This is a genomic window from Anaerocolumna xylanovorans DSM 12503, from assembly GCF_900143645.1.
Taxonomy (GTDB): domain Bacteria; phylum Bacillota; class Clostridia; order Lachnospirales; family Lachnospiraceae; genus Anaerocolumna; species Anaerocolumna xylanovorans.
Map to the genome: position 1 here is coordinate 59595 of NZ_FRFD01000008.1, position 115343 is coordinate 174937.

The window sequence follows — 115343 nt, forward strand, 5'->3', positions numbered from 1 at the left end:
CCTAGTTTATAGATTACCTATAAGGATTTGAAACGGACTTGGGTTAAAAAATCTTGTACTCATTTTCCTGTTTATAGATTACCTATAAGGATTTGAAACTTTGAAGAAGAAAAGCCGATAAGAGCTTACAAAAGGTTTATAGATTACCTATAAGGATTTGAAACTGACAGAGGTTAATTGCCTTCTTCAAATTAATGTGGTTTATAGATTACCTATAAGGATTAAAAAACAAGCGAATGTGAATGTCATGAATTCTACGAACAATGTTTATAAATTCTGACAAGACTTTGACAAAATAAGCCATTATGATGTACAATAATAGAAGTCAAACTACGATAAGAACAGGAGGAAATGATATGAAAAATGGGATGAGAAAAGTATTGGCAGCCTTTTTGATTACTGCGCTGTTATTGCCATTACTTACCTCGGTAGGTTCCATAACTGTTAAGGCAGCAGCTGCACCATCTCTGTCGACTAAGCAGAGATCTTTGGTAGGGGTTGGTTCCACGTTTACCTTAACCGTTAAAAATCTGGATAATACAAAAGTAAAAACAAAAAAATGGTCTTCATCTAACAGTAAAATTGCAACTGTAAATCCTAAAACAGGCTATGTAACAGCAGTAGCCAAGGGAACAACCAATATAAATCTTAAGATAACCTATAAGAATAAGAAGACTGCAACCTTAAAATGCAAGGTTACTGTTATGATACCTGCAACAAAGATTGAGGTTAACAATGCAACGGATACACCTGACAATAATAGCAGGCATCTGCTGCAGGTTGGGCAGCAGTATGACTTCAATGTTACTTTAACGCCCAAGAATGCCAGTGATATTGTTACATACAGCGTTGACAATACCAGTGTTGCGACAGTGGACCAGAATGGTGTGGTAACTGCCGTCAGTCCCGGAATTACCATACTGAATGCAACTGCTTCTTTAACGGCAGCAGGAGCATCTAAAAGTTATATTAATGACAGAGTAATTATTGAAGTAGCAGCAAAATCAGCGAATGTTTTATCTGCTGTAATAACAGATAACTCCACATTGACCATTACCTTTGACAGTGCAGTTGATGCTGCAACAGTATTTGATAAGGATAATAAGCTGCTAAACGTGGTAGAGATTACACCAAAGGACACAAACGGCAATATAGCAAGTGCTGTGGGAACCTTAACGGGAACTCTGTCATCGGATGCCAAAGTCTTAACGGTGAAGACAACGAAGATATTTAACGGCAGCTATGCTATCCATGTATCCTCGAGTATAAAGTCTACAGCCGGAATAGGGCTGCAGAACTACTATACAGACATCACTTATAAAGATACGACAGCACCTTATTTTACAGGATATACCGTAGATGATACGGGCTTGAAAGTTTCCATTAACTTCTCAGAGGCTATGGATTTCTCCGGCTTAAGTATTGTAGATGCCAAATTAAATACTACTTCAACGGCCACACAGGCACTGCCGGCAACCCTTGCTCTTTTAAAAGGAAAGGCTAATTACAAGCCAAGCGCAGATTATAAGTCACTTATAATTGATATGTCGAGTATTGCTGATTACGATAAGAACAAAGAATTTACGGTAGTAATGTCAGGCATTAAGGATTTAGCCGGTAATTATCCTGCTGTTGGTTTTAACGTTTCTACCCTTGTTAAAACAGATACAAGCTATAAGCCGCAGGCAGTTTTAATCAACCTTGAAAGAACGGGCTATAATACATTAACTGCTACCTTCAGCAGAAACATCCGTATACCTGGAATTGTTCTCTTAACCAACGGAGAGTATATTACCAACGGTACTGTGGATGTAAAGGATCCGAAGAAAGTTAACTATATTATTTCTTCCACTTCCGCCCTCCTTAACGGTATTCAAAAGGTAAATATCGGTATGTGGGAAAGCTATAATGTAAATCCTTCCGATACTACCGGTGATATCTTCATAACCCGTGATGTAAACTTTACCATTACCAGCGCGAGGCCAACCATCAGTGAGTTTAAGCTTAGGATGGAGACCAACAACGGTACGGATACTTATATGCTGCAATTAACCTACAACAAGGATGTTACTCTAATGTCCCAGGCCGGTAATCTTGTAGCAACTAGAATTTATACATCCAATAATGACACTATCAGTGGCAGGAATATAGCCTATACTGCAGTTGCCCAGGGTAATGTCGTGACTGTAGTATTGAATTCCACTCAGTTTAATGAAGCAGGGCAGTATACCATAGCAATTCCTTCCGGTTTTGTTAAGGATGAGTACTATAATACCAATGCAGACGAGAGCATTCAGGTGACAAAGACAGCTACCGCTTCCTCAGTTCTTCCTGCGCCTAAGAGCGTTACCCAGTCACCGGTTAATCCCAGTGTTCTTTATGTAGTCTTTGCGGATAAGGTGGATGAGGTAAGTGCACAGACGGTGGGAAATTATTCCATACCGGGAGTATCAATCATAAAGGCGGAACTTACCAGCAATAGCAATACAGGTGCAACTATTACCTTAACTGTGGCAGCGGGAAGTATAATTTATAGTACGAAGTATCCGATAACGATAATGAACATTACAGGTTATAACAATACCTACACATCTATGGCAGTCTATAAAGATATGATAGATCTCATGGAGAATGCAGGGCCGGTTCTTAACGGAGTATCCTATAATTCTAATACAATAACATTGACTTTCAGTGAGAATGTCAAGGGTAATCCAAGCTTTACGGCAATACAAAGCGGTACTACTACAGGTGATTTAATATACTCCAGTTCCATTACGGATAATAAGGTTGTAATTTTATTAAAAACAACACCTACAAAAGGTTTGCCGATTACACTTAAGACTACGGTAACCAATTCCATAACGGATGTTTCCGGTAATGCGGCTTCACTGGGTGATATAACATTGACACCAACCTATTAAAATAACCAAAGAAGTATAAATTAATAATGAAAGCCTCTGCAAGTGACACTTGCAGAGGCTTTTTGTTTGGCAAAAAGCTTTTGTTTCACAAAGAAATGTGTTTGTTTTGCATATGAAATTTTTTCTGTTTCATAGTGAAATGTTTTTCTCTTCACATAGCCCCTTTACGAGCTTATGGTTTTGTTTTATAATAGTTGAGGTATAGAAACCTGCAGTGGAGGAATTTGTCAGTGAAGAATGTCAGTAATAAACTTATTATGTCAGTCAGCCGCCTACTGTTTGCGTTATATCTGATCTTACTGGCATATTTTTTGTTTTTTAGTGAGCATTACGGAAGAACAATTTCAACCGGTGAATATAGATATAATTTGACACTGTTTAAAGAAGTAAGGCGTTTTATCGAATACAGAAATATCATTGGTCCCGAAGGCTTTATTGTAAATATATTCGGAAATATACTGGCTTTTGCACCTTTTGGTTTTGTACTTCCTATCATAAGTCCGGATAACAGAAAGCTTTTGAATATAACACTTCTAAGTTTTGAATTCAGCTTAACAATTGAATTGCTGCAGCTTATCTTTAAAGTAGGAATTTTTGATGTGGATGATCTTTTCATGAACACATTAGGAGGTCTTATCGGAGGCTTGTGTTTTATTTTTGCAAGAAAAATGTTAAGGTCGATTAGAAAAGGGAGAAGATAACGGATTATAGGGGTGATTTATGTTTAAGAAAAGAAAAGAGGTCTACAAATTCACAGGAAGAAGCCATTCAGTAAAAGGCATTATCTCGGCAGTGATCGGCTGTATCAGTATCCTTAGCCTGCTTGTGCTTTTTATCCTTTCAGGTATTTATAAAGGGAATGGTCCCATTGCCTTAGGAGCTGCGGGAATGCTGGTATTCCTTTTAACTGTTACAGGATTTGTCTTAGGAGTCAAGGCATGTATGGAAAAGGAGATTTACTACACAGCGCCGATTGCGGGTATGGCAGTAAATGGTATTCTTTCGATTACATTATTTATACTTTATGTAATGGGAATGTTTGTATAATATATGGTTTAGGATGGAGGGCAAGAACTTGAAATACAGGGAACTTATGAAGGAAGAAAATGATGCTATCAGAGAGCGTTATGAGTTAGCCTTAGAACGCATTAAAAGCATTAAAGAAGAGGACAGCGTAAAAGGAGCCTGCAGGGATTATTTTATAAGAACAGCGGCTTTTATAGAAAAGGCAGCGGCATTTCTTTCCCTTGTGGAAAAGGACTCCTTAAAGGATTTGACAATAGAAAAGCTTTCCGGTATTAACCGGGAACTTTATGAGGATATACTGCCGGAAAATTATGAAGAATCTTATGCCAATCCCACCTATGCGGTATTGAAACTTGGGAAAAAATATGGCAGGCTTCTAAGCTATCTCTATGCGGAAATCAGAGGAATGATTGTGTATGCGGCAGAATGCAGGCTGTTTTCCATGACTATTTATCTGGAACTGTTTATTGAGATTTATAATTATTTTGAAGAGGAAGATGAGTATACCTTTAAGGATGTTAAGAGGGCAATCTATGATTTTAACATGGATTATTGCAGTGATATTATAGAATACCGTACCAGGGAGCTGCTTGACGAGGAGCTTTCTCTGGCTGCGGATATCATTGAAGGATGGGACTTAACGGATTTAAGGTATCTTTACCAGTTTGGGGAATATATCGGAGAGAATGAGAAAAGGATTGCTATGTTCCTCAATAGCTTGCCCGAAGACGAGATAAAGGCAATGGCATTTACCTATACGGATGGTTACTACAGAGGTTTTCTGGCGGCAAATATTGACCTGACAAAGAAAAAGACCGTAAATATCCGTTATAATATCGGCTTTGAGCGAATGGTAAAATATGCTGTCCGTAATTTTGCCGAGATGGGTCTTAAACCGGTTATCTACCGTACGACAGTAGACAGCATGAATAAAAAGCAGCATTTAAGGCTTGGTTACCATTCCTGCGGTCCTAATTACCAATACGATTATGACCACCGTTTTGATATTGGGCTTTACATGGATAAGGCCTTTCATGAGCGCAGGCTGCAGGCATATAAGGCGGCCTTTGAAAAATATAAGGAAAAGGCGGCTCTTTATGCAGGACCTGCTCTGATACAGGTATTTGGCGAAAAGAACTTTGCACCACAGGCAAAGGAAGAAGCAGTCAAGCTTGATAAGAGGCAGCAGAAGCTTTCCATAGCCTTTCAACGGGATTCCAATATGATATATTACCAGTATATCAAGGGAGATGAGACAAGCTTTACCATCATTGCATACCCGATTACAGAGATTGGTGGCAGATTTGAGGAAATCTTTCGGGAGACGGTTAAGGTCAATACCCTGGATAACGATACCTATAAAGGTATCCAGCAAAAAATCATCGATTGCCTGGATAAGGGAGAATACGTAAGAGTAAAAGGCGGCGGCAATAACCGTACGGATTTGAAAGTTATGCTCTATGAATTACAGAATCCGGAAAAAGAAACCATCTTTGAGAATTGCACAGCAGATGTTAACATCCCGGTAGGAGAGGTATTTACTTCACCAAAGTTAACCGGCACAAATGGTACCTTGAATGTATCAAGGATATTTTTAAACGGGCTGGAATATGTGGACCTTTCCATTACTTTTATGAACGGTATGATTACCGGTTATGGCTGCGGCAATTTCACATCGGAAGAAGAAAATAAACGCTACATGAAGGAGAATATCCTGTATAATCAGGATACATTGCCTATCGGTGAGTTTGCAATCGGCACCAATACCACAGCCTATGTAATGGCTGGCAAATACGGTATCTGGGATAAGCTTCCCATTCTGATAGCAGAAAAGACAGGTCCCCATTTTGCCGTAGGTGATACCTGCTATAAGATGAGTGAAGAACTTGATTTATTTAATCCGGATGGTAAGAAGATTGTGGCAAAGGATAATGAAGTATCCATTCTTCGAAAGACCGAGATAGAAAAGGCTTATTTTAACTGCCACACCGATATTACAATACCTTATGACGAATTGGCAGAAATAACAGTGGTTGAGAAGAGCGGAAAAGAAACGGTAATTATAAGAAACGGCAGATTTGTACTTGCGGGCACGGAAGTTTTAAATGAGGCATTCAGTTAGCACAAAGTAAAAGGGTATCCAAAGTATTACACTCAATTATATCAATTAGCAAAATCCCTCGGGTTATCCCGGGGGATTTTGCTATACTTATAGAAGCTATAATCTTTATCTCCTGATATGGTAATATAATCAGATTTTATTATAATTTTTTAGAGCCGGTAATATTATGATTATATATAATATATTATCAATATTTCGTAAGGAATAATCAAAATAGCTGATTTTTTGCTGTATATTTAAAATGATGAAATCAAAAAGGGGATTGTGTGTGGGGAATGATAGGAAGAAAGTACTGGTAATTGGAGCTAATAGTTATATTGGTAAGAAGTTCTATGAATATGTATATTCACTCAATGAAAAATTAATTGATGTAGATATGGTAAGTGCAACAGATGGATCATGGGAAAAGGTGGATTTTTCTTTATATGATTCGGTGTTACATTTATCTGCAATTGTATATAGAAAAGAAAAAGAGAATCTGAAAGACCTCTATGAAAATGTAAATCATAAACTGCCTGTAAGAATTGCACATAAAGCTAAAAACAATCATGTGAAACAGTTTATATTTATGAGTTCTGCAGCTGTATATGGTGATATTAATGGCTGTATAACGAAAGAGACTATTCCGGAGCCCTCAACACTTTATGGAAAGACAAAACTGGCTGCCGAAGATGATCTATTAAAATTAGAAAACACAGATTTTAAAATTGTAATTATCCGTTCACCTATGGTGTATGGTGAAGGGTGTAAGGGAAATTACCGGAAACTTAGTAAAATAGCAAAGTTTACACCTATATTCCCTGATTATCATAACAAAAGAAGCATGATTCATGTAGATAGATTAAGCTTTCATATAGTGGAACTGATTTTAAATGAAGAGCAGGGGTGCTATTTTCCGCAGGATGAAAATTATGCGGATATTTGTGAATTGGTAGTCTGTATCAGGAAGAAAAGTGGTAAGAAAACTTATCTTACAAAGTTTTTTAATCCTTTGATAAATCATTTAAAGAAGAGATTTAATGTACTTGATAAAATATTTGGCGATATGTATTATTACGATTAGCCTAGTTACATACTATTCCTAATAGCAGGATTGTGTTCAAAGTAATTGGTTTTTACTATTCAAGATTAGTTTGTGATTTTGTGTAGAGTTTATCATCTTTAAAAATGATAACTGCATTTGAGATACCGTCTTTTCCGTACCAAACATATTCCGCTGATTTGGTATCACTAACATCAGAAGCAGGTGAAACCGTTCCTTCTGTTCCAATTATTTTAACAGCATCAGCATAACTTATTCCGTCATTAAGTGAATTATATTTACTTAATGTAATGTATGTACTGCCTGTATCACTGGAAGTATCATTTGGCATGATGACAGCTTGTTCACTTCCAGTCACCTTTATCTTACATGTAAAAGTCTTATTCTTATAAACACCGGTTATAGTTGCAGTACCTTTTGTTTTAGCTGTTACCTTTCCAGTATTGCTTACCGCAGCAACTTTTTTGTTACTGCTTTTCCAATTAATCTTAGCTTTAATAGGTTCATTATACTTTAAGATTTCCAAAACAATTGTCTCTTTTGGAAAAAGAGCGTAATTATCCGAGCTTATTTCATATACGGTTGATGCACTTACCTTTATAGGCAGTATCATAACCAATGTTAATAGCAGAGCAATCAATTTTTTCACAAAAACACCCCCTTAATAGATTTATTATATCATAAATATACAAAATTGTCACAGAATTCTATTAAGCAGTCAGGTATCATTGCAGCAGTACTCCGATATTTAAGTATGTAAATGAAACACTTCATTTATTAATGTAATATGTAACTTCTTAATCATATTTTAAATTGTTTATTTAGAAATAATAAGATATAATAGGGATAGTTATATGACAAAAATATAGCGGAGGGTACCATGGATAGAAGAAATTTCTCGGATTTAGGTGAAGAAATCAGGGATATAGTCCAGAATGCAGTAAATACGAAGGACTTTCATCAATTAAATAGAGATATCGGCAATACCGTAAGAGGGGCCCTGGATGAGGTACGGAATTCCCTTGGGACAGGCTATGGCAGATACAGAGAGGATAATCCCGGTGATAACTGGAGTCAGAATAACAGCAGCAGAGACGGCGATTTTCAAAGAGGCAGCGATCATCAAAGTGATAGAGGTTATCAAAGAGACAGAGAACGTCAAAGAGACAGGGATTATCAGCGCCACCGTAATTTCGAAAGAGAGAGGCAGTACAGCCAGGGTGCAGCACAGGCGGATAATCAGCAAAGAAGTCCGCAAGCACAGACTTCTGTCTCTAAAAATGTCCTGAATCAGAAGGCATTTCCCAGTGAACCGGTTGGCCGGGTATCGGGAGTGTTGTTTACGGTATTTGGAAGCATTGGTATGGGGACATTCGGCATTGGAGCCTTTGTTTTAGCGATGATTGGCCAACTGACCGGAAGATGGGGATTGTTTGGAAGTATAGCAATTGGTCTGTTACCTTTCTTTGGAGTTAGCTGCTGTATGGCAGCAAGAGGCGGCAGTATACGAAAGCGTTTGCAAAGATTCCGCCGCTATATCGGATTATTTCAGGGAAGGACTTACTATTCCATAAAGGAACTGGCGGCTGGAATAGGCCAGAGCCATAAATACGTGTTAAAGGATTTACGCCGTATGATATCCATTGGCATGTTTCCGGAAGGGCGTATTGATGAACAGGAAACCTGTCTGATGCTTAACAGAGAAAGCTATAGCCAATACCTGGAGCTGCAGAAGAATATCCGTATACAGGCAGCAGGTGGTGCCGTGAAGGAAATTAAGAAAGAAAACCAGGAAGCACCAAAGGCCTCTGCTGATGCAGAAGCTAACCAGCAGGTAAGAAAGGCTATAGAAGCAGGAAGGATATGCATTCAGCAGATAAGGGAAGCCAATGAAGCTATACCGGGAGAGGAAATATCAAGAAAATTAGACCGCCTGGAAGATGTTATCGGAAAGATTTTTAATTATATTGAACAGCATCCGGACCAGTTGGAGGACATTCAGAAATTTATGGAGTATTATCTTCCTACTACCTTAAAGTTAGTAAATGCGTACAGGGAATTTGAAAAGCAATCCATACAGGGCGAGAACATTACAGCGGCAAAGAAGGAGATAGAAGAAACACTGGACACTATCAATCTTGCCTTTGAGAATTTATTGGACAGCCTCTTTGTAGATGTTGCAATGGATGTATCCAGTGATATATCCGTTTTAGAAACCTTGCTTGCACAGGAAGGTCTGACACAGAAGGATTTTGTATCAAATGAATGAATGGGAGGAGAAACAAATGAATCAGGAAGCACCAACCTTAACCTTTGAGCCGTTCGAGGAAGCAGCCGTAGAACAGACATTTCCAAAGACAGCAGAAGAAAAGCAGGAACCGGCAGTATTTGACGAGAGCAGCCTTTCATTGGAAGAGAAAAAGATGGTGGAGGATTTCGCCGGTAAAATCGATTTAAGCAAATCCAATCTGGTACTGCAATATGGTACCGGAGCCCAGAAAAAGATTGCGGATTTTTCAGAATCTGCACTTAATAATGTTAAGACAAAGGACTTGGAAGAAATCGGTGAGATGCTTTCAGGAGTTGTACTGGAATTAAAGAACTTTGATGCTGATAACGAGGAAAAAGGCTTTTTAGGACTCTTTAAAAAAGGTGCCAATAAAATCAATGCTATGAAGGTTAAATACGATAAGGCAGAAGTAAATATCAATAAAATCTGCAAAGTATTGGAAGAACACCAGATTCAGCTCCTAAAAGATATTTCTATGTTAGATAAAATGTACGAGCTTAATAAGACTTATTTTAAAGAGCTTTCCATGTATATTCTTGCAGGAAAAAAGAAGCTGGTACAATCACAGAACGAAGAATTGCCAAAGCTTATCGATAAGTCCAACAAAAGCGGTCTTCCGGAAGACGCACAGGCTGTAAATGACTTTGTTGCCATCATCAACCGCTTTGAAAAGAAGATTCATGACCTGGAATTAACGAGGATGATTTCCATTCAGATGGCTCCCCAGATACGTCTGGTTCAGGGGAATGATACTCTGATGACTGAAAAAATACAATCCACTCTTGTAAATACAATTCCCCTCTGGAAGAGCCAGATGGTGCTTGCCCTTGGAGTGGCTCATTCCGGACAGGCAGCCAAAGCTCAGAGAGAGGTTACCGATATGACCAATGAGCTGTTAAGGAAAAATGCTGAAACTCTTAAAATGGCCACCATTGAGACCGCAAAGGAGTCAGAACGCGGTATCGTAGACATCGAAACTCTCCGCATTACCAATGCTTCCTTAATCTCAACACTGGATGAGGTATTGCGTATCCAGACAGAGGGACGCCAGAAGAGAAAAGAGGCAGAGGTTGAGTTAAACCGTATAGAAGGGGAACTTAAGAAAAAGTTGCTGGAACTTAGAGGTTAAGAGACTATAGAAGTAGTGAAAAGGGACTGTTGCAAGAGTATGCGACAGCCCCTTTTATTCTGGCAGTAGTCTGTTTGGACATTTCATTGGAGAGGAACCGGTTATTCTCCCAACCCGGATTCGATGACACTGATTGCTGCTTTTAATGCATCCTGTTCATCTTCACCGCTGCATTCTACTGTGATTTCAGCGCCGTTTTTGATACATGCCGCAATAACATTCATTACACTTTTGGCGTTAACCTTTTTTTCGTTGAATACGAGATTTACATCAGAAGCATATTTTTTTAATTCCTTTACAAGAATGCCTGCCGGCCTCATATGAAGTCCCTGTTCATTTTTTATTGTTATTGTCTGTGATACCATATTTTCTCCTTTATGCCGATTGAATCAGCTCCTTTTCTTACTCGGTTACCGGCTTTTTCAGGGCTGCCAGTATAAGGGCACCGACTGCCGAACCGATTAACAGGGCAACAATATAACCGCCTACGTTACCTACGGTGGGGAATACAAAGATACCGCCGTGAGGTGCTCTTAAGGTACAATGCATTGCCATGGAAATGCCTCCGGCCACAGCAGAACCTATAATGCAGGAGGGAATTACCCTTAAGGGATCTCCGGCTGCAAAGGGGATTGCACCTTCCGAGATGAAGCATAAGCCCATAATATAGTTGACCATAGCAGATTCCCTTTGCTCTTTTGTAAAGCGGTTCTTAAAGAAAGTAGCGCAGAGTGCTATAACAAGGGGAGGAACCATACCGCCTACCATAACCGCTGCCATAATATCAAAACCGCTGCTTGCTAAAGAGGCAGTACCGAATACATAGGCTGCTTTATTGACAGGACCGCCCATATCAACGGACATCATGCCCCCAAGGACACAGCCAAGTAAGATTTTGCTTGTGGAACCCATGTTATTCAGAGTATCTGTAAGGCTTGTGTTGATTATACCAATAAAAGGATTTACCGCGCACATAAAGATACCGATAAGCAGGATACCTCCCAGAGGATAAATCAAAACCGGTTTGATTCCTTCCAGACTTCTTGGAAGTTTACTAAATAGTTTCTTTAAGATATTTACAAGGAAGCCGGCAGCAAAACCTGCCAGTAAAGCGCCTAAAAATCCCGCGGATACTCCGGTTGGTTCGGTTAGGGTCATACCGGCCTTGGCAATGGCACCGCCGACAAAACCGACGGCCAATGCCGGTCTGTCAGCAATACTCATGGCGATGTAACCTGCCAGTACCGGAAGCATGAATTCAAAGGCTGTCTTGCCGACTCTCATAAAGAAAGCGGCTAACGGGGTGTTAGAACCGAAATTGGCAGGGTCAATGGAATATTTATCGAAAAGAAATGCCAGGGCTATCAGAATACCACCACCGATAACAAAGGGAAGCATATGGGAAATACCATTCATCAGGTGTTTGTAAACCTTGCGTCCTGCACTTTCTGTATCGGTTTCAAAAGTTTTGTCTGTTCCGCCTGCATGATGGTAGACTGGGACATCTCCGCTAATTAGCCTGTCGATTAATTCCTGGGGTTTATGGATACCGTCAGAAACCTTTGTTTTTAATACTTTCTTACCGTCGAAACGGGCCATCTCCACATTTTTGTCAGCTGCTATAATAATGCCGTCGGCCTCTTTAATCTCCTGGGGGGTCAGAACATTCTTTGCACCGCCGGAGCCGTTGGTTTCAGCCTTTAAAGGATATCCCATTTCTTTGCCCTTCTTTTCCAGGGCTTCCGCCGCCATGTAAGTATGTGCGATTCCGGTGGGGCAGGCGGTAACGGCTAAAATCCGGTAACTTATCTTTACAGGTTCATTTTTGATATCCGGTGTTTTTTTAAATTCTTCGCTGAATTTTTCTCTTTCTGCCATATCAATAATATGGAGAAAAGCATCCGCATCCTTTGCTGCAAGAAGGTCCTTACGGAAGGTCTCATCCATGAGCAGAACCGAAAGTCTTGATAAAACTTCAAGATGCAAATCTCCTCCCTTTTCGGGAACGGCAATCATAAAGAACAGGTTGGAGGGTTCGCCGTCCAGGGAATCGTAATCAACACCCTCCGGCACCGTCATGGCGGCAAGACCGGCTTTTACCACTGACTTGTTCTTGGAATGGGGGATTGCAATTCCGTCTGCAATAGCAGTAGAGCCGCTTTCCTCTCTGGAAAGAATACCCCTTTTAAATTCCTCCTTATCCGAGATGTTTCCGGCTTTGTCTTGCAGATCTACCAGGCGGTCGACAGCTGCATCTTTGGTTTCTGCCTTTACGTTTAAGGCAATTCCCTCTTTTTGTAAAAGCTCCGTAATCCTCATAATTTGCATCTCCTTTATATAGTTTTTAATAACTGTTCTACTGCTTCCAGTGTTGCCAGGCCTTCGGAAAATGCTGTTGCAGAGCCTGCTGCCGTCCCCATTTTTAAAGCTTTTTCATAATCCTTCTCTTTTAAATAACTCGCTAAAAATCCTGCTACCATGGAATCTCCGGCACCTACGGAATTCTTTACGGTACCTTTTGCTACTCCGATGGTAAATTCCTGCCCTGTTTCTGTAATCAGGACAGCGCCGTCACCTGCCATAGAAATCAGGACATTTCTGGCACCCAATTCCTGCAGTTTTTTAGCGTATGTGATAATATCCTCTATGGTATTTAGTGCTGTATGAAAGATTTCTCCCAGTTCCTGTTTGTTGGGTTTTATCAAAAACGGATGGTATTTTAAGACATTTTTCAGTAAATTCCCGGTAGCATCCACTACCACTTCAATTTTTTTTTCCTGCAGGGAAGCTATGATGGATTCATAGACATCAGAGGGCAGGGTGGATGGAATATTGCCGGCCAATACAAGTACATCACCATCCTGAATGTAGTTAAGCTTTTCAAATAAAAGTTTTAGCTCTTCTTCCTCAACTTCGGGGCCCCTTCCGTTGATTTCCGTTTCTTTCCCGGATTTGATTTTAACGTTTATTCTTGAAATGCCATTGTGCAGTGTAATAAAATCTGTCCTGATACCGGCCCTTTGCAGACCATCTTCAATGGCCTTTCCTGTAAAGCCTGCAATAAAGCCCAGAGCGACACTTTCAATGCCCAGATTTTTTAATACCGTTGATACATTGATGCCCTTTCCTCCGAAATAAACAGCTTCCGAGTTACAGCGGTTGACCATATTTAACTTTAATTCCTCCATATGAACTACATAATCAATTGCGGGATTAAAGGTTACGGTATATATCATTTCATGACCTCCTTTATCACTGTAACATCCCGGTATTTCGGCTTTTCCAGTCTGTCCGTTATAATACAGGCTTTATCGATGTCTGCAAAAGTGACTGCCGTTACTTTGTCGAATTTAGTATGGTCTGCAAGGACAAAAGCCATGTAACTCCGGTTTACGGCCTCCATTTTAACCATGGCCTCTTCCACATCTACGGTTGTAAAACCAAAATTTTCATGAATACCATTGGTACCAAGAAAACTCTTGGTAAAATTGTATTTTTTCATGTTATTAACGGCCTCTGTACCAATAATAGCCTCCGTTACGGGCTTTACCTGTCCGCCGATAATATAAGTCTTAAGTCCTCTGGCAATGAGTTTCTTGGCATGCACGATACCGTTGGTTACAAAGATTGTTTTGGTATTTCCCAAGTATTCAATCAAATGCTCCGTGGAGGTTCCGGCATCAATATAAATGAAATCATCATCCTAGATAGTACCTGCGGCATATCTTGCAATGGCCATTTTTTCTTCCACATTAAGTAATGTTTTAGTCGGTACATCCGCTTCCGATGTAATGTATTCCTGTTCAAGCAGGGTAGCACCTCCGTGAACCTTTCTTAATTTTCCCATCTCATCCAGACTTATTAAATCCCTTCGTATGGTAGATTCGGAAGCTCCCAATAAATCGGTAAGTTCACTTACCGTAACAATGCTCTTTTTTTGCAAAATATCTAAAATAGAAGAATATCTTTCCAAAGTTAACATTTCAATTCCTCCTTATGGAAATATAATATCATCAAAAACGGTCATTGTCAATTAAAATAATTCAAAAACAATCAAAAACGTTCATATGTTGTTCGATATAATGAAATATGACTGTAATCAGTCAATAATATTCAAGGAATATATGGAATATATTTTTGAAGTCAAAGGAAAACAGAGAAGATGGATTTATATGTTTTACTTCATAATAAAAGGTTTATATTAATTGTGTTAATAAATACAATAAGAAATTAATAACAGGAAACCATAAGACAAAAGAGCACAGCTATGATAAAATGTAGAAAGAAAAATAAAACAACAGCAAATCAGCAACCAAATAAACCTAAGAATAAATGGAAAGTAAGAAAGTGAGGATTTGACATGGCAGCAAAAGTCGGAATTGTAATGGGCAGTGATTCGGATCTGGAAATTATGAGCAAGGCAGCACAAGTGCTGGATGTATTAAAAGTCGAGTATGATATTACGGTTATATCCGCTCACAGAATGCCGGATGTATTTTACGATTATGCCAAATCAGCAGAGGAAAAAGGTTATAAGGTTATCATAGCGGGAGCCGGCGGCGCAGCTCATCTTCCCGGCATGACAGCAGCCATCTTTTCCTTACCGGTTATTGGAGTACCCATTATGACAAAGGCTTTAGGCGGCGTGGATTCTCTCTATTCCATCGTACAGATGCCTGCCGGAATTCCCGTAGCAACCGTTGCCATTAACGGTGCCCAAAATGCAGGTATACTGGCAGCAAAGATATTAGCAGCCTCTGATGAAGAGCTTTTAGAGCGTATCAAAGAATATGCAAAGAGCTTAAAGGAAAGTGTTGCGGCAAAATCGGAAAAGCTTTCAAAAATCGGCTATCAGGCATATCTGAAAGAAAAATAACGAATATAGACAGGTTGAAGGAAAATAGAAGAGAGAGGAAGCCACATACGGATTCCTTCAGCCTTTTGTGGCAGCCGCTTTAAATTGGCGGTGAATCAGGTGTACATGTATGGATTATAAGAATGCCGGTGTGGATATTGAAGCTGGATATAAGGCCGTAGAATTGATGAAAAAGCACATAGACAGGACCATGAGAAAGGAAGTATTGACCGGTATTGGCGGTTTTTCCGGTGCGTTTTCCTTAAAAAGCTTTATGCATATGGAGGAACCTACCCTGGTTTCGGGCACCGACGGAGTGGGAACCAAGCTTAAAATTGCGTTTCTGTTAGACAAGCACGATACCATTGGTATTGACTGTGTTGCCATGTGCGTAAATGATATTGCCTGTGCAGGCGGTGAGCCTTTGTTCTTTTTGGATTATGTTGCCTGCGGCAAAAATGATCCTGAAAAAATAGCGGCAATTGTAAGCGGTGTAGCCGAAGGCTGCAGGCAGGCAGGAGCAGCGTTAATCGGCGGTGAGACAGCAGAAATGCCAGGCTTCTATCCGGTGGATGAATACGACCTGGCGGGCTTTGCTGTCGGTATCGTAGACCGTAAGGATATGATAGACGGAAAGAGCTTAAAAGCAGGAGATGTACTTATCGGGCTGGCTTCTTCGGGTATCCACAGCAATGGCTATTCTCTTGTCAGAAAGGTCTTTACCATGAAGGAAGAAGCTTTAAATACACACTATGAGGCACTTGGTACTACCTTAGGCGAAGCCCTGTTGACACCGACACGTATTTACGTAAAGGCACTGGCGGCTCTTAAGGACGGCAAGGTAGCAGTGAAGGCATGTTCTCATATAACAGGCGGAGGATTCTATGAGAATATTCCCAGGATGCTAAAGGAAGGCATCCGTGCTTATGTGAAGAAAGACAGCTATCCGGTGCCTCCGATTTTCTCCATGCTTGCAAAGGACGGTTCCATTGAAGAAAAGATTATGTATAATACTTATAACATGGGCATTGGTATGTTGATAGCTGTTAACAAAGAAGATACCGATAAGGCTTTAAGCTTGTTAAGGGAGACAGGTGAAACACCTTATATCATCGGAGAAATTAAAGAAGGGGACAAAGGAGTAACCTTATGCTAAATTTAGGGATACTGGTTTCGGGTGGCGGTACGAATCTTCAGGCCATTATTGACAGTATTAAGGACGGCAGGATAACAAATGCCAGGATAAATGTTGTGATTAGCAATAAGGATGAAGCGTATGCGCTTACCCGTGCCAGAGAGAATCATATCCATGCAGAGGTTGTATCACCAAAGAAGTATCCTGACAGAGAGGCCTTTCATCAGGCACTCCTTGAGAAGCTGCAGGAATATGGAGTGAATTTTATTGTACTGGCAGGATACCTGGTTGTAGTACCGCCAACCATCATCAAGCATTATGCCGGCAGAATCATAAATATTCATCCTTCTTTGATACCCTCTTTTTGCGGAAGCGGCTATTATGGACTAAAAGTACACGAGGCAGCCATTGGCAGGGGAGTAAAGCTCACCGGAGCAACCGTTCATTTTGTAGATGAAGGAACCGACACGGGTCCGATTATTCTTCAAAAAGCGGTAGAGGTATTGGAAAGTGATACGCCGGAAATCCTGCAAAAAAGGGTGATGGAGGAAGCAGAGTGGGATATTCTTCCGAAAGCCATCAATTTGATTGCCAATAGCCGGATAATATTAAAAGACGGTCGTGTGAGATTATCTGATGAGCAGCTGTATTCAGAAAGGATTTAAGGTGTAGGGAATGAAAGTATTAATAATCGGAGGCGGCGGCAGAGAACATGCCCTGGCTTATAAAATCGCACAAAGCAAAAAGGTAAATGCTCTTTACTGTGCACCGGGAAATGCAGGTATTGAAGAGTATGCAGTTTCGGTACCCATTGGAGTAATGGAATTTGACAGGCTTGCAGATTTTGCGGTAAAGGAAGGAATTGATTTAACTGTTGTGGGACCTGATGATCCATTAGTTGGTGGAATTGTTGACGTATTTCTTGAAAGGGGGCTAAGAGTATTTGGCCCTAAGAAGGATGCAGCTATCATAGAAGGTTCCAAGGCATTCTCAAAAGAACTAATGAAGAAATACAACATTCCTGCCGCTGCATCGGAAACCTTTCATACAGCAAAAGCTGCCTATTCCTATCTTGAAACCTGTCCTTATCCCGTAGTGTTAAAAGCAGACGGACTTGCCCTTGGAAAAGGAGTCTTGATATGCAATACCCCGGAGGAAGCACAGAATGGGGTTAAGCTTATTATGGAAGATAAACAGTTCGGCCATGCCGGGGATGTTCTTGTTATTGAAGAATTCATGACAGGGAGAGAAGTGTCCATACTTGCATTTTGCGACGGAACGGACATAGCTGTTATGACAAGTGCTCAGGATCATAAGCGGGCTCTTGACGGTGACCAGGGCCTTAATACAGGAGGAATGGGGACATTCTCCCCCAGTCCTTTCTATACGGAAGAAATCAATAGTTACTGTATGGAACATATCTATAAGCCCACTATGGCTGCTATGAAAAAAGAAGGCAGGAGTTTCACCGGTATACTTTTCGTCGGTTTAATGCTAACCCAAGAAGGGCCTAAGGTGCTTGAATACAATGCCAGATTTGGGGACCCTGAAACACAGGTAGTGCTGCCAAGATTGAAAAATGATATTGTCGAGGTCTTTGAAAGCTGTATTGACGGACGCCTTTCTGATATAAAGCTGGAATTTGAGGACAATGCAGCAGTTTGTGTTGTGCTGGCATCCAAAGGATATCCGCTTTCCTATGAAAAGGGTTATATCATTGAAGGATTGGATAAAGCGAAGGAAAAAGATGGTGTTTTCGTGTTCCATGCCGGGACCAGAAAAGAAAACGGAAATACCGTAACTGCCGGAGGGCGTGTTCTGGGTGTTACGGCAACAGGCAGTACGTTAAAAGAAGCCAGGGAAAATGCTTACAAAGCAGCAGAGAGAGTGAGCTTTTCGAATAAATACAATAGAAGTGATATCGGAAAAGCAATAGATGAAATTGTATGAAATAGAAGGTGATTTTACTTATAGAAAGAAAGGGCTATTTTGCAGCAGTCCTTTCTTTTTTTGTGTCAATAACCCTAAAGTAAAAGAATAATTTGGCAATGTCACAGAAGTGCCATAAGTATTTTGTACAATTGTGTACAATTAAGGGACAAGCTGGAACGACTTTTTTGAAAAAGAAAGGGAATTGTGATGAAAAGAAATAACTGCCAAAGAATTCTGGGACTATTGTTATGTTTCATTGTCTTTACCATACAGGTACTGCCGCCAAATGCTTTGAAAGTACAAGCGAAAAGTGAGGGGGTTGTGACTGCCACCAGTTTATATATCCGCTCCGGTCCGGGGACAAGCTATGATGCCGTGAAAGTCAAGGGAAGCAATGCTTATATAAAACAAGGCGAAACAGTTACTCTGTTAAAGAAAGTGGGTGACTGGTACCTTATTACTTTCACTTATAGCGGATCAGAGGTAGAAGGCTATATATTAGGTACTTATGTTAAGAAAAACAATACTGCGTCCACTCCAACGCCAACGCCGACGAAAGCACCGGCTGCTACGCCCACACCTTCAGACGGCAGCAGCACATCCTCCGGTAAAGAGGCCTATAAAATCAGTGCAGCTATAACGGCGACGAATGTTAACATTAGAAGTACAGCCAGTACAAGCGCTAAAAAACTTATTGCCTTAAGTAAGCCTCAAAAGGTAACCATAACAAATGAAGTAATTAAAAGTTCACAGAAATGGTATAGAATAACTTATACGGTAAACAAGAAAACTTCCGCCGGCTATGTTCTTAGCGACTATGTTAAACTTAACGTTACTGCGGCTGTAAACGGTACGGTTTCGAAAGCTGTAAAACTGAAGAAGCTGGCTTCTGATAGTGCCGCCTATATAACGGACAGTAAAAAAAATATCATATCTGCTGCTGCCAAGGCTTCTGTTTCTATTCTTTCAGAAACCACAGACGGAAAGGGAAAGAAGTGGTTTAAGATCGTTTATAAAAAAGGAAATACGAAGTATACAGGCTATGCTCCTGCAAATCAGATATCATTTGCAAGTAAGGCTGTAACACCGACAGCTACTCCAACACCGACAGCTGCCCCCACGCCTGCGCCAACCAAAACCCCGACCCCGACGGTTAAGCCCACGCCTACACCAACTGTCAAACCTACCCCCACCCCGACGGTTACACCAACGCCCACACCTACTCCGACAACAGGCGCTGGAATGGAAGGAATCGTGCAATTTGCCGGAACGGTGTATGTATATGTTAATATAGCCGTAAGTCAGGACTTTTTGCTGACAACTGCCTATGCTCCTGTTACTCTTACTACGAATGAAAAAGTCACGATATTAAATACAGTAGTTCAGGATTCTGTTTCCTGGTATTATGTAAGCTTTACAAAAGGCGGGAAGGAAGCAAGAGGATATATACAGGCATCCTTTGTAGCGAAAGGGACCGGTGGTTTTGTGGATAGTACTGTTATGGACTTCTTAAATAATCCTGCCACAACCCCTGCCTTGACGCCTACTCCCACCCCAACCTCCGGAACTGGTACCGGTAATATTGATTTTGAAAGCTATTTAACTGCCCAGGGTTTCCCGGAGAGCTATAAGGCAAGTCTTAGGCTGCTTCACCAGGCACATCCTTCCTGGGTGTTTAATGCATATCAGACAGGAATTGACTGGCAGACAGCAATTGCAAAAGAGAGTTCTCTGGGTGTGAACCTGGTCACCAAAAATAAAAGCTATGAATGGCTATCCTTTGGAACAGGGGCATATAATTGGGCGAAAGATTCTTTTATACCCTTTGACGGGTCAACCTGGGTTACGCCTTCCACGGATGGGTTAAAATATTATATGGATCCCAGAAACTTTTTGACGGAAAAAGGAATTTTCCAGTTTGAAACCCTTACATATAACAGTCAATACCAGAATGCGACAGGTGTTGAAAGCATCCTTTATAACACACCTCTTTACAATGCTTCCTATACCTATACGGATAATACCGGTGTTGCTTTGACAAAAACCTATTCTGAGACTTTTATGGCTGCGGCCTTGTATTCAGGTGTAAGTCCGTATCATCTTGCCAGTCGTTCCAAGCAGGAGGTAGTAACTGGTACTACAAGCTTAAGCAATAGTGTAAGCGGTAAGGTATCGGGCTATGAAGGCTTATATAATTTCTTTAATATCGGAGCTTATAACAGCACTTCCTCCGGCGGAGCTGTCATTAATGGTTTAAAATATGCCAGGAATGGAGTTACAAGCAGCAGCTTAAACAGCCAATACCTTATACCTTGGGATAGTCCCTATGACGCCATTGTCGGCGGAGCATACATAATCGGCAGTACATATATTAAGAGAGGACAGGATACAATATATCTTCAGAAATTTAATATGACCACTACGTCCACCTTCTCACACCAGTATATGTCTAATATTGAAGCACCTAATTCGGAGGCTTCAAAAACCTATGCTGCTTACAGCAATATGAGTACTATGCCGTTAGTCTTTTCCATACCGGTATATTTAAACATGCCGGCTACAAACTGCCCCATACCGGCAAAGGCTTATAATCCTAACAATTGGCTGAAATCGCTTTCCATAGATGGATATACCCTGTCACCTACCTTTGATTTAACGAAAGACCAGCAATATTCCTTAATTGTGCCCAATAAGGTTGCTTCAATTAATGTATCGGCAGCGGCAGTCAGCACAGCAGCGACAGTCCAGGGGACCGGAAGTATATTGCTGAATGAAGGAATGAATATGGTAACGGTAACGGTTACAGCCCAAAACGGAAATATAAGAAACTATGTCATCAATGTTTATAGAGAAGCTGCGGTAGTGCAGTAAGTGAACGGAACACGGAAGGAGATGACCGGATTGAGAAATAAATATAAAATTGTATTCAGGTTATTATTGCTTTTTGTTTTGCCTTTCTTAACCTTTAGGATATGTGAGGCAGCAAGCGCCAACATAGATATAACAGCCAAGGATAAGACAGTAAAAAAAGGAGATACGGTAATTGTGAGTATTTACCTGACTTCTGATGATCTCATAGGAGATTTTGAAGGGTATTTATCATATAATGCTGATATATTGGAATTTGATAATGACGGAGGAGTTGCGGCCGGAGGAGAAGGTCTGGTAAAAATAACGGATACCAATGTGCCGCAGGGAGATACGGAAAGAAAATACGCACTGAAATTCCATACACTTGACTATGGGGAAGCAGTTCTGTCTCTTACAGATGAGACTGGTGTGTACGCTTTTGATACCGGAGATAATATGTCGGTTTCCCGGAACCAGTTGAAAATAGAAGTTGTATCGGATAAATCTGTTTCTGATAATACAAACTTAAAAGAGCTTAAGATAACTCCCGGAACACTTTCAAAGGAATTTTCAAAGGAAAATACAAGCTATCAGGTAACGGTAGGTTTGGATATAAATCAATTGGTAATCAGTGCTTTAGCAGAGGATGACAAGGCCACTGTGTCCATAACGGGAAATAAAGATTTTAAAACAGGGCATAATACAGTTGAAATCAGCGTGAAGGCGCAATCCGGAAAAGTCAGGACCTATACAATAGATGTATTAAAGGAAGAGGCAAGCGAAGAGACAGGGGAAGAGAATCCCGGCCAGGATAAGGGAGAGGTTGTTGACAGTACGGCAATCGGTAAATTACAGCTTGAGAAGGAAGCTGATAATACTTACCTTACCGGTGGTTTCTATCTGCATCTTCTTACACCCGGTGAGGATGTGACAATACCGGAGGGTTATGAAAAAACTTCTCTTATAGTAGATGGTACGGCAATCACGGTATATGCAAATACCTTGGATTTAGACAGTGATTTCCTTTTGGTATATGGTGAGAACAAAAGCGGGTTAAAAGGCTTCTATCAGCTGGACAGAAGAGAAAATACCGTTCAGCGGTTCAATCCCGTGTCAGTAAAAGAGGGAGAAAAGTTAGTGATACCCAAAAATGCCAGAAATATAGAACACTATCAGAATCAGATTGTGATTCTTGGGATAGTGGCAGCTGTCCTGTTAGGAATCTGCAGTGCTTTAGCAATCGGTATAATCAGAATGGTTTTAAAAAATAAGAATACGGAAGACTAATTGAAAAAAACTTGACTTTAGGCTTATATTTGTTATACTAAAGGTATAACAAATATAACGCGGGTTTCAGGAGGTGGTAATTTGATAGTGACTATTGATTTTAATAGTGATGAAGCTTTCTATGTCCAGCTGTGTAATCAGATTATATTTGGTATAGCCAATGCAGAGTTCAGAGAAGGTGACAATCTGCCTTCTGTCCGTGATTTAGCAGAAGATATTGGTATTAACATGCATACTGTTAATAAAGCATATACTATTTTAAGGCAGCAGGGGTATGTTAAGCTGGACCGCAGAAAAGGTGCGGTAATCGCCGTAAGTGCCGATAAATATAAGGCCATGGAGGAACTGGCAAATGAGATGCGGGTGCTTCTTGCTAAAGCAGTTTGCAAGAATATCAGCAGTGAAGAAGTCCATGAAATCGTAGAGCAAATATTTTGTGATTTCTGTTCCGTTGACAGAGAAAAGTAAAGCCCGTAACTGAAATCACATCCGGATGGGAGGATGTAGCTATGTTGTGTGATAAATGCAAAAAAAATGAAGCCAAAGTTTATTATACGGAAATCATAAATGGAGAAAAGAAAGAACAGCATTTTTGTGAAGAATGTGCATTGGAATACACCTCTTTTTCCATGGGTTCAGGTATGCTTAGCCAGGAAATGACTCTTGGAAGCCTGTTATCCTCCATACTTGGGAACTATGCTTCTCCAGGTAACCTGCATGGAACAGAACAAACAGAAAAAGAACCTGTGTGCAAGGCTTGCGGAATGACCTATTCAGAATTCCTAAAGGAAGGGCGTTTCGGATGTGCGGAGTGCTATGATAGCTTTAAAAAGGGATTGGAAAAGAGCCTAAGAAACATTCAGGGTTCAGACACCCATACGGGTAAGAGGCCAAAAGGCTTTGAATCAGGAACTGAAAAGCTTGTAAAAGAGCTTCCAGAAATAGATAAACTTTCAATAAAGTTACAGGATGCAATTGAAAAAGAGGAATTTGAGGAGGCAGCCAGATTAAGGGATCGAATCCGTCAGTTAAAAAAGGAGGAGATAAACAATGCCTAAATGGTATAAAGAGACAGGTAAGAACAGTGATGTAGTGATTTCCAGCCGCATACGTCTGGCAAGAAATCTAAAAGAATATCCTTTTTCCTCCAAAATTACCAAGGAGCAGGCTTTAGAACTGGTAGAGAGATTGAAGGGTGCAACTCCCGTTCTGGAAGTGAAAGAGGAAAAGAAATATTTCAGCTGTAATGTAGATATCCTCTCAGATGCCGAAAAGACGGCTATGGTGGAGAGGCATATAATAAGTCCCCTGTTATTGGCCAGAGAGCAGAGCACCGGACTTATATTATCGGAAGATGAAAGAATCAGCATTATGCTGAATGAAGAGGACCATATTAGGATACAGTCGATTACCGGCGGAATGAATATCATGGGAGCATTTACAGAGGCTAATGCGGCAGACGATATTGCAAGTGAGCTCTTTGAATATGCCTATCATGAGAAATATGGCTATTTAACGTCCTGTCCGACCAATGTAGGGACGGGACTTAGAGCCTCCTATATGATGTTTTTGCCGGCACTTAATGTTACCGGTAAGATTACAAAGCTGGCAGAAGAACTGTCACAATACGGAATTGTCCTAAGGGGCACTTATGGGGAAGCCTCAAAAAGTGTCGGTAACCTCTATCAGATATCCAATCAGAAGACCCTTGGAAGTACTGAAAGGGAAATAATAGAAAGCCTTAACCGAATCGTAGAACAGGTGATGAAGCAGGAGCGCAGATATCGGGAGTATATTTTAACCCATAGTTATGATGAATTTGAAGATAAGGTTCACCGTTCCTATGGCGTATTAAAATATGCAAAGCAGTTATCTTCTGCCGATGCCATGACCCTGTTGTCACAGGTGAAATTAGGATTCGATCTGGAACTGCTTAACTTAAAGGAAGATTGTAATGTACATGAACTGATGATGGAAATTCAGCCCGGCAATTTGCAGTGCATATTGGATAAGAATATGGGCAGCGGACAAAGAGACCGGTTCCGGGCAGAATATATCAGGGAGAAGCTTCCCGATATGGTATAGATTAAGGAGATATTCGATTCATTTTTCAAATTTCTATTGGAGCAGTATCGTGTAGATTGCAAGCAATCTATTGGCGGGCCTGCGATATGCATGGGGATTAAGCTGAAAAATGAATTTTCAATTACGAATTAACGAATATCCAGTCAAAGATCGGATATTCAGAAAAGGAGTTAATATGAATGAGAGATATACAGAGGAAGCAAAACGTGCTATAAATTACGCAACGGAAATTGCTTATAAATTATCCCACAACTATGTTGGAACAGAACATCTGCTCATTGGCCTTTTGCAATCCGACGGTGTTGCCGCCAGGGTTTTAGAAAAAAATGGCGTGGATGTGAATAAAGTATTGGAATTGGTAAACCAACTGATTGCACCCAGCTCTACCATGGAAGCAGTCGAGGTAGATGGATTTACCCCAAGATCCAAAAGAATTCTCGACCAGAGTTTTAAGGAAGCAATCCGGTTAAAAGGCCAGGCAGTGGGGACAGAACATATTCTGATTGCCCTTATAAAGGAATCTGACTGTATCGCAGTAAGATTGTTAAATACACTGGGAATTAATCTTCAAAAATTATATGTGGATCTGCTCACTGCAATCGGTGCAGATATGAATACTGCAAAGAATGAATACTCAGCCAATAAGGGCAAATCAAAGGCTAAATCCAATACCCCTACTCTTGACCAATACAGCAGGGATCTGACAGAGTATGCAAGAGAAGGCAAGCTGGATCCGGTTATCGGAAGAGAAACAGAAATCCAGAGAGTAGTCCAGATATTAAGCAGAAGAACGAAAAATAATCCCTGTCTGGTAGGAGAACCAGGAGTTGGTAAAACCGCAATTGCGGAAGGCCTTGCCAGAAAGATCGTAGAAGGAAATATTCCGGAAGTAATAAAGGATAAGAGGGTATTAACCCTGGATTTATCCGGTATGGTAGCGGGTTCTAAGTACAGGGGAGAATTCGAGGAACGTATAAAGAAGGTAATCAGCGAGGTAATGAATGACGGCAATGTGCTGTTATTCATTGATGAGATTCATACCATTATTGGAGCAGGCGGAGCAGAAGGTGCCATAGATGCTTCCAACATCCTAAAGCCTTCTCTTGCCAGAGGGGAACTGCAGTTAATCGGTGCTACCACCAGAGAGGAATACCGTAAATACATTGAGAAGGATGCTGCTCTTGAGAGAAGATTCCAACCGGTAGTTGTGGAAGAACCCTCCGAGGAGGAAGCAATTCTGATATTAAAGGGATTAAGGGACAGTTATGAAGCGCACCATAAGGTTAAGATAACTGATGAAGCACTGGAGGCTGCCGTTAAGATGTCAAGCCGCTATATCAATGACCGTTACCTGCCTGATAAGGCCATAGACTTAATGGATGAAGCTGCGTCTAAGGTGAGATTAAGCACTTATATTACTTCACCGGAGATTAAAGAGCTGGAAGCGCAGATAAAAGAACTGGAAGAGGAAAAAGAACAGTCAATTAAAAGAGAAGAGTACGAAAGAGCAGGCGAATTAAAGAGGCAGCAGGAAGAAATAACCCTTAGGATGAATGCCCTCCAGGTTAAATCCGAAAAAGAAAAACAGGATAACTTGCTTATAGTAGGAGAAAATGAAATTGCCGATATTATCTCAAGTTGGACGAAGATTCCGGTCAGGAAGCTGGCAGAGGAAGAGTCGGAACGCTTAAGAAACTTAGAGAAGATACTCCACGAGCGTGTAATTGGCCAGGAAGATGCAGTATCCGCCGTATCCAAGGCTATCAGGAGGGGGCGTGTAGGACTGAAAGATCCGAGCAGGCCAATCGGTTCCTTCTTATTCTTAGGACCTACAGGAGTCGGTAAGACGGAGCTTTCAAAGGCTTTGGCAGAAGCAATGTTTGGAAGTGAAAACTCCATGATACGTGTAGATATGTCCGAATATATGGAAAAACACAGCGTATCCAAGCTTATTGGTTCCCCTCCGGGATATGTAGGGTATGACGAAGGCGGACAGCTTAGTGAGAAAGTAAGGCAGAATCCTTATTCGGTAGTTCTTTTTGATGAGGTAGAAAAAGCCCACCCGGATGTCTTTAATATCCTCTTGCAGGTATTGGATGACGGGCATATAACCGATGCCCAGGGCAGGAAGGTAAGCTTTAAGAATACTATTATCATAATGACCTCCAATGCAGGCGCACAGAATATCATAGCTCCCAAGAGACTTGGATTTGCCTCTGTAAGCGATGAGAAGGAAGATTATAAGAAGATGAAAGAAGGCGTATTAGATGAGGTAAAACGAATCTTTAAGCCTGAATTTATCAATCGAATTGACGAAATAATCGTCTTCCATTCCCTTACCAAAGATGACATTAAGAGTATTGTAGGTATTATGCTCTCCTCGATAACCAAGAGGGCTAAGCAGCAAATGAATATTACGCTTGAAATAAATGAGGATATTACCCAGCACATTGCTGAAAAGGGCTTTGACCGGAACTATGGAGCAAGACCTCTAAGACGTTCCATCCAAACAAATATCGAAGATAAACTGGCAGAAGAAATCCTGGACGGAAATATTAAGAGCGGGGACACAGCAATTATTGGATTAATCGACAATGAAATCAAAATTTCCAAAAAATAATTTGAAACTTATGCATAATCCTGTGGAAATTGCTAAGAAAATATAGTATAATGTAAAACATAATCATAAGATGTTCCATTAGATGGAGAGGGAAGGGTTCCCACGCATATCGCAAGCTTGCTTGCGGTATTGCTTTAATCACATACCCTCTCCTTGTCCAAATGATTAGCATATATGTCTTATATTGCAAAAAGAGCATTTATCAATTGGGAGGATTCTACATGTCAGTTGTAAAGGAATTAATTCGAGAAGAAAGCAATGGGACAATCAGTTTCGGGAATTATGAATTAAGCGAGAAGTCAAAGGTAAATGATTTTGAGCACAACGGAGATTTGTATAAGGTAAAAACATTCAAACAAATTACAAAACTTGAGAAGAATGGAATGATTGTTTATGAGTCAGTACCGGGAACTTCTGTGACCGGGTTAGATGTATCAGAAAGGGAGATAAGCTTTACAGTAGAAGGTTTTGAAGACGCCCAGATCACACTGGAGTTAGAAGCAGAGAAGGAATATAAAATATTCATTGATGACACGAACCTTGGTAAGATGAAGACAAATCTTGGCGGAAAACTTAATTTCAGTGTTGAATTAGGTGGTAACAGCAAGGCTGAAGTCAAAATAATGAAAATTTAAAAGAATATAATGACGTGAAACGATGGAAGACATTCCAGAAGCGAAAGACATAAGAATAACAGATATAAAGGAGAGGTGTACACCTCTCCTTTATTACAATTCTAAAAAGATTGAAGTTATAAAAAATAAGGAAGATATGAAGATATGGCAAAGCAAAAAAATGTATTTTTCTGCAAGGAGTGTGGCTATGAGGCCTCAAAGTGGATGGGCCAGTGTCCGGCCTGTAAAGCATGGGATACCTTTGTGGAAGAACCTGCCTTAAAAATAAAGGGAAAGATAAGAGGAACAGCCCTTTTGGCAGAGCCCCAGCTGCTTGCGGAGGTTAGTGGTGCGGAAAACAGCCGGATTACAACCGGATTCCAGGAAATGGACAGAGTATTAGGCGGCGGTATTGTAATTGGCTCGCTGGTTTTGGTAGGCGGAGACCCCGGAATAGGAAAATCGACCCTGTTGCTTCAGATATGTATGAAATTAACCGATAAAAAACATAGAGTGTTATACATATCCGGCGAGGAATCCCTGCAGCAGATTAAAATGCGAGCCGACAGGCTTGGAGTATTTAAAGGGGATTTATTGCTGCTTAGTGAGACGAATCTGGACAATATAGAAGAAATTATCCGTAAAAATAAACCGGAAATCGTTATTGTCGATTCCATTCAGACCATGTACAAAGAAGATATTGGAGCGGCACCGGGCAGTGTAAGCCAGGTAAGAGAAACCACCAGTGTACTGATGCACCTGGCCAAAGGACTTGGCATTACAATTTTCATAGTAGGCCATGTAACAAAGGAAGGCGTTGTGGCAGGTCCGAGAGTGCTGGAACATATGGTAGATACGGTACTATACTTTGAAGGGGAAGATAAGGCGTCCTACCGTATCCTTCGGGCAGTAAAGAACCGGTTTGGTTCTACCAACGAAATCGGAGTCTTTGAGATGCAGGATAAGGGATTAAGGGAAGTCTTAAATCCTTCCGAATTCATGCTTCAGGGAAAACCGGAGGATGAGCCGGGTTCAGTCGTTGTAGCCTCTATGGAAGGAACCAGGCCGATTTTGGTAGAGGTACAGGCACTTGTTTGTCAAACGAACTTTAATATGCCAAGAAGGACAGCAGCAGGAACAGACTATAACAGAGTAAATCTTCTTATGGCAGTATTGGAAAAGAGGATAGGGATACAGATGTCCGGTATGGATGCCTATGTCAATGTGGCAGGCGGAATGAAGATAAATGAGCCGGCATTAGACCTGGCTGTAGTACTTGCCCTGCTATCCAGCTACCGTAATCTTGCTCTCGATGAATATACCATCTGTTTTGGTGAGATTGGATTAACAGGTGAGATCCGTGGAGTCAGCATGGCGGAATACCGCGTTATAGAAGCAGAGAAAATGGGCTTTCGCACGTGCATTCTACCCAAGACAAACGCAGATAATATTAAGAAGACAGGGATGAAACTGATAGGGGTTAAGAATATCAGGGAATTGAGCCGTTTGTTTACTTAAAAGATATTATAAATACTGTATACGGAGACAATAATATCCTTAGAAGAATGTATATTAATATATCAAATTTTTCTTACAAAGGTTGCGCCTGTGCAATTTATAATGCTGGCTTCACGGCAAAAAAACATGCACAGGAATGGAGGTAAACATGGATTGTACAAAAGATTGCACGGAAATTGGAAAATTACTGGAAAAACAGGAGGAATTCATAAGGAGCATAGGTGAGATTGTAGAAAATCTCGATGTTTCCCAGCTTAAGGTTGAAAAAAATGCTTTTGATGCCATCAACAGCTCGGATACCTCCTTAAATCTTGTGAAGGATGGCATTACGTGTGTAGATGATATGCTGGGCCGAATAAAATCCCTTAATGAGGTAGTAGAAAATTCCTCTAATAATATCAATCAGATGAAAAACTTATCGAATATGATTGTTGGATTTGCAGAGGTGATAGCAAGTATTTCAAACAAAACCAATATGCTTTCTCTCAATGCTTCCATTGAAGCCGCCAGAGCAGGTGAACAGGGAAAGGGTTTTGCAGTTGTAGCGGGAGAAGTCAGGAATCTTGCTGCACAGTCTGCCAAGTCCTCCAAGGAAATATCAGAAACCATTGCTTCCATACAAACCTTTGTAACAGAAACAGTGAAGGCAATAGATAGCATTTATGATATCGTGAAGAAACAGAATGATATGGTCAGTGATGTAAAGACCGTATTTCAAAAAATACTGGAAGCGGCCTATGTATCCAATGATGTTTCCCGAAATATGGAGCATGAAATTGCATACCAGAGAGATATTACAGATAATGCAAAAGATGCTCTTAAGATGTTAGTTGATTTAAGTGAACAGATAAATTAATAAAAAAAGCAGAAGGAGAAGGGCTTAGGCCCCTTCTCCTTCTGCTACGATTTGCTCTAGGACCTTGATTAAGTCCTGGACGCTATTAAGAACAACATTCCGTCTTAGGATGGCATCCTTTAACTCAATAGGAAGTGATTCAAATTTATCTTTTATTGCTGGAGCTACATGGGACATGGGAACCTCTTTTCTAGAATAATTTCTCTTTTATTTCAAAATCATTATCTCCTTTTCAAGAAAAAATATTCAGTTAATGATAATAATTGTCAACCCACATAAATAGTACTATCAATTCATAATATTAAGTAGCCTATTATAGAAGAGGAATAGTAATGGATTTTCAGCAGAGCAAAACTTATACGAATTTGCAAATAGCTTTTGAAGGTGAATTAAGGAGCAGTACCAGATATCAGATTAATGGCATCAGAGCCAGGCAGGAAGGATATATTCAGATAGGGAATGTGTTTGAGATTGTAGCAGGATTTGAAAGGGAACATGCTACCATATGGCTTAGGCTTATCAATGAAGGAACTTTGCCTGGTACCCTTGAAAATCTTTTAGAGGCATCTGCAGTGGAGGATGCAAAGGGAAATGGAAGCTACAGACAATTTGCAGAGGTTGCCAGAGAGGAAGGCTATGATAATATAGCATCTTTGTTTGACGGAGTTGCTAATATAGAACTGAACCATAACGTGATTTTTCAGAACTTTGCGGATGATATACAAAAAAACCAGGTGTTCTGCAAACCCACGGAGGTACTTTGGATATGTATTAACTGCGGGAATATCATGGGAGGACTTTGTGCTCCAGCCATATGCCCTATCTGCGATTTTCCCCAGGGTTATTATCAGGTGTATGATACGGCGACCTGATTTTTTCAGGAAGTCGAAACTATATAAGAAACTACATGTATTTGGATATATTGACAAATGAAAACGATTTACAAAGAGATTCCTCCTACGTTATAATTACCTTCTGACACTATAAAATAATGCAGGAAGTGTGTGGAGGGCTGTTTCTTTCATGTCTCACAATTTTAAAGATATAAACCAGTATTTACTGGCCAGATTCCGGCGGATTTATTTTATGGCACTTCCGGAAAGCAAGGAGGATTATAAGAAAAGCAGGGTGAACTTTACCATAGGGGACAGTGCGGCCCAAACGATTGTCCAGCTGGCTGGAGGTACATTTCTTGCCAGTTTAATGACATATTGTAAAATATCAGATGCGGACATCGGTATTATTACCTCTTTGGCAAGTCTGGCAGCGTTGGCACAGATTTTTCTGATACAGTTCATGAGCCGTATAAAGAAGTATAAATTTTTGGTGTGTTTCACTTTTTTACAAAGGATACTATTCTCCGCTATTTACTTCATACCCTTTCTCGATATCAGTAATAGGTATAAAGCCATTGCAATTATAGTGCTATATTTTACAGGCCAGATATTTGTGCAGATAGGAACACCGGCTTCCCAGGACTGGATAGCAAGCCTTGTACCCGGCAGGCTTAGAGGCAAATACTTTTCCATCAAGGATTCTATCGCGGTATTTATTGTATCCGGAGTAATGCTGATAGCCGGTATGATATTAGATTATTTCAAGGCGAATGCCATACGGACAGGCTTTCTGATAATAGGACTGTTGATTTTTATTCTGGTAATTATTAATGTAGCAGCAATGTCTATGATGAAAGAGCCAAGGATTTCTTATCTGAATGAAGAGGGTAAGGAGATGCATGGACGTCTTGCCAAAAAGGCAAAGGAGAAGGATGCTAAGAAGGGCAAAGAGAAAAGCAGCAGTATTCTTTCAGAGATTGCAGAAGCCTTTAAAAATAGAAAATTCCGAAAGGCTTTAATACTGCAAAGCCTTTATATTTCAGGATTTTATATTTCTCTTCCTTTTGTCGCAAGCTACCAGGTCAATGTATTAAAGCTTCCTTATACTTTTATGATGCTGGTGGGTTTTATATGTAACCTGTACCGGATTTACATCACACCTAAGTTCGGAAAGATGGCAGATAAACACGGAATGGCAAAAATATTGCGTTATAGCCTTACAATTCTTGCGTTTAATATTCTGGTTTTGGCTTTAACGGTACCTGCTAATGCATATCCCTTCTTTATAATCGGAACAGTGCTTTCTTCCACTGCATGGGCATTTGTTGGAATCGGATTATTTGGCGTGCAGTTAGACTTCTTCCGGAGTGATAAAAGAATGGTATGGCTTTCCTTGGTATCCTCCATATCCGGTGTGTGGGGATTTCTGGTATCAATTATCGGCGGAAAGCTGCTTAATATTTTTACAGAGAATCCGGTCACTATTCAAGGAGTCATTTTATACCCGCAACAAATACTTAATATATTAGGATTTCTTATTTTGATAGGCGGTGCACTCTATATTAAGTTAAGAATAGAGACAGAAAAGATAGATACCAACAGAAAAGATGGAAGAGTATCCGTATAATCCGAAAAAAGGAAAGAAAATTGATTTTATGAATATAATAGGATAAGGGGAGCTGCCAGCCTGACAGCTTACCCTTTATCAGCCAATAGTTTGTTGAGGAACAGTCCTGGCAGAATGACGGGATTGCTCCGGGAAAAGGGGAAGCTAATGGAATTCTTAAATCAATATGTGATACTGATTATTGTGGGTATCTGTTATTGTGTGGGCTACATTATAAAGCACAGTATTACAGTAATCCCCAATAAATATATACCTTTAATTATGGGGGTAGTGGGTACCTTCTTAAATATCTGGATTAGCAGCTGGAAGTTTTCTCCCGAGATATTGCTTGGTGGTCTTGCGAGCGGTCTTGCCAGTACCGGGGCTTTTGAACTTGTCCGTAATATAAAGAACAAAAGTGACTGTATAGGTACGCAGACAGACGCAAATAATAAAGAAAATACGAAGACAGACGGTTCCGGCAAGAAAGACTTATAAAAAGATAAGAAAAAGAAATTGCTGCAAAAGTAATGTAAATGATAGAGGAAGTCCTATAACTTTGCTAAAGCTATTGGACCTCCTCTATTGTCATGTTATGCCATCCGTTGTATAATTAGAAAAAAGAAAGGTGGTATCAGTAATGGCATTAATCAATTGTCCTGAATGTAATAAAGAAATATCAGATAAAGCCGCAAGCTGTCCCAATTGCGGATATCCTATAGCAAAAGACGAAAGCGATAAATCAAAATCCATCTATAATTTCAATGGACAGCAATATGATGTATCACAAATACAGTGGTTAGTGGAACAGGGACAGATTATACAGGCAATAAAAGAATTCAGGGTTTTAACCGGAGCTGGATTAGCAGAAGCAAAAAATGCAGTTGACAGGATGCCCAGGGTATCTCCTCAGGCTGTAGATAACATTGAAATCAGATGTCCTAAATGCGGTTCATCTGCTTTTGATATGGTTTCCAGAAAATATAGCCTGTTTACCGGCTTTAAGACAAATAAAGTTGATAGAGTATGCAGAAATTGCAAACATAAGTTTTAAAAACAGAAGCACTCGAAAAGAGTGCTTTTACTTTTAGGAAGATAAGAAATAACACAGTTTTTGCACAAACCTCAAATTTTATTGTGAGATAAAATGCTATTTTTAACAATCAAATTAAGTGTTATACTTATAAAAACTCAAAAAAGGAGGCGATAAATTGTTTGAAAAAAAAATAGCTGTCAACAATAAAACGGGGTTGCATGCAAGACCTGCTTCAGATTTGGCTAAATTATGCCAAAGATATGAGAGCAATATTATGATAAAAATAGGAACCATGGAGATTAATCCTAAAAGTGTAATTAGTATCCTTGCAGGAGGTGTGAATCAGGGAACGGTTCTTTTACTGCAGGTTGAAGGAGAAGACGAGCAGCAGGCAGGAGAAGATATCGTGAATTTTATGACACATCTTACAGACTGATTTCGGTAGATGAAAAGAGGTACAGTGTGGTGGAATTAAAAAGTCGGTCAGCCTACATACTAAAATGTGCAGTTGAAAATGAAAAAGGCATTTCAGTTATGGATATTCTGGAAAGATTAAATATTACAAAAAGAACATTCTATTACGATTTACAAAAAGTCATAGAATGGCTGGAAGAAAATGATTTTGGTAAGGTTGATATTAAATCACAGGTTCTGCGTGTTTACTCCGATAGAATGGATGATTTAAGAAGAGAAATGGGAAAGAATACGGATTATTTCTTTTCCATAGGAGAACGCCGTACTCTGGAGATGTTATTTATTACCTTATCTTCAGCAGCTGTTACCATAGAAAAAATGCAAATGTTCTTAGATGTAAGCAAAAATACGATCTTGACAGATATCAGAAAGTGGAAGGAAGTATTAGAAACTGAAAAACTTGCACTAATCAGTACGATACAGGCCGGTTATTATATTACAGGTGAGGAATTTGCTGTTCGTAAACTCATTAGCAGACAGCTGCAGCAGTTAGAAAATTTATACCCAAAAACAATTGTAAGAGATCATCTTCAAAAATCCCTGGAAGAATTGACTGGTCACGATTATGATTATAAAGAAATTGCCAGATGTCTGATTAAACAATATGTAAAAGACGTGGATATAAAATTGGTATCAGAGGATATTGAATATGAATGTATGATGATTATGGTGTCATGGATTCGGAGTATCAAGGGCTACGTATTTTATGTGAATGAAGACGAAAAGGCGACTCTTATGGTAACCGGTTCTTACCAGTCTTTAAAAAAGAGCCTGGAAAACTTAAAACAATACAATATGGAAATCCCGGAAAATGAAGTGTATTATATTACTACATTGCTTTTAGGTATCAAAACCATTGAATTCTCATCACAGGAGGCGGAAAATCTGTTTGTATACAGATTTACAGCCCTTTTTATCCGAAATTATGAAAGGATTGCCTGTACCAGCTTAACTAACAGAGAACGGCTAAGTAATCAGCTCCGCTGCCATATCAGACCTCTTTACTACCGGCTGAAATATGGGCTCCAGATTACCAATCCCCTATCAGAAGATGTTAAAAATAAATATCCGGAAACTTATGAATTTACCAGAAGGGCATTAAATGAAATTACCAATGAGCTCTCTGTCATGATTACAGAAGAAGAATTGGCATATTTGGTTATATATTTTGTAAGCAACCGTCATGATAGAAATGAAATAGATACATCGTTTATGGAAAAACCGAAGATTTTAGTAGTCTGCGGAGAGGGTATGGCCACTTCCATGCTAATCAAAGAACAATTGGAAGAAATTATGGGAGACATTTTCCAGTATGAACTAAAAGCTGCCTCTGCAATTCGGGAAGCATATTTAAAACAATACGTCATTATTGTATCCACCGTATATATTGAAGCTTTAAAAGAAAGAAAAAATGTGTTTTTCACCAGTGCTATTCTGACGAGTGCAGAGAAAAAAGAAATAGTCCGTTATGTAGGTGAAGAGGGTGCTTTATCAAAATATGAGAAAGTAATACAGGATATACTGGCAGTGGTTGAAAAAGACACAATCGGTAAAGTTGACAGGGATCAGTTGTATTTTGACCTGTTTCAGATATTTCAGGGAAATAACAATAAAACAAGACTTATCAAATCGGTGAAAGAATTAATAGTTTCGCAAGCAAAGGATTACAGCAGCTGGAAAGAGGTTGTAAAAGAGGGCTGCGGCAAGCTGGCAGAAGGAAAAGAAGCAGAGCATCTGTATGAGAGAATGCTTAGCGTACTGAATAGTAAGACCATGAATATGTATGAGATTCGAAAAAACATCCTTTTAATCCATTGTCCTATGCAAGGAATTCCTCATGGTAGGATTGAGATAGGTTTAATAGCAAGTAGAGAACCGCTCACATTTTTAAATGATATGGAGGGAAAGCTCTTTTTATTTTTATCCACTATTGATAATTATTCCCATTTTAAGATATTAAAAGAACTGTATGATTATCTGGATAATGAGGATGGTATCAGGAGAATGTTAAATTAAAGGAGAATGAGTATGAATATTTATAAAGGCACGGGGGCAGCAAAGGGACAGGCATTGGCTAATGTAATAGTATTGCGGGAAGATAATTACGAGATTACGAAAATACAAATCAGTGAACAGGCAGTTAAGAAAGAGGAAGAGAAGCTAAAGACAGCCAGAGCGTCGTATTGCAGGGAACTGGAAGATATTTATGATATGACTGTACAGTCTCTGGGAGAAGAATCTGCACAAATATTCAGTGCTTATAAAGAAATTGCAATGGATGATGTTTTCTTTGCGCAGGTATTAAAAAGAAGAGAACAGGAGCAGTGCAATGTTGAATATGCCTTGCAGGAAGAAAAAAAATCCGTTCTGAAAATGATGGAAAGCATTGATGATGCATATATCAGAGAGCGTGCTGCTGACATTGAGAATGTCTGCAAGGAAATTATAAAAGGTATTCTTGGTATGCAAACCTCTGATACCGGATTAAAGGAACAAAAGGATGATTTTATAGTAGTAGCAGGGGATTTGTCACCGGAAGATACTATACGCCTGGATAAAAAATATCTGAAAGGATTTGTAACAGAGAAGGGCGGAAAGACCTCTCACACAGTAATACTTGCAAAGACACTGGGAATACCGGCAGTTATAGGTGTTCCGGGGATTTGTGATAAGGCAGCGGGAATGGAGAGGATTTATATAAACGGAGAAACCGGTGAAGTAGCAGGTGACCCGGACGAAGCCCTGATAACCCAGTATCAAAAAGCAAAGGAAGCATCGGAATCCCAAAAGCGTGAGCTGGAGAAGCTGGCACAGAAAGAGGCAATAACGATAGACGGATATAAAATAAAAATCTGTGTGAATACCGGGGATCAGGAGAGTCTTAACAGCTTGGATGCCAAAATCTGCGATGGGATTGGCCTGTTCCGGACAGAATTTCTGTATATGAATCATAAGGGCTACCCAACAGAAGAAGAACAGTTTGCAGTTTATCAGACGGCAGTTCAAAAGATGGAGGGAAAGGAAGTGGTTATCAGGACATTGGATATCGGTGGTGATAAGCAGTTGGATTATATGGAGCTTCCCAAAGAAGCAAATCCCTTCCTTGGCTATCGTGCTATTCGGATATGTCTTGATAGAAAAGAAATGTTTATCACACAGCTGAAAGCAATTCTAAGAGCGTCTGCTTACGGATCTGTGGCAATTATGTTCCCAATGATTGTAAATTTAGAAGAACTAAGGGAAGCAAAAGAATTGGTTAAAGAAGCAATGCGACGTCTGGATAGCTTAAAAGAAAACTATGATAAGGAGATTAAGATCGGAGTTATGATTGAAACACCGTCAGCTGTACTGCTTAGTGATAAGCTTGCCAGAGAAGCAGATTTCTTTAGCATTGGTACCAATGACTTAATCCAGTATACAACTGCTACAGACCGGATGAATGAAAAAGTGCAGTATTTGTATGACAGCTGCAATGTATCCGTATTACGGGCAGTTCGCCTTGTCGCCCAAAATGCACACAAAGAGGGTATAGAAGTCAGCATCTGCGGAGAGGCGGCATCTGACGAAATGCTGATTCCTCTGTGGGCAGCCATGAAAATCAATAAACTTAGCATGGCCCAGGCTCAGACAATGAAGATAAAATATATTATTACCCGTTTGTCGGTAAAAGAACAAGAAGCATTGTGCGGGCAGGTATTAGAAGCAGATACAATGGAAGAGGTAAAGAAGTATCTGCATTCCATATGTCCCTAATAATTATGGCTTGAAAAATACAAGAAAAGAGTGAAAGATAAATCTTTCACTCCCCCTGATTTTGTACGTGTGCTTTAGCATGCCTGAAGTGTGTTTTAGCACACTTAAAGTGTGCTAACAAGCACACAGATAGGAGCCAAATATGAGAGCAATTCAAATATTAACAGTATGCGGTACCGGAACGGTAGGTGCGGCGGCACTGGCGGTCAGATTAAAAGGAATTCTTGATAAGAAAGGCTATGCTGCCCAAGTAACGGAAGCAAGCCCGGAAAATATTAAGGATAACATCTCCCTTGAAGACTATGATGTGGTTGTATACATTACTCCTATTGATAAAGAAGCCTCTATTCCTATGCTAAACGGCACAGGGCTTTTACTGGGAATTAACGAAGATGAATTTATTGAAAAATTTATGGAAGTTGTAGGCAAGTTAGAGTTGTATGAAGATTGAGAAGGATACTGCAGCATAGAACAGATTGGAGCAAGTTGTGCTCTGGTCTGTTTTTTTATGCAATAGAAAATTGCTTCCTATTGCATAAAAAGCCCTCTGGGCAGGATTCTTTGTTCTAAGCCCAGACAGTACAATTGTTTTCACAAAAAAATAAAATGCTGTGAAAAAACTTGCTCTTATTTACTGTAAAATACTATGCTAGAATATTGATAAATCCAATATTGCCATATTAGACAATGGTTTCAGTCAATAGATAGAATCAGGAGGGACAGGATGAAATTACTGGATGAAAATTTAATTATTCTGAATGCGGACGTTAACACGGCAGAAGAATGTATCCGCTTAATCGGACAATTATTTCAGGAATACGGGTATGTAAACGAAGGCTATTCGGATGCAGTTGCTGCACGTGAAAAAGAATATCCGACAGGTCTGCCGGGAGAGGGAATTGCTATTGCCATTCCTCATACAAATAATAAATTTGTGAATAAGCCGTGTGTAGGGGTTGTTATTCCGCGACAACCGGTGTCCTTTGGTGTGATGGGCACAAAGGATGACAGGGTGGCCTGTGAAGTTGTAATTCCCATGGTAATAAAGGATTCCAAAATGCAGATTACCATGCTGCAGGAGATGATGAAAATCATACAGGATGGTGCCTTGCTGAAAAAAATCAGAGAGGCAAAGTCAAAGGGTGAAGTATTAGAATATCTGCATAACCTGGAAGACTGCATCACGTGCTAAGAGGCAAAGGAGGTTAAAATGGAAAAATGGGAAGTAGCTGCAACAGCTGTTACCTTTGGAAAATTCTATAAAGGCAGTATAGAACGTCTTGAAAAGGCCGGGTGTGAGGTTAAGCTAAATCCATATGGCAGACCTCTGACAGGGGAAGAGATGATTGAATTTGCCAGGGATGCAGACGCCCTTATTGTAGGAAATGACAAGGTGCCGGCCGATGTAATCAAACATTTTAAGAATATGAAAATCATTGCAAAGCATGGCGTTGGAGTAGATGCTATTGATAAAGATAAAGCACATGAGATGGGAATTGTAGTAACCAATGCACCGGGAACCAATAAAGAAGAGGTGGCAGACTGTGCCATGGGTTTTCTGTTAATGCTTGCCAGAGATTTCTATAAAATCGTAGGAGAGACAAAAGCAAAGAAGTGGATTAAATATCCGGGTATCAGCATGCGCCAAAAGACGATAGGTGTTATCGGCATCGGAAATATCGGAACAGCACTGGTAGAAAGGGCAGCCGGCTTTGGTATGAAAATCCTGGGATATGATATTGTAGAGCGTGACAGGGCAAAGGAATTAGGAGTCCAATACGTGAGTTTCGAGGAATTATTACGGGAATCGGACTATATTACCCTTCACGTTCCGTTAAATCCCGAGACCTATCATATGATTGGAGAAGAGCAGTTTGGCCTCATGAAGAAGGGAGCCATACTCGTAAATACAGCCCGGAGTAAGTGTATCGACCATGAGGCATTAACCAAAGCACTTCAAAGCGGGACCCTTTTAGGATATGCAACAGACGTATATGACAGTGAACCTCCCGTCTGGCATCCCTACTTTGACTTTCCCAACGTGTTACTGACACCTCATATAGCAGGGACCACCTATGATTCCAATAAGAGAATGGGAGATACGGCAGTGGATAATGTAATTGCTGTAAAAAATGGAGTGACACCGCCTAATCTCATCCTGGAAGGAGGCAGATCCAATTAATTTATGAAAATTAAAGAGATTAAGATTTATAAATTAAAACCAAGATGGATTTTCTTAAAAATCATAACAGATACCGGTATCTGCGGATGGGGTGAATGCATTTCCGGAACGAGAACAGAAACCGTAGAAAGCTGTATTAAGGAAACAGGGAAATTGATCATAGGACGGGATCCCCTGGAAATTGAAGATATATGGCAGTGCTTATACCGCTATTTTTTCCGGGGAGGGGCGGTTCATATGACGGCTCTTTCAGGAATTGAAATGGCCTTATGGGATATCAAAGGAAAATATTATAAGATGCCAATTTATGAGTTTCTGGGAGGAAGAGCAAGGGACCGTATTAAGGTCTATTCCTGGATAGGAGGAGACCGGCCGGCTGATGTGGCAGCAGAGGCCAGGAAGCGGAAGGAAGCTGGGTTTACGGCAATTAAAATGAATGCCTGTGAAGAGATGCATTATATTGATTCCTATAAAAAAGTACAAGAGCTTTTAGAACGGGTGGAATCGATACGGCAGGCGGTAGGATATGAGCTGGAAATAGGAATTGATTTCCATGGACGTGTTCATAAAGCAATGGCTAAAATTATGATGAAGGAACTGGAGCCATATCATCCTATGTTTGTGGAAGAACCGGTACTCCCTGAAAATGGGGAAGCTTTGCAGGAGCTTTCGCGGCATACTTCCATTCCGATAGCTACCGGAGAACGGCTGTGTACCAGATGGGGGTATAAAGATATCATAAAAGAAGGGATTGCAGATATTATCCAACCGGATGTTTCACTGGCAGGAGGAATCTACGAAGTCCGTAAAATAGCGGCAATGGCAGAGGCCTTTGATATAGCAGTTGCACCCCATGCACCTTATGGGCCTATTGCTTTGGCAGCTACTCTGCAGATTGATACCTGTACACCAAATGTCTTTATACAAGAGCAAAGTCTGGGAATCCATTATAACCAAGGTTTTGACCTTCTGGACTTTGTAAAGAATAAAGAAATATTCCAGTTTCAGGATGGATATCTGAACATTCCCATGGGATATGGGCTGGGACTGGAAATAGATGAAGAAATGGTTGAAAGAGTAAGTCTTAAAGGTTTGGAATGGAATAATCCAAGATGGCGGAACTATGACGGAACACTTTCAGAATGGTAGGCGGTAAGGTTGAAAGGAGCATGGTTATAAGAATGAAAGATATTGAAGCACTACAGACAATTGAGAAGTATGGAATTGTTGCGATTGTAAGAGGAACGGAAATCAACCAGATGAAGCGGATAGCCGCAGCTCTTTATGAGGGCGGCGTAAGGGTTATAGAAGTTACTTTTAATACAGAGAAAGCAGAATCCTTGTTAAAAGAGCTTACGGATGAATTCTCTGACAGGATGCTCATTGGAGCAGGAACAATCCTTGATAGTGAGAGCGCAAGAACTGCTATTCTGGCAGGAGCTAAGTTTATTCTTTCTCCATCTCTTAATCCGGAGGTTTTAAAAATCTGTCAGCGATACAGCATATTGGCGGTTCCGGGAGTTATGACACCTACAGAGGCGGTACAGGCCTGGGAATTGGGTGCACGTATGATAAAGATATTTCCTGCCGTGAATTTAGGACCATCCTATGTGAAACAAATATTGGGTCCTCTGAATCAGTTGAACATTATGGTAGTTGGTGGAATTAATGAAAACAACCTGGGAGCCTTTTTGGAAAATGGAGCCTCCTGTGCCGGTATTGGCGGTGATTTGGTTAATAAACAGGAAATCGAAGAAGGAAAATATGAGGAACTGGTGCAAAAAGCAGTACGATTTCAAAGTATATTTGAAAATAAAAAGATGAATGGAGGGAAAGAATGAAAGCAGCAGTATTTTACGGAATTGAGGATATTAGAATAGAGGAACGGGAAATACCGCACATTGGTCCGGATGAATATTTAATCAAAGTCAAAGCGGCAGCTATTTGCGGTTCAGAGTTAAGAACCTATTTGCATGGTCATGCAAAAATTAAGGAACCCCAAATATTGGGCCATGAATTTGCCGGAGAAGTTGTAGAAATCGGAGAAAATATTAGAGGTCTTACTGTAGGCGAACGTGTCAGCGTTCATCCCGGAATTCCCTGCGGACATTGTTATTACTGTGATCAGGGATATCAAAACCTGTGTGAGGAACGTAAAAATATCAGTATACACTATCCCGGAGCTTTTGCGGAATATGTCAAAATACCAGGTAAGACATTGGAGCTGGGAACCTGTGTGAAGATTCCTGAAAACATTCCTTATGAAGTTGCCGCCTTGGGCGACCCTGTAGTATCTGCTTTAAACGGGGAAGAAATGATTGATGCCAGACTGGGTGACAGCATATTAATCCTGGGCTGCGGCCCCATTGGTATGCTTCATGCCATGGTAGCAAGGCTAAAAGGTGCTTCCACCATTATTCTGGCAAACCGTTCAAGAAACCGTCTTGAGTTGGCAAAAGAAAGAAATCTGGCTGATTACTATTTTTGCCTGGAAAGTGACGGCGACCTCAAAGAGTTTGTGAAGAAGGTGACAGGTGGCAGAGGACCAAATAAGGTTGTGGTTGCAAATACTTCCAAGGCTTCCGCAAAACAGGGAGTAGAAGTAGTTGCCAAGGGAGGATTAGTCCAGCTCTTTGCCGGATTTCCCAAAGATAATCCCTTTTTGGACCTTGACGGGAATTTGATTCACTATAATCAGCTGACCGTATCCTCTTCCTATGGTTCCACGCCCAGGCAGTTTCAGTTGGCAGAGAAGTTATTGTTTGAGGGAAAGATAGATGGAGCCAGTTTAATAACACATCGCCTTCCTTTGGATGAAATCAACAAAGGTTTTGAGTTAATGAAGTCCGGTGAAGCTTTAAAAGTAATCTTAACATACGAATAAGGAGGAAAAAGTTATGAGGAAAAAAGTATATACAGTATGCGGGTCAGGAGTTGCAACTTCCGTAATGTGCGCACAAAAAATCAGTGATTACTGTAAAAAGAACGGAATTGATGCAGAAGTAACTCCAATATCTTTTGGGCAGTTATCCGGTGGAAATGTTAAGGCGGATCTGATTGTTTCTGTGAATTCAAAGGTGGAACAGAAAGGGGATATACCGGTAATAAGCGGAATTACTCTTTTGACAGGAATGGGGCAGGAGCAGACATTGCAAAAGATTGTTGAAATCTTAAAGAAATAATCAGGGAGGAAAAAGGAGATGGATATTTTACTTAATGTAGTGAATTATATTGTGAATTTGGGGGCAGCCGTATTTTTGCCGGTTATTATGTTTATCATAGGGTTGATTTTTGGATTAAAGCCCGGAAAAAGTTTCCGTTCCGGTTTAATGTTAGGCATTGCTTTTACAGCAATCAGTACCTTTATATCAGCACTTTTGGTAGGGCAGATTGCCCCTGCGGCACAATCGGCGATTGAGAGAGCCGGTTCCAATCTGCAATACATGGATGTGGGCTGGACAGCCGCTTCTATGATAAGCTGGGCATGGCCTTTTGCGGCAACCATATTCCCATTGCAGATTGTTATTAACTTATTGATGCTGTGGTTAAAATGGACAGATACACTGAATGTGGATTTGTGGAATGTATGGACCAAAATCTTCATTGCTGCTGTAACCTATATTTTTACCGGCAACCTTATAGTGGCTTATATAGTGGCAGCCGTTGTAATTGTTATTGAATTGAAGTTGGGAGATTTTACGGCAGAGCGTATTCAAAAATCAACAGGAATTCCTGATGTAACCTGTACTCATTCAGGTATGATGAGCTTGCTTCCGGTAATGCCTCTTATCTGGCTGATTGACCGTATTCCCGGATTAAAAGATAAGAAATTTGATGCGGAATCCTTAAAGAATAAAATGGGTTTCTTAGGAGAACCGGCTGTGCTTGGTTTAATAATGGGTATTATTATGGGACTGCTTGGAGGTTATAATGTGGCAGATACTTTAAAGCTTGCGATAAAGGTTGCGGCAGTTATGATTGTTTTACCCCGTCTGGCATCCTTATTCTCCGAAGCATTGATGCCCATATCAGAAGCGGCAGCTCAATTTATGCAGAAGAGATTTCCAGGAAGAAAGTGCTATATCGGGCTGGATTGGCCGATATTAACTGCCAATCCTGCAGTGGTTACTTCCTCTGTCTTACTGATTCCGGTTCTGATTATATTAGCATTGATTTTACCTGGAAATAAGACTCTCCCTTTTGGTGATGTAGCCAATTTTGCCTGCCTTGTGATTGGACCGGCCATTTTATTTGGAGGAGATATTATAAAGACCTGTATTGCCAGCATCCCTATTCTGACCGTTACCCTATATGCATCCACCGCCATTGGACCGACCTTTACAAAGCTTGCACAGAATGTGGGATTTGCCTTTCCGGAAGGCTCTGCTTCCATTACATACCTTAAAGCAGGCCCCGTTATCTGGGCTACTTTTGAAGGGGTATTAGGACACTGGTATATTGCAATACCCCTGGTGATTCTTTTTGCATTTAGTTTTGTGATTTTAAAGAAGAGCTATACAAATACACTTAAAGCAGAAGAATAGAGGACAGAACATGGAAAGAGCAATTGACAGATTAGAGCCTTTTCAAAGAGCTATTTCAAAAGCACATTTAGCAGCAGCAGGAATTTCTCTTGAATCCCTGGATAAAAAGCCCCTGATTGCCATAGCCAACAGCTGGAATGAGGTATGTCCCGGGCACGAACCGCTAAGGCAGCTTGCGGGCGAAGTAAAAAAGGGTATACTGGAAGCAGGAGGAGAGCCCATTGAATTCAATACCATCGCCATGTGTGATGGTATTGCACAGGGGCATTCCGGAATGCGGTACTGTCTGCCTCACAGAGAGATTATTACAGACTCCATTGAGGCAATGGTAATAGGAGAAGGTGTATTTGACGGAATTGTATTTTTAGGTGCCTGTGATAAGATTATCCCGGGAATGCTAAATGCAGCCGCCAGAATTAATCTGCCTTCTATTGTGGTTACTGCCGGACCCTGTTATTCAAAAATAAAGCCCAGTGAATCCAAAGAACTAAGGCAGAGGTTTTTAAGGGGAGAAATTACCGAGCGGGAATTAATTAATGGAACCTTGGATTATTATACAGGCCCCGGTATTTGTCCGTTTCTTGGGACGGCAAATACCATGGGAGCTTTGTGTGAATCTCTCGGAATGATGCTCCCGGGAGGAAGTCTTATTCCTTCTTCTACCAGCATGCGAAGGTTTCAGGCAAGGGAATCCGGGGCAGTGCTTATGAAGCTGGTGGAAAAAGGTATTCGGCCCAGCCGGATTATGACAAAGGATGCCTTAGAAAATACGATTATTTTATTGAGTGCAATCGGCGGTTCCCTAAATGCCTTAATTCATTTGCCTGCTCTGGCAGCAGAACTGGGTATTGCTCTGGAATGGGATGATTTTTCTGAAATTACATCAAAAACTCCGGTATTATGCGGAATTGTACCAAATGGAGATAAAACAGTAGTAGATCTTCACTATGCAGGAGGTATACCGGCAGTATTAAAGGAATTGGAATCGGTTTTACATACAGAAGCATTAAATGTGAACGGATTAACTCTTGGAGAAATAGTACGGAACGCAAAACCAGGAGATCCCTCTATTATTCACAGTATGGAGAATCCTCTTGCAAAAGCGGACGGAATTCAGGTCCTCTATGGAAATCTTGCACCGGAAGGTGCTTTGGTAAAGACATCTGCAGTGCCGGAAGAAGTAAAAATATTTGAAGGAACCGCAAGAGTATTTAACAGTGAAGAGGAATGCTATGAAGCCTTTCATGAAAAGAAAATAAAGACGGGAGATGCCGTAATCGTCCGTTATGAGGGCCCTAAAGGCGGCCCCGGGATGAAGGAGCTGCACCGGATTACCGAGATTATTAAAAGCATTCCCAGGACAGCGGTTATTACCGACGGAAGATTCTCCGGTGCCAGCGGAGGGCTAAGTATTGGCTATCTTTGCCCGGAAGCAGCAGAGGCAGGTCCGATTGCATTAATAAAAGACGGAGATAAAATTCAGGTAGATTTATATAAGGGGACTTTAAAGGCAGAGGTTACAGATGAGGAAATGGCAAAGAGAAGAGAAGAATGGAAGCCTGTTGTGAAAAATGGGGAAAAGGGCCTTTTAGCAAGGTATGCCAAACTTTCTAATTCTGCAAAGCTGGGAGCTTCATTTCGCTAAAGTTTCCAAGGAGGGATATCATTGTGACCAGAGCTGATACAAGGAAAATCAAATTAATCGGTCTTGACTTGGATGGAACTCTACTAAATGGGAAAAAGCAGATTACGGACCGTTCAAAAGAAGCCATGAAAAAGGCAATTGAAAAAGGAGTATTCATTGTGCCGGCAACAGGACGTCCACTGAATGGAGTTCCCAGGGAGGTTCTTGAATTTCCGGGAATAAAATATGTTTTGACTGTAAATGGAGCAAGAATAACGGATATAAAGCAAAATAAAATTCTATACGAAGTGCTGACTCCCATGGAAACTGTATGGAAGATAAAAGAAATCTTTGACCGTTACGACACCATGCAGGAAGTTTATTTTGACGGAGTCGGATATGCAAGAGAAGATTTATTAAGAAAGATAACGGAGTACGAATCGCGGCCGGGAATGGCCGAATATATTACCGCAACCAGGGTTCGTGTTAAGAGTATTGAAGAAAAATTAAGAGAGATGAACCGTCCGGTGGATAAAGTTCAGGCATTTTTTAAGAGAGAAGAAGAAAAACAAAAAGCCTGGGAGGAATTAAAAATGATTCCTCACCTGGAGGTAACCACTGCTGGAAAAAGGAATATAGAAGTTAGCAGAGAAGGTGTTAACAAAGGGGCTGGACTTTTAAAGCTGGGAGAAATGCTGGGAATAAAAAGGGACGAAATTATGGCTTGCGGAGATGAGATAAATGATTTGGTTATGCTGCGGGAAATAGGATTTGCCGTTGCCATGGGAAATTCACCGGATATAGTAAAAGCTGCGGCAGATTATATCACAGAAACCAATGAAGAAGATGGAGTTGCAAAAGCAATAGAACGCTTTGTATTAAAATAAGCAAAAGTAACCGGTGTATTGGTTCAGATATTCTGAGCTTTACACCGGTTATTTATATCACATTATAGAAAATTATGGGTTTTTAGGGAATCTAATTTAATAAATTTGCATTCTGAATTAGAAATTATATTGGATATTAACAAGGAAATAGCAGCAACTTAAGATAAAAAGGAAATGGGTTTATTCTAAGCACTCTTCTACTAGGAGGTGCTTTTTTGATGCAAAAAATTAATAATCAAAAGGATATTGTTGATGTTCTTACCATTGCCTCCAGTTATAATGCTTAATTACATTTTGCTTTTTCAAATAAATTTTTTTGGCTGTCTGGTTTTTATGATTATAAAATTGAAATGTAATTATAATAATAGTGTAGCTATTAAAATTAGTTGACAAATGGCTTTTAATAGCGTATCATATAGTAATAATAACTACATTAAATCGTATTTGAAAGAAGGTAAAGAGAATGCTGGAGAAAATGGTAAATATAGGAGTGTTTGGAGATTCGATACTGAAAGGAATACAGATTAATCCGGTGAGTAAAAAGTATTATGTGAACAATACTATTGATATAGAAATCTTAAGCAAAAAGTACCCAATACAAATACAAAACTATTCAAGCTTTGGATGTACTGTAAAAAAAGGCAGTGATTTACTTAGAAAAAGATTGGAAAAAAATATAGGATGCAATGCAATTGTCATGGATTATGGTGGAAATGATTGTGATTATAATTGGAAGGCAATTTCGGAAAATCCGGGAGGTAATTATTCACCTAACACGCCAATAGAGCTTTTTTCAGAAATATATTGTGGTATCATTGATACATTGAAGAAAAAAGGTATTTTGCCTATATTAACTACTCTGCCACCATTAGAGCCACAAAGTTTTTTTGACTGGTTTTGCAGAAATTTAAATAAAAAGAACATACTTATGTGGCTTGGTGATATTAATAACATTTACTTTCACCAGGAAAGTTACTCAAGGGTAATTGAAAAAATTGCTTTGGAAACACAAGTTCCGTTAATTGATTTAAGAGGAGCATTTTTGAAAGCCGGGAATATAAAGGAGTTGCTTTGCGAGGATGGAACACATCCAAATACTTCAGGTCAAAAAATCATAGCATCATCTTTTGAAAATTTTGCAAAGGAATTTATAGATACCGGATATAATCTGATTTGATTTATTTTACCCGTATCGAGGGTACACAGAAAGGGAAGTAAACAAAATATCAGAGTGAATGCAGGCCGTCATCAGGTGAAAATCTGTGAGGCTATGTTCTTTCTTTATTGAAAAGCATAGCCTCTTTTTTATTGTCTGGTATAACTGGTGCCAGAATATAAATAGTACAAATTAAATATGGAAAGTTCCTATTATATTAAAGTAAGATTCAAAGACAATGAATCTCTAAGTTGTTTTGCATCGCTGATCGGGGGAAGTCCAAACATGCGGGCATATTCCCGGCTGAATTGGGAGGGGCTTTCATAACCTACCTGAAATCCAACATCCGCAGCATCCATAGAATCGGTCAGTAACAAACGGCGTGCTTCCTGGAGTCTTATCATTTTTTGATATTGCAAGGGACTCATGGCAGTTACCCGTTTAAATTGGCTATGCAAAGATGACGTGCTCATGTTCGCTTTTGCTGCTAATTCTTCAATACGCAGCGGTTTAGCATAATCATCATTGATGAGTTTAATGATTTTTCCGATGGAGTGGGCATGGCTGCCGTTGATAGCAAATTGCTTAATGATATTTCTGTGATCATTCTGTAAGACCCGATAAAGGATTTCACGGGTAACCAGAGGGGAGAGCACAGGAATATCCTTCGGGGTATCCAAAAGACGCACAAGCCTAAGAACTGCATCCAGCAAAGCGGCATTTGTTTCGTTGACTACAAGTCCCCGTCCCGAATCCGTTTTGCTGTTCCATATCTGGTCAGATTCCTTCACAATATCCAAAATCTGATCTGTACGGAAACTAATCTGAACACACAGGTAGGGCTTCTGCAGAGTAGCCTCGATAATCCGGCCTACAATAGGCAAGTGAACCGAGGATACAAGATAGGAGGAGGCATTGTATTGATGGGTTTCATCACCCAACATCACAATCTTAGAGCCTTGTGCAATCACAATTAAGGACGGTTCATAGATAGAATGCAAATGTTCCGATACATTGGAGGCACGAAGCAACTGCAATGTTGGTATGAGTGTATGCTGCTTTCCGTCAGCAGGAGCATGTTTGCTGATTAGTGAAGCCAGCTCTTTCTGATATTCTATAAGATTATTATTTGTATTTTCTCTTTCCATTCAAGTCTCCTTCCTCACTTGTTCATATAAGAAATATGTCACGATTATATCATGTAATGTAGGATTAGGCAATGATGGGCTAAGAATAGGCTACCGTATAAGACGGTTTTAAGAATATAATGTGCTTACAAACAATTTAATATTAAAATTTAAGGAGGAATTTTTATGATGAAAAATACAAATGCACGTGTTGCCCTGATTACCGGGGGGTCGGGTGGTATTGGCCGCGCCGTTGCCGAGCGCCTCGCTATGGATGGAATCGCTGTCGGAGTGCATTATGCCGGCAACAAGTCCAAAGCCGACGAGACTGTTTCCGCAATTACCGCCGCAGGAGGCAAGGCAATTGCCGTCGGCGGCGACGTGGCAGAAGAGAAAGATATGTCAGCTGCTTTTGATGCAGTTGATGCGGCATTTGGCGGCATTGATGTCGTAGTCAACACAGCTGGTATCATGCTGCTGTCGCCGATTGCGACATTGAACCTTGATGACCTCGACCGGATGCACCGCACCAACATCCGCGGTACCTTCGTGGTTTCCCAGCAGGCCGCGCGGCGAGTGCGCAGCGGCGGTGCGATTATCAACTTCTCCACTTCGGTCACCCGTCTTCAATTTCCGAGCTACGGTGCTTATGCGGCAAGTAAGGGTGCGGTGGAAGCCATGACACTGATACTGGCCCGTGAACTGCGTGGCAAAGATATCACAGTAAACGCAGTAGCTCCGGGTCCGACCGCAACTCCGCTGTTTCTCAATGGTAAAGACGAAGCTGCGATCGAATATCTTTCCAAGGCTGCCCCGATGGAGCGTCTTGGTACCCCAAAGGACATTGCGGAAGCGGTTGCCTTCCTTGCCGGTCCGGCCCGCTGGGTCAATGGGCAGGTGCTCTTTGCCAATGGCGGATTGGGATGAGTGTACTTTTAACATCCTAAGTTAAGCAGCTGCCAAAGAATCAAAGGGGCACTGCAAAATAGGTAAGCGGTCACCTATTTTGCAGCGGCTCTTTTTTCTTGAAAAAATAAAAACAGCAGATTCTGGGATTCCTGTTGCGAAGAACGGAATATCGGAATTGTTCATGGCTGCTAATTAAAAAATATTTTACTTGACAAAGACTTCCTACAAGTGTAATCTTGAATGAGACTACAAATGTAGGAAGGAGGAGGCGAATTGAAGAACAATAATTGTAAAATATCCAATGCAGAATGGCTGGTCATGAAAGTACTATGGAATAACTCCCCTCAAACAACCACAAGTATCATAGAAGGCTTAAGTGCAGAGACCGACTGGAAGCCCAAAACAATCCATACGCTGATCGCCAGGCTGGTAAAAAAGGGTGCCCTGGGTGTTGATAAGGATTCCGGTCAGCATACTTTCTACCCTCTTATTACCAGAGAAGAATGCATTCAGGAAGAAACAGGTTCTTTCATTCAAAAAATGTATGAAGGCTCCATCTATAATTTGATGGCAAATTTTATCCATGATGAAAAAATGTCTGTAAAAGAAATGGAAGATCTTAAAAAGCTTCTGGATGAAAAACTGAAATAAGGAAGGCAGGTGGTCAAGATTAATCTTGTTACCATATTTAAAGAGGTCGTGTCTCTGTCAATTATGGGGACCCTGCCGGCAATCGGAATCTTTCTTTTTAAGGGAATACTAAAAGGCAGACTCAGTGCCAGACTGCAGTATTATATCTGGTTTCTCCTGATACTGCGGCTTGTAATTCCCTTTACCATTGAAAGTCCGTTCCATTTGTTCACCTACGAACCAATATCAGAGAATGTAATGATAGAAGATCAACTGCCGGATGCCCCCAGCGATAAGACTGATGTGCAAAAGAATTCCGGGAACGGCACTGCGCATACATTCTTAGTTCCGTCATTAGATTCAAATAACGGAAGCCCTGCTTTTACCCTGAGACACATTGCGTCCCTTTGGCTGGCCGTTATGATTGGCATTTATATTTATATAATACTTGTGAATGCCATGTTTGCCCTTAAGCTGCGCCAATGTATTCCCTGCACACAACCTAAAATTGATGCCGCTATGAACCGCTGCAAAAACAAACTTCATATAACCGGTAAAATAACTGTTCTTTCCGGCAGCTGTGTAAAATCACCTATGGTGTGGGGCATCTTTCACCCAAAAATTATTATTCCCGGTAAAATGATTCCATGCCTTTCACAGGAGGAACTCAACTATATCCTGTTGCATGAGCTTGCCCATATTAAGCGGAAGGATTTGAGCCTTCGTATCATAACAATGGTTATTCAGGGAATTTACTGGTTTAACCCGGTAATATGGTATTCCATGCATAAAATGAAAGAGGATTGCGAACTGTCCTGCGATGCTTCCGTACTTGGTGTGCTTGAGGAAGAAGAATATAGAAAATACGGCTTAACCATATTGAGCATTATGAAAAGAATGAGTGACCTGCGAACGGTTCCGGGAACCGTAGGATTTGCAGTCAGCCAGAATAAAAGGAGGATTATTATGATTACACAATACAAAAAGACATCTGTAAAATGGGCTGTAATAACTCTGCTATGCCTTGTTTTATTAACAGGTTGTTCGAGCCTGTCCGGTTCCGCCGCCGGCACGAGCCAGAAAAATACGGCCGGAACGGAAAACAGTTCAAAGAATAGCAGCCAGGATTCTGCTGCACAACCCACCCCTGTTGTTGAGACAGAAGATGAGTCGGTCACTCCTGCCAAAGAGTCTTCTTCGGATACAGAGGCCGTCTCTTTTCAAACATATTTTGATTTATTGGGTTCAAGTAAACAGGATTTGACAAATAGTATAACAGAGAAGCCGGATTCAACCGACGAAGGTGGCCTGGAATTTAAAGAGGCGGGAATTCGGGTATGGTTTAATATGGATACCGGTACTGTCAGCCAGATATTTACCCAGAGGAATGACTTGGATTTCAAAGGCGCTAAAATCGGTGATAAAACAGAAAACTTTGAAAGTGCCTTTGGAAAACCGGTCAGTGACAAGAACGGAGACATGCATTTTAAATATGAAAATGGGTACATATCCGTTAATTATGATACACAGACTGGCATCACCTATGCTGTCTATCTCCTGAGTGAAGATTTTTAGGGGAAAGTATCTTTATGAATAATTGCTTGTATGATGATCTTTAAAACAGATGCAAACGCAGAACCTGCCGATTTTATGGAAGGTTCTGCGTTTTTTATGCAATGACGAAGAAAAAGGAAGGTTATGGCAATGGGATTCTTTAATTTGCATTCAACAAAAAAAACACTACCATATTCTGATAGTGTTCAACAGGGGATGAGAGAATCGAACTCCCGCTAAAGGTTTTGGAGACCCTTGTCATACCATTTGACCAATCCCCTAAATATTGGCCATGCTCTCTGCACTGCCTTTATAGGATACTATAAATTGTGTCAATTGTCAAGAAAATTTTATGATGAATTTGCAGTTTTCCGATCATCATAGCTGCTTTTTTGGGGCATTTTTGAAGCGGCGGTAAGAGCGTTACAGTCCTCTTTGAAAGGATCGGGTATTAAGATATCAAAAAAAGCATGGGGTAATAGGGGCTTACTATAGATATAGCCCTGTATCATATCACACTTATGTTTCCTTAGAACTTCCAACTGTTCACTCTTTTCAACACCCTCGGCAATAACCTCAAGCTTCATGCTATGGGCCAGATTAATGATACCGGAGGCAATCCGGGCATCCTTGTCGTTGCTGCAGATGTTATTAATAAAGGACTTGTCTATCTTAAGAGTGTTAATGGGCATATTGGTAAGGTAATTTAGGGAGGAATAGCCGGTACCGAAATCATCCAGAGAAATCATGATACCAAGCTCCTGTAAAGAGGACAACTGTACAGAAGCATTTGTCAGGGAAGAGACAAGGGTACTTTCAGTCACCTCTAATTCCAGATTTCTGGCAGGAAGGTCGGTTTCTTCCAGAATGTTCTCAATAATTTCTATAAAGTTTGCTTTGCTTAGCTGGACACTGGATATATTAACGGAAACTGTCAGGGTATCGAAACCATGGTCGATAAGGTTTTTGTTAAATCGGCAGGATTCCCTTAGCACCCATTCTCCAAGCTCGGTTATCATGCCGCTTTCCTCTGCAATGGGAATGAATTCATCGGGATTCAACTCTCCAAGCTTGGGATTATTGATACGCATAAGAGCTTCAAAACCTGACAATTTTTCTTTGCGGATATTATATTGGGGCTGATATACCACATAAATCTCGCTGTTGGCAATGGCATGGCGTAAAACCTCTGTAATAAGGGAATTGCGGTTTAACTCCTCTTCCATGGTTACATCAAAAAGGGTGTATTTGTTTTTCCCGGTATCCTTTGATTTGTACATGGCGATATCGGCATTTTTAATAAGGGAATTATGAGTAAGGCCATTTAACGGATAAAGAGCGATACCGATACTCATGGATACATAGATGGCCTCCCCGTTAATATGAAAAGGGGTTTTTAGGGATTCTATGATCGTGGCAGCAAAATCCAGGGCTTCCTGTTCGCTCTCCAGATTTTCGCGGAAGAGAAGGAATTCGTCACCTCCGGCCCTTGCAAGAATATCATCATAGGTAGTCAGGGACAGGAGATGGGTGGCCGTCTGGGACAAAAGATTGTCACCGCATTCATGACCGAGGGTATCGTTTACCGTCTTAAAATCGTCCAAATCTACAAAATAAACGGCATGCAGCTTATTAGAACCCGGTGAAGAAGCAATAGCCTGATTAACTCTCTCAATAAAAGCCATTTTATTTGGGAGGTTCGTAAGCACATCATGATAGGCAAGGTATTCTATATGGTTGTAGTTCTGGCGCAGCTGTTCTTCCTTGGTGATAAGTTCCTCATGCATGGCGGAAAGCTCATTGTAGCTGTTTCTTACTATGTGCAGCATCTTATTTAAGTTTCTGGAAAGCTCTCCGAATTCATTTTTTGACCGGATATTGCTCTGGGCTTTTAAGTTGCCTTCAGAAGCAGTACGAAGAGTATTCTTTAATTCCATAATGGGTTCCGTATAAAAGGTTGCAACCTTGTCGCTTGCTACGAGCATAACAAAAGAACAGAACACAATACCTGCCAGGAATATGTAGAGTATAATTCTGGCGAGGCCGGTCACGGCATTGGAATCCTGCTTCATAATAATGGCCCATCCGTTATCTTTTAAAATGCTGTATCCATAAATCGTATTGGCGGAGTCAAAGGTATATTGGAAGCTGCCGGCTTCATCAGTCTTTCCGCTATAGTAATCTGCTACCAACCTGCCCAGGCGGTCGTCCTTTATATTTGTACCGATATATCTGCTGTTCGGGTGGAATATGTAGTTTCCATATTTGTCAAGACAAAAAGCATAGCCGTTTCCGCCGGATGTCATAGACATAAGGTAGGTGTCGAGGCTGGACAAATCTAAGGTGCCGACCAGATATCCAAGGATGTTTTTTTTGCTATTACGCTCTTTTATGGGGTATCCTATTTCGATAAAGTTATGGTAGGAACCATCCGGCTGTTTTTTCTTAAGAACACCGCTGATAGCATTTGCGCTGCTTGCGGTTGCCCGCATATAAGTTAAGGTAAGGTTGTCCGAGATTTTAGTGCCGATTTCATCTCCATCCGTACTTAGAATTACATTGTTATTTACGTCAAATACTTTTATATTCTGATAATGCGGCAAAGTCTTGCTGCAGTTGGCAAGCAAATCTATAGCATTATGATATAATACGTCATTCGATTTTACGGCAGAAGTTTTAGAAGAATCTTTGGCAGATAGGGCATAGTCGTAAATACGGCTCTCCTGGGACAGAAGATAAGCCTCTGTCAGTCTGCTCTTTAAGAGGGCGTCAAGACCCTGGCTGTTGGTTACGGCCGATTGTTTTAAATTGGTCTTTTCAGCCGAAATAAGCTTGTCAGATACTATATGGTAAGAGAGTACTGACATAAGGATAATCGGCAGAAGGGATAATATAAACAATGTAATCCTTAGATTGTTCCTAATAGACATGGCGGTCTTCTTTCTAATGTAATTATTTAACATCTTACCAAAAACAAGGCAAAAAAGCAATAAATTTGGTAATATTACTACAAATTTTAGTTGAAAAAGCTCACAGTACAGGGTATACTTGTACAGTAGTTATATCATAAGCGTATTAACTGCCATGATAGGTGTTAGATTGAAAGATGCATTGCATTTTTCAAATTTCTATTTGGGCAGTATCGTGTAGACTGCAAGCAATCTACTGGCGGGCCTGCGATATGCATGGAGATTAGTATTTGAATAGAATTATTGCAAAAAGTTAGATCGGAGAACAGGATGTATAAGTTACTGGCAAAAGACGGAAGAGCCAAAAGAGGAGAATTTCATACCGTACATGGTGTAATACAGACCCCGGTCTTTATGAATGTCGGAACAGCAGCGGCTATAAAGGGTGCAGTTTCCACACAGGATTTGCAGGGGATTAAAACTCAGGTGGAATTGTCCAATACCTATCATCTTCATGTAAGACCAGGAGATGAGGTTATCAAGAAACTCGGTGGACTTCATAAATTTATGGTATGGGACAAACCCATATTGACGGACTCAGGCGGGTTTCAGGTGTTCTCTCTTGCCGGATTAAGAAAGATTAAGGAAGAAGGAGTTTATTTTAACTCCCATGTTGACGGCAGAAAGATATTTATGGGGCCGGAAGAGAGTATGAGGATACAGTCGAATCTTGCTTCCACCATTGCTATGGCATTTGACGAATGTCCGCCCCACCCGGCAGAAAGAAGCTATATGCAGGATTCTGTGGACAGAACAACCAGATGGCTGATTCGCTGCAAGGAAGAGCTAAACAGGCTTAATTCACTGCCTGATACCATTAATAAGAACCAGATGCTCTTTGGCATTAATCAGGGCGGCACCTATAAGGATATCCGTATTGAGCATGCCAAGAAGATATCAGAGTTTGACCTTAATGGATATGCACTTGGAGGATTAGCGGTAGGAGAAAGCCATGCAGAGATGTATTATATCATAGAGGAAACAGTGCCTTATCTGCCTTTGGAAAAGCCTACTTACCTGATGGGAGTGGGAACACCGGAGAATATATTGGAATCTGTTGAAAGAGGTATAGACTTTTTTGACTGTGTGTATCCTGCCAGAAATGGAAGGCATGGACACGCCTATACCAATCATGGTAAAATGAATCTGATGAATGCAAAGTATGAGTTAGATGACGCACCCATTGAAAGGGGCTGCGGCTGCCCGGTCTGTAAGTATTACAGCAGGGCATATATCAGACACTTGCTAAAGGCAAAGGAAATGTTAGGCTTAAGACTTTTAGTAACCCACAATCTGTATTTTTATAACAATATGATGGAAGAAATTCGTGCTGCCATTGAAGAACAAAGGTATGCGGAATATAAGAAAAACAAGTTAAATGGCTTTGCTCAGGGCGAAGAATAACAGAACAAGAATAATTTATTTGTAGGAGGAATCATATGCAATTCGGAATTTTAACAACAGGCGGACAATCAGGTGCCATGCCTTTAGCCACACTCATTATGTGGATCGTAGTTATGGTAGGTATTTTTTATTTCATGGCAATCCGTCCCCAGAAAAAGCAGCAAAAGAAAATGGATGCCATGCTTTCCACATTGGAAAATGGTGACAGTGTACTGACTTCCGGCGGATTTTACGGAGTTGTTATTGACGTAATGGATGATGTAGTTATCGTAGAATTCGGTAATAACAAGAACTGCCGTATCCCCATGAAAAGAACAGCTATCTCAGAGATTGAGAAGCCCCAGACAACAGTAGTTTCAAAAGAAACCAAGGAATAAGTAAAGTAAAAAAGTACAGTAAAGACAAAAGGTCCCTGATATTACAGGGACCTTATTTTTAAGCGGTTTTCCAAAGGCTCCAAGAGAGTTTCCGGAACTTTCAGATTACCCTTTCCAAAGCCTAAGCCAATGTCAGGCTTATTTTTGCCGTGAAAATCAGAACCTCCTGTGATGACCAGGTTATAACGGTTGGCAAATCTTCTTACAATACCCTCGTCGAAGCCGGTATTCATGGAGTAGATGGCTTCGATACCATCCAGACCGAATTTTGTAAGAAGAGAGATCAGGTCATCCAGCTGCTCTAAGTTATATTTGTATAATAAGGGATGTGCAAGGACAGCAAGACCGCCTGCCTGATGGATAAGCGAAATGGCTTTTTCGGGAGTGAGATAATCCCTTGGAACATAATAAGGAGAAGAATCATTCAAGTATTTTTCAAAGGCTTCCTTGTTTGTTTTTGTATAACCATGTTCTGTCATGTATTTGGCAAAATGAGCCCGGGTAAGTACCGCCTCTCCTTCAACCGCCTTTAATTTATCTACGGTAATATCAATTCCTGCACTGCGCAGATTGGAAGCCATCTTTTCATTCCGTTCATCACGTTTTATAAGAGCAGTATGAAGCGCGTCATTCAGGGGTTTGTTATTAATGTCAAGAAATAAGCCGAGGATATGAATGTCTTTTTTTCTGTAGGCTACAGAAAGTTCCGCACCCGGTATTATTCTTAAAGGGTTTTCAGAGTCAGATAATACCAATGCAGCGGACTGGGCCTCCCTGACTCCTGATAAGGTATCATGATCTGTTAAAGCAATGGCAGAAAGGGACAGGGAAGCAGCAAGCCCGGCAACCTCTGTTGGTGATAACGTACCGTCAGAGGCATTGGAATGTACATGTAAATCAATATATTTCATAGGGACCACCTTTCTACATAGTATTTTCATACTGTCTGAAAGCATTGTAACCTTTTTGACCTGCTATTACAACCACTAAAATATATTATCAGATCTGCTGATGCTTAAATTTAGCTGTCTTAAGCATATATCCAGGCGGGAAATAATATATTACTGTATAAAGTGAACGGAGGTATTTCATGGACAAAGTACTTCACCGGAATTCCAGGGTTACTGTGATATTAAAGGATCTTTTGCTCTCCTATGTTGTGACAGGGCTTATGCTGCTTTTGCTATCCTTTCTGATGCTTAAGCTGGATGTTTCCAATAAGATATTAAGCGGCGGCATTATAGTCACATATATTTTATCTACCTTTTTAGGCGGCTTTCTCTTTGGAAAAAACGCTGCCCAGAAAAGATTTCTTTGGGGACTTTTAATAGGAGCTTTGTATTTTATTATCCTCTTTCTGATTTCAACTCTTACCGGTTCTCTAATGGGAATGGAAGCATCCAGAGTTCTCACCGTAATGATTTTATGCTTATTTGGTGGAATGTTGGGAGGAATGGTTAGTTAAGGTAAAAAATATCTTTTCATATCCGTTTTGGTATGATATAATAGGTACGGATATTGATATGGAAAGATATCAAGGAATAAAAAGGAGGAAAATCATGAAGCGTATTAAGACTTTAAATACAAGAAACCTTAAAGAATCCATGAAAAAGGGCGGCTGCGGTGAATGCCAGACTTCCTGCCAGTCAGCATGTAAGACATCCTGCACAGTAGGCAATCAGAGTTGTGAAAATCAGTAAGTATACGCAGTATAGCTATACATAGTATTGTAAATAGTAACTAGAAGTTGTTTATAAAAGCATATAAGCAATCTTGTAAACTAAGCAGCGTCTTATAGTCGCTGCTTATTCCTTGTGTATGGAATTACACATAGAAGGAGGAAAATTTGGTTCACCAGTATAAAAACAACGGGTATAATATCGTGCTGGACGTTAACAGCGGAATGGTTCATGTAGTGGATGATTTAATCTACGATATTATAGAGTTGTACAAAGAAGCTCCAAAAGATGAAAAGCATCTGGTTTCAGAGAAAGAAAAAGAAACCATAATCAATAAATTAACAGATAAATACCAAGGGCAAGGATACGCGGCCCTTTTTGATGAATATAAGGAAGAGGGAAAATCCGTCGAAAGTGCTGTAAAAGAAGCAGTTTCGGAAGTAGAAGAACTGATTGCAGAGGGTGCCCTCTTTACGGAAGATATCTATGAGAATTACATATCTGAATTTAAGTCCCGTCAGACGGTGGTAAAGGCTCTGTGCCTTCATATAGCCCATGACTGTAACCTTGCCTGTAAGTATTGTTTTGCAGAAGAAGGGGAATACCAGGGAAGGCGTGCCCTGATGAGCTACGAGGTGGGGAAGCAGGCACTTGATTTTCTGATTGCCCATTCCGGCAACCGTAAGAATCTTGAGGTGGATTTCTTTGGCGGTGAACCCTTAATGAACTTTGATGTAGTGAAAAGGCTTGTGGAATACGGCAGGGAACAGGAGAAAATCCACAATAAGAAGTTCCGCTTTACCCTTACGACCAATGGAATTCTCTTAAATGACGAGGTCATGGAATTTGCCAATAGGGAAATGGGAAATGTGGTGTTAAGTATTGACGGACGAAAGGAAATCAATGACCTGATGCGCCCTTCAAGAAACGGAAAAGGCAGTTATGATATTATTCTTCCGAAATTTAAAAAGGTAGCCGAGAGCAGAAACCAGAATAACTATTACGTCAGAGGAACCTTTACCCATAATAACCTGGACTTTTCAGAAGATGTAATACATCTGGCGGAGTTAGGCTTTAAGCAGATATCCGTAGAGCCCGTAGTGGCACTTCCCGAGGAGAGCTATGCCATAAAGGAAGGGGATGTTGAGAAAGTCTATGAAGAGTACGATAAGCTAGCTGCCTATATTCTTAAGAAAAAGCAGGCGGGAGAAGGCTTTAACTTCTTCCACTTTATGATAGATTTGTCAGGAGGGCCCTGTGTTGCCAAGCGTCTGTCCGGCTGCGGCTCGGGAACAGAATATATGGCAGTAACACCCTGGGGTGATTTATACCCCTGCCACCAGTTTGTTGGAGAAGAGCAGTACCTTATGGGAAACGTCTTTGAAGGAGTTAAGAAGGCGGAACTGCAGGAGGAATTTAGGTGCTGTAATGTATATTCCAAGGAGAAATGCAAGGATTGCTTTGCCAAATTCTATTGCAGCGGAGGCTGTGCCGCCAATGCCTATAAATTCCACGGCAGTATTCATGATGCCTATGATATCGGCTGTAAGCTTGAAAGAAAACGAGTAGAGTGTGCACTTATGATAAAGGCAGCAGAAGCAGCCTTCCAAGAGGAAGCGGATGAACTGGAAGCTACGCTATAAACATAGATAAACCGAAAATAATGCCTGTCTGGCTGTCTGAAACTTGGCAGCCCTGCACAGGCATTTTCCTGTTTGGTGCTTAACAGAAAGGAGAATCCCGTGGAAAAGTGGGTACTAAGGAATAAGAAAGCAGATTTTGAAGCTATAATGAAAAGGTATGGAATCAGTGAATGCCTTGCAAGGCTGATTGTAAACAGGGGGCTTACAGAGGAAAGTGATATTGACCTTTACTTAAATCCTGATTATAACAGGATGTATAACCCTGACAGTATGAAGGACCTGGTAAAAGCCTGTGCAATATTAGAGGATAAGATAAACCATTCCCTGCCCATCCGGATAGTCGGAGATTATGACGTGGACGGAGTGGCATCTACCTACATACTTTATAAAGCTCTTGTTTTATGCGGCGCCAGGGTGGATTATGAGATACCTGACCGCATTAAGGACGGCTATGGGATCAATGAACAGATAATTGATGCCGCTTATGAGGCAGGGATTGATACTATTTTGACCTGTGATAACGGAATTGCTGCCTTAGAACAGGTAAAAAAGGCAAAAAAACTTGGGATGACTGTTATTGTAACAGACCATCACGATATTCCTTTTGTAATAGAAGGGGAAAAAAGATATCTGCTGCCGGAAGCAGATGCCATTGTAAACCCCAAACAGGAGGATTGCCCATATCCTTTTAAGCAGCTTTGCGGGGCAGCGGTAGCCTATAAGCTGATAGAAACTCTGTTTAAGAGAAGGCGGATTGGAGAAGAAGAGCTGATACCTTTGCGGGAAGCTGTTGCCATTGCTACAGTTTGCGACGTCATGGAACTGACAGGAGAGAACCGTATCCTGGTAAAAAAAGGTCTTGAGCTTCTTAGGAAAACCGAAAATCTGGGCCTTAGGGCACTAATGGAAAAGAATCAAATTGTTATGGAGAATCTGGCTGCCTATCACTTGGGCTTTATTATCGGGCCCTGTCTTAATGCGGGCGGAAGGCTTGACACAGCAAAAAAAGGGCTGCGGCTTCTTTTGGCGGAAAATAAGGAAGAGGCAGACAGACAGGCCTCCGAATTAAAAAGCTTAAATGATCTGCGAAAGCAGATGACGGAAGAGGGTATTATAGAAGCAGTTTCTATGATAGAAGGCTCTTCTTTAAAGGAAGATAAGGTGTTAGTGGTTTATTTGCAGGACTGCCATGAAAGTCTTGCGGGTATCATAGCCGGAAGGCTAAGAGAAAAGTATAATAAGCCGGCTATTGTATTAACCAAAGCGCATGATATGGTAAAGGGTTCCGGAAGATCCATAGAAAAGTATAACATGTATGAAGAGCTTACCCGTTCAAGCAAATATCTGACGAAGTTCGGAGGGCATCCTATGGCAGCTGGTATGTCCCTGGCTCTTGAATCTGTGGAGTCTTTTAGAATAAGCCTTAATAGCAATACCACATTAACGGAAGAAGATTTAATCCCAAAAGTAACCATAGATGTAGTACTGCCTCTGGGGTATGTATCGGAAGCACTGGTAGAAGAACTTAATCTCTTAGAACCCTTTGGCAAAGGGAATGAAAAACCGCTCTTTGCAGACAGAAGCCTTAAAATCCTAAAGATGGCTGTTCTCGGGAAGAACCGTAATGTTCTAAAGTTTCTGGTAAGAAACCAATACGGCAAAGAAATGGATGCCATGTATTTTGGGGATGTCAATACTTTTCTTTCTTCTCTGGAGGAGACTTACGGCAGGGGAGAAGTGGACAAAGCTTTTCAGAACAGAACCAATTCAATGCAGCTGTCGCTTGCCTATTATCCGTCTGTAAATGAATATAACGGCAGCCGGAATCTGCAGATAGTTATTCAGCATTATAAGCCTGAAAATCTGTAAAAGTCGGATGCCGTTACCAGGTTACAGCAGAGTTGTCCCGCCGTATTTATACTCTACGGGAAGCAGGTAAGGATTCGGGTACTTGGATTTATCCGGTGAGAGGAGTATATCCACACATGCCTTTGCAATCCTCTCAACCGGCTGGGCGATAGTGGACATGTAATAGCCCAGACTGCCAAAGTGCTGGATTCCGTCAAATCCCACAAGCTGTATATCTTCGGGAATATCTTTATGGATGGAATGCAGATACTCAATAAGCTGAAAGCCAAGATAATCATTCACTGTAAAAATACCGTCAATTGGCGGAACATCCTTTCTTTCATAAGACTGTTCCAGAAAGTTACGGAAACATTCAATGGTGTCATCTCCGTCCGTCAAATCCAGAATATCAGGGGTAATGCCATTGTGTTCACAGGCATCCAGATATCCGTACTTACGTTTATTGGTCTCACCATAGACAACAGAACCGGTTCGAATGTATACCGGATGTTTGCAGCCTGCCCCAATCAGCTTCTCAGTTGCCAGATATCCTCCGGTATAATTATCAGAAGCCACACATAGCACCGTATTATTAAAATGACGGTCAATGGAGATAATGGGCAAATCTTCAGATACGTAACTGCTGATATCGCTGTATGTAAGCGCAATGATGCCATCTACCTTATTTTGAGAGGCCATATTGATATAGAAAAGCTCTTTTTCACATTTTCCCTGAGAGCAGCAAAGCATCAGTTTATAATTTAATTCAAAGAGGTAAAGTTCTGTATAATGGGCAATGGATGCAAAAAAGGGATTGATGATATCCGGAAGTATGAGGGCAATGGTATAGGATTGCTTTGTTTTTAGCCCCCGCGCGTAGGTATTGACCTTATAATCCAGGCTTTTTATGGCATTTTCCACCTTGATTCTATATTCTTCGCCAACAGGCTGATTGTTAATTACTTTAGATACTGTGCCTAAGGCTACACCGGCTTCCCTGGCGACATCTTTCATGGTTGGATTGGAATAACGAGACATTATTTATTTGCAGGAATGAATTACACTCGGTTCCGGACTCCTGCTCCCCTTTCTGATATTATAAATTACAGATAACGGTTATGATATCTGATTGTAATACTAGCATATTGTGAGAAACGTTTCAAGGGGATGTGATGAAATATATACTTTGACGCTGGAATAAAAAAACAGTAAGTTTTCTATTGACTTTGTAAATCACAAAAGTTATAATATAACCAGTACATGAAACGTTTCGTATTGTGAAAAGAGACAATGAGGAATGATTTGAGAAATTTGTAATCTACGAATTGTATATAAAATAATGGGTAATATATAGATTATATCAGCAGATGATGCTAAGATTTTATTTTAAACAAGTGTGAAACGTTTCATAATAAGAAGTGAAGAATAAGTTGAAAATAAAAGACATTTTTCAACTACCAATTAACGAATATCCAATCAAAGTTGAATATTCAGGAAAGAGGTTAAAATGAAGACCATGAGTTTAGCCAAAAGGATAGCAAGGCATTGGGAACTATATCTGCTTTTGCTTCCGGGAATCGTCCTCACCATTATATTTAAGTATATACCAATGTACGGTATCCAGATTGCCTTCCGGGATTACAATGCAGCAGCAGGCTTCTGGGGAAGCGAATGGGTGGGTTTACGATGGTTTACGAAATTTTTTACCAACTATAACAGTATCAGAATGATACGCAATACGTTGCTCTTAAGCTTGTATTCCCTGTTGTGGTCCTTTCCGATGCCGATTATTCTGGCTTTGCTGTTTAACCAGGTAAAAGGGCAGCGGTTCCGTAAGACAGTTCAGACTGTTGTGTATGCCCCTCATTTTATCTCTATCATGGTTCTATGCGGTATGATTAAGATATTTCTTTCCCCCAATGGCGGACTGTTTAATATTCTGCTGCAGAACTTTGGAGGCCAACCGGTAGATTTCCTCGGTAAGGCACAGTGGTTTCGAAGTATCTATGTAGTGTCCGGCATCTGGCAGGATACAGGCTGGGGCACCATTTTATATCTGGCTACCTTGTCCGGTGTAGATACCCAGTTATATGATGCGGCAAAGGTGGATGGCGCTAACAAGTGGAAATTAATCAGGCATATTGATTTTCCTGTACTGATACCGATTATTATCATTCAGCTGATTATGTCCTTTGGCAATCTGATGAATGTAGGCTTTGAAAAGGCATTTTTATTGCAGACAACCCTAAATGCTCCGACATCGGACATTATAGCCACCTATGTTTACCGGCAGGGTATTTTAAAAGCGCAGTACAGCTTTTCGACGGCAGTGGGGCTTTTTAATACAGCGGTTAACCTGGTGTTATTGATAGCGGTAAATAGGATCTGTAAAAAGGCATCGGATGTCAGCTTTATATAAGTACTGAGGAAGGCATGGCTGTTAGTGTGAAATAAAAAACATTTCACACCCTGATTTGAGGCAGTAAATCATCTGCAAGCAGACGATTTATGCCATGGGAGCTAGCGTGAAAAATAAATTTTTCAACTACGTATTCAGGAATATCCAATCAAAGATTTAATATTCGCAAAAGGAGTTATTATGAAAAACCAATCAATATCGGTAAAAACAGGTTCAGATAAAATGTTTGATATCTTAAATTATACATTTTTAGGAATTGTATTTGTGGTCGTAGCCTATCCTTTGTTTTACATACTGGTGGCGTCCGTATCAAATCCCTATGATGTATATGCAGGAAAGACCTTTCTGTTTCCTGTCGGTTTTACACTGGAAGGCTATAAAAGGATTTTTTCGGAGGCTATGATAAGCAGAGGATATCTAAACAGTATCCTGTATACCGTAACGGGTACCTTTGTCTCTACGGCTCTGGTGGTTCTCACAGCGTATCCGTTATCCCGTCCTACACTTCCCGGAAGAAAGCTGATTATGCTGTTTTATGTTATAACCATGTATTTTACGGGAGGGCTCATTCCTACCTATATCGTAGTTTCCAGGTTTCATATGATAAACAACATGTGGGCTTTAATACTTCCGGGCGGTGTAGCTGTTTATAATGTAATTATTTCAAGGACATTTTTTGAGAACAGCATTCCGGAAAGTCTTTATGACGCGGCAGCCATTGACGGAAGCAGCAATATGAAAACCTTTTTTAAGATCATCCTGCCTCTTTCCAAGCCCATCATTGCCGTTATGGCCATCTTTGCCATGGTAGCTTACTGGAATGACTGGTTTACGGCACTTATATACCTGCCTTCCAGTTCCAAGGCGCCGTTACAGCTGGTATTACGCCAGATACTGATAGAAAGCCAGGCTTCCGCTAATATGATGAATGACATGAGCGGCGGATATGCCGAGGCAAACCGGATTACAGAATTAATTAAATTCACTTCAATTGTGGTAGCATCTGTTCCAATGCTGATTGTATATCCCTTTGCGCAGAAATATTACGACAAGGGTATGATGTTTGGAGCAGTGAAAGGCTAATAGATAATAACAAGGAGGAAAAGTATGAAAAAGTTACTGAAAAAAGCAATGTGTTTGGGATTGGCAGCTATTTTGACGGTTTCCGCTGCAGGCTGCAGTAAAGGCGGGGAGGAAAAAGGCGGTCAGACAACAGGAAAAACAAGCGGTGATTCCACGGTGAAAGAATATAACATCTTTGCCGGTATCAGCTCCATGTCTCCCGATAACAGTGAAAAAACACTGGTAAAGGAAATGAATGAGAAAATGGGAGTGAAGATTAAATGGAACAGCGTTGCCGGAGATGCCCTGACAGAACGAAAGAATGTGCTGTTTGCTACCGGAGTTGATTTGCCGGATGCGGTTATGGGAGCATCCCTTACGGATTATGAGTTAAATACCTATGGTTCCCAGGGGCTTTTAATTCCTTTAAATGACTACATTAACGATAAGACCATGCCAAATCTTATGAAGCTGATAAAAGAAAGACCTGATTTACTGGCAACCTGTACCATGCCTGACGGCAATATCTATGGTTTGCCCAGTATTTCGGAAATGGGCTTTCAGAACACCGACGGCAATACCTACTATATCGGTGCAATACCCCAGTTTACCGCTATCAATCAGGAATGGCTGAATAATCTTGGACTTAAGATGCCGGCCACCATTGATGAGCTGCATGACGTCTTAGTGGCTTTCCGTGATAAAGATGCCAACGGAAACGGTGACCCGGATGATGAAATTCCCCTTTCCTTTATGTATAACAACTGGTGTGCCGGTATGAGCACCTTATTCAGTGCCTTTGGTTTTACCGATTACAATGACCAGCACCGTGCAATTGAAAATGGAAAAGTATTGTTTAATGCTGCCAGAGATGAATACAGAGACGCCATGGAATATTTCCACAAATGGTATGAGGAAGGTTTAATTGATCTGGAAGTATTCTCACAGGATGCCAGCCAGTATATTGCAAAGGGACAGAGTAAGGAGCCTATCCTTGGCTGCTTTACCTGGTGGGAAATTCCGGAAGTTGTAGGAAGTGACTGCGCTTCTATGTATACCTATCTGCCTTTCCTTTCCGGTAAGGATGGTAAATCAGGAGTAAACTTAAACGAACAGGGAACTACCAGCCATGGTGCTTTCTCTGTAACAAAGGAATGCAAGAATCCTGAAACTTTATTAAAGTGGGTTGACCAGTTATACGATCCTATGAACAGTATGCAGGCAATCTATGGACCTATTGGCGAATTCTTCTCTGAAACACCGGATGCAAACGGAGTATATACCACCAGGGAATTAACCGGAAATGAAACGGCAGGAGAATTAAAGTCCAAATTAGAACTTTGGGGACCTACCGCCCAGCTGACAGAGGATTTCGGAAAATATTATTATATGGAAGACAGAGCACAGCAAAGACTGGATGATTTAAAGAACTTCTGGTTTAAAAATGTAGCAAATTATGAGTACTATCCAAGTGTTACTTTTACAGTGGAAGAAACAGAAATCATCAACGATAAGATTGGAGATATCCAGCAGCTTGTTTCTGAAACAGGTGCCAGATGGCTGACGGAAGGCGGTGCAGCAAAGGAATGGGACTCCTATAAGAGCAGGCTGGATGAGATGGGACTTCAGGATGTAATCAAGTGCTGGCAGGATGCTTATGACAGATATAAGGCAGTAAAATAACAAAATGATACATAAACGGGAGCGTGCTAACAGTTCAGCGGGTACACCTGGACCGCCAAATTATGAATGCCTGGCTGAACGGATGTATAAGCTGCTCCCGTTTATGATAAGAGAGGATAATGGAATGAATTTGACAGGAAAAAATTTGCTGGAAGAAGCCAGGGAATATGAGAAAATGGCTGCAATGAAAACAGAACATTGTCCAAGACCCTCCTTTCATGCGACCCCTCCAACCGGCTGGATGAATGACCCTAACGGCTTTTCGCTTTATAAGGGGGAACACCATCTATTCTTTCAGTACCACCCTTATGATATCCATTGGGGGCCCATGCATTGGGGACATATAAAGACGGAAGATTTTATAAGGTGGGAGATGCTTCCTGCTGCCCTTGCACCTGACAAAGGCTATGACTATAAGGGATGTTTTTCAGGTACCGCCATGGAAAAGGACGGAAAGCATATCCTTATGTATACCGGTGTGTATGAAGAGCAGGCAGGGAGCAATAAAAAGGAAGTCGCACAGGTACAGTGCATAGCTATAGGAGACGGTATAAACTACGAGAAATTAAGTGCCAATCCGGTAATAGACAGCAGTCAGTTGGAAGAAGGCTTTAGTAAAACAGATTTCAGGGACCCGAAAATATGGGAGAAGGACGGAATATTCTATTCTCTGGCTGCCAACCGGAGTGAAGATGGCAGCGGGCAGCTGCTCCTTTATAAGTCAGAAAATTTAAGACAGTGGAAGCCTTGCTCGGTTCTTTTAAAATGCGGCAGCGAATTCGGAAGGATGTGGGAGTGCCCGGACTTTTTCGAATTGGAAGACAAAGCCGTAATCGTTGTATCACCTCAGGATATGAAAGCGAAAGAACTGGAATTTCATAGCGGAAACGGAAATATGTACTTTACAGGCAATTTTAATCCGTCAGATTATACTTTTCAAAGAGAAAGCTATGGAGTACTGGATTATGGCCTGGATTTTTATGCCCCCCAGACATTGAAAGCAAAGGACGGGCGGCGAATTCTCATTGCCTGGATGCAGACATGGGATAATTACATGACACCGGATTACTTTACCTGGTCGGGGATGATGACGATTCCAAGAGAACTTACACTAAAGGATGGCAGAATGTATCAGAATCCGGTAAGGGAATTGGAAAATTACCGTTCGAAAGAGGTGGTATACCGGAACATCCGGTTGCAGGGGATAACAAAGTTGGAGGGAATTAGTGGAAGAGAAATAGACCTTACCTTAGAGTTCCTGAATAGTGATTACCGTGGGTTCCAGCTGGAGTTTGCTGCCGGCGGGGATGAATATACGGCACTTCATTATGAACCTGTGGGAGGAATACTTACCTTTGACAGGAAGTACTCCGGTATCAGGCGGGACGCTATCTGTGAACGGCAGATAAGCGCTAAGGGGGAGGGGTTGAAGATTCGGATTATCCTTGATAAATATTCTGCCGAAGTGTTTGTCAATGACGGTGAGAAGGTTATGACATCCATCTTCTTTACCTCTTTAGAAGCAAAGGATATCCGGTTTTTAGCCGATGGCTGTGTTTATATGAATATCGTCAAATATGACATTATGGTAAGCGGAGAAAAAGCCTATGGAATATATAAATAATCAAGTAGCTGCATTAAACTTAAGATTTTGTGATAACAATGATGGAAAAGAAGTAAGATTGTGTGACAGTAATGGAAAGGGCACCTTTGTGCTCTGTGACAGAGAGGGCTTTGCAGATTCTGAAAAAGCAATGGAAGAGAATAATGCCTTTTTGTTTGACGGCTACTCCACCTGGTTTTACAGTGAGAGTGTTTTGCCTGAAATGGAGGGGGATTTTACAGTGGAAATCCTACTTGCTCCCCAGGGCTTTGAAACAGGAAAAAGCGGCTTGTTCTGCCGCTTTCATAAAGAAAAGAAGACAGGCTTTTATGTCAGTGTAAAAAGAAAGGGCGTAGTAGTGGTCGGCTTTGGTGACGGGAAACACTATTACGAGCTGGAATCCGTCAATATACATTTAAGAAGATATCAATGGAACTGCCTGACAGTGGTATTTAACAGCGAAGCCGGCTGGTGTGATATCTTTATCAATGGAAAGATTTCTAACAGGAAACAGTTCCCAAGGCACAGAGGGCTTAAATATAGTAAAGACGGCTGCTATATCGGGAAATATGTGGACTATGATGAAAGCGGGCCAGAGGCAAAAACAGGAGTTTTTCATGGCCTCATGCAGGCAATTGATATTTATGAAGAAGTATTCAGTTCTAAAAAAGTAAAAGAAAATTACGAAGCCAAAGTGATATCAAAGGATATTATACGCAAAGAATTAGACCGCAGTATTTACCGTTTTGATGCACAAAGGCCCCGTTATCATATGATTGCCCCGGGTAAATGGATGAATGAACCCCATGGGCCAATGTATTATAAAGGATACTACCATATCTTTTATCAGGCGAATCCCCATGCACCCCTCTGGGATAATATTCAATGGGGACATTTTATCAGCAGGGACATGCTTCATTGGGAGGATGAACGGACAGCTCTTGATCCCGAGGATATTTCTATAGCGCCCGATGGGTGCTGGTCCGGCAGCAGTATTGTGGACAAGGAGGATATCCCGGTACTCTTCTTTACCGCCGGAAATAACGGAAGGTTCCCCAACCAGGGAGTAGCTGTGGCGGTACCGGAGAATAGCAAAGATTCCAGGCTTACAGACTGGCTGGTGCCGGATGACCTGATTGTTAAGCAGACGGAAGGTATGGGGTGGCTTGGAGAGTTCAGAGATCCCTTTGTATGGTTTGAAGAGGATATCTATTACATGCTTGTTGGAACCGGAGATGCTTGCAACGGAGGCGGAAATGCGTTGTTATTAAGCTCCCCGGATTTAAAGGATTGGACGAACCACGGGTTTATTCTGGACTATGACTACTCTGAAAATACGGAGGTTGGTCATGACTGGGAGCTGCCGGTGCTGCTCCCCCTAAGGGATAAGGAAGGGATTATTAAAAGTCATGTCCTTATCTTTTGTGCATGCCGGATTGAAAAGGAAGTAGTTGAAATCTATTACTGGCTGGGCGATTGGGATACCAAAGCAAAGAAGTTTTATAAGCACCATGATAAAGCACGCCTTATTGATTTGGGGTACGGAACCTTTACCGGGCCAAGCGGATTTGTCACACCGGATAAAAGAAGCATTCTTTTTACACTGGCACAGGGTAAACGGCATCCGGAGGAGGAATTCAAATCCGGCTGGGCTCATAACGGAGGGATTCCCCTGGAGCTGTTCTGTCAAAACGAAGAGTTGGGCATCAGACCTATAACAGAGATCTATTCCCTAAGGGGCAGAAAGCTTATGGAAGCAGGAAATGTCAGTGCAGCAGATATTAATGAAAGGATAAAGGATATCAGCGGCAATATGCTGTATGCAAAGCTGGTTACAAAAGATGCCCTTACCGGAATTATCACGGAATACGGACAGGAGAGCCTGGAAGTATTCTATGACAGAGAGAAACAGATATTTGGAGCAAGGGACGGAGCAGGTAATACAGTCAGTAAATACAGAGGGGATGAAGACAGGGTAATCCTGGGAGAAGATACGGCAGTCTTTGAATATTTTCTGGATCATTCCATGCTTGAGGTATACTTAAATCAGAGGAAATCCATAACCCTAAGAAACTATTCCAAAGACGGAACCAGAAGAATCAGACTAACTTCCCAAAATGTGCACATTATCAGCTTTGAACTCTGGGAAATACTGCCTGTATACCATTGATGACAGACTTTTATCTGACTAAGATATAGTCTTATTACATTCGTTGTGACATAGCTTTCGATTTTATTTGAAAAGAATTTGTTAAAATGATATAATATAAGTTGGGTTTTTAAGAATATTTAGATTCAGGTGTCAAAATACCAGACAGGTTTTGCAATTTTTGGCATTTCTAGTTAAGTGTTCATAAAGGATACTTACCGGCAGATTAGAATATCACCTATTTAACAATTTTTAATATAATAAGAAAGAGGCAGATACCATGAAGAAGTTAGAAGATTATGTCAGGAATATACCTGATTTTCCGGAGGAAGGAATAGTTTTCAGGGATGTAACAAGTGTTTTGCAGGATAAAGACAGCTTAAAGATGTCAATTGACCAGATGCAGGCATTACTTGACGGAAAAGACATTGATGTCATTGTGGGACCGGAATCCAGAGGATTCATATTCGGTGTGCCAATTGCCTATAATCTGAACAAAGCATTTGTGCCTGTACGTAAGAAAGGAAAGCTTCCCTGCGAGACCATTGAGATGGAATATGCTCTGGAATACGGCACAGCAACCATTGAAATGCATAAGGATGCGATTAAACCCGGTCAGAAAGTTGCTATTGTGGATGACTTAATTGCTACCGGCGGAACGATTGAAGCAATCACCAAATTAATTGAAAGCCTGGGTGGTATTGTTGTTAAGATTATATTCCTGATGGAATTGGAAGGACTTCATGGACGTGACAAATTAAAGGGATATGATGTGGATGCCGTTATTAAATATGAAGGCAAATAAAAGGTACTGTTAGTCCGGAACCCCTGGACTTAACAATAGAGGACTTTTTGTAAATAGTTGAATCTTTTGGTAGAAACCGTGAAGACTATTTGCAGAGGTCCTTTTTTGGATTATAAATACTGTACGGATAAGATAATAGTCAGGCGTGAATGATACGCGTTTTACCTGGTAAGGTACCACAAAAGACTGTCATAATATGACATAATAATAAAGGAATTGATTTTTTCCGGTTATTTGTTTATAATTAATAGATAAATTTATAGGCTGGTGGTGATTTCATGGAAGACGACGCGAATAATAAAGTAATGGATGATAATTTATATAGAAAAAAGAATACCGAACTGATTGTTCCTGCGGATTTTACAACTCCGGATGAGCTGTATGGACAACTGATTAAAATAGTAGAAAGCTATCATCCTTCCGCAGATATCTCCATAATTGAAAAGGCCTATCATTTTGCGGCAAAGGCTCATCAGGATCAAATGAGAAAATCAGGAGAGCCTTATATCATACATCCGCTTTGTGTAGCCATTATTCTGGCAGAACTGGAACTGGATAAGGAAACTATTGTGGCGGGATTGCTTCATGACGTCGTAGAAGATACTGTCTGTACGGTAGAAGAGCTGGCAAAGGAATTCAATGAAGAAATAGCTCTCTTAGTGGATGGGGTAACAAAACTGACCCAATTAAGTTATTCAAAAGATAAGGTGGAGATTCAGGCCGAGAATCTGCGTAAGATGTTTCTTGCTATGGCAAAGGATATCCGGGTTATCTTGATAAAACTTGCTGACAGACTGCATAATATGCGTACCATGCAATATCAGACCCCTGTAAAGCAAAAAGAAAAAGCAAGGGAGACTATGGATATTTATGCTCCCATTGCCCAGCGTCTTGGTATTTCAAAGATTAAGATAGAATTGGATGATTTATCCTTAAAGTATCTGGAGCCGGAAGTCTATAACGATTTAACGGAGAAGATAAATTCCAAAAAGGGCGAAAGAGAAGAGATAATCAATCAAATAGTAGAAGAAGTCCGTTTTCATATACAGCAGGCAGAAATCGAAGCAAAAATTGACGGCCGGGTAAAGCATTTCTTTAGTATCTATAAAAAGATGGTGAACCAGCATAAGACACTTGACCAGATATTTGATTTATTTGCCGTGCGGATTGTTGTAGAATCTGTAAAGGACTGCTATGCGGCCCTTGGTGTTATCCATGAGATGTATAAGCCTATTCCCGGCAGATTCAAGGATTATATTGCTATGCCAAAGCCTAATATGTACCAGTCCCTTCATACTACTCTTATCGGTCCCGGAGGACAGCCCTTTGAGATACAGATCAGAACCTATGAGATGCACCGTACTGCTGAATACGGTATTGCGGCCCACTGGAAATACAAGGAAGGGCATGACGGCAAGAACAGCCAGGATACGGAAGAGGCAAAGCTTACCTGGTTAAGGCAGATCCTGGAATGGCAGAGGGATATGTCTGACAACAAGGAATTTCTAAGTCTTCTAAAAAGCGATTTGGATTTATTTTCTGAAAGCGTATACTGTTTTACCCCCACCGGTGATGTCAAAAATCTGCCCAATGGCTCCACCCCTATTGATTTTGCCTACAGTATTCACAGCGCTGTCGGCAATAAGATGGTTGGCGCAAGGGTTAACGGCAAATTGGTCAATATCGATTATGTTATCCAAAACGGTGACAGAATTGAAATTATAACTTCACAGAATTCCAAGGGACCCAGCAGGGATTGGCTGTCCCTTGTTAAGAGCACCCAGGCGAAGAATAAGATTAACCAATGGTTTAAGACAGAATTAAAGGAAGATAACATTGTTAAAGGAAAAGAAATGATTATTTCCTACTGTAAGACCAAAGGTATTGTATTAAGTGATCTGATGAAACCGGAATATATGAATAAGGTCATGTCAAAGTACGGTTTCAGGGATTGGGATTCCATCTATGCGGCAGTTGGCCACGGCGGACTAAAAGAAGGCCAGGTCATCAACAAGCTGAAGGATGAATATGACAAGAAGCATAAGAAGGAAATCACCGACGAAAAGGTATTGGATTCCATAACAGAGATTAAGGACAGCAAGCCGAATGTTAAGAAAAGTAAGAGCGGTATTGTAGTTGAAGGTATCCACGATGTGGCAGTTCGTTTTTCGAAATGCTGCAGTCCTGTACCGGGAGATGAAATAATCGGATTCGTTACAAGAGGAAGAGGAGTATCCATTCACCGGACAGATTGTGTGAACCTGATGAACTTATCGGAAGAAGACAGGGCAAGGCTGATTGAAGCAGAGTGGAATGTGCCTCAGGATAAAGCACAGGGTGAACTTTATGCAGCTGAGATAAAGATTTATGCCAATAACCGCAGCGGTGTATTGGTGGATGTATCCAAGATACTGACAGAGAATAAGATAGATGTAACCTCAATGACAGTAAGAACCAGTAAACAGGGAACTGCAACTATAAGTGTAGGATTTGAGATTAACGGCGTAGAGCAGCTCCGGTATATTGTTGGTAAGCTTAGAAGTATTGAAAGCGTACTGGATATTGAGCGTACTACAGGCTGATAAGAAAAGGAGATTACGGATGAAGATAAAGAATCTTGTACTGGGCCCTGTAAGCACAAACTGTTATTTCCTGATTAATGAACAAACAAAGGAAACGATTATTATAGACCCGGCGGACAGCCCGCAGCGTATCTGTGAAAAAATCTCCGGGGAACAGCTAATGCCTGTGGCGATATTACTGACCCATGGGCATTTTGACCATATTATGGCTGTGGAGGAGGTAGGACGTACCTATTCCATTCCGCATTATATTTATGAAACGGAAGCAGAGCTGATGGAAAGCCCTGAACTGAACGCTTCCCTTATGATAAACGGGGATATCACAGTCAAAAGGGACAGAGTATTAAAGGATAAAGAAGTGCTTACCTTAGCAGGCTTTACCATAGAGGTTATTCATACTCCCGGACATACTGCAGGCAGCGTCTGCTATTATATACAGGAAGAAAAGGCTCTTTTTTCAGGAGATACGTTATTCTATAATTCGGTGGGCAGAACGGATCTGCCTACGGGAAACGGTGCGGCTCTTATAAAGAGCGTAAAAGAAAGGCTGTTTAACCTGCCGGAGGATACAGGCGTTTATCCCGGACATGGTATGATGTCCTCCATTGGCTATGAGAAAAATAATAATCCTTATTTTAGGCGGTAAACAATGGTGATTCAGATAAGATTAAACGGGGATGATTACGAGAATGATATTTATCCTCTGGTAAAAGCCTTTTACCCGGAAGAAGCGGTAAAAGTTATAAGACAAGAAGCAGATAGAGACATACGAGAAGAATCCCTTATCATTACTGTAGATACCGTGGATTCTTATCTTTGTGTTGTGGCAGAAAGAGAAAAAAGGCAGCTTTATAAGGAAGAAGAAAAGGTAAGAGCGGCAAAAGAGCAGGCAGACTTCCTTAAGAGAAAAAAAGAAATCAGAAATCATCTAAAGAGGATGCTTTACAGGTGTTTAAAAAGCCTGACGGAAAAAGACCTTCCATGGGGAACCTTAACCGGGATAAGGCCGACAAAAATCGTACTGGAAAAGCTTGAAGCAGGGGAAGACAGAAAAGACATTTACCGGTATATGACAGAAGAATATTATTGTTCCGAAGGAAAAGCAGAATTAAGCCTTACCGTTGCAGAAAGAGAGAATAAACTGCTAAGGGATATGGACTACCGGAATGGCTATAGTATCTATATTGGAATACCCTTTTGTCCAAGCACCTGCTTATACTGCTCCTTTACTTCTTATTCCATTGAAAAGTACGGGAAAATGGCGGAGGCCTATCTGGAAGCTTTGATGAAAGAAATAAGGTATGCTGGGGCAGTTCTTAAAAACAAAAAGCTTACCACCCTTTATATCGGGGGAGGGACCCCTACGACCTTAACGGAAGAACAGCTGGAAAGGCTGCTCTCCTGTATTGACAGCTATCTGAAGCCATCGGAGGCAATGGAATACACAGTAGAAGCCGGAAGGCCGGACAGCATCACAGAAGGGAAACTAAAGTTATTAAAAGCCCATGGAGTGAACCGGATTTCTATCAATCCTCAGACCATGCAGCAGAGGACGCTTGATTTAATCGGCAGAAAACATACAGTAAGACAGATACAGGAAGCCCTCCTGCTGGCAAGAAAAACAGGGCATGAAAATATTAATATGGATATCATTATAGGACTTCCGGGGGAAAGAAAAGAAGATGTGGAAGATACTCTTAAAGAAATTAAAATCCTGAATCCGGAAAGTCTTACAGTTCATACACTGGCATTAAAAAGAGCTTCCAGATTAAAGGAAGAAAGAGCGGAATATGAAGCGGTTGGGTTCTATGAAACTTCCAAGATGGCCGGCTTAACAGCGGATTTTGCAGAAGCTGAGAGATATCTGCCATATTATCTCTACCGTCAAAAGAATATGTCCGGAAATTTAGAGAACATCGGCTATGCCAGAAGAGGCAGGGAAGGGCTTTATAATATTCTCATAATGGAAGAGAAGCAAACCATTATTGCTCTTGGAGCAGGAGCACAATCAAAGTTTGTATTCCATCAGGAGAACCGTATTGAACGGGTGGAGAATGTGAAGAGCCTTAAGGATTATCTGGAAAGAATTGATGAAATGATTGACAGGAAGAATCGTTTTCTGTCAGAAAACGGACATTTACTGTAGAGAAGGGAGAGACTTAATTTGCAGGCAGTCAGAGAATTAACAGTAGAAGATAGAAAAGAGCTTAGCAGTATTCTGACGGATGATATGGAGGAAGCCATTGACCATGGGATTTTGGTAAGCAGGCTTGCTTATTTGCTGGCAGAAGAAACGGGCTGTGATGAAAGCTTCTGTTATGCCATGGCAGATGCAGGACTGGTACATGATATCGGGAAATTAAGACTGGGAAAGTATTTATATGCCAGTAACAGGAATACTCTTATAGTAGAAGAAATGAAGTACATCCGTATGCATCCTGATATCGGATATGATATTTTAAAAAAATATGGGTATAATGAGGAAATATTAAAGGCTGTACTATACCATCATGAAAACTATGATGGCTCCGGGTATCCTAATAACCTGAAAGGAAACCAGATTCCCCTTGGAGGCAGAATATTAAGGATATGCGATGTCTATGCGGCTTTAATATCGGATAGAAGATATCGCTGTTCTTATCATAAAGAAGCAGCAATGCAGCTCATGATTGAAGAAGTAAAGAATTTTGATATGAAGCTGTTTCTTAATTTTCTAAGTATTGCCTATACAGAGCCATTTACGGAAGTTGATAAATATGCAAGGGAAATCAATAAAAAGAATTTTAGTTGGAAGAATATCCTGCATGACGGTACCTATTAGGATAGTTTAAGGTCCTGCTGCGGTTGAAATTTCGAAAAAAAAGCATTATAATGAACCACGGACAGTGTGAAATAAAAAGAATAAAATTAAAACAATATAGAAAGGAAAGCAAATGAATAATAAAAACGCATGGTTAAAATATGAAGATGGGCAATTGGCAGACATTACTGCTTTTTGCGAAGACTATAAGAACTTTATCACGAGCTGTAAAACCGAAAGGGAATGTGTCAGAGAAAGCATCAAACTGGCTGAAAAAGAAGGTTTTCAGGATTTAAAGGATTATATCCGCAGCGGAAAAGAGCTGAAGGCAGGGGATAGGGTATACATATCCAATATGGAGAAGGCAATTGCACTTTTTGTAATTGGAAGCCGTCCTCTGGAAGATGGATTAAAGATTCTGGGTGCCCATATTGATTCCCCCAGAATGGATTTAAAGCAGGTGCCTTTATATGAGGATACAGAACTTGCCCTATTGGATACCCATTATTACGGCGGAATTAAGAAATACCAGTGGGTTACGCTTCCTTTAGCTATTCACGGTGTTGTGGTAAAGAAGGATGGAACAGTATTAAATATTGTAATCGGGGAAGACAAAGAAGACCCGGTAATCGGTGTAACAGACCTTTTGATCCATTTATCAGGAGCACAGCTTGAGAAGAAGGCTGCCAAGGTGGTTGAAGGAGAGGACTTAAATATATTGGTCGGCAGCATACCTTTAAAGGGAGAAGAAAAAGATGCTGTTAAGGCCAATATCCTTAAGATATTAAAGGATAAATATGATGTGGAAGAGGAAGATTTCCTGTCTGCGGAATTAGAAATCGTTCCTGCCGGTCAGGCAAGGGATTACGGTCTTGATAAGAGTATGGTCATGGGGTACGGACAGGATGACAGAGTATGCTCCTATACCTCTTTGATGGCTGTTTTGGATTTAAAGGAAACAGACAGAACCTGTGCCTGCATATTGGTTGACAAAGAGGAAATCGGCAGTGTCGGAGCTTCGGGTATGCATTCCAAGTTTTTTGAAAACACCGTAGCAGAGATGATAGCCTTAACCGGTGAATACTCTGAGTTAAAGGTTAGACGCGCCATGTCGAATTCCCATATGCTCTCCTCTGATGTAAGTGCTGCCTTTGATCCGAATTATCCTGCGGTAATGGAGAAGAAGAATGCCGCTTATTTTGGACAGGGAATGGTATTTAACAAATATACCGGCTCCAGGGGAAAATCCAATTCCAATGATGCCAATCCTGAATTTATGGCAAAGCTTCGAAAGATTATGGAAGATAATAAGATTTCCTTCCAGACTGCGGAACTTGGCAAGGTAGATGAAGGCGGCGGCGGCACCATAGCCTATATCATGGCTAACTACAACATGGAAGTGATAGACAGCGGTGTTGCGGTTCTTAATATGCATGCTCCGTGGGAAATCACCAGCAAGGTGGATATTTATGAAACCTTTAAGGGCTATATTGCCTTTTTAAAGGACATGTAAGAAAGAATGAGGCAGTCGTGACCTCTTTATAATTAAGAATCCGCTGCCTTATATAATATACTTGGTACAAAAGAAGAAACAGGGTTATCACTGCACAAAGGTGCATGAGAGCAGGAAAGGAGCCACACATGGTAAGACATATTGTTTTATGGAAGTATAAAGAAGAGCTGACAGGGGAAGAGAGAAATACTCTGGGAGAAGAAGCAAAGAACAGGTTGGAAGCCCTAAAGGAAATAATACCCGGTATACTATCCTTAAAAGTAATAACAAAGACACTGCCTACCGGAACCGGTAACTGTGACCTGATGCTTGATAGTGCCTTTATCAGCAGGGAAGCTCTGGACTTTTACCAGAACCATGAGGAGCATTTAAAAGCAGCAGCTTTTGTACGCAGTATTGTAGGCAGCCGCATTTGTGTGGATTACGAAGAATAAAAATAATAAAAGACAGTAACTAAAAGGGAAATATCAGGAGGATATCATGGCAGAGTCGATGAAGGGCTTGCACAGAAGCCACAGATGTACCGAAGTAACAAAGGCTATGACCGGCGAAAAAGTGACGGTTATGGGATGGGTACAAAAAAGCAGAAACAAAGGTAGTATTATATTCGTAGATCTAAGGGACCGTTCCGGGCTCCTTCAGATTATATTTGAGGAAGGAGACATAAGCCACGAGGATTTTGCAAAAGCAGAAAAGCTAAGAAGCGAATTTGTTATTGCGGTAGAAGGAAAGGTAGAGCTTCGTTCCGGCGGCGTAAATGAAAATATTGTGACCGGTGAGATAGAAGTGATAGCAGAAAGCCTTCGAATCCTTTCAGAGGCAGATACTCCTCCCTTCCCCATAGAAGAAAACAGTAAGACCAAGGAAGACCTGCGTTTAAAATACCGTTACCTTGACCTTAGAAGGCCGGATCTTCAAAATAACCTTATCATGAGAAGTAAGGTAGCAACCCTTACAAGGCAGTTTCTTTCCGAAGAGGGCTTTTTAGAAATCGAAACACCTATGCTTACGAAGAGTACACCGGAAGGCGCCAGAGATTATCTGGTACCCAGCCGCGTACATCCCGGCAATTTCTATGCCCTGCCCCAGTCGCCCCAGATATTCAAACAGCTGTTAATGTGTTCCGGTTATGACAGGTATTTTCAGATTGTAAAATGCTTCCGTGATGAGGATTTACGTGCAGACCGCCAGCCGGAATTTACCCAGATAGATATGGAGCTTTCCTTTGTAGACGTAGACGATGTTATCGGAGTGAACGAAAGACTTCTAAGCAGAATGTTTAAAGAAACCATCGGCGTTGAAGTCCCCCTGCCTATTCAAAGGATGACTTATAAAGAAGCCATGGAAAGATTCGGTTCAGATAAGCCGGATATCCGTTTTGGCATGGAGCTTAAAGATGTATCCGATACGGTAAGGACAAGCGGATTTTCTGTATTTACCGATGCCATTAAAAATGGTGGTTCCGTAAGAGGTATCAATGCAGAAGGCCAGGCGGAGATGCCAAGAAAGAAGATTGATGCTCTGGTTCAGTTTGCAAAGGATTTCGGTGCCAAGGGTCTGGCATACCTTAGTATCAATACAGACGGTACTTACAAGTCCTCCTTTGCCAAGTTTATGACAGAAGAAGAGCTAAAGGCTCTTACAGAAAAGATGCAGGCAAAACCCGGAGACCTTTTATTCTTTGCGGCAGATGAAGACGATATCGTATTTGATGTACTTGGAAACTTAAGATTAGAGCTTGCAAGAGGTCTTGACCTGCTGAAAAAGGATGAATATAAATTCTTATGGGTAACTGAATTCCCTCTTCTTGAATATTCCAAGGAAGAAGGAAGATATACAGCAAAGCACCATCCTTTTACCATGCCGATGGAGGAGGATTTGGAGCTTCTTAATACCCATCCCGAAAAGGTACGTGCCAAGGCATATGATATCGTACTAAACGGTACAGAAATCGGCGGCGGCAGTGTAAGAATATATCAGAACAATGTCCAGGAGAAGATGTTTGAGGTATTAGGCTTTACGAAGGAAGAGGCCTATGACCGTTTTGGCTTCCTCTTAAATGCCTTTAAATACGGTGTACCTCCTCATGCAGGCCTAGCCTACGGTCTGGATCGTCTTATTATGCTTATGGCACAGGAAGACAGTATCCGTGATGTAATTGCTTTCCCGAAGGTGAAGGATGCTTCCTGCCTTATGACAGAGGCCCCGAATGTTGTAGATGAGAAACAGTTACAGGAGCTGGGAATTGGTATTACAGAGAATAAATAGATAGCACAGCGCATTGTCTAAAGGTATCTTGCTGGCTTTGTATGTATAAAACAGACAAATTATGTACGGCTAATGCATACAAAGCCAGTATTGTTTCCAGGCATACTTATTTGCTTAAGAAATGCAAGAATATTGCAATATGTATAAATAAGATGCAAGGCATACCCAATAAAAATTTCATGTGTTTAGTTTTGTGATGAAAAAAGAACATACCAAGGAGTGAACCAAGGCTGCCTCCGATTACAGATGAAAGAAAAAGCGTACTTTCTTTTATTCGCCATTTATTTTTTCTGGCTTTGTATTTATCAATACCCATAAGCAGAAAAGATAAAGTATTTACAAATGTGAAATAGGTAAGCAGCAAATAAGAAAATTGCAATGTAATCCAATCCTCCTTACTGTGGTCAAATTATTTCTTTTTACCGACCTTATTTTCCAGATAAGCCAATAACTGTTTTTTCTCAAGAGAGTTTAGTTTTCGAAAAAGGACAAACAGTCTTTTTTCTTCTGGTGAAAGCTGTATTATCTTAGGTTTACCAGGAGGTGATACCAATTGAGGAATGTCGCTGCTATAAACTATATCCTCCTGAATAGGTATGGTATTTGAATTGATAAAAACTTCTATATCAACATTGTACAGCTTAGCCAGTTTCAATAATGTTCTGTAATCGGGAGTGCGTATTCCAGACTCATAGTGAGCATACCCCTGCCTGGTCATGCTCAAATAGCATGCCACTTTCGTCTGGGTATAATGCCTAGAGGTTCTCAATTCCTTTAATTTGTCCTTAAGTAATAATTCTGGCATAGTAAGCTCCCTTTTTATGCTTATTTATATAGAATCAATATAAAAATACTACAGGATTTTTACCGGAATCATATAACCTATCTATTAAGTCAAATCTTATAATTTTCTTCCTCTTTGTCTCCCCATACTCAGCGATATTATAGTATAAAAAATTACGATACTGTAAGAATTATATAACAATTCCGGTATTATCTCAATTTAAACTTTAAAGGAGAGATGAAGCGGGCTAATTGTAAAGAAATTTCCAAAAAAATGTTTGACATTAGTATAATAAAGTGTTATTATAAATTTGTTGCAGAAGATGCAATGCACTATAAATGTAGATTATTTTTTATTTGGAGGAAATAACATGAACAAAGGTACAGTAAAATGGTTTAACAATCAAAAAGGTTTTGGTTTCATTTCCGATGAGCAGGGTAACGATGTATTCGTTCACTACTCAGGACTTAACATGGATGGCTTCAAGTCTTTAGAAGAAGGACAAGAAGTTGCTTTTGATGTTGTTCAGGGAGCAAAGGGACCTCAGGCAACCAACGTAACAAAATTATAATCATCAAGTTTCAGTGTACCTTTTTCTTGATATATAAATTTTAAGAATTTTTATACAGAAAATAGCTATATTGTATCAAACGAGATTGATTGAAAGGTTATCCTTCGGGATAACCTTTTTTAAATGGATAAATGACGTGAAAAATAAAAGACATTTTTTCACACTTCTATTTAAGCAGTTTCGCAAGTAAACCTGCGATATGCATGGGGATTAATATGATAATAACCTTTCTGCCGTCTAATAAAAAAGTTCATATAGAACAGGGAATGAGCCTGCAGGAAGCTGCTGTTAATATCGGAATTGATACTAACGGAGTATGCAGTGGAAAGAAAACCTGTGGTAAATGCAAGGTGCTGGTAACAAAGGGAAATGATAGAATGTTTTCGGCAGAGGAGATGCATTTCCTGACAGAGGAGGAGAAAGACAGAGGGATAAGACTGGCCTGTTGTCTTTCTCCTGCTTCGGATGCCTGTGTAATCGTAGAACAAAAGGAAAGCCGGACTGCGGAACACAGTGTAATGATGCCATTGGATATAGCCGAAAGTGATTCTTTGGGTATTGTAGTGGATATTGGAACCACGAATTTAGAAGGGGCTCTTTATGGCAGAAAGAAAAGGACAGCGTTAGAGATCAAAGGAATACCTAATCCGCAGAGAATATATGGAGGGGATGTAGTATCCCGTATTACCTATGCCATAGAAGGCAGCCAAAATGCTCTAAAACTTAAGGAATTGATAAAAGAGGCTGTTAATATCCTTATAAAGGAGCTTGCAGCGGAGCAGGGAATATCTCCGTATCGGATAGAGAAGGTTGTTATGGCGGGGAATACGACAATGACAAATCTCTTTCTTGGGCGTTCAGTAAATGGTTTATCCAGAGCACCCTTTCAGAGTGACACCTACGCCGGCAGCCGATTAAATTCACGGGAGGCAGGAATTACTGTCAGTACAGCAGGGGATGTATATGTGCTGCCCGGCATCAGCGGACATGTCGGAGGAGATGCCTTAGCCTGTATCTTAAGTACAAAGCTTTACAGAGAGGAAAAGAAGGTTCTTCTTTTGGATATTGGTACCAATGGCGAAATTGTACTATGTGATGGGAATAAACTGGTAGCCTGCTCGGTGGCAGCCGGTCCTGCCTTTGAGGGAGGTAATATCTCCTGTGGTATGAGGGCAGAGAGAGGAGCCATAACCACGGTCCGGTACCAGGATAATCACTTCGAAGTACAGTTTATAGGAGATGAAAGCAAAGAAGCTTATCCAACGGGTATATGTGGTTCAGGGCTGATTGAATGTATCTATGAGCTTTATGAGAATGGAAAAATGGATGAAACGGGCAGACTTCTTGGAAGTGCAGGAGAGGAGAACCGTATCATAATATGGAGTAAAGATAAAAAAGAGCTTTCGGTTACGCAAAAGGATATCAGGGAATACCAATTGGCACAGGGGGCCGTAAGGGCAGGAGTGACTATACTGCTTAAAAATGCAGGTTTACGGGCAGAAGAACTGGATAAGATCTATCTGGCCGGGAATTTCGGAAGAAGCCTTTCTGTAAGAAAGGCTATGGCAATTGGCTTGTTACCTTCGGTTAGTGAAGAAATCGTGGAATATATCGGCAATGGAGTGCTGGCAGGTGCTGCAAAAATTCTTTCAGAGGAAATTTCCATCCAGGAGGCAGAAGAAATAAGCAGGAATACAGGGCATATAGAACTGGCATTGGAGCCTTCTTTTGAGGAGCAGTTTATTAAGGCAATTTCATTTCCGCCTAAAATAAAGGATACTGCATTTTAGATTAGCTTATATATCTAAAATGCAATATCCTTTTCTTTGTTTAGTAGCGTTCATAGCTTTTCATAAGGAAACTTAGTACCTTATAAGAAGGTTTAAATAAGAAAAGTGCTACAAAAAAATTACTGACACCATGGATTAAATCGAAGATAATGCCACTCATCCAATAGGCGAAAGCATTCTGTAAACCGCCGCTGAAACCACTGCTTGTAAGAACCATAAAAAAGCTTATAGGAGCAAACAGGGCTCCGAAGCTTAATCCAAAAGCGCCTGAAACCAGGGCCCAGGTAAGGGAGGGCAAATTCAGAGGGTTGTTATTCCGGCAAAGAATTCTCCCTAACAGATAAAGGAGAAACCATACATACAAATAACCGATAAACCAAGTACCAAAACCAAAGAAAAGTCCTTCCAGAAGAACAAAGACTGTAATGATGAGAAGGGTTTTTCTCTTTAATACGCAGGTATATACCAGAACCAGAAGGGACACCAGTTCGATATTGGGAATACCCTGCAGTATATATTGCAGGGCAAAAAGAATGGAGCTTAACATACCAATAAGGGTAATATTCTTTATACTGATTTTCATGTTATCAGCCGGTTGTTAAAGTGATTTCAAAGTGATCCCCGTCAGAGATGGGAGTGGTATCAACGCCGGTATCGAGTGCTTTTTTGTCCTTGGTAAAACACCACCATTCTTTCTTGCTCTCATCAACGGTAACTCCGTCAACAGTCTTCACAAATAATCCATATTGGGTCTCGTCTCCGGAGATTAATTTCTTTTCTTCCAGAGCTTTTCTTAAGAACTCTGCATCTGTATTGATATCAAAGGTTTTGCTGGTGCCGTCCCCCAGGACCACCTCCGCCACAATATGCTTTGAGCCTTCTTGTGTTTCAGGTTTAAAGACATTGTATAAAATAGCCATGGCAGCAATCACTGCCACAAAAATAATAAGACCGATAATCGGTTTTTTCATGGATTTCTTGTTTTCCATAGTTTCCTCCTTTTCTTCCATCCTCCGTGGAAATTAAGCGGTACAGACAGCAGCAGGTATTCTGGCTCATGAATCAGCATCTGTTATGAATCTTCCCAGGTAAATAACCCAGTGATTGTAAAACTGTAACCAGCTTCACGGACATAACAGACTCCTCATATACAGCGGCGGGACCGCACAGGAATCTGACCTGTTTCCCTATTATGTCACGGCCAATAACAGCGTGACCACTTACTGTCTTTAAGACTTATCAAGTATATCATTGCAGGAGAGGGCTGTCAATTCTTCCGATAGAACTTTTACTTGGTAAACTGTAAAAGATATGCTTGAACTTTTCAGATATATAGATTATTCTTATACATATAAACAGAACAGAAGGAGAAGCATTATGAGCATTAAAAAACATTCTTTTGGCAGGACTTCTGACGGAGAAGAAGCCACTCTTTATACATTGATTAACAAAAAGGGAATGTCAGTCAGTCTGACAGATTATGGTGCCAATATTGTAAATATAATCGTCTCGGACAAGGGCGGTAAATATGACGATGTGGTACTTGGCTATGAAAATGTAACCGGTTATGAAAACAATAAGCCAGGTTATGGCTCCTTTATCGGGCGCAATGCCAACCGAATAGGCGGTGCTTCCTTTGAGATAAACGGAAAGGCTTATACTCTTGAAAAAAATAACGGGGAGAACAATCTTCACAGCGGTTCCAAAAGCTATAACAAATATATGTATGAGACGGAAATCTTTGAGGAAGAGGATGCGGATTCTGTGGAGTTTTCCAGATTAAGCCCTCATATGGAACAGGGCTTTCCCGGAAATCTTGATATCAGCGTGACTTACACCTTAACGGATGAAAATGAACTGGTGATTGAGTATATGGCAGTGTCTGACAGAGATACCATCTGCAACCTGACAAACCATTCCTATTTTAATCTGAACGGACATGCCTCCGGTTCCATCTTAAACCATAAGGTTATGGTTAAGGCAGACAGTTTTACACCTACCGATGCACAGTTAATCCCTACGGGCGAGATAAGAAGCGTGGAAGGCACCCCCATGGATTTCTGTAAATTAAAGGCTCTCGGAGCAGAAATTGAGGCAGATTATGAGCCTTTGAAACAGGCAGGGGGTTATGACCATAACTATGTATTAAACATCAGCGGTACGGAGGTAGAAAAGGTGGCAGAGCTTGTCAGTGATGAGAGCGGAAGAAAGATGGAAGTCTTTACGAATCTGCCGGGGCTGCAGCTTTATACCGGTAATTTTATTGACGGAACAGAAGAGGGTAAGAAAAAGTTTGTCTATGAGAAACGTGGGGGCGTATGCTTTGAAACACAGCTTTTCCCGGATGCCTGCAATAAACCCGAATTTCCCTCCAGTTTTTTAAAGGCTGGAAATGAATACGATTATGTAACAGTGTATAAATTCGGATTAAAATAATAAAACAAAAATAAAACATTTAAAAAGTGCTTATTCCTTGTAGAAATCAAAAGGTATAAGCACTTTTTTTAAAAAGCTGTATATAATTATTTCGTACCGTATATTCTGTCGCCGGCATCTCCAAGGCCAGGAAGGATATAGCCATGTTCATTCAAACGATCGTCAAGAGAACCAATGTAAATCTCTACGTCAGGATGAGCTTCGGATAAACGCTTAACACCTTCGGGAGCTGCAATCAGGCATAAGAAGTGGATTTTTGATATTCCTTTTTCTTTTAGCAAAGTGATAGCTGCAGAGGCAGAACCACCGGTAGCTAACATGGGATCCACTACAAATATTTCTCTTTCACTGGCATCAACAGGGAGTTTACAGAAATACTCGACAGGTTCTAAGGTTTCTTCGTTGCGGTAGAGACCGATGTGGCCTACTTTAGCATTGGGAATAAGATTTAAGATACCGTCAGCCATATGAAGGCCGGCTCTTAAGATAGGAACGATACAGAGTTTTTTGCCCTCGATTTCTTGGGCAACTGTTTTTACAAGAGGTGTTTCTATTTCGATATCAGTCAGAGGAAGCTCTCTGGTGGCTTCATAGCATATCAGCATTGCTACTTCCGATACCAAATCACGAAATTCCTTGGTAGAAGTGTTTTTACGCCTCATGATACCAATTTTATGCTTAATCAACGGGTGATTCATAACAACAACTTTAGACATAATTTTGCCTCCAATTTTTTATATTTACAAGGTTGTCCAAAAGCTGGCCCTTGTTTGCTCTACCTGCCATTATATCAAATAACGGGCCTTAAGAAAAGTAGAAATTAATATTTTATAGCTGGAAATTTGAGCAATGAAAGGGGGAAATATGTCGTCAGGCAATCTATTTTCAATTAATTGTCACCAGATGGTTTATTTTGGATAAATTACCATTAGGCAATTTAGACTAACTTAATTGTCGCCAGACAATTTATTAACTTAATTGTCGTCAGACAATTTATTAACTTAATTGTCGTCAGACAATTTAGTTATAGACAGAGGAGAAGCCCGGTAGAGGGGGGAGGGTTACTACCAGGCTTAGTTTTATGAAAAAAATTATCTTGTTAGTGTTTTTAGGTGAAACATTTTAAAATTCAATCTTCCTGCAATTTGTTGTTATCTAATTGCTATGGTTTTATTATATCGGACATATATGATGAGTGTATGGATGTTTTATGAACAATTTGTGAATATTAGGACTTGTTTTTTCCACGATTATCAGAATTTACCAAGGCTACAATCAGGGAACTTACAGATACTATTTCTTAAAAGACGCTTAGACTTAAAAATACAATGTCTTTTTAACACCCCTTCATTTATGCAGTATTGCAAGCAAGCCAAGAATAAATCATTATCAGGGAGAGGAAGTTATTTGTGGCCAGTATATTTCGGAAATTGATTAGCAGGGAGTTCGGAGAGAATATCTACTATAAATATTTTTATGTTTGTCAGAGAAGCCTTCAGGATAAAGTTTTTGACAGTGACGAGATCTATCAGGATATTTATCGGAGAGTAGAAAGAAAGGACAAAGGCGATATCAAAAAAATGCAGAAGCGTTTAAATGAATCTCTGGTAATAGCCGTTCGTATTATAAAAACTTATGTCATATTTGTAGTCTATGTTCTGGCGGCTGTTTTATATCTGGTCACTATTGGGCTAAGTCCCCTTGCAACGGTTGTAGGAATCCTTTTAATCAGCTTTGTGCTGCTTCAGAAGACCTACGAGTATATTATTAATAAATATTGCTATATCGACGCCCAGATTGTCCTAATCTATAAAAATGTCCTGGATAAATTGATGGTTTCGGAGCAGAATGAAACACATTAAAAGATATTCTGATACAAACTACCTCTGAAAAACACAGAATGTATCAGCCGTATCGGAAGGACAGGCAGCCTTCATACAGGAACTGGAGGAGTTTGGATAAAAAAGCAAAGTATCAGTAAAAGAAGCAAATTGAAAATGATAACATTTCTCAATTTATTAATAAAAAGAACAGTAACAGGGGCCTCATTTCTTTTCAGAAAGAGGCTTTTTTACTGTGTTTTACACGGATTGGCTTATAATCGGGACTTAAATTTTTCGATATTGGAAATTCACATATCCAATTTTCTGCTACTTGACAAAAGGAGTCTCCTTTGATAATCTATGCGAAGTTAGGCGCGACTAACATCATAAGCGCAAAGAAGAGGAGTTAAGAGTGAAAGAAAATTTAAAAATGAAAGGATGCCACGTTTAGATTCTTTCACTCATTTTTATTTGTGGCAATATCGCAGGCAAGCCTGCGATATGCAATGGGTATAAACATGAAATTGAAAAAATTAAGTTCTATTTTAGTCATAGCACTGGTTATGACTCTGACAGCCTGCACGGGCAAATCAGGTGATAATTCAGCAGCGGATAATAAGAATGCTGCAGAGGAAGTAACAGCAACACCTGCAGAGGACACCGCAGGGAATACAGAACCGACAGAAGCTGTGACAGAGGCAGAAACGCAGTATCCCATAACTATAAAACATGCTTTTGGCGAGTCTGTAATCGAAAGCAAACCTGAACGCGTAGTTACCATATCCTGGGGAAACCAGGATGTCCCCTTAGCATTAGGAATAGTTCCGGCAGGCATATCCGAAGCCAATTACGGAGTAATCGATGGCAGCCGTTTATTGCCCTGGACGAAAGAAGCCTTCAAAAATCTTGGCGTAGAGAATCCGGTTCTTTTTAATGATACGGACGGTTTGGATTTTGAAGCTATCAGTGATGCACAGCCGGATGTAATTCTTGCGGCTTATTCCGGGATTACAGAGGAAGAATATAATTTATTAAGTAAAATTGCACCTGTGGTAGCATATCCTACTCTTGCCTGGCAGACATACTGGCGTGACCAGATTACCATGGATGCCCAAGGAATGGGTATGAAAACAGAGGGAGAGAAACTGGTCTCTGATCTGGAGCAGCTGATTGCAGGCAAAACTGCTGCCTATCCTCAGATAGCAGGTAAGACCGCTGTTTTCTGCTACTTTAATCCCTCTGATCTTGGTAAGTTTTATATCTACCTGCCTACAGATCCCCGTGCGGCTTATTTGGAGGATCTTGGAATGAAAGTACCGGAGAGCGTTACGAAACTGGCTGAGGGTTCTACCAGCTTTGCAATTGAAATCAGTGCCGAGAATGCGGATCTTCTTAAAGATATTGACATTATTATAGCGTACGGAGATGCGGCCTTACTGAAAGCTCTTCAGGCAGATTCACTTGTTGGCACCATTCCCGCGGTAAAGAGGGGGTCAATTGTACTGATTCAGGATGGCACACCACTGGCTGCCTCCGGTACCCCCAGTGCCTTATCCATACCGGCAACCATTGATGACTACTTAAAGATTATCGGAGAGGCAGCTGATAAAGCACAATGAAAGTTAAAAAATTAATAATACTGATAAGTGCCAGTGTAACCCTGCTTGTATTATCAGCTTTTGCATCACTCGCATTTGGTTCAAGAAATGTAGGACTGAAAGAAGTTATAGGCACATTGTTCCACTTAAGCAGCACTTCCTTTGAATCTTTAGTCGTGCGTGAACGTATTCCAAGAACTGTATTCAGTATTATTGCCGGAGCTTCCCTTGGAGTCTCCGGCGCTCTGATGCAGGCAATTACCCGTAATCCCATTGCCGATCCCAGTATTTTGGGTGTAAATACCGGAGCTTCCCTTTTTGTGGTAAGCGGAATTGCATTTTTTCATGTCAATAGCGCAAGTCAATATATATGGTTCGCTTTAGCAGGTGCTGCGGTAACTGCTGTTTTTGTTTACAGAATTGGTTCCATGGGATATGGAGGCGCCACTCCTATAAAGCTCGCCCTGGCAGGTGCGGCAACCAGTGCTGCCCTATCGTCTTTGGTCAGTGCCGTAATCCTGCCCAGAACAGAAGTCATGAATGCTTTTCGGTTCTGGCAGGTAGGCAGTGTCAGCGGAGCAACCTGGGAGGGAATCCTTTCGGTATCCCCTTTTCTGGTTGCCGGCTTAATTATAGGAATTCTCTCAGCTTCAGCTTTAAATGCCCTTGCCTTAGGTGACGATGTGGCAACAGGACTTGGCGTAAATACCGGGCTGGTAAGAATTGCGGGAGCACTGGCAGGAGTACTGCTATGCGGTGCAACAACAGCTCTGGCCGGTCCTATCGGATTTGTGGGACTGATGATTCCCCATACCATGAGGCTTATCTGTGGGCCCAACATGAGATATATTGTACCTATGTCAGCCGTGGGAGGAGCTATCCTTTTGACTGTTTCAGATATCATAGGAAGATTCATAGGGTATCCCGGTGAACTGGAAGCCGGAATTATTACGGCATTTTTCGGAGCACCTATTCTGATACTGATTGCCATGAGAGTGAAGGTGCGTTCATTATGACAAATACGAATGTTAATATTGTAAGAGCCGGTTTCTATAAAAGAAGAATCCGCTACATAGCAGTAACAGTTGTTTTGACAGTCTTTACGGCAATTCTTTGCAGTGCCATGCTATATCTGGGCAATACCAGATATTCCCCGGAAGTAATCCTGCGGGTTCTCCTTGGCGAGCAGGTAAAAGGTGCTGCCTTCGCTATCGGGACCATCAGGCTTCCACGAATGTTAGCCGGATTGCTAGCGGGTATGGCATTTGGAATGGCCGGCAATACCTTTCAGACCATGTTAAGAAATCCCCTGGCAAGCCCGGATATTATAGGAGTCAGTTCCGGTTCCGGTGTGGCAGCAGTTTTTTGCATTCTTGTTTTAAAGGTAAGCGGCAATATCGTTTCCATATCGGCGGTTATTGCCGGACTTTCTGTGGCCTTCCTGATATACGCACTTTCCAGGGGAGGCAGCTTTTCAGGAGGAAGACTGATTCTTATCGGAATCGGCATGCAGGCCATGTTAAATGCGGTGATATCCTTTTTACTTTTAAGAGCTAATCAGTATGATGTGCCTGCTGCCCTTAGATGGCTTAGCGGCAGTTTAAACGGAATGAAAATGGAAGACATTCCGGCGCTCTTTATCGTTGTTCTCTTATTTGGGTGCCTGTTGGTTTTCTTTGGCAGGCAGTTAAAAATACTTGAACTGGGAGAGCAGTCTGCTGTTACTTTAGGTTTAAGAACGGATAGAACAAGACTTCTGCTGGTTTTATGTGCCGTGTTCTTAATTGCTTATGCAACTGCGGTAACAGGGCCTATTGCTTTTGTCGCTTTTTTAGCGGGCCCCATAGCAGGAAGGATGGCAGGTGCGGGTAATTCCAATACCATACCGGCCGGACTAACGGGAGCAGTCTTGGTGCTTTTGGCAGATATCATAGGGCAGTATGCTTTTGATATCCGTTTTCCAGTGGGGATTATTACAGGAATACTGGGTGCCCCCTACCTCATTTATTTACTGATACGTATGAATCGAACCGGAGGAGCAGCATGAAACAAACACCTATATTTTCAGCCAGCAATATTGTTGCCGGTTATGATAAAAAGATAATAATCAATAATATTGATGTGATTATACCAAATAACAAAATCAGCGTAATCATTGGTGCCAATGCCTGCGGTAAATCCACACTGCTAAAAACCCTGGCCAGATTGATTAAACCGGTTTCCGGTGAGATTGTTCTTGACGGAAAACAGATCAGTGCTATTCCTCCCAAGCAGTTAGCCAGAGTGCTGGGGCTGCTTCCCCAAGCACCGGTAGTGCCGGAAGGAATTACGGTTTCTGATCTGGTATCCAGAGGACGGTATCCTTACCAGAACTTTTTAAAAGGATTAGGGAAAAAGGATTATGAAGCGGTGGAAGAAGCATTGGAAATCATGGGGATTACTGATCTTGCTAACCGCAGTGTAGATGAATTGTCAGGAGGACAGCGCCAGAGGGTCTGGATTGCCATGGCACTTGCCCAGCAGACAGACATTCTGCTGTTGGACGAGCCTACTACCTTTTTAGATATTACCTATCAGATAGAAATTCTGGATCTGCTGACGGATTTAAACCGTAAGAGGGGGACGACTATTGTCATGGTGCTGCATGACATCAACCTGTCTGCCCGTTATGCAGATTATATCTTTGCGGTACAAAAAGGAAATCTGATTGCCCAGGGAGAACCTTCTAAGATTATATCGGAAGAATTAATGAAGCAGGTATTTGGACTGGATTGTGCAGTAATAAAAGATCCGGTTTCCGGCTCCCCCTTTATTGTACCCAAGGGAAGATATCATGTGGTAACTGCTTAGATTTTGGATGATTCCAGGCTTATTCTGCTGCTCTTTAAGTTAAAAATGGATTGCTTTTTATGGGACAGGAGAAAATTCCCTTCACAAAGATGGGCTTCCTTTATAATCCGGTCCATTTTTCCTTTCAAGGGAGCATTTAAGTCATAGGAAGAGGGAGAAGATGTCTCTTTTATTCTTATCCGAAGGAAATAATCTCCCTGTCTTAACATAATCAGAGAAGGTGTTGCACTTAAAATCCGTACTCCCAGGTAGGTGGCAAGGCGGTATTCCTTCCCCTTATAGTGTATGGCACAGATACAGCCGGTAAACTGAGTACCCCAGAGGGGAATATGGGCAACGGAGAGCATCACAGAGCAGGTATCCCCTGAAAAATCATTGCATTGCAGCCAAAGATAGGAACTGGGGAAGGAATGACCCCAGTCTTTTTCAATGTAACCGATGCCCTTGTCAAAGGGGAGGGTTCTATCATTCATAGTAAGATTTCCCGACAGGCGGTGGGACATGCTGATAACTTCATGTTTGCATTCCATAAAGGGAAGATACCGAAAGAAACCCATAATACTGTAGGCTATCGGATGCAGGCTGCGGTAAAGAAGGACACCTTTCAGCGTAAGGCCTTCCGCAGTAATGTCTATCATGATACCCTCTTTGGTAAATACATTTTTACCAAGGCGGATATAGCAGGCTTTCCGGTCAATAAAACATTCTTTTGGGGAGAAAGTAAGACAGAAGGACCTGCTTCCTGCTATTATCTGCAAAAAGGGAGTTATATCGCTGCCCTTTTCCCGGTTGATACCAGGAATAAAGGCAAGCACTTCCTCTTTGTATTGGTGCTTAAAATACCAGCCCTCAAAGTATGGTCTCTGCTTCAGGAGATTCTTCATGAAATTCCCTCCTTATAATGGATTCACCTGCCGGCTCATCTAACAGTTTTCCGTCATAGTCAAAGCGGGAACCGTGGCAGGGGCAGTCCCAGGTCTGTTCTTCTTCATTCCATTCCAATTGACAGCCAAGATGGGGACACTTGGGGTCAACGGCATAGATAACATCATGTTTATCCTTGTATATACCTACTTTTTCACCGTCAAGCTCGACAATCCTGCCGGTTCCAGGTTCTATGGCAGAAAGATCGGAAGGGACAGGTTTTAACTTTTTTAGAACCAGTCCAACAGCACTGTGCTTGGTCTCACTAAGGAGGCTTCCAATAGAGGCGGTAAGCTTGAATCTTTGAGGAGTAAAGACTTCTTCATAAGGATTTTCCTTCCCTGTTATCAGGTCGCTTAGGATATCGGCTGCTGCCATGGCAGTTGTCATTCCCCACTTTGCAAATCCTGTAGCTACATACCAGTCAGGAGTCTGATCGGAAAAGTGCCCGATATAAGGGATGCCGTCCAAGGTCTGACAGTCCTGTGCTGACCAGCAGTAACTTTCCAAAGCATCCGGGAAATGCTGCTTTGCCAGGGTGCGCAATGCATCGTATTGTCCTCCTGTTTTATTTTCTCCTGTCCGGTGTCCGCTGCCGCCAAGGATTAGCATGTCCTCATACCTGCGAAAGGAAAAGCCTTCTTTTTTGTCCTCCTTATAGGTTCCGTCAAGGGGGTAAGGAGTCTTAAGAGCCAGGCAATAGGAGCGTTCCTGATGCATTCTGGCAAAGTAATAACCGGGAGTTAACAGGAAAGGATAGTGGGAGGTCATAATAATGTGCTTTGCTCTTATTTTTCCATCCTTTGTTATGACAGTATCCTTTTCAATGCCAATTACTCTGGAGTTTTCATATATAGTTAAAGGTCTTGCAAGGACAGATAAGAATTCAAGGGGATTAAACTGGGCCTGGTCAGGAAAACGGACTGCTCCCTTGACGGGGAAGGGGAGAGAAGCTTTATTGGTAAATTCTGCAGGAATGCCACATTCTCTGGCAGCCTGTACCTCCTTTTCTATGGCAGAAGGATCCTCTGTTGTATATACAACGGCAGGCAGTTTCTCAAAATGACAGGAGATGGAGTTCTCTTTGATGACAGACTCATAGCGGGAGATCGCTTCTTCATTGGCCTTTGCATAAAGTGAAGCCTTTTCTTTACCGAAATCTTTTATCAGCTGGTCATATAAAAGTCCATGAAGAGAGGTGATTTTTGCAGTGGTATGCCTGCTCTGGCCGGAAGCTGTGCGGTCCCCTTCTAACAGTATACAGTCAACTCCTTTTTTCTTTAGCATGTGGGCAGTAAGAATACCGGTAAGTCCGGCTCCGATTATGACAGCTTCTGCAGTACTTTCTCCCTGCCACTGGCTTCTTTCTTCGAAAGAAGCATCCTTTTCCCAGATAGATGGATAACGATTACTTGGCATGTTAATATCCTTTCCGATGTGACGATTTTATAATACTTATTAGGATAGGCTTTCCTTTTTCGTAAAATATAAACATTATAGAAGCATTTTGGAAGGAATAACGAAAGGCTGAAAGACAGTACAAGAAATGGGCGGCAAATTGACATTGCGCTTTTAATCCTGTATAGTTAGCAATATCACGTGAAAGACAGGTATACATCATGGAAATAAACATAATCACCTTTCTGCTTGTCTGCCCTATGGTCTTTTTGGCAGGCCTTATTGACTCCATTGCGGGAGGCGGAGGACTGATATCCCTTCCGGCCTATATGATTGCAGGAGTGCCGCCCCATTATGCCCTGGGAACTAATAAACTGTCCTCTTGTATCGGAACCGTTGCCTCAACGGCAAGGTACATAAAAAATAAATCTGTCAATTACCGTATTGGAATAGTATCTGTAATCCTTGCTTTGGGAGGTTCTTTTTTAGGAGCCAATCTGGCGCTTATGGTAAGGGAAGAAGTCATTAAAAATCTGCTGCTCTTTGTCCTGCCCTTTACTGCTTTTTTCGTATTAAGAAATAAGAAGACAGAGGATAAGAGAAAACCTTTATCGGAAAGAACTACTTTTATAATAGCCTGTATAGCCTCCTTTTTTATTGCCATATACGACGGATTCTACGGGCCCGGCACCGGCACTTTTCTCCTGCTCTGCTACACTGCCCTTGCCAGAATGGATATTAAGACTGCCTCAGGTAATACCAAGATAGTTAATCTTTCTTCCAATGTAGCAGCGCTGGCAACCTTTCTCCTGCATGGAAAGCTGATTCTGGTGTTAGGCCTTACAGCCGCGGTATTTAGTATTGCAGGCCATTATATTGGTTCAGGACTTGTACTAAAGAAAGGTTATAAGATAGTAAAGCCTATTATGGTACTGGTGCTGGCACTTTTATTCGTGAGCCTTCTGATAGAAAGATAACCAATGCTTAAATAGCAGGGCCAAGTCAGAAATAAGACAAGACAGAGGTCTGCAGACTGGTTTATGTTCAAAGAAATTCTTGTATATTTTTCTTTTTCCCGTAATCTAAAGCTATTTCTATTTTTTTCATTAGGGAGTATTGTGGTTACGGCACAATATATTTCTGGCGGTGAATTTTTTAAAGACTTTTTTAATCAAAGAGCAAATGGTGACATAAATAATAACTATGATTATATGAATACTGAGCAGTTGAAAAACTTAGAATCAAGCACTATCGGCACTGTTATTAATTCACCGGAGATTACAGTTGATGTTTTAGGGGTTATAAAAAGTGGAAATACAGTTGATGTAATGTTAGAGATAACAGCCAATCAATTAGATTCTGTATTATATGATAATGGCATTGAATCTCTTAAAAACTATAGATTCAATGATAACCTGTCAGGTACTTTATGTGAAGATACTGATCAGATTTCTTCCCGCTATTATTATAGTGATGAAGATAAAAGTCTTGAAACGAATCAGTTTAAAATACTCTATACATTTGTAGTAATAAAAAATCCGGATGAAACGGATCTTTCCTTAGGGCTTAGTGAGTTTGGATATTTTCCCAAAAATGAGACTTCTCATGCTGCTTTTAATATTCTTTATAATGATAAATGGGAATATAGAAATTTTTCGAAAAATGTCTCAAATTTTAAATTTAACCTTGATAATGAGCAGACTATCGATAGTGATCAATTTGAATATACTTCCGCAGGAAATCCTGAAGAAGCAGAGTTTGAGGTAATTATAACATTCAAAGTGCCTGTAGCTATTGATACTATTAAGTCAATATCATTATTTGATAAGGACTTTGATTTAAAGTAGTGTGCCTTATAAAATGAAAGCAGGTGCTGCAAACCAATAAGACCTTGGGTTTGCAACACCTGCTTGTTAGTTGGAATCACGCGCGGAATCCGCGTCCTATGATTTCGCTGGTATTGGTAATGAGGATAAATGCATCCGGTTCGGTATCTTTTATAAATCTTCGAAGCTGTACTGCCTGGCTGCGGTTCATAACGGTAAAGATAATCTTCTTTTCCTGATTACTAAAAGCACCTGTGGCATCACTTATGGTAGCGCTGCGGTGAAGGTTATTTAAGATAAAGTCCGATATGGGTTTTGGATTTTCACATATAATCGTCAGGTATTTATGGAGATTCAGGTTTTCAATAATGGTATCTACCATGGTTGATTTAATCAAAAGACCCAATGAGGATAATAAACCTGTCTTAATATCAAAGATAAGAAAGGAAGCCAGAGTAAGGATAAGGTCAGATAAAAATAAGGATCTTCCGATATCGGTACTGGTGTGCTTTTTTAAAATCATTGCAATAACATCGGTTCCTCCGGTAGAAGCGCCAATGTTAAACAGCATAGCTGCACCAACAGCAGGGAGCAGTACGGCAAAGGCCAGTTCCAGCATGGGTTCATCTGTAAGAGGAGCTTTCATTGGAATAAGTGCTTGTAAAAGGCTTAAAGAAGCAGACATCAAAATACTTCCATAAGCTGTTTTATTGCCGAAGCTCTTTCCGATAACAAGATATCCGACACCAAGTAAAATCATATTAATAATAAACACAATGGTACTGGTACTTATTTTAGGTCCCATAAGGCTGCTTAATAAAATAGCCAGACCAGTTACACCGCCAATTGAAAAATTATTGGGAAATTTAAAGAAATATACCCCAATAACGACTAATTCCACTCCTGCAGATATAAATAAGTATTCTTTTAAAGTATCTGCCAGTTTCTTTTTCAGTTCCACAAAATCCTCCTTTTGTTTTACCCAGAAAACATATCCGTACTCTGCTGCGGCAATGAAAACAGGGAAGCCGCATTATTAGATATTTACTGTGTATTCAGCATTTGTAATTCTTTTTGTTTTCATTCATTGGCCTTAAGCTGAAATTGCTTATAGACCCTAAGATAGTATGATAGTAACATAGAAAAAAGTCAAGATGGATAAGAAAGTTTTATCACTATTAATGATGTCCTATTTTGTCTGCCGATTATTACAGGGTAGTGATAATCATTATCAAAATATTTCTTGTTTTCTTTTTCATTTTGTGGTAGTATTTGGGTAAGTAAGAGTAATTACTTTTAAAGGAGGAACACCATATGAAGTATTTAGAAATTGAAAAAGTAATCGGAAGAGAGATTATTGATTCCAGAGGAAATCCTACAGTAGAAGCAGAAGTGGTGTTAAAGGACGGTACCATTGGAAGAGGTGCGGCACCCAGCGGTGCATCTACCGGAATATTTGAAGCATTGGAATTAAGAGATGAAGATAAATCAAGATTTGGCGGTAAGGGTGTATTAAAGGCGGTGGCAAATATCAACGGCCCTATTAATGAAGCGTTAAAGGGAGCAAATGCAGCAGATATCTATGCAGTTGATGCAGCCATGATTGCACTTGACGGAACCAAGGACAAATCTAACCTTGGAGCCAATGCAATTCTTGCAGTATCCATTGCTGCAGCAAGAGCAGCAGCGACAGCCCTTAAGCTTCCGCTTTACAAGTTCTTAGGAGGCAGTGCGGGCAATAAACTTCCTGTTCCTATGATGAATATCTTAAACGGCGGTGCTCATGCTGCCAATACCGTGGATGTTCAGGAATTTATGATTATGCCTGTCGGAGCTGTCAGTTTTAAAGAAGGTCTTCGCCAGTGTACGGAAGTGTTCCATGCACTTGCCAAGATATTAAAGGATAAGGGACTTGCTACTTCTGTTGGTGATGAAGGGGGATTTGCGCCTGACCTTGCCAGTGATGAAGAAGCTATCCAGTTGATCTTACAGGCAATTGAAAAAGCCGGTTATGTACCCGGTAAGGATTTTGTACTTGCCATGGATGCGGCCTCCAGTGAATGGAAGGGGGAGAAGACAGGCGAATATATCCTTCCGAAGGCAGGAACCCACTTTACTTCCAAGGAACTTATTGCTCACTGGAAGGACCTTACGGAGAAATACCCTATCTACTCCATTGAGGATGCTCTGGATGAAGAAGACTGGGAAGGCTGGCAGGAACTGACGAAGGAATTAGGAGAGAAGATTCAGTTAGTTGGTGATGATTTATTTGTAACGAATACCACCAGATTAAAGAAGGGAATTGAGCTTGGCTGCAGTAACTCCATCTTAATTAAGCTTAACCAGATCGGTTCGGTATCTGAAACACTGGAAGCCATCAAGATGGCACACAAAGCAGGTTACACGGCTATTTCTTCTCACCGTTCAGGTGAAACAGAGGATACTACCATAGCTGATTTGGCAGTGGCTCTAAATACTTGTCAGATTAAGACCGGTGCTCCCAGCAGAACAGAGCGTGTAGCGAAATACAATCAGTTGCTCCGCATTGAAGAGGATCTTGGTGCAAGTGCCCAGTATCCCGGATTTGATGCATTTAATATTAAAAGATAATTATGAAAGTTTCTATCGGAAGCTAAAAATAAAAAGCTGCAGCGGGATTTTCTTTTGCTGCAGCTTTTGGGTTTTATATTATTCGTTTATTAAGTTTTCTATTTTATTTACTTTACAAACACCATATTTCCATACTGTGCGGTTTTGGTTTTTGACCATAACCAGTTGTTGGTGGAGCTGTCATCAAAGTAGTACATAGCACCTTTTGAAGGATCGGTGCCAAGGAGGGCTTCCCCTGCTGCTTTTATTGCAGTACTGGATGCAGGCTTGTTGATGTAACCGTTCTTAACAGGTGTGAACTGATAATACCCGGCGGGAACATCATAGATAACATCTGTAATCGTATCTGGCCATTCCTTACTTTGAACTCTGTTAATAACAACACCGCCGATGGCAACCATAGCCTTATAGGGTTGTCCGGTAGCTTCTGCTGTAATAAGTCGTGCCAATAAATCTTTTTCTGCTTTTGTATAGGATACTGCTGCTTTTTTAGAGGCTGATTCCACAGCACTGGCAGCAGCAAAAGTTTTAGCTGATGCTGTCTGGGCGGATGTGCTTGCAGCGGGTTTTACACCGGGGAGTATTAGTTTCTGGCCTACAGATAAGGAATCACTCCATTTGCTGTTTGCTTTTCTTAAGGATGCTAAGGTGACGCTATTCGCCTTTGCAATTTTATTAAGGGTATCCCCTTTCTTAACGGTGTATATCTTGGCAGAGACCTTTAACTTCTGACCCGGACTTATGGTATTGGTCTTTAACTTGTTGCTTTTCTTAATTGTTGTTACAGAAGTTTTAAATAGTTTACTGATTTTGTAAAGAGTATCATTTTTAACTACTTTATAGGTTGCCGCCGATACATTTGTAGAACAAATTACAAAGGATAAGAGCAATGCTGTAAGCACAATCCTTACCGATTTTAGTCTGTTCATATATACTCCTTTCGCAGATATCAAATCTTCGATTTGACATCCCTGCATAAGTAGTTGAAAACGTTGGTTTTCAACATACCTCCTATTGGTGAACCGAATATTCTGGTGTCATCGAGTTAACAATATTGTAATATATTCAGACAAAGGATACCATGTAGGATTGCTGGCAGGGAACCCAGATGTAAACAAAGTTACCAGTAACAGGAAGGTTAGGAATAAACAGGCAGGGGTGTCTCCCTATGGGGACACCCCTGCCTGGCTTTTATTCCTCTGATATTAGATAAGCAGATATAATGTATCTTTGCGGTGCAGAGCCGATGTAGGTAAAAGGATAACAGGTGGTCAAGGTTAGATAAGCCTTGGGCTTTGGAACAATAACCGTGGTATCCTCCTTATCGACGATACGAATCTTATGAATACGGTAGGTAAAGGTACCGGCAGAGGTTTTGACGACTATGTCATCACCTTTCTTTAAGTTTTCAAGCCCGGAGAATACGGTGTCCCTGTGGCCGGATAAAACGCAGTTGTCTGTTTCACCGGGAAGGACACTTCCTGCATAATGACCTACCCCCTTTTCCAGTTCCTTTTCTTCTGTTCCTTCGTATATCGGAAGAGACATTTTGAGGGAAGGGAGAGTAAGTGTGCCTATGTTATCTCCCTGATCCGGTCTCTTAGGGTATAAAATTTTCGTTTCATTAGAATTCTTACTGCCCTCTGATATATTTGTAAATTTCTTATTTAAAAGTTTATCTAAAAAAGCATTGTCATCTTTTGAAGAGAGTGACAGGTTATCTGACGGTAGGTTTTCTTTATTTCCCGTACTTTCTGCTGAATTATCTGTCCGGGAAGGAAGGGGCATCTTTACCGAATATCCCTGCCACAGCTTAAAAAGTCCGGCAGCTGATAATAATATCCCGGCTGAAAGTATGATAAAGGGAAGAACTTTCTTACGCAGCGTTTGTTTCATCTCCATCTTTCCTATTTGTTTTAAATAAAACGGTTCCCAGTACAACAAGAAAAGCACCGGCTAATATCATTATGGTATAGTTGGAGGCTGTTTTGGGAAGTTTGCCGCCAGTAACAGTCTTTACAGGGGTGGATGTAGTCTTATCACCGGAAGAATCAGGCTTGGTGACAGGTGTTTTTTCCACATCACCTATAACTTCACCGAACATATCAGCACTAAGACTAAAATCCATCAGGAATTCGGAAGCATCCGTATAAACATCGATGCTTATGGTAGCATTCTCCAGGTCTTTACCATTCATTAAATCAAGAAGGGTAAGGGGAACTTTCTTTCCATTTTCAAGCACACTGTAGGAAATCTTTATTTTCAGGACATCCTGTAAATCCTGGTAAAGACTCTGCAGTTCCGAAAGCTGGTTAAGGGTAACAGCTTCGTTGGATTCCGGAAGATTTTCTGCTAAGGTCTGGAAGCGCATCATAATATCTATCAATTTATTTTGTGTATCTTCACTGGTATAATAATCTTTTAAGGACATAAAGTACTGATAGGTCCTCGTGTATTCTTCTTCTGTCAAACCAAGCTTTTTCGTGATACCGGGGTAGCTTTCTTCCAACATATACATAAAATACTTATAGGAAATACCGCCGTCATCGTTGGTTAAAATATCAAGCTCCAAGTCATCGATGAATACATAATCATTCAGAGTTTTATTGATTGTACTTAAACGGCTGTCAATATCCTCCTTGGATAAACTATACTCTGTATTAAAATAATCCAGATTGCTAAGATCACTCTTAATAACATCTCCCAGGAAATCCTTCAGCTCATCCACGCTTTCAAACATGCTAAAAGTAATTTCATATTTGGAAAGGAAGGACTCAATCATCTCACGGCTTACGGTAAAACCGCGTATAGTACTGATGTCACTTAAATAGGCGGTAAGCTTTTCTTCAAAGCCGGTTTCCTGATCCACAGTGCCATCCCCCTGATAAAAAGAGATACTGGCGTCCAATTGATTCAGAAAAACGTAGTCATCAAGGGTCTCTCCATTATCACTAAGTAAGGCAGTTAAAGAATCCTTATCCAGGCTGTATTCCTCATAGATAGAAGTTAAATTGCTGTAATCAGCCTTAATAACTTCTCCCAAAAAGTCTTTAGGACCGTCTGCGGAATCAAAGTCGGACAGGCTTTCAGAATATAGATTCAGGACATATTCCAGATCGTCCTTTGTAACTTCCCTTCCCCTCTCATTGCTGATCTGGATTAAGTAAGACATCAGGTCTGTATTAAAATCCTCCGTTTCAGATGCCTTTACAGACAAGGGAAACAGGCATACAAGCATAACTAACGCCAACATTATAATACCAGTTTTTTTCATAAATTTCTCCTTAAATAAAATAATCGGTCAGGAATGTATCTGGCTCGTATTTTTATTATAAGAGAGAGATTGTAAATAATCTACTGGTGGATACTGGTACAGCGAATACGAATTAACCGGTTATTATGCCGCCATGGCTGTTCGTTGTACCGGAAGGAATGGGAAAGTTGGCCTATAGTGGGAGATTATACATTATCCAGGTGGATATCGGTGATTCCACCGGATATATTTTGTTCCCTAAGTTTGTCATTTACCAGTTTCATAAGGTCTTCTCTGTAAATGGCTACCATACCGGCAAGAAAATTGTTCATATCCTGCTGGGGCAGCTCACGAAAGGCCGCCGTAAGCATTCTTTCGGGGGCATCCCCTAAGTTCGTTATGAGGGCTGCAACTTCTTTTGATTTGTCATCCTTACCGGAGAGGGTTTCAAGCAGCATAGGGATCAGACCGGCAGCAAATTCAGCATAATTAATTTCGTCAAAAGTGACTTCTAATTTTAACATAGTAACTCCTTTCGTGAATATCAAATCTTTGATTGGATATTCCTGACTCCTTTTTAAAAGTGTTTTATTCGGATATTATTGACTTTAAGGGGAAGGGATTTTTTCTCGGTACTTTTATTGATTTCCCTTATGATTTTATCCTTATTGGCATTTACCAGGAAGGCTGTAAGCTGTTCCTTGGCAGGAAGTATGCGGATTCCGGCCTTTATAAAGAGGCTTTTAAATTCTTTTGGCAGGAATTTATCAGCAGCCTCATTAAAATCCAGATCTCTTACACTGGCTGAAAATTTAAGCATAGGGGTTTCTCCTTTCGTAGGAAATTTTGTATTCTTTCATTATAAGCGAAGAAACGGTAATACACAAGAAAGTGTAGCAGGACTTTTTAGAGTTGTTAGAACTAATTGGAACCAGTATAATAGGTGGTAAGTGTATTAGATAAAGGAAGTGTAAGAGGTAGTGGTATGTACGGCAATACAAAAGTAAAAAGAACACCGGGAAAATGGAAACGGAATGATATTATCATATTACTGCTGATGGTAATGTGTGTATTTTTGATTATGGAAAGGAATGTAATTTTCGCAGAAGGAAATCCTCTTCTGTATATAAAACCAATGTTTATACTGGCAACGGGAAAGGATTATACGGAGATTGAAAGAAAGGATGCAGATAATAATAAGGAAAAAGTATACCTTACGAAAAGGAACGGGCAGGATGAACTTTTTGTGTACCTTGAGAAAACCTATCAGTTGGAATATAAAGAGCAAAACGGGGGCAGTTATTTATTTGAAGGTGCAGATGGAGAGAAAGTTCTGACCGGTAGAAGGTATCTTAAGTATTATATTGTTTGGAGAATAAGTGATAAATCTTAGGATTAGAAAGATACATGATAGTGCAAATATAAATTTACCTATCATTTAAGAAATGGTAGGTAAGGATAATAGGAAGCATCTGTATTGGGTGCTTTTTGTTTGGATAAAAATTTGAAGAAGTATAGGATATAAAATGAATGTATAAAAAGTTATATGAATAGTATCCTAACATAACTAATATAGCAAAGTAAATAGTGGGGACTATTTTAAATCAAAATTCTAATTGAAAAAGTAGCAAATAATAGAGCAAATAAGTAGAATAGACATAAAACATGTAGAATGGACAAAACACATGGTAAATTATGTAATTATACATTATTATTCATTTGTAAAAGAAATACAATAAAAAAGGAGGGACTATAAGTAGATAATTGTTTTAAATGTGAATTATTTAAAAACATTTGAGAGGGGAGTTGACTAGAAAAGCTAATTATAATTACAAGATAGAAATATATAAAATTATGATATAACTATGATTAATATAGCTTGTTTTTTTAATTATAGTAAATTTAAAAGGAGTAAATAATTATACCTAAAAATATGAAAGTTAACACAAAAAAGTTTTTTACGTTGATTTTTACATTGGTATTAACTATAAACCTTATTATTCCGGTGTCCGCATCTGAAACCTTATCCGATAATGCAATTCCAAATGAAATAATTACTGAAATTAATAAATCACTTAATTATATTAGTACGCAAAAAGACATTTTTGGTTTAACTGATGTTGATTTTGGAACATTATCAGTCGGAAATCAGATTAAAGCTTACGAATATAGGGATAAGCAGTTAAAAGAAGCAGAATTTTCATTGTTTCCGATTATAAACAACGAAAGATTAGTGGCATTTGCTGTAAAAAATAATGAAAAAACATCCATTGAAATAACTACTACATTTGTGAAAGATATTGCATCAAGTTTTAATCCAAGCACACCTATTGCATTTATTTATGACAAAGATACTTGCTATATTTATTCATCTAGTGGATTAACGGAAATGCATAGGAGCAGTCAATCGAATAACGGTCGAGATGTTCTTGACTATAATACTGTAGATAAATCCCTCTTTGATTCAATTACACTAAATAATTTATCTTCAAATGAATTTTTAAATTATGAATCAAGTGTTAACCTTATGGCGGAAAATACATATTCGGTGAATATTGCCGCTACAACATATTATTCTTGTAACGTATCATATGTTTCCCAAGCTCCTGATTCTTATTACTGTTGGGCAAGTTCGGTTGCATGTATTGGAAATTATTTAAAAGGTAAAAGTTACACCGGAGAGTACGTAGCACAGCAAGTTTTTGGCTCTAACTATAATCAACAAGTACCTCAAGAAAAAGCTCTTAAGGCTTTAAAAGACATATATGATGTTTCTTACACCAGTAATAATTATGTTCCATCAGACAATACTATTTTAGGAAGTATCAAATCAGGACGTCCGCTTTTTAGTGGATGGTGGGCAACTTGGTACGGTGGGCATGCAACAGTTATATGTGGAATAAATATAATAGCCGGCTATATTACCATTATGAATCCGCAATCAGGTTTTCAGTCTGCAACTTCAAATGGAACTACATATACATATACTAGTATAACTAATAATTTAGTATATGAATTGGAGCGGTATGGAAATTAATGCAAAGGTAAGAAAAACGATGAAAAAAAGATGGATATATATAACTATTACAGCATTAGTAGTGATTTTTTTATTCCTTATCTTATGGTATTCCAATATTTTTAGCCCTATTAGAATTGATACAAAAAATGTGAAAAGTATTACAATTGTAAATAACCGGATAGGTGTAGCTAAGCAAATTACGAAAAAGCAGGATACGAAAGCAATTTGCGATTTATTCAATACTACACGTATGCATACAGTTAGAAATTGGAAGGATTATCGCTCCATATTAGGCGGAAGTTCTTATACTTTTCTTATCAATTATAACAATAAATTAGAGTTGCAGATAATATGTAATCCTGATTCTTATTTAATTAATAACGGAAAGTTGTATGCTATTAAAAAAACAGACTTCGAAAAATTCTGGCAGCTAAATTATGAGGAGAAAAAATATACCTTTCCTGGAATTCAGTAAGTAAAACAATGGATAATATCCGATAGTGCGGCTGATAATGGGTATGTCACTGTTCTTGTAAAGAATCTGCAAGAGATATTGGAGTAAAATGTATTTGTAATACATTAAGAGGAACACTCTATATTATAATAGTTAACACAGCATGTCAGTACTATTACTATTATTATTATAAAACCCATGATAACCGCCCTTACGGGGAATACGACTATCGTGTGAGAGGACAGACTTTTACATTATTAGATGGTTCAAAACAAACGATAGCAATACCTTTTAATCATGCATATTAATTTCACTGGGAGTAATAAATGAAAAAGAAATATTATTTATTAGGGAGTATAATTATTATTGCAATTATACTTGCTGTTGTGATAAAAAACAGATATGCACAATTAACAGATATTACTTATCCTTGTGTTACTGTAGATATGGACAATTCGAAAATACTTGAAGTCTCTTCACTAAAAATTGAAGGAAAAGTATCAATTATGACAGAAAAGAGGTTTAGAGGAAGAATTCGTATTGATTCGTTGCCTGTAACTTCTTTAGAGGATGAGAAGATGTCTGATATATTGTTTTTTAAGAATAAGTATGCAAAGAATATATTTGGCTCTCTGATTTATAATACATATAATACAGATTCAGCAAAAATCAAAATGGATTACATAGGGACTTTGTATATGAAAAGCATGAAGATGGATAGTGTTGTAATAGCACTGGCTGATAGTGGTCAGGCAAATGGCAAACAGACTAATAGATATATCATTGCTCCTGCAAAGAATCTGCAAGAGGCATTGGCTGTTTATAATCGTGTTATGAAATAAAGTATATTTGTTTAGAGGAGCTTTTTATATAAAAGCTCCTCTAAATGTTTTATCTGCGAAAATATCACTGCGTCAGCATAAACGTATTCCTTAAACACAAAGCTCCGTAGCCGAAAGTCGGATTGGGATATACCGGCTCAAAGCCTAATTCTCTGGCACCTGCTATTAAGTAAGCCCGCATTTTCTCTCCATACATATAAATATCGTGGCCTTCTACGATACCCCATTGCATCATAAGGGCACAGCTTCCGGTCACAAAGGGAGTTGCCATGCTGGTGCCGGAGCGTACCGTGTAGCCGCCTCCGGGTGAGCAGGAATTGATATTGACTCCGGGGGCCACAAGGTCCGGTTTAATTGGGAAGCCGTTTCTTGGGAAACCCCGCCCGGAAAAAAAGGCAAGACTGTCATTGGAGCCATCATAGGCTCCCACGGATATCACTCTTTCTGCAGTGGAAGGAATAGTAAGGGTCGTAACCTCGGTGGGGCGCAGGAAGGCAGTCTGAGGGTTTAGTACACCGCCGGATGGCAGCCACATGTCATAATTTCCAACAACAATACTTCTTGGGACTAATTCAATTGACCAAATGCCGGTCTCTACATAATCATTTACCGGTATGAATTCCAGATAGATTTCCTGTTGGGGGTTATAGGGAAGGGGCTTTCCGTAGTATAGATATATTTCAGTAGGGCCGATCCGAAACTGCTGAGTGCCAAGGCGTTCCGGGATAGGACCTACTCTGGTACCTCCGGGAGAAGTAATGGTGATATCAAACTGGTCATAGAAATTCTTCCAGATTTGCAGGTTAAAGGTAAATTCATATTCTCCCACGGCAAGCTCTACGATTTCACGGGATGCACCGGGAGTCATGGTCAGAACTCCGCTGGTATGCTTACCAGCGGTGCCTTCATTGCCTGTACCGACGCAGATATTAATTCTTCCTCTATTGGCAATTTCACTCATGTAGGTTTCAAGAAGAGAACCTCCGGTGTGAGAGCCGTAGTTGGTACCAAAACTGATATTAATGGCCATGGGCTGGTTTAACTCCAAGGAACGTTTTACACAGTAATCAATGCCCTGCATTAATTGTGTGGTACGGGGAAAGGAGTTACCGATGGAAGAGCCAAGCTTTACAACCAACAAATCGCTTTGGGATGCAACGCCACGGTACAGACCGTTGCTTGCTCTGCCATTTCCAGCGGCTATTCCGGTTACATGGGTTCCGTGACCGGATAAATCAGTGCTTGGGACAATAGCCAGGCGCTCTGCCTGACTGGGAGCTTGTAAGGCCTCATTTATCTGTTCTCTGGTATAGAGCGTACCAATGGCATAGCCGGACGGAGGAGTTCCGTCAATCGTCTGATCCCAGAGCTCGATAATTCTTGTGGTTCCGTCCGGATTGCGAAAATCAGGATGGGCATAATCAATTCCGGAGTCAATGACCGCAACAATGACCCCATTGCCAAAAAGGTTATATTGTGAAGTCTGCAAGGGATTAATACAGGAAACGCTTCTGCCCTGATTTACGGAATAAAAGATGCGCTTGGGCTTTTCAATGAATTCAATCTCCTGATAATCGGTAAGTTTTGGTATGAGATCCTCACGGATGGTGATAATCCCATATTCATTCTGGAGTGGAACTACGATAGCGCCTAACTCGTTTGCAATCCGGGAAATATCACCGCTGAACTTTACAATCAGCTCCCATATCCTGACCTCTGGTATAAAGCCCACATTTAAGTCAAGAGTTTTGGCACGTACCTCTTCCGGAACATCCAGAGCCAGATTCAATTGATTGTCTGCTTTTCCGCTTGTCATAGCATGAACCTGCCTATACTTGTTATTTCAATATATGCAAAAGACGTTGGATGAAACACAAATCTGCACGGGAACTGGCGGATAAGTTTAACCGGGAGGATAAGCTTATAATCTTCTTTTGCTTTTTAGAAGCAATCATTATAGACGGACAGAAGCGTTTGTTGTATAATAATGGTTAGATATAACTAACTATAAAGGGATGATAAAGAGGGTATATGTATGAAAATAGAATTAAGGGGTGTGCAGGAAACCCTGTTGATTCCGCTAATTGCACGTGCGACAGAGACAAAATGTACAAATCCGAGAATCAAAGATGACAAGGCAGTGGAAATAGTATCAAAGATAGAATATGATTTTGGAAAGTTCGATAAGAAGATGAGCCAGGAGGGGGTTATTGCCCGTACAATGATACTGGACCGTGAAACACAGGATTTTGTCAATCAGCATCAGGACGCGGTATGTATTTCTCTGGGGTGCGGACTGGATACGAGGTATCATCGAATCAGGCATAATCAGGTACAATGGTATAACCTTGATTTTCCGGAAGTGATATCACTTAGAAAGAAACTCCTGTGTGAAAACACAAATGTTCACTTTATCGGCAAATCTGCTCTTGATATGAGATGGGCAGATATGGTTGCCGCAGAAGGCAGAGAAGTATTGATTATTATGGAAGGACTGCTGATGTATTTTACAGAAGCGGAAGCTATTCAGCTGTTTGATATGATAAGAAATCATTTTCCTAAGTGTACGATGCTGGTTGAAATCATGAATCCTTTTATAGCACGTCATTCAAAGCAGCACGATACTGTAAAGAAAACAGATGCTGTATTCAGGTGGGGGATTCGCTCGGGAAAAGCAATGGAAAATCTTTGTGAAGGGCCGCATTTTGTTAGGGAATGGAATCTTTTTGATGAGCTTAGAGATAGAGGACCAGGTTTTTGGTTAGCAGGAAAGCTCCCTTTTATCCGTAATATAAATAATAAAATAGTAAAGCTGGTAGCACAATGAAAGAATATGAGAATAGAGTATTAATATATGGAGCCGGAGTCATCGGAAGTCTTTATGCAGTAAAACTTTCAGCATGCGGATGCAATGTTGCCGTTTTGGCAAGAGGCAGCCGTTTGAAAGAGTTGCAGGAAAAAGGATTGTTGTATTATGAAAATGGTATAAAAGAAGCCAGGGTAAGGGTGATATCAGAAATAACAGATCAAGATAAGTTTGACTATATTTTTCTTACCGTTAGAGCAGAACAGGTTATTACAGCATTAGAAGCTCTAAGGAGAAATAAAAGCAGCACTATCATTACTATGGTAAATACATTGGAGAAGTATCAGAACTGGGAAAACACAGCGGGAAAAGGGCGGATACTGCCTGCATTTCCCGGTGCCGGAGGCAGTATTGAAAATGGCATTTTGAATGCAAAGCTAACTCCGGCTATTATACAGCCGACTACTTTTGGTGAAATTAATGGGAAGAAAACGGACCGGGTAAAGCAATTGAAGAAATTATTTGCAGCTGCCAAAGTTCCGGTGCAAATTGTACCGGATATGCATGTATGGCAGGTTTGCCATCTGGCAATGGTGGTACCGTTGGCGGATGCTTACTATCAAGCAGGAAAAGCGCCGGAAAGAGTAGCGTGGGATAAAAATAGTATGAAGATAACAGCAAAACGGTTAAAGAGGAATTTTAACCTGTTAGGGCAAAAAGGCATCTGCTTATCCCCGGGGAAGATGAAGCTCATCTGCTTCTTACCAGTCCCTTTGCTGGCATGTTTATTAAAGTATGTATATAAGAGTGATTTTGGAAACATGTTTATGTATCAGCATGCAATGAAAGCAAAGGAAGAAATGAAACTTTTGCATAGGGATTTTTATAAGTATTTGAAAGTACATTAAGGAAAAACAGTTTTTATTTCAATTAATATGTTTAGTTAGGAGATCAATTATGGACAATCAGCTTATTCTGAAATATAAAAAATATGCATTATCAGGAATACTGGGAACAATCCTTTTTATGATAGGAGATTGGCTTTTAGATGTAAAACCGGTAGATAATATTACAAATGGGTTTGTTGAAAGCGGCTGGATACAAATGAGTATGTGGCGTTTTGAAGCATCTATTCTATTGGGGGCAATTGCAGTACCACTTTGGTTCTTTGGATTAATCAGTGTAGGAAAAGCAATAAAAGAAAAGAGTAAAAGAGCAGGTAATTTCTATTTGTTTGGAGCAGTCGTTGGAAGTCTTGGCGGATTACTGATACATACCGTCTGCAATTTTTTACCCGTAATTTTTAAAATCATCTATAAAAACAATGGAGACAGTGTATTGGCAACGAGTATGGTAAATGATATGGCAAACTATATTATCGTGCCATTTGCCGTTTATTTTGCAATTCTGGAGCTTTTTACGGCCATTCCCTTTATGTATGCAATTCTAAGCGGAAAACTAAAAACTTCAAAATGGAAGGCCTTTTGCAATCCGGTTGTGACGATCCTTCTTGCAGGAGTAATGAACAAGATACCCTTCTATCCGGTGAATGCAGTGACCGGTGCCATGGAAAGCCTTGGGCATTTATTAATGTGTGCAGTGATTTTCCAATATTATAACAACTATTTTTCTGATAAGAATTCGGATGTTAGAAAGGTTTGAATAATGAAATTAAGCAGAGCTAATTATGCTCTGCTTAATTGTTAAATATTTATTTCAATTTCGGAAAAATGTGAATCAATTCATTGCTGCATATTTGGATTTGTCTATATCATAATATCTAAAATCTGTAATGAACATTCTTTTGCTGATGATGCAAAAGTATCGACTGTTAAATCATAACCTTCTTTTGGAAACAAATATTCATAAGATGCTTCGGCAGAACCTAAGCATCTATTTTTTCGTTCTTCTTCCCTTCTCTTTAATTCGCGCAATGGACATGTTACGTGCACCAAATAAATATCATATAGTTTTAGACTCTCTATTAATTGTTTAAATATACGTTCACTTGTAATTACATGGTCAATAATAATACCTTGCTTTAAACGTAGAACTTCTATTGACTTATCGCAGAGCTTTGAAGATATTTCAAATACATCTTCCTCATATATTACCTCTTTTGTCGTCATTTTAAGAAAATCGTCAATAGAAATTATGGCATATTCTTCGTTATTTTTATCTTTAATAAGTGTTTGCAAGGTACTTGTCAAAGTTGATTTTCCACTACTTGAGGGACCATTAAGCAATATAATTTTCTTATTCATATCCTTATTCTCCATATTAATTTCAAATTACTTAATCTAAACATTTATAGGCATTCATTTCATTGTGTAGAGTTTTTCTGTTCCTGTGGTGAAACTGAGTATACAATGTAAAAACATCACTTATAGTTGGCATTTAATGTTCGTCTTTTCGTAGTTCATGGACACATTATAGCACATTCTACGAGAAACGGCAAACGAACGTTCTTAATATCAATAATATGATGTGACAGAGCGTAATTATTAAATTACATTTGCGAGGGCTTGTAATAGTGGCAGGTTCACCTGGCAAGGCTTTTTATTATTTTACCGGTTGACTTTTAAATAGAATATTAGTATACTGGAATCACTTATTAAAGAACTTTTAAAAAGATGTTTTATATTGGGCTTATCAAATTCATTTTATACATTCAGCATTAATCAGTATAACGCATGGGCAGCTTACAGGAGGTGAGATAATGCTAAGTGGTAATACCCTTCTTATGAAGGAGGTCAATAAGAATCTGGTACGGGAGAGCCTAAAGCTATTGCGCCAGGCTACAAAACAGGAACTGTCCTATAAGACCGGACTTAGTGTGGTAACGGTCAATTCCCTTTTAGCAGACATGATAAAGGAGGGAGAAGTTTTTGAAGGCGGAATGATTCCCTCCAACGGAGGACGCCCCTCCTTGCAATATTGCTATAATGTAAATTACAGTCATGGGATTGTAATATTCGGACATCAAAAGGAGAATAAGAACTGCATCCATCTGGCAGTTGTGAATCTGGCAGGGGAGATTGTCTATAGAGAAGAAACTTTTATGGATAAAATCATGGTAGAAAGTTTTGAAGAAATGATAGACAGGGGACTAAAAAAGGTGTCCACGGTATCCATTCTTGGTTTTGGCCTTCCGGGAGAAGAGGAAGACGGAGTTGTGACGATCAATGACTACAGCGGCCTGATTGGTAAAGACTTTATGGCATATTACAAAGAGAAATATAAGATTCCGGTTATCTTTGTAAACGATGTCAACGGAGCGGTAAATGGCTATTATCATTATAAGGCAACAGGAGGCATGAAAAATATTGCAGGCATTTATTTTCCAAGGCTTTTTGAACCGGGTGCCGGGCTGGTGCTTGGCGGTGAAGTCTATACCGGATATAAGAGCTTTGCAGGAGAGATTGGAAAGCTGCCGATTGGAGTAGACTGGCTTAAGCTTAATTACAGCGCCAGAGAAGAAGTTGCAGAGAGTATTGGAAGGCTGGTAGCGGCATTTTCCTGTATTATTGCACCGGAACAGTTTGTGTTGTATGGGGATTTTTTTAGGGAAGGGGATTCCTATAGAATCAATGAATATGTAAGAAATCTTCTGGGGGGTAAGTTTGATGCCTATATTGTGGTATCGGAACAGTTCGAGGAGGATTTTGAACAGGGAATGATACGTTTTTTGCTGGAACAAACGGATGCCAAATATATTTTATCAAGAAAAGGTCTATAGTTTGAAAAATGCGGTGTATTTTTCAATTTCTATTTAGGCAGTATCGTGTAGATTGCAAGCAATCTACCGGCAGACTTGCAAATCACAGATTGGACATTCAGAAAAGAGGTTAAAATGACATTACTATTACTAATCATTATTTATCTTGCATTTATCAGTCTGGGACTTCCGGATTCCCTGTTAGGTTCTTCCTGGCCGGCTATTCAGCCAATGCTTCATGTACCGGTGTCCTATGCCGGAATTGTTACGATGATAGTCTCCGGAGGAACCATTGTTTCCAGCTACTTTAGCTCTGCCATAATAAAGAAGCTGGGAACAGGACTTGTGACAGCCATCAGTGTTATAATGACGGCGCTGGCTCTCTTAGGTTTTGCTTATTCCGGTAATTTTCTATGGTTTTGTATTCTTGCAGTGCCCTTAGGGCTTGGAGCAGGCTCCGTGGATGCTGCCCTTAATAACTTTGTGGCTCTTCATTATGAGGCAAGGCATATGAGCTGGCTGCACTGTTTCTGGGGAGTAGGGGCTACCTTAGGGCCTGTGATTATGGCTTATTTCCTGAAACAGGAAGGCAGATGGGATATGGGCTACCGTACCATAGGATTCATTCAGCTTGGGCTGTCAATTATTCTTTTCCTGTCCCTGCCCCTTTGGACAAAGGTCAGGAAGGAGGCAGAAACAGAAAAAGAGGAAAATAATACAGAATTGAGCCGCAGTGAGATATTAAAGAAAAAGGGAGTATTATCGGCCCTGTTTGCTTTCTTTTGTTACTGCGCCATTGAATCCACGGCGGGGCTTTGGGGAAGCAGTTTTCTCGTATTCTCCAAAGGGATAACAGCAGAAACAGCTGCAAAGTGGGTTTCGCTCTTTTACCTTGGTATTACAGCCGGAAGGTTCCTGGCAGGTTTTCTTACCATGAAGTTTGACAACCGCACTATGATACGGACAGGAGAAGGCATTATTCTTTTTGGTATTCTGTTATTATTCCTGCCTGGCGGCAGACTTACTTTAATGGCAGGGCTTCTTTTTATGGGCTTTGGCTGTGCACCCATTTATCCCAGTATGATACACGAAACACCAAGACGATTTGGTAAGGTGATTTCTCAATCCTTAATGGGAATGCAGATGGCCTGTGCCTATATTGGTGCAACCTTTATGCCGCCTCTTTTCGGAGCCATTGCCAATGCAACCACCTTTTTACTCTACCCGGCAGTTCTGC

The 115343-nt window shown here is 40.5% G+C and carries 107 protein-coding genes, 1 tRNA gene and 1 riboswitch (1 of these 109 only partly in view); of the genes, 81 read left to right on the forward strand and 27 right to left on the reverse strand.

The annotated features are described in order from the left end of the window. Positions 1-356: 356 nt before the first annotated feature. The 5 genes from BUF11_RS13880 (at position 357) to BUF11_RS13900 (ending at position 7132) form a co-directional block, all read left to right on the forward strand. A complete protein-coding gene (locus BUF11_RS13880; RefSeq protein ID WP_073589466.1) occupies positions 357-2921 on the forward strand; it encodes an Ig-like domain-containing protein in 2565 nt (854 codons plus the stop codon). Positions 2922-3151: 230 nt separating this feature from the next. Next, positions 3152-3622 (forward strand): VanZ family protein, encoded by a 471-nt coding sequence (locus BUF11_RS13885; protein ID WP_330393886.1) that lies wholly within the window; start codon positions 3152-3154, stop codon positions 3620-3622. A gap of 19 nt (positions 3623-3641) precedes the next feature. Continuing rightward, the gene (locus tag BUF11_RS13890; RefSeq protein WP_073589467.1) at positions 3642-3968 is read left to right on the forward strand and encodes a DUF6142 family protein; all 327 of its coding nucleotides are present in this window, start codon (positions 3642-3644) and stop codon (positions 3966-3968) included. 46 nt (positions 3969-4014) lie between these two features. Beyond that, positions 4015-6069: an aminopeptidase gene (locus BUF11_RS13895; RefSeq protein ID WP_073589659.1), complete on the forward strand. Its 2055-nt coding sequence runs from the start codon at positions 4015-4017 to the stop codon at positions 6067-6069. A 268-nt stretch (positions 6070-6337) separates the two neighbouring features. Then, positions 6338-7132: an NAD-dependent epimerase/dehydratase family protein gene (locus BUF11_RS13900; RefSeq protein ID WP_073589468.1), complete on the forward strand. Its 795-nt coding sequence runs from the start codon at positions 6338-6340 to the stop codon at positions 7130-7132. Positions 7133-7187: 55 nt separating this feature from the next. Here the strand turns inward: BUF11_RS13900 and BUF11_RS13905 are convergent, their stop codons facing one another. After that, positions 7188-7760, reverse strand: coding sequence for an Ig-like domain-containing protein (locus BUF11_RS13905; protein ID WP_073589469.1), 573 nt, complete (start codon positions 7758-7760; stop codon positions 7188-7190). A 231-nt stretch (positions 7761-7991) separates the two neighbouring features. Between BUF11_RS13905 and BUF11_RS13910 the strand changes: the two genes are divergently transcribed. Beyond that, a complete protein-coding gene (locus BUF11_RS13910) occupies positions 7992-9380 on the forward strand; it encodes a 5-bromo-4-chloroindolyl phosphate hydrolysis family protein (protein ID WP_084558660.1) in 1389 nt (462 codons plus the stop codon). A gap of 16 nt (positions 9381-9396) precedes the next feature. Further along, positions 9397-10530 (forward strand): toxic anion resistance protein, encoded by a 1134-nt coding sequence (locus BUF11_RS13915; protein ID WP_330393888.1) that lies wholly within the window; start codon positions 9397-9399, stop codon positions 10528-10530. Positions 10531-10631: 101 nt separating this feature from the next. Here BUF11_RS13915 and BUF11_RS13920 read toward each other — a convergent pair whose 3' ends face one another. Genes BUF11_RS13920 through BUF11_RS25055 form a run of 5 tightly spaced genes read right to left on the reverse strand, consistent with a single transcriptional unit; the run spans position 10632 to position 14512 of the window. Then, positions 10632-10895, reverse strand: a complete 264-nt coding sequence (locus BUF11_RS13920) for an HPr family phosphocarrier protein (protein WP_073589471.1) — start codon at positions 10893-10895, stop codon at positions 10632-10634. A gap of 37 nt (positions 10896-10932) precedes the next feature. Further along, the gene (locus BUF11_RS13925; protein WP_073589472.1) at positions 10933-12849 is read right to left on the reverse strand and encodes a PTS fructose transporter subunit IIABC; all 1917 of its coding nucleotides are present in this window, start codon (positions 12847-12849) and stop codon (positions 10933-10935) included. A 14-nt stretch (positions 12850-12863) separates the two neighbouring features. Next, positions 12864-13766 carry a 1-phosphofructokinase gene (pfkB, locus tag BUF11_RS13930; RefSeq protein ID WP_073589473.1) on the reverse strand — a complete coding sequence of 301 codons (903 nt, stop codon included), beginning with the start codon at positions 13764-13766 and terminating at the stop codon, positions 12864-12866. Further along, on the reverse strand, positions 13763-14221 hold the full coding sequence (locus BUF11_RS25050; RefSeq protein ID WP_330393894.1) for a sugar phosphate isomerase family: 459 nt from the start codon (positions 14219-14221) through the stop codon (positions 13763-13765). Before BUF11_RS25050 ends, pfkB begins: the two co-directional genes overlap by 4 nt. 12 nt (positions 14222-14233) lie before the next feature. Next, positions 14234-14512, reverse strand: coding sequence for a DeoR family transcriptional regulator (locus BUF11_RS25055; RefSeq protein ID WP_330393889.1), 279 nt, complete (start codon positions 14510-14512; stop codon positions 14234-14236). A gap of 378 nt (positions 14513-14890) precedes the next feature. Here BUF11_RS25055 and purE point away from each other — a divergent pair, with 378 nt between their 5' ends. From purE to BUF11_RS14015, 13 genes are all read left to right on the forward strand, one after another. Continuing rightward, a complete protein-coding gene (gene purE, locus BUF11_RS13940; RefSeq protein ID WP_073589474.1) occupies positions 14891-15406 on the forward strand; it encodes a 5-(carboxyamino)imidazole ribonucleotide mutase in 516 nt (171 codons plus the stop codon). 109 nt (positions 15407-15515) lie between these two features. Next, positions 15516-16541 (forward strand): phosphoribosylformylglycinamidine cyclo-ligase, encoded by a 1026-nt coding sequence (gene purM / locus BUF11_RS13945; protein WP_073589475.1) that lies wholly within the window; start codon positions 15516-15518, stop codon positions 16539-16541. Continuing rightward, the gene (gene purN / locus BUF11_RS13950; RefSeq protein ID WP_073589476.1) at positions 16535-17185 is read left to right on the forward strand and encodes a phosphoribosylglycinamide formyltransferase; all 651 of its coding nucleotides are present in this window, start codon (positions 16535-16537) and stop codon (positions 17183-17185) included. The genes purM and purN overlap by 7 nt, the downstream gene beginning before the upstream one ends. A 10-nt stretch (positions 17186-17195) precedes the next feature. Further along, positions 17196-18470: a phosphoribosylamine--glycine ligase gene (purD, locus tag BUF11_RS13955; RefSeq protein WP_073589477.1), complete on the forward strand. Its 1275-nt coding sequence runs from the start codon at positions 17196-17198 to the stop codon at positions 18468-18470. Positions 18471-18659: 189 nt separating this feature from the next. Next, on the forward strand, positions 18660-21323 hold the full coding sequence (locus BUF11_RS23805) for an SH3 domain-containing protein (protein WP_084558661.1): 2664 nt from the start codon (positions 18660-18662) through the stop codon (positions 21321-21323). 30 nt (positions 21324-21353) lie between these two features. Further along, entirely contained in the window at positions 21354-22589 is a 1236-nt protein-coding gene (locus BUF11_RS13980) for a cadherin-like beta sandwich domain-containing protein (RefSeq protein WP_073589478.1), read from the forward strand. Between the two features lie 81 nt (positions 22590-22670). Beyond that, complete coding sequence (locus tag BUF11_RS13985; protein WP_073589479.1) at positions 22671-23057, forward strand: GntR family transcriptional regulator; 387 nt, start codon at positions 22671-22673, stop codon at positions 23055-23057. A 41-nt stretch (positions 23058-23098) separates the two neighbouring features. Then, positions 23099-23647 (forward strand): UvrB/UvrC motif-containing protein, encoded by a 549-nt coding sequence (locus tag BUF11_RS13990; RefSeq protein WP_073589480.1) that lies wholly within the window; start codon positions 23099-23101, stop codon positions 23645-23647. After that, entirely contained in the window at positions 23640-24674 is a 1035-nt protein-coding gene (locus BUF11_RS13995) for a protein arginine kinase (protein ID WP_073589481.1), read from the forward strand. The genes BUF11_RS13990 and BUF11_RS13995 overlap by 8 nt, the downstream gene beginning before the upstream one ends. A gap of 175 nt (positions 24675-24849) precedes the next feature. Beyond that, positions 24850-27294: an ATP-dependent Clp protease ATP-binding subunit gene (locus tag BUF11_RS14000; protein ID WP_073589482.1), complete on the forward strand. Its 2445-nt coding sequence runs from the start codon at positions 24850-24852 to the stop codon at positions 27292-27294. 137 nt (positions 27295-27431) lie between these two features. Further along, positions 27432-27929 carry an endosialidase gene (locus BUF11_RS14005; RefSeq protein ID WP_278277149.1) on the forward strand — a complete coding sequence of 166 codons (498 nt, stop codon included), beginning with the start codon at positions 27432-27434 and terminating at the stop codon, positions 27927-27929. Positions 27930-28073: 144 nt separating this feature from the next. Further along, positions 28074-29426, forward strand: a complete 1353-nt coding sequence (gene radA / locus BUF11_RS14010; protein ID WP_073589484.1) for a DNA repair protein RadA — start codon at positions 28074-28076, stop codon at positions 29424-29426. 148 nt (positions 29427-29574) lie between these two features. Further along, positions 29575-30282 (forward strand): methyl-accepting chemotaxis protein, encoded by a 708-nt coding sequence (locus BUF11_RS14015; RefSeq protein ID WP_073589485.1) that lies wholly within the window; start codon positions 29575-29577, stop codon positions 30280-30282. A 24-nt stretch (positions 30283-30306) separates the two neighbouring features. On the opposite strand, the gene BUF11_RS24400 is transcribed toward BUF11_RS14015, so the two are convergent. Beyond that, positions 30307-30459, reverse strand: a complete 153-nt coding sequence (locus BUF11_RS24400; RefSeq protein ID WP_175562069.1) for a hypothetical protein — start codon at positions 30457-30459, stop codon at positions 30307-30309. Positions 30460-30614: 155 nt separating this feature from the next. Between BUF11_RS24400 and BUF11_RS14020 the strand changes: the two genes are divergently transcribed. The 18 genes from BUF11_RS14020 to BUF11_RS14105 all read left to right on the forward strand — a co-directional run bounded on the left by BUF11_RS14020 (position 30615) and on the right by BUF11_RS14105 (position 48401). Continuing rightward, positions 30615-31154, forward strand: coding sequence for a rubrerythrin family protein (locus tag BUF11_RS14020; RefSeq protein WP_073589486.1), 540 nt, complete (start codon positions 30615-30617; stop codon positions 31152-31154). A 151-nt stretch (positions 31155-31305) separates the two neighbouring features. After that, positions 31306-32745, forward strand: a complete 1440-nt coding sequence (locus BUF11_RS14025; RefSeq protein ID WP_073589487.1) for an MFS transporter — start codon at positions 31306-31308, stop codon at positions 32743-32745. Between the two features lie 147 nt (positions 32746-32892). Further along, positions 32893-33222: a phage holin family protein gene (locus BUF11_RS14030; RefSeq protein WP_084558681.1), complete on the forward strand. Its 330-nt coding sequence runs from the start codon at positions 32893-32895 to the stop codon at positions 33220-33222. Between the two features lie 142 nt (positions 33223-33364). Continuing rightward, positions 33365-33778, forward strand: coding sequence for a zinc-ribbon domain-containing protein (locus BUF11_RS24405; protein ID WP_084558663.1), 414 nt, complete (start codon positions 33365-33367; stop codon positions 33776-33778). Between the two features lie 157 nt (positions 33779-33935). Continuing rightward, entirely contained in the window at positions 33936-34196 is a 261-nt protein-coding gene (locus BUF11_RS14040) for an HPr family phosphocarrier protein (RefSeq protein ID WP_073589489.1), read from the forward strand. 26 nt (positions 34197-34222) lie between these two features. After that, positions 34223-36250, forward strand: coding sequence for a BglG family transcription antiterminator (locus tag BUF11_RS14045; protein WP_084558664.1), 2028 nt, complete (start codon positions 34223-34225; stop codon positions 36248-36250). 12 nt (positions 36251-36262) lie between these two features. Next, positions 36263-37987 carry a phosphoenolpyruvate--protein phosphotransferase gene (gene ptsP, locus BUF11_RS14050; RefSeq protein WP_175562070.1) on the forward strand — a complete coding sequence of 575 codons (1725 nt, stop codon included), beginning with the start codon at positions 36263-36265 and terminating at the stop codon, positions 37985-37987. A gap of 142 nt (positions 37988-38129) precedes the next feature. Then, complete coding sequence (locus BUF11_RS14055; RefSeq protein ID WP_073589490.1) at positions 38130-38438, forward strand: PTS sugar transporter subunit IIB; 309 nt, start codon at positions 38130-38132, stop codon at positions 38436-38438. A 273-nt stretch (positions 38439-38711) separates the two neighbouring features. Then, positions 38712-39179: a PTS sugar transporter subunit IIA gene (locus BUF11_RS14060; RefSeq protein ID WP_073589491.1), complete on the forward strand. Its 468-nt coding sequence runs from the start codon at positions 38712-38714 to the stop codon at positions 39177-39179. Positions 39180-39197: 18 nt separating this feature from the next. Next, positions 39198-40169: a phosphoglycerate dehydrogenase gene (locus tag BUF11_RS14065; protein ID WP_073589492.1), complete on the forward strand. Its 972-nt coding sequence runs from the start codon at positions 39198-39200 to the stop codon at positions 40167-40169. Positions 40170-40172: 3 nt separating this feature from the next. After that, a complete protein-coding gene (gene dgoD / locus BUF11_RS14070; protein WP_073589493.1) occupies positions 40173-41318 on the forward strand; it encodes a galactonate dehydratase in 1146 nt (381 codons plus the stop codon). A gap of 32 nt (positions 41319-41350) precedes the next feature. After that, the gene (locus tag BUF11_RS14075; RefSeq protein ID WP_073589664.1) at positions 41351-42010 is read left to right on the forward strand and encodes a bifunctional 4-hydroxy-2-oxoglutarate aldolase/2-dehydro-3-deoxy-phosphogluconate aldolase; all 660 of its coding nucleotides are present in this window, start codon (positions 41351-41353) and stop codon (positions 42008-42010) included. Further along, entirely contained in the window at positions 42007-43053 is a 1047-nt protein-coding gene (locus BUF11_RS14080) for an alcohol dehydrogenase catalytic domain-containing protein (protein ID WP_073589494.1), read from the forward strand. Before BUF11_RS14075 ends, BUF11_RS14080 begins: the two co-directional genes overlap by 4 nt. 13 nt (positions 43054-43066) lie before the next feature. Continuing rightward, a complete protein-coding gene (locus BUF11_RS14085) occupies positions 43067-43351 on the forward strand; it encodes a PTS sugar transporter subunit IIB (RefSeq protein WP_073589495.1) in 285 nt (94 codons plus the stop codon). Between the two features lie 18 nt (positions 43352-43369). After that, the gene (locus BUF11_RS14090) at positions 43370-44713 is read left to right on the forward strand and encodes a PTS galactitol transporter subunit IIC (protein WP_073589496.1); all 1344 of its coding nucleotides are present in this window, start codon (positions 43370-43372) and stop codon (positions 44711-44713) included. Positions 44714-44723: 10 nt separating this feature from the next. Continuing rightward, a complete protein-coding gene (ilvD, locus tag BUF11_RS14095) occupies positions 44724-46358 on the forward strand; it encodes a dihydroxy-acid dehydratase (RefSeq protein ID WP_073589497.1) in 1635 nt (544 codons plus the stop codon). Positions 46359-46381: 23 nt separating this feature from the next. After that, positions 46382-47224, forward strand: a complete 843-nt coding sequence (locus BUF11_RS14100) for a Cof-type HAD-IIB family hydrolase (RefSeq protein ID WP_073589498.1) — start codon at positions 46382-46384, stop codon at positions 47222-47224. Between the two features lie 463 nt (positions 47225-47687). After that, positions 47688-48401, forward strand: a complete 714-nt coding sequence (locus tag BUF11_RS14105; RefSeq protein WP_073589499.1) for an SGNH/GDSL hydrolase family protein — start codon at positions 47688-47690, stop codon at positions 48399-48401. A 191-nt stretch (positions 48402-48592) separates the two neighbouring features. On the opposite strand, the gene BUF11_RS14110 is transcribed toward BUF11_RS14105, so the two are convergent. After that, positions 48593-49528 (reverse strand): AraC family transcriptional regulator, encoded by a 936-nt coding sequence (locus BUF11_RS14110; RefSeq protein ID WP_073589500.1) that lies wholly within the window; start codon positions 49526-49528, stop codon positions 48593-48595. A gap of 165 nt (positions 49529-49693) precedes the next feature. Between BUF11_RS14110 and BUF11_RS14115 the strand changes: the two genes are divergently transcribed. The 3 genes from BUF11_RS14115 to BUF11_RS14125 all read left to right on the forward strand — a co-directional run bounded on the left by BUF11_RS14115 (position 49694) and on the right by BUF11_RS14125 (position 52621). Then, entirely contained in the window at positions 49694-50434 is a 741-nt protein-coding gene (locus tag BUF11_RS14115; RefSeq protein ID WP_207665485.1) for an SDR family oxidoreductase, read from the forward strand. A 255-nt stretch (positions 50435-50689) separates the two neighbouring features. Continuing rightward, positions 50690-51067, forward strand: a complete 378-nt coding sequence (locus BUF11_RS14120) for a BlaI/MecI/CopY family transcriptional regulator (RefSeq protein WP_073589501.1) — start codon at positions 50690-50692, stop codon at positions 51065-51067. A gap of 9 nt (positions 51068-51076) precedes the next feature. After that, positions 51077-52621, forward strand: coding sequence for a M56 family metallopeptidase (locus BUF11_RS14125; RefSeq protein ID WP_073589502.1), 1545 nt, complete (start codon positions 51077-51079; stop codon positions 52619-52621). 189 nt (positions 52622-52810) lie between these two features. Here the strand turns inward: BUF11_RS14125 and BUF11_RS14130 are convergent. Continuing rightward, positions 52811-52881 (reverse strand) — tRNA-Trp (locus BUF11_RS14130). A gap of 69 nt (positions 52882-52950) precedes the next feature. Continuing rightward, positions 52951-55530, reverse strand: a complete 2580-nt coding sequence (locus tag BUF11_RS14135; RefSeq protein ID WP_073589503.1) for an EAL domain-containing protein — start codon at positions 55528-55530, stop codon at positions 52951-52953. A 309-nt stretch (positions 55531-55839) separates the two neighbouring features. Here BUF11_RS14135 and tgt point away from each other — a divergent pair, with 309 nt between their 5' ends. Both tgt and yajC read left to right on the forward strand, forming a co-directional pair. Next, the gene (gene tgt / locus BUF11_RS14140; RefSeq protein WP_073589504.1) at positions 55840-56973 is read left to right on the forward strand and encodes a tRNA guanosine(34) transglycosylase Tgt; all 1134 of its coding nucleotides are present in this window, start codon (positions 55840-55842) and stop codon (positions 56971-56973) included. Positions 56974-57008: 35 nt separating this feature from the next. Beyond that, positions 57009-57350, forward strand: coding sequence for a preprotein translocase subunit YajC (gene yajC / locus BUF11_RS14145; protein ID WP_073589505.1), 342 nt, complete (start codon positions 57009-57011; stop codon positions 57348-57350). A gap of 41 nt (positions 57351-57391) precedes the next feature. On the opposite strand, the gene BUF11_RS14150 is transcribed toward yajC, so the two are convergent. Further along, positions 57392-58261 carry a PHP domain-containing protein gene (locus BUF11_RS14150; RefSeq protein WP_073589506.1) on the reverse strand — a complete coding sequence of 290 codons (870 nt, stop codon included), beginning with the start codon at positions 58259-58261 and terminating at the stop codon, positions 57392-57394. A 179-nt stretch (positions 58262-58440) separates the two neighbouring features. Here BUF11_RS14150 and BUF11_RS14155 point away from each other — a divergent pair, with 179 nt between their 5' ends. The 4 genes from BUF11_RS14155 (at position 58441) to recJ (ending at position 62541) form a co-directional block, all read left to right on the forward strand. Then, entirely contained in the window at positions 58441-58815 is a 375-nt protein-coding gene (locus BUF11_RS14155; RefSeq protein ID WP_073589507.1) for a TIGR04086 family membrane protein, read from the forward strand. 94 nt (positions 58816-58909) lie between these two features. Next, positions 58910-59050 carry a six-cysteine ranthipeptide SCIFF gene (scfA, locus tag BUF11_RS14160; RefSeq protein ID WP_073275699.1) on the forward strand — a complete coding sequence of 47 codons (141 nt, stop codon included), beginning with the start codon at positions 58910-58912 and terminating at the stop codon, positions 59048-59050. A gap of 146 nt (positions 59051-59196) precedes the next feature. Continuing rightward, on the forward strand, positions 59197-60672 hold the full coding sequence (scfB, locus tag BUF11_RS14165; RefSeq protein WP_073589508.1) for a thioether cross-link-forming SCIFF peptide maturase: 1476 nt from the start codon (positions 59197-59199) through the stop codon (positions 60670-60672). 99 nt (positions 60673-60771) lie between these two features. After that, the gene (recJ, locus tag BUF11_RS14170) at positions 60772-62541 is read left to right on the forward strand and encodes a single-stranded-DNA-specific exonuclease RecJ (protein ID WP_330393890.1); all 1770 of its coding nucleotides are present in this window, start codon (positions 60772-60774) and stop codon (positions 62539-62541) included. A 21-nt stretch (positions 62542-62562) separates the two neighbouring features. On the opposite strand, the gene BUF11_RS14175 is transcribed toward recJ, so the two are convergent. Next, positions 62563-63558 (reverse strand): LacI family DNA-binding transcriptional regulator, encoded by a 996-nt coding sequence (locus tag BUF11_RS14175; RefSeq protein WP_073589509.1) that lies wholly within the window; start codon positions 63556-63558, stop codon positions 62563-62565. Positions 63559-64027: 469 nt separating this feature from the next. Between BUF11_RS14175 and BUF11_RS14180 the strand changes: the two genes are divergently transcribed. The 13 genes from BUF11_RS14180 (at position 64028) to aspS (ending at position 81404) form a co-directional block, all read left to right on the forward strand. Beyond that, entirely contained in the window at positions 64028-64939 is a 912-nt protein-coding gene (locus tag BUF11_RS14180) for an ABC transporter permease (protein ID WP_073589510.1), read from the forward strand. Positions 64940-65119: 180 nt separating this feature from the next. After that, complete coding sequence (locus BUF11_RS14185) at positions 65120-66022, forward strand: carbohydrate ABC transporter permease (RefSeq protein ID WP_073589511.1); 903 nt, start codon at positions 65120-65122, stop codon at positions 66020-66022. A 24-nt stretch (positions 66023-66046) separates the two neighbouring features. Beyond that, positions 66047-67684, forward strand: coding sequence for a type 2 periplasmic-binding domain-containing protein (locus tag BUF11_RS14190; protein ID WP_073589512.1), 1638 nt, complete (start codon positions 66047-66049; stop codon positions 67682-67684). Positions 67685-67688: 4 nt separating this feature from the next. Continuing rightward, complete coding sequence (locus BUF11_RS14195) at positions 67689-69308, forward strand: glycoside hydrolase family 32 protein (protein ID WP_242952376.1); 1620 nt, start codon at positions 67689-67691, stop codon at positions 69306-69308. Continuing rightward, positions 69292-71457 carry a glycoside hydrolase family 32 protein gene (locus BUF11_RS14200; protein ID WP_073589513.1) on the forward strand — a complete coding sequence of 722 codons (2166 nt, stop codon included), beginning with the start codon at positions 69292-69294 and terminating at the stop codon, positions 71455-71457. Before BUF11_RS14195 ends, BUF11_RS14200 begins: the two co-directional genes overlap by 17 nt. A gap of 259 nt (positions 71458-71716) precedes the next feature. After that, positions 71717-72241 (forward strand): adenine phosphoribosyltransferase, encoded by a 525-nt coding sequence (locus BUF11_RS14205; protein ID WP_073589514.1) that lies wholly within the window; start codon positions 71717-71719, stop codon positions 72239-72241. Between the two features lie 278 nt (positions 72242-72519). Continuing rightward, positions 72520-74823 carry a RelA/SpoT family protein gene (locus BUF11_RS14210; RefSeq protein ID WP_073589515.1) on the forward strand — a complete coding sequence of 768 codons (2304 nt, stop codon included), beginning with the start codon at positions 72520-72522 and terminating at the stop codon, positions 74821-74823. A 19-nt stretch (positions 74824-74842) separates the two neighbouring features. Further along, positions 74843-75469 (forward strand): MBL fold metallo-hydrolase, encoded by a 627-nt coding sequence (locus BUF11_RS14215; protein WP_073589516.1) that lies wholly within the window; start codon positions 74843-74845, stop codon positions 75467-75469. 3 nt (positions 75470-75472) lie between these two features. Further along, positions 75473-76969, forward strand: a complete 1497-nt coding sequence (hemZ, locus tag BUF11_RS14220; protein WP_330393891.1) for a coproporphyrinogen dehydrogenase HemZ — start codon at positions 75473-75475, stop codon at positions 76967-76969. 18 nt (positions 76970-76987) lie between these two features. After that, complete coding sequence (locus BUF11_RS14225) at positions 76988-77644, forward strand: HD-GYP domain-containing protein (protein ID WP_242952377.1); 657 nt, start codon at positions 76988-76990, stop codon at positions 77642-77644. Between the two features lie 112 nt (positions 77645-77756). Next, on the forward strand, positions 77757-79136 hold the full coding sequence (locus tag BUF11_RS14230; protein WP_073589517.1) for an aminopeptidase: 1380 nt from the start codon (positions 77757-77759) through the stop codon (positions 79134-79136). A 128-nt stretch (positions 79137-79264) separates the two neighbouring features. Beyond that, positions 79265-79570 carry a Dabb family protein gene (locus BUF11_RS14235; RefSeq protein ID WP_073589518.1) on the forward strand — a complete coding sequence of 102 codons (306 nt, stop codon included), beginning with the start codon at positions 79265-79267 and terminating at the stop codon, positions 79568-79570. Between the two features lie 46 nt (positions 79571-79616). After that, positions 79617-81404, forward strand: coding sequence for an aspartate--tRNA ligase (gene aspS, locus BUF11_RS14240; protein ID WP_073589519.1), 1788 nt, complete (start codon positions 79617-79619; stop codon positions 81402-81404). Positions 81405-81510: 106 nt separating this feature from the next. Here the strand turns inward: aspS and BUF11_RS14245 are convergent, their stop codons facing one another. Together BUF11_RS14245 and BUF11_RS14250 are read right to left on the reverse strand one after the other, a co-directional pair. Then, positions 81511-81783, reverse strand: coding sequence for a DUF1294 domain-containing protein (locus BUF11_RS14245; protein WP_330393892.1), 273 nt, complete (start codon positions 81781-81783; stop codon positions 81511-81513). Between the two features lie 30 nt (positions 81784-81813). Further along, a complete protein-coding gene (locus BUF11_RS14250) occupies positions 81814-82209 on the reverse strand; it encodes a helix-turn-helix domain-containing protein (protein ID WP_073589520.1) in 396 nt (131 codons plus the stop codon). Positions 82210-82558: 349 nt separating this feature from the next. On the opposite strand from BUF11_RS14250, the gene BUF11_RS14255 reads away from it, so the two are divergent. Together BUF11_RS14255 and BUF11_RS14260 are read left to right on the forward strand one after the other, a co-directional pair. Further along, the gene (locus BUF11_RS14255) at positions 82559-82759 is read left to right on the forward strand and encodes a cold-shock protein (RefSeq protein ID WP_033165096.1); all 201 of its coding nucleotides are present in this window, start codon (positions 82559-82561) and stop codon (positions 82757-82759) included. Between the two features lie 215 nt (positions 82760-82974). Beyond that, on the forward strand, positions 82975-84549 hold the full coding sequence (locus BUF11_RS14260; RefSeq protein WP_073589521.1) for an ASKHA domain-containing protein: 1575 nt from the start codon (positions 82975-82977) through the stop codon (positions 84547-84549). A gap of 40 nt (positions 84550-84589) precedes the next feature. Here BUF11_RS14260 and BUF11_RS14265 read toward each other — a convergent pair whose 3' ends face one another. Together BUF11_RS14265 and BUF11_RS14270 are read right to left on the reverse strand one after the other, a co-directional pair. Further along, positions 84590-85132, reverse strand: a complete 543-nt coding sequence (locus BUF11_RS14265) for a hypothetical protein (protein ID WP_073589522.1) — start codon at positions 85130-85132, stop codon at positions 84590-84592. Between the two features lie 4 nt (positions 85133-85136). Further along, the gene (locus tag BUF11_RS14270; RefSeq protein ID WP_242952378.1) at positions 85137-85538 is read right to left on the reverse strand and encodes a DUF4430 domain-containing protein; all 402 of its coding nucleotides are present in this window, start codon (positions 85536-85538) and stop codon (positions 85137-85139) included. A 34-nt stretch (positions 85539-85572) separates the two neighbouring features. Next, positions 85573-85789, reverse strand: a riboswitch (cobalamin riboswitch). A gap of 137 nt (positions 85790-85926) precedes the next feature. On the opposite strand from BUF11_RS14270, the gene BUF11_RS14275 reads away from it, so the two are divergent. Beyond that, complete coding sequence (locus tag BUF11_RS14275; protein WP_073589523.1) at positions 85927-86985, forward strand: aldose epimerase family protein; 1059 nt, start codon at positions 85927-85929, stop codon at positions 86983-86985. Between the two features lie 86 nt (positions 86986-87071). Here the strand turns inward: BUF11_RS14275 and upp are convergent, their stop codons facing one another. Then, a complete protein-coding gene (gene upp / locus BUF11_RS14280) occupies positions 87072-87701 on the reverse strand; it encodes a uracil phosphoribosyltransferase (protein WP_073589524.1) in 630 nt (209 codons plus the stop codon). Between the two features lie 693 nt (positions 87702-88394). Between upp and BUF11_RS14285 the strand changes: the two genes are divergently transcribed. The 5 genes from BUF11_RS14285 to BUF11_RS14305 all read left to right on the forward strand — a co-directional run bounded on the left by BUF11_RS14285 (position 88395) and on the right by BUF11_RS14305 (position 93256). Next, positions 88395-88847 carry a hypothetical protein gene (locus tag BUF11_RS14285; protein WP_073589525.1) on the forward strand — a complete coding sequence of 151 codons (453 nt, stop codon included), beginning with the start codon at positions 88395-88397 and terminating at the stop codon, positions 88845-88847. A gap of 479 nt (positions 88848-89326) precedes the next feature. Beyond that, a complete protein-coding gene (locus BUF11_RS14290; RefSeq protein WP_073589672.1) occupies positions 89327-90427 on the forward strand; it encodes an iron-siderophore ABC transporter substrate-binding protein in 1101 nt (366 codons plus the stop codon). Then, on the forward strand, positions 90424-91422 hold the full coding sequence (locus BUF11_RS14295; RefSeq protein ID WP_073589526.1) for a FecCD family ABC transporter permease: 999 nt from the start codon (positions 90424-90426) through the stop codon (positions 91420-91422). The genes BUF11_RS14290 and BUF11_RS14295 overlap by 4 nt, the downstream gene beginning before the upstream one ends. Then, positions 91419-92453 (forward strand): FecCD family ABC transporter permease, encoded by a 1035-nt coding sequence (locus BUF11_RS14300; RefSeq protein ID WP_073589527.1) that lies wholly within the window; start codon positions 91419-91421, stop codon positions 92451-92453. Before BUF11_RS14295 ends, BUF11_RS14300 begins: the two co-directional genes overlap by 4 nt. After that, complete coding sequence (locus tag BUF11_RS14305; RefSeq protein WP_073589528.1) at positions 92450-93256, forward strand: ABC transporter ATP-binding protein; 807 nt, start codon at positions 92450-92452, stop codon at positions 93254-93256. Before BUF11_RS14300 ends, BUF11_RS14305 begins: the two co-directional genes overlap by 4 nt. Here BUF11_RS14305 and BUF11_RS14310 read toward each other — a convergent pair. Next, the gene (locus tag BUF11_RS14310) at positions 93253-94140 is read right to left on the reverse strand and encodes a tocopherol cyclase family protein (protein WP_073589529.1); all 888 of its coding nucleotides are present in this window, start codon (positions 94138-94140) and stop codon (positions 93253-93255) included. The genes BUF11_RS14305 and BUF11_RS14310 overlap by 4 nt on opposite strands. Then, positions 94106-95599 carry an FAD-dependent oxidoreductase gene (locus BUF11_RS14315; protein WP_073589530.1) on the reverse strand — a complete coding sequence of 498 codons (1494 nt, stop codon included), beginning with the start codon at positions 95597-95599 and terminating at the stop codon, positions 94106-94108. The genes BUF11_RS14310 and BUF11_RS14315 overlap by 35 nt, the downstream gene beginning before the upstream one ends. Before the next feature lie 200 nt (positions 95600-95799). Between BUF11_RS14315 and BUF11_RS14320 the strand changes: the two genes are divergently transcribed. Both BUF11_RS14320 and BUF11_RS14325 read left to right on the forward strand, forming a co-directional pair. After that, positions 95800-96555, forward strand: coding sequence for a sulfite exporter TauE/SafE family protein (locus BUF11_RS14320; RefSeq protein ID WP_073589531.1), 756 nt, complete (start codon positions 95800-95802; stop codon positions 96553-96555). Positions 96556-96618: 63 nt separating this feature from the next. Next, positions 96619-97425 (forward strand): hypothetical protein, encoded by an 807-nt coding sequence (locus tag BUF11_RS14325; protein WP_073589532.1) that lies wholly within the window; start codon positions 96619-96621, stop codon positions 97423-97425. 76 nt (positions 97426-97501) lie between these two features. Here the strand turns inward: BUF11_RS14325 and BUF11_RS14330 are convergent, their stop codons facing one another. After that, positions 97502-98365: a YitT family protein gene (locus BUF11_RS14330; RefSeq protein WP_330393893.1), complete on the reverse strand. Its 864-nt coding sequence runs from the start codon at positions 98363-98365 to the stop codon at positions 97502-97504. 353 nt (positions 98366-98718) lie between these two features. On the opposite strand from BUF11_RS14330, the gene eno reads away from it, so the two are divergent. Then, positions 98719-100014 carry a phosphopyruvate hydratase gene (gene eno / locus BUF11_RS14335; RefSeq protein WP_073589533.1) on the forward strand — a complete coding sequence of 432 codons (1296 nt, stop codon included), beginning with the start codon at positions 98719-98721 and terminating at the stop codon, positions 100012-100014. A gap of 107 nt (positions 100015-100121) precedes the next feature. Here the strand turns inward: eno and BUF11_RS14340 are convergent, their stop codons facing one another. The 5 genes from BUF11_RS14340 to BUF11_RS14360 all read right to left on the reverse strand — a co-directional run bounded on the left by BUF11_RS14340 (position 100122) and on the right by BUF11_RS14360 (position 104087). Then, complete coding sequence (locus BUF11_RS14340) at positions 100122-100943, reverse strand: cell wall hydrolase (protein ID WP_073589674.1); 822 nt, start codon at positions 100941-100943, stop codon at positions 100122-100124. Between the two features lie 262 nt (positions 100944-101205). After that, on the reverse strand, positions 101206-101910 hold the full coding sequence (locus BUF11_RS14345) for a class D sortase (protein WP_207665486.1): 705 nt from the start codon (positions 101908-101910) through the stop codon (positions 101206-101208). Then, positions 101891-103288 carry a processed acidic surface protein gene (locus BUF11_RS14350; RefSeq protein WP_073589535.1) on the reverse strand — a complete coding sequence of 466 codons (1398 nt, stop codon included), beginning with the start codon at positions 103286-103288 and terminating at the stop codon, positions 101891-101893. Before BUF11_RS14350 ends, BUF11_RS14345 begins: the two co-directional genes overlap by 20 nt. 185 nt (positions 103289-103473) lie before the next feature. Then, a complete protein-coding gene (locus tag BUF11_RS14355) occupies positions 103474-103791 on the reverse strand; it encodes a hypothetical protein (protein WP_073589536.1) in 318 nt (105 codons plus the stop codon). 53 nt (positions 103792-103844) lie between these two features. Next, on the reverse strand, positions 103845-104087 hold the full coding sequence (locus tag BUF11_RS14360) for a hypothetical protein (protein WP_073589537.1): 243 nt from the start codon (positions 104085-104087) through the stop codon (positions 103845-103847). A gap of 165 nt (positions 104088-104252) precedes the next feature. Between BUF11_RS14360 and BUF11_RS14365 the strand changes: the two genes are divergently transcribed. From BUF11_RS14365 to BUF11_RS14380, 4 genes are all read left to right on the forward strand, one after another. After that, the gene (locus tag BUF11_RS14365; RefSeq protein ID WP_073589538.1) at positions 104253-104660 is read left to right on the forward strand and encodes a hypothetical protein; all 408 of its coding nucleotides are present in this window, start codon (positions 104253-104255) and stop codon (positions 104658-104660) included. Between the two features lie 570 nt (positions 104661-105230). Further along, positions 105231-106304, forward strand: coding sequence for a papain-like cysteine protease family protein (locus tag BUF11_RS14370; protein WP_175562071.1), 1074 nt, complete (start codon positions 105231-105233; stop codon positions 106302-106304). After that, positions 106294-106761, forward strand: a complete 468-nt coding sequence (locus BUF11_RS14375; protein WP_073589540.1) for a hypothetical protein — start codon at positions 106294-106296, stop codon at positions 106759-106761. Before BUF11_RS14370 ends, BUF11_RS14375 begins: the two co-directional genes overlap by 11 nt. 305 nt (positions 106762-107066) lie before the next feature. Then, on the forward strand, positions 107067-107582 hold the full coding sequence (locus BUF11_RS14380; protein ID WP_073589541.1) for a hypothetical protein: 516 nt from the start codon (positions 107067-107069) through the stop codon (positions 107580-107582). Between the two features lie 64 nt (positions 107583-107646). Here BUF11_RS14380 and BUF11_RS14385 read toward each other — a convergent pair whose 3' ends face one another. Beyond that, a complete protein-coding gene (locus BUF11_RS14385; RefSeq protein ID WP_073589542.1) occupies positions 107647-109398 on the reverse strand; it encodes a S8 family peptidase in 1752 nt (583 codons plus the stop codon). A 50-nt stretch (positions 109399-109448) separates the two neighbouring features. Between BUF11_RS14385 and BUF11_RS24945 the strand changes: the two genes are divergently transcribed. Genes BUF11_RS24945 through BUF11_RS14400 form a run of 4 tightly spaced genes read left to right on the forward strand, consistent with a single transcriptional unit; the run spans position 109449 to position 112050 of the window. Further along, positions 109449-109577, forward strand: a complete 129-nt coding sequence (locus BUF11_RS24945; protein ID WP_278277148.1) for a hypothetical protein — start codon at positions 109449-109451, stop codon at positions 109575-109577. 40 nt (positions 109578-109617) lie between these two features. Continuing rightward, positions 109618-110409, forward strand: a complete 792-nt coding sequence (locus tag BUF11_RS14390) for a class I SAM-dependent methyltransferase (protein ID WP_073589543.1) — start codon at positions 109618-109620, stop codon at positions 110407-110409. Continuing rightward, positions 110406-111296: a ketopantoate reductase family protein gene (locus tag BUF11_RS14395; protein WP_073589544.1), complete on the forward strand. Its 891-nt coding sequence runs from the start codon at positions 110406-110408 to the stop codon at positions 111294-111296. The genes BUF11_RS14390 and BUF11_RS14395 overlap by 4 nt, the downstream gene beginning before the upstream one ends. Positions 111297-111345: 49 nt before the next feature. Beyond that, complete coding sequence (locus tag BUF11_RS14400; RefSeq protein WP_073589545.1) at positions 111346-112050, forward strand: DUF6796 family protein; 705 nt, start codon at positions 111346-111348, stop codon at positions 112048-112050. Positions 112051-112154: 104 nt separating this feature from the next. Here the strand turns inward: BUF11_RS14400 and BUF11_RS14405 are convergent, their stop codons facing one another. Then, entirely contained in the window at positions 112155-112652 is a 498-nt protein-coding gene (locus tag BUF11_RS14405) for a phosphotransferase-like protein (protein WP_073589546.1), read from the reverse strand. Between the two features lie 455 nt (positions 112653-113107). Between BUF11_RS14405 and BUF11_RS14410 the strand changes: the two genes are divergently transcribed. Both BUF11_RS14410 and BUF11_RS14415 read left to right on the forward strand, forming a co-directional pair. Next, positions 113108-114127 carry an ROK family protein gene (locus tag BUF11_RS14410; RefSeq protein ID WP_073589547.1) on the forward strand — a complete coding sequence of 340 codons (1020 nt, stop codon included), beginning with the start codon at positions 113108-113110 and terminating at the stop codon, positions 114125-114127. Positions 114128-114241: 114 nt separating this feature from the next. Then, a protein-coding gene (locus BUF11_RS14415) for an MFS transporter (protein ID WP_073589548.1) crosses the window boundary here: on the forward strand, positions 114242-115343 show its 5' portion. The gene runs 65 nt beyond the window's last position; 1102 of the gene's 1167 nt are visible here — the first part of the coding sequence; its start codon is at positions 114242-114244; the stop codon falls past the right edge of the window.

What these genes read in the sequence shown, in the direction of transcription:
- BUF11_RS13880 (WP_073589466.1), top strand. Translation starts at nt 357, where the DNA reads ATGAAAAATGGGATGAGAAAAGTATTGGCAGCCTTTTTGATTACTGCG.
- BUF11_RS13890 (WP_073589467.1), top strand. Translation starts at nt 3,642, where the DNA reads ATGTTTAAGAAAAGAAAAGAGGTCTACAAATTCACAGGAAGAAGCCAT.
- BUF11_RS13895 (WP_073589659.1), top strand. Translation starts at nt 4,015, where the DNA reads ATGAAGGAAGAAAATGATGCTATCAGAGAGCGTTATGAGTTAGCCTTA.
- BUF11_RS13910 (WP_084558660.1), top strand. Translation starts at nt 7,992, where the DNA reads ATGGATAGAAGAAATTTCTCGGATTTAGGTGAAGAAATCAGGGATATA.
- BUF11_RS13915 (WP_330393888.1), top strand. Translation starts at nt 9,397, where the DNA reads ATGAATCAGGAAGCACCAACCTTAACCTTTGAGCCGTTCGAGGAAGCA.
- BUF11_RS13920 (WP_073589471.1), bottom strand. Translation starts at nt 10,895, where the DNA reads ATGGTATCACAGACAATAACAATAAAAAATGAACAGGGACTTCATATG.
- BUF11_RS13925 (WP_073589472.1), bottom strand. Translation starts at nt 12,849, where the DNA reads ATGAGGATTACGGAGCTTTTACAAAAAGAGGGAATTGCCTTAAACGTA.
- pfkB (WP_073589473.1), bottom strand. Translation starts at nt 13,766, where the DNA reads ATGATATATACCGTAACCTTTAATCCCGCAATTGATTATGTAGTTCAT.
- BUF11_RS25055 (WP_330393889.1), bottom strand. Translation starts at nt 14,512, where the DNA reads ATGTTAACTTTGGAAAGATATTCTTCTATTTTAGATATTTTGCAAAAA.
- purE (WP_073589474.1), top strand. Translation starts at nt 14,891, where the DNA reads ATGGCAGCAAAAGTCGGAATTGTAATGGGCAGTGATTCGGATCTGGAA.
- purM (WP_073589475.1), top strand. Translation starts at nt 15,516, where the DNA reads ATGGATTATAAGAATGCCGGTGTGGATATTGAAGCTGGATATAAGGCC.
- purN (WP_073589476.1), top strand. Translation starts at nt 16,535, where the DNA reads ATGCTAAATTTAGGGATACTGGTTTCGGGTGGCGGTACGAATCTTCAG.
- purD (WP_073589477.1), top strand. Translation starts at nt 17,196, where the DNA reads ATGAAAGTATTAATAATCGGAGGCGGCGGCAGAGAACATGCCCTGGCT.
- BUF11_RS23805 (WP_084558661.1), top strand. Translation starts at nt 18,660, where the DNA reads ATGAAAAGAAATAACTGCCAAAGAATTCTGGGACTATTGTTATGTTTC.
- BUF11_RS13990 (WP_073589480.1), top strand. Translation starts at nt 23,099, where the DNA reads ATGTTGTGTGATAAATGCAAAAAAAATGAAGCCAAAGTTTATTATACG.
- BUF11_RS13995 (WP_073589481.1), top strand. Translation starts at nt 23,640, where the DNA reads ATGCCTAAATGGTATAAAGAGACAGGTAAGAACAGTGATGTAGTGATT.
- BUF11_RS14000 (WP_073589482.1), top strand. Translation starts at nt 24,850, where the DNA reads ATGAATGAGAGATATACAGAGGAAGCAAAACGTGCTATAAATTACGCA.
- radA (WP_073589484.1), top strand. Translation starts at nt 28,074, where the DNA reads ATGGCAAAGCAAAAAAATGTATTTTTCTGCAAGGAGTGTGGCTATGAG.
- BUF11_RS14015 (WP_073589485.1), top strand. Translation starts at nt 29,575, where the DNA reads ATGGATTGTACAAAAGATTGCACGGAAATTGGAAAATTACTGGAAAAA.
- BUF11_RS24400 (WP_175562069.1), bottom strand. Translation starts at nt 30,459, where the DNA reads ATGTCCCATGTAGCTCCAGCAATAAAAGATAAATTTGAATCACTTCCT.
- BUF11_RS14020 (WP_073589486.1), top strand. Translation starts at nt 30,615, where the DNA reads ATGGATTTTCAGCAGAGCAAAACTTATACGAATTTGCAAATAGCTTTT.
- BUF11_RS14025 (WP_073589487.1), top strand. Translation starts at nt 31,306, where the DNA reads ATGTCTCACAATTTTAAAGATATAAACCAGTATTTACTGGCCAGATTC.
- BUF11_RS14030 (WP_084558681.1), top strand. Translation starts at nt 32,893, where the DNA reads ATGGAATTCTTAAATCAATATGTGATACTGATTATTGTGGGTATCTGT.
- BUF11_RS24405 (WP_084558663.1), top strand. Translation starts at nt 33,365, where the DNA reads ATGGCATTAATCAATTGTCCTGAATGTAATAAAGAAATATCAGATAAA.
- ptsP (WP_175562070.1), top strand. Translation starts at nt 36,263, where the DNA reads ATGAATATTTATAAAGGCACGGGGGCAGCAAAGGGACAGGCATTGGCT.
- BUF11_RS14055 (WP_073589490.1), top strand. Translation starts at nt 38,130, where the DNA reads ATGAGAGCAATTCAAATATTAACAGTATGCGGTACCGGAACGGTAGGT.
- BUF11_RS14060 (WP_073589491.1), top strand. Translation starts at nt 38,712, where the DNA reads ATGAAATTACTGGATGAAAATTTAATTATTCTGAATGCGGACGTTAAC.
- BUF11_RS14065 (WP_073589492.1), top strand. Translation starts at nt 39,198, where the DNA reads ATGGAAAAATGGGAAGTAGCTGCAACAGCTGTTACCTTTGGAAAATTC.
- dgoD (WP_073589493.1), top strand. Translation starts at nt 40,173, where the DNA reads ATGAAAATTAAAGAGATTAAGATTTATAAATTAAAACCAAGATGGATT.
- BUF11_RS14075 (WP_073589664.1), top strand. Translation starts at nt 41,351, where the DNA reads ATGAAAGATATTGAAGCACTACAGACAATTGAGAAGTATGGAATTGTT.
- BUF11_RS14080 (WP_073589494.1), top strand. Translation starts at nt 42,007, where the DNA reads ATGAAAGCAGCAGTATTTTACGGAATTGAGGATATTAGAATAGAGGAA.
- BUF11_RS14085 (WP_073589495.1), top strand. Translation starts at nt 43,067, where the DNA reads ATGAGGAAAAAAGTATATACAGTATGCGGGTCAGGAGTTGCAACTTCC.
- BUF11_RS14090 (WP_073589496.1), top strand. Translation starts at nt 43,370, where the DNA reads ATGGATATTTTACTTAATGTAGTGAATTATATTGTGAATTTGGGGGCA.
- ilvD (WP_073589497.1), top strand. Translation starts at nt 44,724, where the DNA reads ATGGAAAGAGCAATTGACAGATTAGAGCCTTTTCAAAGAGCTATTTCA.
- BUF11_RS14105 (WP_073589499.1), top strand. Translation starts at nt 47,688, where the DNA reads ATGCTGGAGAAAATGGTAAATATAGGAGTGTTTGGAGATTCGATACTG.
- BUF11_RS14110 (WP_073589500.1), bottom strand. Translation starts at nt 49,528, where the DNA reads ATGGAAAGAGAAAATACAAATAATAATCTTATAGAATATCAGAAAGAG.
- BUF11_RS14115 (WP_207665485.1), top strand. Translation starts at nt 49,694, where the DNA reads ATGATGAAAAATACAAATGCACGTGTTGCCCTGATTACCGGGGGGTCG.
- BUF11_RS14135 (WP_073589503.1), bottom strand. Translation starts at nt 55,530, where the DNA reads ATGTCTATTAGGAACAATCTAAGGATTACATTGTTTATATTATCCCTT.
- tgt (WP_073589504.1), top strand. Translation starts at nt 55,840, where the DNA reads ATGTATAAGTTACTGGCAAAAGACGGAAGAGCCAAAAGAGGAGAATTT.
- yajC (WP_073589505.1), top strand. Translation starts at nt 57,009, where the DNA reads ATGCAATTCGGAATTTTAACAACAGGCGGACAATCAGGTGCCATGCCT.
- BUF11_RS14150 (WP_073589506.1), bottom strand. Translation starts at nt 58,261, where the DNA reads ATGAAATATATTGATTTACATGTACATTCCAATGCCTCTGACGGTACG.
- BUF11_RS14155 (WP_073589507.1), top strand. Translation starts at nt 58,441, where the DNA reads ATGGACAAAGTACTTCACCGGAATTCCAGGGTTACTGTGATATTAAAG.
- scfA (WP_073275699.1), top strand. Translation starts at nt 58,910, where the DNA reads ATGAAGCGTATTAAGACTTTAAATACAAGAAACCTTAAAGAATCCATG.
- BUF11_RS14175 (WP_073589509.1), bottom strand. Translation starts at nt 63,558, where the DNA reads ATGTCTCGTTATTCCAATCCAACCATGAAAGATGTCGCCAGGGAAGCC.
- BUF11_RS14180 (WP_073589510.1), top strand. Translation starts at nt 64,028, where the DNA reads ATGAAGACCATGAGTTTAGCCAAAAGGATAGCAAGGCATTGGGAACTA.
- BUF11_RS14185 (WP_073589511.1), top strand. Translation starts at nt 65,120, where the DNA reads ATGAAAAACCAATCAATATCGGTAAAAACAGGTTCAGATAAAATGTTT.
- BUF11_RS14190 (WP_073589512.1), top strand. Translation starts at nt 66,047, where the DNA reads ATGAAAAAGTTACTGAAAAAAGCAATGTGTTTGGGATTGGCAGCTATT.
- BUF11_RS14195 (WP_242952376.1), top strand. Translation starts at nt 67,689, where the DNA reads ATGATACATAAACGGGAGCGTGCTAACAGTTCAGCGGGTACACCTGGA.
- BUF11_RS14200 (WP_073589513.1), top strand. Translation starts at nt 69,292, where the DNA reads ATGGAATATATAAATAATCAAGTAGCTGCATTAAACTTAAGATTTTGT.
- BUF11_RS14205 (WP_073589514.1), top strand. Translation starts at nt 71,717, where the DNA reads ATGAAGAAGTTAGAAGATTATGTCAGGAATATACCTGATTTTCCGGAG.
- BUF11_RS14210 (WP_073589515.1), top strand. Translation starts at nt 72,520, where the DNA reads ATGGAAGACGACGCGAATAATAAAGTAATGGATGATAATTTATATAGA.
- BUF11_RS14215 (WP_073589516.1), top strand. Translation starts at nt 74,843, where the DNA reads ATGAAGATAAAGAATCTTGTACTGGGCCCTGTAAGCACAAACTGTTAT.
- hemZ (WP_330393891.1), top strand. Translation starts at nt 75,473, where the DNA reads ATGGTGATTCAGATAAGATTAAACGGGGATGATTACGAGAATGATATT.
- BUF11_RS14230 (WP_073589517.1), top strand. Translation starts at nt 77,757, where the DNA reads ATGAATAATAAAAACGCATGGTTAAAATATGAAGATGGGCAATTGGCA.
- BUF11_RS14235 (WP_073589518.1), top strand. Translation starts at nt 79,265, where the DNA reads ATGGTAAGACATATTGTTTTATGGAAGTATAAAGAAGAGCTGACAGGG.
- aspS (WP_073589519.1), top strand. Translation starts at nt 79,617, where the DNA reads ATGGCAGAGTCGATGAAGGGCTTGCACAGAAGCCACAGATGTACCGAA.
- BUF11_RS14250 (WP_073589520.1), bottom strand. Translation starts at nt 82,209, where the DNA reads ATGCCAGAATTATTACTTAAGGACAAATTAAAGGAATTGAGAACCTCT.
- BUF11_RS14255 (WP_033165096.1), top strand. Translation starts at nt 82,559, where the DNA reads ATGAACAAAGGTACAGTAAAATGGTTTAACAATCAAAAAGGTTTTGGT.
- BUF11_RS14260 (WP_073589521.1), top strand. Translation starts at nt 82,975, where the DNA reads ATGATAATAACCTTTCTGCCGTCTAATAAAAAAGTTCATATAGAACAG.
- BUF11_RS14265 (WP_073589522.1), bottom strand. Translation starts at nt 85,132, where the DNA reads ATGAAAATCAGTATAAAGAATATTACCCTTATTGGTATGTTAAGCTCC.
- BUF11_RS14270 (WP_242952378.1), bottom strand. Translation starts at nt 85,538, where the DNA reads ATGGAAAACAAGAAATCCATGAAAAAACCGATTATCGGTCTTATTATT.
- BUF11_RS14275 (WP_073589523.1), top strand. Translation starts at nt 85,927, where the DNA reads ATGAGCATTAAAAAACATTCTTTTGGCAGGACTTCTGACGGAGAAGAA.
- upp (WP_073589524.1), bottom strand. Translation starts at nt 87,701, where the DNA reads ATGTCTAAAGTTGTTGTTATGAATCACCCGTTGATTAAGCATAAAATT.
- BUF11_RS14290 (WP_073589672.1), top strand. Translation starts at nt 89,327, where the DNA reads ATGAAATTGAAAAAATTAAGTTCTATTTTAGTCATAGCACTGGTTATG.
- BUF11_RS14295 (WP_073589526.1), top strand. Translation starts at nt 90,424, where the DNA reads ATGAAAGTTAAAAAATTAATAATACTGATAAGTGCCAGTGTAACCCTG.
- BUF11_RS14300 (WP_073589527.1), top strand. Translation starts at nt 91,419, where the DNA reads ATGACAAATACGAATGTTAATATTGTAAGAGCCGGTTTCTATAAAAGA.
- BUF11_RS14305 (WP_073589528.1), top strand. Translation starts at nt 92,450, where the DNA reads ATGAAACAAACACCTATATTTTCAGCCAGCAATATTGTTGCCGGTTAT.
- BUF11_RS14310 (WP_073589529.1), bottom strand. Translation starts at nt 94,140, where the DNA reads ATGAAGAATCTCCTGAAGCAGAGACCATACTTTGAGGGCTGGTATTTT.
- BUF11_RS14315 (WP_073589530.1), bottom strand. Translation starts at nt 95,599, where the DNA reads ATGCCAAGTAATCGTTATCCATCTATCTGGGAAAAGGATGCTTCTTTC.
- BUF11_RS14320 (WP_073589531.1), top strand. Translation starts at nt 95,800, where the DNA reads ATGGAAATAAACATAATCACCTTTCTGCTTGTCTGCCCTATGGTCTTT.
- BUF11_RS14325 (WP_073589532.1), top strand. Translation starts at nt 96,619, where the DNA reads ATGTTCAAAGAAATTCTTGTATATTTTTCTTTTTCCCGTAATCTAAAG.
- eno (WP_073589533.1), top strand. Translation starts at nt 98,719, where the DNA reads ATGAAGTATTTAGAAATTGAAAAAGTAATCGGAAGAGAGATTATTGAT.
- BUF11_RS14340 (WP_073589674.1), bottom strand. Translation starts at nt 100,943, where the DNA reads ATGAACAGACTAAAATCGGTAAGGATTGTGCTTACAGCATTGCTCTTA.
- BUF11_RS14345 (WP_207665486.1), bottom strand. Translation starts at nt 101,910, where the DNA reads ATGAAACAAACGCTGCGTAAGAAAGTTCTTCCCTTTATCATACTTTCA.
- BUF11_RS14350 (WP_073589535.1), bottom strand. Translation starts at nt 103,288, where the DNA reads ATGAAAAAAACTGGTATTATAATGTTGGCGTTAGTTATGCTTGTATGC.
- BUF11_RS14355 (WP_073589536.1), bottom strand. Translation starts at nt 103,791, where the DNA reads ATGTTAAAATTAGAAGTCACTTTTGACGAAATTAATTATGCTGAATTT.
- BUF11_RS14360 (WP_073589537.1), bottom strand. Translation starts at nt 104,087, where the DNA reads ATGCTTAAATTTTCAGCCAGTGTAAGAGATCTGGATTTTAATGAGGCT.
- BUF11_RS14365 (WP_073589538.1), top strand. Translation starts at nt 104,253, where the DNA reads ATGTACGGCAATACAAAAGTAAAAAGAACACCGGGAAAATGGAAACGG.
- BUF11_RS14375 (WP_073589540.1), top strand. Translation starts at nt 106,294, where the DNA reads ATGGAAATTAATGCAAAGGTAAGAAAAACGATGAAAAAAAGATGGATA.
- BUF11_RS14380 (WP_073589541.1), top strand. Translation starts at nt 107,067, where the DNA reads ATGAAAAAGAAATATTATTTATTAGGGAGTATAATTATTATTGCAATT.
- BUF11_RS14385 (WP_073589542.1), bottom strand. Translation starts at nt 109,398, where the DNA reads ATGACAAGCGGAAAAGCAGACAATCAATTGAATCTGGCTCTGGATGTT.
- BUF11_RS24945 (WP_278277148.1), top strand. Translation starts at nt 109,449, where the DNA reads ATGAAACACAAATCTGCACGGGAACTGGCGGATAAGTTTAACCGGGAG.
- BUF11_RS14390 (WP_073589543.1), top strand. Translation starts at nt 109,618, where the DNA reads ATGAAAATAGAATTAAGGGGTGTGCAGGAAACCCTGTTGATTCCGCTA.
- BUF11_RS14395 (WP_073589544.1), top strand. Translation starts at nt 110,406, where the DNA reads ATGAAAGAATATGAGAATAGAGTATTAATATATGGAGCCGGAGTCATC.
- BUF11_RS14400 (WP_073589545.1), top strand. Translation starts at nt 111,346, where the DNA reads ATGGACAATCAGCTTATTCTGAAATATAAAAAATATGCATTATCAGGA.
- BUF11_RS14405 (WP_073589546.1), bottom strand. Translation starts at nt 112,652, where the DNA reads ATGAATAAGAAAATTATATTGCTTAATGGTCCCTCAAGTAGTGGAAAA.
- BUF11_RS14410 (WP_073589547.1), top strand. Translation starts at nt 113,108, where the DNA reads ATGCTAAGTGGTAATACCCTTCTTATGAAGGAGGTCAATAAGAATCTG.